The organism is Stenotrophomonas sp. DDT-1 (genome assembly GCF_001580555.1).
Taxonomy (GTDB): domain Bacteria; phylum Pseudomonadota; class Gammaproteobacteria; order Xanthomonadales; family Xanthomonadaceae; genus Stenotrophomonas; species Stenotrophomonas sepilia.
The window spans coordinates 55,753-161,570 of sequence record NZ_LEKR01000005.1; the positions used below are offsets into that span (position 1 = coordinate 55,753).

The 105,818-nt window shown below is 67.3% G+C and carries 91 protein-coding genes, 1 other RNA gene, 1 pseudogene and 2 riboswitches (1 of these 95 running past the window's edge); of the genes and pseudogenes, 25 read left to right on the top strand and 68 right to left on the bottom strand.

The annotated features are described in order from the left end of the window. On the bottom strand, window positions 1-524 hold the 5' end (the start) of the coding sequence (locus tag AB839_RS03975; protein WP_061478376.1) for a prolyl oligopeptidase family serine peptidase. Its footprint begins 1,993 nt before the window's first position; 524 of the gene's 2,517 nt are visible here — the first part of the coding sequence; the start codon lies at window positions 522-524; its stop codon lies off the left edge, out of view. Between the two features lie 120 nt (window positions 525-644). After that, window positions 645-728, top strand: a riboswitch (S-adenosyl-L-homocysteine riboswitch). 36 nt (window positions 729-764) lie between these two features. On the opposite strand from AB839_RS03975, the gene ahcY reads away from it, so the two are divergent. From ahcY to AB839_RS04000, 5 genes are all read left to right on the top strand, one after another. Further along, window positions 765-2,210, top strand: a complete 1,446-nt coding sequence (ahcY, locus tag AB839_RS03980; protein WP_061478377.1) for an adenosylhomocysteinase — start codon at window positions 765-767, stop codon at window positions 2,208-2,210. Window positions 2,211-2,502: 292 nt separating this feature from the next. After that, window positions 2,503-3,258 (top strand): hypothetical protein, encoded by a 756-nt coding sequence (locus AB839_RS03985; RefSeq protein WP_229298511.1) that lies wholly within the window; start codon window positions 2,503-2,505, stop codon window positions 3,256-3,258. Window positions 3,259-3,307: 49 nt separating this feature from the next. Then, on the top strand, window positions 3,308-4,669 hold the full coding sequence (locus AB839_RS03990) for a peptidoglycan-binding domain-containing protein (RefSeq protein ID WP_241776744.1): 1,362 nt from the start codon (window positions 3,308-3,310) through the stop codon (window positions 4,667-4,669). A gap of 110 nt (window positions 4,670-4,779) precedes the next feature. After that, complete coding sequence (gene ybaK / locus AB839_RS03995; protein ID WP_061478380.1) at window positions 4,780-5,253, top strand: Cys-tRNA(Pro) deacylase; 474 nt, start codon at window positions 4,780-4,782, stop codon at window positions 5,251-5,253. Next, entirely contained in the window at window positions 5,253-5,738 is a 486-nt protein-coding gene (locus AB839_RS04000; RefSeq protein WP_061478381.1) for a hypothetical protein, read from the top strand. Before ybaK ends, AB839_RS04000 begins: the two co-directional genes overlap by 1 nt. A gap of 75 nt (window positions 5,739-5,813) precedes the next feature. Here the strand turns inward: AB839_RS04000 and AB839_RS04005 are convergent, their stop codons facing one another. Beyond that, the gene (locus AB839_RS04005) at window positions 5,814-6,371 is read right to left on the bottom strand and encodes a DUF3228 family protein (RefSeq protein WP_005415306.1); all 558 of its coding nucleotides are present in this window, start codon (window positions 6,369-6,371) and stop codon (window positions 5,814-5,816) included. Window positions 6,372-6,507: 136 nt separating this feature from the next. On the opposite strand from AB839_RS04005, the gene AB839_RS04010 reads away from it, so the two are divergent. Further along, window positions 6,508-8,016 carry an amidohydrolase family protein gene (locus AB839_RS04010; RefSeq protein ID WP_061478382.1) on the top strand — a complete coding sequence of 503 codons (1,509 nt, stop codon included), beginning with the start codon at window positions 6,508-6,510 and terminating at the stop codon, window positions 8,014-8,016. 6 nt (window positions 8,017-8,022) lie between these two features. On the opposite strand, the gene AB839_RS04015 is transcribed toward AB839_RS04010, so the two are convergent. The 3 genes from AB839_RS04015 to AB839_RS04025 are packed head-to-tail and all read right to left on the bottom strand — an operon-like array spanning window position 8,023 to window position 10,763. Beyond that, window positions 8,023-8,754, bottom strand: a complete 732-nt coding sequence (locus tag AB839_RS04015; protein ID WP_061478383.1) for a LytTR family DNA-binding domain-containing protein — start codon at window positions 8,752-8,754, stop codon at window positions 8,023-8,025. After that, window positions 8,751-9,800 (bottom strand): histidine kinase, encoded by a 1,050-nt coding sequence (locus tag AB839_RS04020; RefSeq protein WP_061478384.1) that lies wholly within the window; start codon window positions 9,798-9,800, stop codon window positions 8,751-8,753. The genes AB839_RS04015 and AB839_RS04020 overlap by 4 nt, the downstream gene beginning before the upstream one ends. A 36-nt stretch (window positions 9,801-9,836) precedes the next feature. Continuing rightward, window positions 9,837-10,763 (bottom strand): alpha/beta hydrolase, encoded by a 927-nt coding sequence (locus AB839_RS04025; RefSeq protein ID WP_061478385.1) that lies wholly within the window; start codon window positions 10,761-10,763, stop codon window positions 9,837-9,839. 203 nt (window positions 10,764-10,966) lie between these two features. Between AB839_RS04025 and metF the strand changes: the two genes are divergently transcribed. Continuing rightward, window positions 10,967-11,794, top strand: coding sequence for a methylenetetrahydrofolate reductase [NAD(P)H] (gene metF / locus AB839_RS04030; protein ID WP_005415304.1), 828 nt, complete (start codon window positions 10,967-10,969; stop codon window positions 11,792-11,794). A 40-nt stretch (window positions 11,795-11,834) separates the two neighbouring features. Beyond that, complete coding sequence (locus tag AB839_RS04035; protein ID WP_061478386.1) at window positions 11,835-12,419, top strand: DUF4124 domain-containing protein; 585 nt, start codon at window positions 11,835-11,837, stop codon at window positions 12,417-12,419. Window positions 12,420-12,522: 103 nt separating this feature from the next. Here AB839_RS04035 and AB839_RS04040 read toward each other — a convergent pair whose 3' ends face one another. The 3 genes from AB839_RS04040 to AB839_RS04050 all read right to left on the bottom strand — a co-directional run bounded on the left by AB839_RS04040 (window position 12,523) and on the right by AB839_RS04050 (window position 17,497). Then, window positions 12,523-13,476 carry a Nudix family hydrolase gene (locus tag AB839_RS04040; protein WP_061478387.1) on the bottom strand — a complete coding sequence of 318 codons (954 nt, stop codon included), beginning with the start codon at window positions 13,474-13,476 and terminating at the stop codon, window positions 12,523-12,525. Window positions 13,477-13,577: 101 nt separating this feature from the next. Continuing rightward, window positions 13,578-16,310: a preprotein translocase subunit SecA gene (gene secA, locus AB839_RS04045; RefSeq protein WP_061478388.1), complete on the bottom strand. Its 2,733-nt coding sequence runs from the start codon at window positions 16,308-16,310 to the stop codon at window positions 13,578-13,580. Window positions 16,311-16,540: 230 nt separating this feature from the next. Continuing rightward, window positions 16,541-17,497 (bottom strand): M23 family metallopeptidase, encoded by a 957-nt coding sequence (locus tag AB839_RS04050; RefSeq protein WP_033834438.1) that lies wholly within the window; start codon window positions 17,495-17,497, stop codon window positions 16,541-16,543. A 12-nt stretch (window positions 17,498-17,509) separates the two neighbouring features. Between AB839_RS04050 and AB839_RS04055 the strand changes: the two genes are divergently transcribed. Further along, entirely contained in the window at window positions 17,510-17,959 is a 450-nt protein-coding gene (locus AB839_RS04055; RefSeq protein ID WP_049413132.1) for a DUF721 domain-containing protein, read from the top strand. Between the two features lie 281 nt (window positions 17,960-18,240). On the opposite strand, the gene lpxC is transcribed toward AB839_RS04055, so the two are convergent. From lpxC to mraZ, 15 genes and pseudogenes are all read right to left on the bottom strand, one after another. Beyond that, window positions 18,241-19,152, bottom strand: a complete 912-nt coding sequence (gene lpxC / locus AB839_RS04060; RefSeq protein WP_061478389.1) for a UDP-3-O-acyl-N-acetylglucosamine deacetylase — start codon at window positions 19,150-19,152, stop codon at window positions 18,241-18,243. A 205-nt stretch (window positions 19,153-19,357) separates the two neighbouring features. Next, the gene (gene ftsZ, locus AB839_RS04065) at window positions 19,358-20,593 is read right to left on the bottom strand and encodes a cell division protein FtsZ (protein WP_005415297.1); all 1,236 of its coding nucleotides are present in this window, start codon (window positions 20,591-20,593) and stop codon (window positions 19,358-19,360) included. A 169-nt stretch (window positions 20,594-20,762) separates the two neighbouring features. Further along, window positions 20,763-21,998, bottom strand: coding sequence for a cell division protein FtsA (ftsA, locus tag AB839_RS04070; protein ID WP_005408083.1), 1,236 nt, complete (start codon window positions 21,996-21,998; stop codon window positions 20,763-20,765). Window positions 21,999-22,069: 71 nt separating this feature from the next. Then, window positions 22,070-22,744 (bottom strand): annotated as a pseudogene (locus AB839_RS04075) (cell division protein FtsQ/DivIB); the annotation flags it as partial. After that, window positions 22,741-23,703, bottom strand: coding sequence for a D-alanine--D-alanine ligase (locus AB839_RS04080; protein WP_061478390.1), 963 nt, complete (start codon window positions 23,701-23,703; stop codon window positions 22,741-22,743). The gene AB839_RS04080 and the pseudogene AB839_RS04075, both read right to left, overlap by 4 nt. Next, a complete protein-coding gene (gene murC, locus AB839_RS04085; protein ID WP_061478391.1) occupies window positions 23,700-25,136 on the bottom strand; it encodes a UDP-N-acetylmuramate--L-alanine ligase in 1,437 nt (478 codons plus the stop codon). The genes AB839_RS04080 and murC overlap by 4 nt, the downstream gene beginning before the upstream one ends. 40 nt (window positions 25,137-25,176) lie before the next feature. Continuing rightward, window positions 25,177-26,262 (bottom strand): undecaprenyldiphospho-muramoylpentapeptide beta-N-acetylglucosaminyltransferase, encoded by a 1,086-nt coding sequence (gene murG, locus AB839_RS04090; RefSeq protein WP_061478392.1) that lies wholly within the window; start codon window positions 26,260-26,262, stop codon window positions 25,177-25,179. Beyond that, the gene (ftsW, locus tag AB839_RS04095; protein ID WP_061478393.1) at window positions 26,259-27,578 is read right to left on the bottom strand and encodes a putative lipid II flippase FtsW; all 1,320 of its coding nucleotides are present in this window, start codon (window positions 27,576-27,578) and stop codon (window positions 26,259-26,261) included. Before ftsW ends, murG begins: the two co-directional genes overlap by 4 nt. A 1-nt stretch (window position 27,579) precedes the next feature. Next, the gene (gene mraY / locus AB839_RS04100; RefSeq protein WP_061478394.1) at window positions 27,580-28,665 is read right to left on the bottom strand and encodes a phospho-N-acetylmuramoyl-pentapeptide-transferase; all 1,086 of its coding nucleotides are present in this window, start codon (window positions 28,663-28,665) and stop codon (window positions 27,580-27,582) included. After that, the gene (murF, locus tag AB839_RS04105) at window positions 28,655-30,049 is read right to left on the bottom strand and encodes a UDP-N-acetylmuramoyl-tripeptide--D-alanyl-D-alanine ligase (RefSeq protein WP_061478395.1); all 1,395 of its coding nucleotides are present in this window, start codon (window positions 30,047-30,049) and stop codon (window positions 28,655-28,657) included. The genes mraY and murF overlap by 11 nt, the downstream gene beginning before the upstream one ends. Continuing rightward, on the bottom strand, window positions 30,046-31,554 hold the full coding sequence (locus tag AB839_RS04110; RefSeq protein WP_061478396.1) for a UDP-N-acetylmuramoyl-L-alanyl-D-glutamate--2,6-diaminopimelate ligase: 1,509 nt from the start codon (window positions 31,552-31,554) through the stop codon (window positions 30,046-30,048). The genes murF and AB839_RS04110 overlap by 4 nt, the downstream gene beginning before the upstream one ends. Beyond that, window positions 31,551-33,395, bottom strand: coding sequence for a penicillin-binding transpeptidase domain-containing protein (locus AB839_RS04115; protein ID WP_049406060.1), 1,845 nt, complete (start codon window positions 33,393-33,395; stop codon window positions 31,551-31,553). Before AB839_RS04115 ends, AB839_RS04110 begins: the two co-directional genes overlap by 4 nt. Beyond that, a complete protein-coding gene (ftsL, locus tag AB839_RS04120; protein WP_005415286.1) occupies window positions 33,392-33,655 on the bottom strand; it encodes a cell division protein FtsL in 264 nt (87 codons plus the stop codon). The genes AB839_RS04115 and ftsL overlap by 4 nt, the downstream gene beginning before the upstream one ends. Next, window positions 33,652-34,620 carry a 16S rRNA (cytosine(1402)-N(4))-methyltransferase RsmH gene (rsmH, locus tag AB839_RS04125; RefSeq protein ID WP_049468237.1) on the bottom strand — a complete coding sequence of 323 codons (969 nt, stop codon included), beginning with the start codon at window positions 34,618-34,620 and terminating at the stop codon, window positions 33,652-33,654. Before rsmH ends, ftsL begins: the two co-directional genes overlap by 4 nt. Before the next feature lie 14 nt (window positions 34,621-34,634). Continuing rightward, window positions 34,635-35,081 (bottom strand): division/cell wall cluster transcriptional repressor MraZ, encoded by a 447-nt coding sequence (gene mraZ / locus AB839_RS04130; RefSeq protein WP_004143635.1) that lies wholly within the window; start codon window positions 35,079-35,081, stop codon window positions 34,635-34,637. A gap of 324 nt (window positions 35,082-35,405) precedes the next feature. Between mraZ and AB839_RS04135 the strand changes: the two genes are divergently transcribed. Beyond that, entirely contained in the window at window positions 35,406-36,194 is a 789-nt protein-coding gene (locus AB839_RS04135) for an NRDE family protein (protein ID WP_061478397.1), read from the top strand. A 282-nt stretch (window positions 36,195-36,476) separates the two neighbouring features. Then, window positions 36,477-36,956 carry a DM13 domain-containing protein gene (locus AB839_RS04140; protein ID WP_005415283.1) on the top strand — a complete coding sequence of 160 codons (480 nt, stop codon included), beginning with the start codon at window positions 36,477-36,479 and terminating at the stop codon, window positions 36,954-36,956. 88 nt (window positions 36,957-37,044) lie between these two features. Here the strand turns inward: AB839_RS04140 and rnpB are convergent. From rnpB to rsmI, 4 genes are all read right to left on the bottom strand, one after another. Beyond that, window positions 37,045-37,396: RNase P RNA component class A (gene rnpB, locus AB839_RS04145), an RNA gene on the bottom strand. An 80-nt stretch (window positions 37,397-37,476) separates the two neighbouring features. Further along, the gene (locus AB839_RS04150) at window positions 37,477-38,286 is read right to left on the bottom strand and encodes a PDZ domain-containing protein (protein WP_061478398.1); all 810 of its coding nucleotides are present in this window, start codon (window positions 38,284-38,286) and stop codon (window positions 37,477-37,479) included. 118 nt (window positions 38,287-38,404) lie between these two features. Continuing rightward, complete coding sequence (locus AB839_RS21675; RefSeq protein ID WP_185807438.1) at window positions 38,405-38,653, bottom strand: DUF6058 family natural product biosynthesis protein; 249 nt, start codon at window positions 38,651-38,653, stop codon at window positions 38,405-38,407. Between the two features lie 403 nt (window positions 38,654-39,056). Beyond that, the gene (gene rsmI / locus AB839_RS04155) at window positions 39,057-39,875 is read right to left on the bottom strand and encodes a 16S rRNA (cytidine(1402)-2'-O)-methyltransferase (RefSeq protein ID WP_061478399.1); all 819 of its coding nucleotides are present in this window, start codon (window positions 39,873-39,875) and stop codon (window positions 39,057-39,059) included. An 81-nt stretch (window positions 39,876-39,956) separates the two neighbouring features. On the opposite strand from rsmI, the gene AB839_RS04160 reads away from it, so the two are divergent. The 4 genes from AB839_RS04160 to AB839_RS04175 all read left to right on the top strand — a co-directional run bounded on the left by AB839_RS04160 (window position 39,957) and on the right by AB839_RS04175 (window position 44,085). Next, entirely contained in the window at window positions 39,957-41,678 is a 1,722-nt protein-coding gene (locus tag AB839_RS04160; protein WP_061478442.1) for a penicillin-binding protein activator, read from the top strand. Continuing rightward, window positions 41,641-42,036, top strand: a complete 396-nt coding sequence (locus AB839_RS04165) for a YraN family protein (protein WP_061478400.1) — start codon at window positions 41,641-41,643, stop codon at window positions 42,034-42,036. Before AB839_RS04160 ends, AB839_RS04165 begins: the two co-directional genes overlap by 38 nt. 85 nt (window positions 42,037-42,121) lie before the next feature. Continuing rightward, the gene (locus tag AB839_RS04170; protein WP_061478401.1) at window positions 42,122-42,703 is read left to right on the top strand and encodes a metal-dependent hydrolase; all 582 of its coding nucleotides are present in this window, start codon (window positions 42,122-42,124) and stop codon (window positions 42,701-42,703) included. Next, the gene (locus AB839_RS04175) at window positions 42,700-44,085 is read left to right on the top strand and encodes an FAD-linked oxidase C-terminal domain-containing protein (protein ID WP_061478402.1); all 1,386 of its coding nucleotides are present in this window, start codon (window positions 42,700-42,702) and stop codon (window positions 44,083-44,085) included. Before AB839_RS04170 ends, AB839_RS04175 begins: the two co-directional genes overlap by 4 nt. A gap of 219 nt (window positions 44,086-44,304) precedes the next feature. Here the strand turns inward: AB839_RS04175 and AB839_RS04180 are convergent, their stop codons facing one another. The 6 genes from AB839_RS04180 to AB839_RS04205 all read right to left on the bottom strand — a co-directional run bounded on the left by AB839_RS04180 (window position 44,305) and on the right by AB839_RS04205 (window position 54,954). Further along, window positions 44,305-46,305 (bottom strand): acyltransferase family protein, encoded by a 2,001-nt coding sequence (locus tag AB839_RS04180; protein WP_181357875.1) that lies wholly within the window; start codon window positions 46,303-46,305, stop codon window positions 44,305-44,307. 186 nt (window positions 46,306-46,491) lie between these two features. Next, a complete protein-coding gene (locus AB839_RS04185; protein ID WP_061478404.1) occupies window positions 46,492-49,443 on the bottom strand; it encodes an autotransporter outer membrane beta-barrel domain-containing protein in 2,952 nt (983 codons plus the stop codon). A gap of 340 nt (window positions 49,444-49,783) precedes the next feature. Then, window positions 49,784-50,776, bottom strand: a complete 993-nt coding sequence (locus AB839_RS21855; RefSeq protein ID WP_229298509.1) for a fimbrial protein — start codon at window positions 50,774-50,776, stop codon at window positions 49,784-49,786. Window positions 50,777-50,838: 62 nt separating this feature from the next. Continuing rightward, window positions 50,839-51,834: a fimbrial protein gene (locus AB839_RS21860; protein ID WP_229298508.1), complete on the bottom strand. Its 996-nt coding sequence runs from the start codon at window positions 51,832-51,834 to the stop codon at window positions 50,839-50,841. 37 nt (window positions 51,835-51,871) lie between these two features. Further along, window positions 51,872-52,381: a fimbrial protein gene (locus tag AB839_RS04200; protein WP_061478405.1), complete on the bottom strand. Its 510-nt coding sequence runs from the start codon at window positions 52,379-52,381 to the stop codon at window positions 51,872-51,874. 38 nt (window positions 52,382-52,419) lie between these two features. Then, window positions 52,420-54,954, bottom strand: coding sequence for a fimbria/pilus outer membrane usher protein (locus tag AB839_RS04205; protein ID WP_185807494.1), 2,535 nt, complete (start codon window positions 54,952-54,954; stop codon window positions 52,420-52,422). Between the two features lie 419 nt (window positions 54,955-55,373). On the opposite strand from AB839_RS04205, the gene AB839_RS04210 reads away from it, so the two are divergent. The 3 genes from AB839_RS04210 (at window position 55,374) to AB839_RS04220 (ending at window position 57,562) form a co-directional block, all read left to right on the top strand. Further along, on the top strand, window positions 55,374-55,889 hold the full coding sequence (locus AB839_RS04210; RefSeq protein WP_061478407.1) for a fimbrial protein: 516 nt from the start codon (window positions 55,374-55,376) through the stop codon (window positions 55,887-55,889). Window positions 55,890-55,943: 54 nt separating this feature from the next. Next, window positions 55,944-56,666, top strand: coding sequence for a fimbria/pilus periplasmic chaperone (locus tag AB839_RS04215; protein WP_061478408.1), 723 nt, complete (start codon window positions 55,944-55,946; stop codon window positions 56,664-56,666). Window positions 56,667-57,151: 485 nt separating this feature from the next. Continuing rightward, window positions 57,152-57,562 carry a hypothetical protein gene (locus AB839_RS04220; RefSeq protein WP_061478409.1) on the top strand — a complete coding sequence of 137 codons (411 nt, stop codon included), beginning with the start codon at window positions 57,152-57,154 and terminating at the stop codon, window positions 57,560-57,562. A gap of 190 nt (window positions 57,563-57,752) precedes the next feature. On the opposite strand, the gene thiL is transcribed toward AB839_RS04220, so the two are convergent. The 5 genes from thiL to AB839_RS04245 form a co-directional block, all read right to left on the bottom strand. Beyond that, entirely contained in the window at window positions 57,753-58,715 is a 963-nt protein-coding gene (gene thiL / locus AB839_RS04225) for a thiamine-phosphate kinase (RefSeq protein WP_061478410.1), read from the bottom strand. Window positions 58,716-58,840: 125 nt separating this feature from the next. Further along, entirely contained in the window at window positions 58,841-59,320 is a 480-nt protein-coding gene (gene nusB, locus AB839_RS04230) for a transcription antitermination factor NusB (protein ID WP_005415268.1), read from the bottom strand. Beyond that, window positions 59,317-59,784 carry a 6,7-dimethyl-8-ribityllumazine synthase gene (ribH, locus tag AB839_RS04235; RefSeq protein WP_010481977.1) on the bottom strand — a complete coding sequence of 156 codons (468 nt, stop codon included), beginning with the start codon at window positions 59,782-59,784 and terminating at the stop codon, window positions 59,317-59,319. Before ribH ends, nusB begins: the two co-directional genes overlap by 4 nt. 231 nt (window positions 59,785-60,015) lie before the next feature. Further along, the gene (gene ribB, locus AB839_RS04240) at window positions 60,016-61,116 is read right to left on the bottom strand and encodes a 3,4-dihydroxy-2-butanone-4-phosphate synthase (protein ID WP_061478411.1); all 1,101 of its coding nucleotides are present in this window, start codon (window positions 61,114-61,116) and stop codon (window positions 60,016-60,018) included. Beyond that, window positions 61,113-61,739, bottom strand: coding sequence for a riboflavin synthase (locus AB839_RS04245; RefSeq protein WP_061478412.1), 627 nt, complete (start codon window positions 61,737-61,739; stop codon window positions 61,113-61,115). The genes ribB and AB839_RS04245 overlap by 4 nt, the downstream gene beginning before the upstream one ends. A gap of 77 nt (window positions 61,740-61,816) precedes the next feature. Beyond that, a riboswitch (FMN riboswitch) is annotated at window positions 61,817-61,962 on the bottom strand. A 187-nt stretch (window positions 61,963-62,149) separates the two neighbouring features. Here AB839_RS04245 and AB839_RS04250 point away from each other — a divergent pair. The 3 genes from AB839_RS04250 to AB839_RS04260 all read left to right on the top strand — a co-directional run bounded on the left by AB839_RS04250 (window position 62,150) and on the right by AB839_RS04260 (window position 64,349). Continuing rightward, window positions 62,150-62,773, top strand: coding sequence for a hypothetical protein (locus AB839_RS04250; protein ID WP_061478413.1), 624 nt, complete (start codon window positions 62,150-62,152; stop codon window positions 62,771-62,773). Window positions 62,774-62,924: 151 nt separating this feature from the next. Then, on the top strand, window positions 62,925-63,824 hold the full coding sequence (locus tag AB839_RS04255) for a hypothetical protein (protein WP_061478414.1): 900 nt from the start codon (window positions 62,925-62,927) through the stop codon (window positions 63,822-63,824). A gap of 135 nt (window positions 63,825-63,959) precedes the next feature. Next, window positions 63,960-64,349, top strand: a complete 390-nt coding sequence (locus tag AB839_RS04260) for a hypothetical protein (RefSeq protein ID WP_061478445.1) — start codon at window positions 63,960-63,962, stop codon at window positions 64,347-64,349. A 35-nt stretch (window positions 64,350-64,384) separates the two neighbouring features. Here the strand turns inward: AB839_RS04260 and ribD are convergent, their stop codons facing one another. From ribD to AB839_RS04290, 6 genes are all read right to left on the bottom strand, one after another. Continuing rightward, window positions 64,385-65,470 (bottom strand): bifunctional diaminohydroxyphosphoribosylaminopyrimidine deaminase/5-amino-6-(5-phosphoribosylamino)uracil reductase RibD, encoded by a 1,086-nt coding sequence (ribD, locus tag AB839_RS04265; protein ID WP_061478415.1) that lies wholly within the window; start codon window positions 65,468-65,470, stop codon window positions 64,385-64,387. Between the two features lie 121 nt (window positions 65,471-65,591). Then, window positions 65,592-66,113 (bottom strand): transcriptional regulator NrdR, encoded by a 522-nt coding sequence (gene nrdR, locus AB839_RS04270; RefSeq protein WP_005415256.1) that lies wholly within the window; start codon window positions 66,111-66,113, stop codon window positions 65,592-65,594. Window positions 66,114-66,262: 149 nt separating this feature from the next. Further along, the gene (locus AB839_RS04275; protein ID WP_061478416.1) at window positions 66,263-66,712 is read right to left on the bottom strand and encodes a hypothetical protein; all 450 of its coding nucleotides are present in this window, start codon (window positions 66,710-66,712) and stop codon (window positions 66,263-66,265) included. A gap of 27 nt (window positions 66,713-66,739) precedes the next feature. Further along, a complete protein-coding gene (locus AB839_RS04280; RefSeq protein ID WP_061478417.1) occupies window positions 66,740-67,159 on the bottom strand; it encodes a hypothetical protein in 420 nt (139 codons plus the stop codon). A 67-nt stretch (window positions 67,160-67,226) separates the two neighbouring features. Then, complete coding sequence (gene glyA, locus AB839_RS04285) at window positions 67,227-68,480, bottom strand: serine hydroxymethyltransferase (RefSeq protein WP_061478418.1); 1,254 nt, start codon at window positions 68,478-68,480, stop codon at window positions 67,227-67,229. A gap of 186 nt (window positions 68,481-68,666) precedes the next feature. Then, window positions 68,667-69,125 (bottom strand): RcnB family protein, encoded by a 459-nt coding sequence (locus tag AB839_RS04290; RefSeq protein ID WP_061478419.1) that lies wholly within the window; start codon window positions 69,123-69,125, stop codon window positions 68,667-68,669. Window positions 69,126-69,377: 252 nt separating this feature from the next. Here AB839_RS04290 and ettA point away from each other — a divergent pair, with 252 nt between their 5' ends. The 3 genes from ettA to AB839_RS04305 all read left to right on the top strand — a co-directional run bounded on the left by ettA (window position 69,378) and on the right by AB839_RS04305 (window position 73,630). Next, on the top strand, window positions 69,378-71,042 hold the full coding sequence (gene ettA / locus AB839_RS04295) for an energy-dependent translational throttle protein EttA (protein ID WP_005415249.1): 1,665 nt from the start codon (window positions 69,378-69,380) through the stop codon (window positions 71,040-71,042). Between the two features lie 183 nt (window positions 71,043-71,225). After that, window positions 71,226-72,542 (top strand): NCS2 family permease, encoded by a 1,317-nt coding sequence (locus tag AB839_RS04300; RefSeq protein ID WP_061478420.1) that lies wholly within the window; start codon window positions 71,226-71,228, stop codon window positions 72,540-72,542. 83 nt (window positions 72,543-72,625) lie between these two features. Beyond that, window positions 72,626-73,630, top strand: a complete 1,005-nt coding sequence (locus AB839_RS04305; RefSeq protein WP_061478421.1) for a DUF4434 domain-containing protein — start codon at window positions 72,626-72,628, stop codon at window positions 73,628-73,630. Here AB839_RS04305 and AB839_RS04310 read toward each other — a convergent pair. The 8 genes from AB839_RS04310 to AB839_RS04345 all read right to left on the bottom strand — a co-directional run bounded on the left by AB839_RS04310 (window position 73,624) and on the right by AB839_RS04345 (window position 87,293). Then, the gene (locus tag AB839_RS04310) at window positions 73,624-76,458 is read right to left on the bottom strand and encodes a hypothetical protein (protein WP_061478422.1); all 2,835 of its coding nucleotides are present in this window, start codon (window positions 76,456-76,458) and stop codon (window positions 73,624-73,626) included. The two genes, AB839_RS04305 and AB839_RS04310, sit on opposite strands and share 7 nt — an antisense overlap. Beyond that, window positions 76,455-78,602 carry a glycosyl transferase family protein gene (locus AB839_RS04315; RefSeq protein ID WP_061478423.1) on the bottom strand — a complete coding sequence of 716 codons (2,148 nt, stop codon included), beginning with the start codon at window positions 78,600-78,602 and terminating at the stop codon, window positions 76,455-76,457. The genes AB839_RS04310 and AB839_RS04315 overlap by 4 nt, the downstream gene beginning before the upstream one ends. 6 nt (window positions 78,603-78,608) lie before the next feature. Continuing rightward, on the bottom strand, window positions 78,609-80,810 hold the full coding sequence (locus tag AB839_RS04320; protein WP_061478424.1) for a hypothetical protein: 2,202 nt from the start codon (window positions 80,808-80,810) through the stop codon (window positions 78,609-78,611). Beyond that, entirely contained in the window at window positions 80,807-81,991 is a 1,185-nt protein-coding gene (wecB, locus tag AB839_RS04325; RefSeq protein ID WP_061478425.1) for a UDP-N-acetylglucosamine 2-epimerase (non-hydrolyzing), read from the bottom strand. The genes AB839_RS04320 and wecB overlap by 4 nt, the downstream gene beginning before the upstream one ends. Before the next feature lie 266 nt (window positions 81,992-82,257). Beyond that, window positions 82,258-83,292: a fimbrial protein gene (locus AB839_RS04330; RefSeq protein WP_061478426.1), complete on the bottom strand. Its 1,035-nt coding sequence runs from the start codon at window positions 83,290-83,292 to the stop codon at window positions 82,258-82,260. Beyond that, a complete protein-coding gene (locus AB839_RS04335) occupies window positions 83,283-85,847 on the bottom strand; it encodes a fimbria/pilus outer membrane usher protein (RefSeq protein WP_061478427.1) in 2,565 nt (854 codons plus the stop codon). The genes AB839_RS04330 and AB839_RS04335 overlap by 10 nt, the downstream gene beginning before the upstream one ends. Before the next feature lie 92 nt (window positions 85,848-85,939). Continuing rightward, window positions 85,940-86,668, bottom strand: a complete 729-nt coding sequence (locus AB839_RS04340; protein WP_061478428.1) for a molecular chaperone — start codon at window positions 86,666-86,668, stop codon at window positions 85,940-85,942. An 85-nt stretch (window positions 86,669-86,753) separates the two neighbouring features. After that, window positions 86,754-87,293 (bottom strand): fimbrial protein, encoded by a 540-nt coding sequence (locus tag AB839_RS04345; RefSeq protein WP_005415238.1) that lies wholly within the window; start codon window positions 87,291-87,293, stop codon window positions 86,754-86,756. 459 nt (window positions 87,294-87,752) lie between these two features. On the opposite strand from AB839_RS04345, the gene AB839_RS04350 reads away from it, so the two are divergent. After that, window positions 87,753-88,118 carry a hypothetical protein gene (locus AB839_RS04350; RefSeq protein ID WP_049414538.1) on the top strand — a complete coding sequence of 122 codons (366 nt, stop codon included), beginning with the start codon at window positions 87,753-87,755 and terminating at the stop codon, window positions 88,116-88,118. Window positions 88,119-88,128: 10 nt separating this feature from the next. Here AB839_RS04350 and pncB read toward each other — a convergent pair whose 3' ends face one another. The 16 genes from pncB to AB839_RS21000 all read right to left on the bottom strand — a co-directional run. Continuing rightward, window positions 88,129-89,307 carry a nicotinate phosphoribosyltransferase gene (pncB, locus tag AB839_RS04355; protein ID WP_005415236.1) on the bottom strand — a complete coding sequence of 393 codons (1,179 nt, stop codon included), beginning with the start codon at window positions 89,305-89,307 and terminating at the stop codon, window positions 88,129-88,131. Window positions 89,308-89,412: 105 nt separating this feature from the next. Next, on the bottom strand, window positions 89,413-90,252 hold the full coding sequence (locus tag AB839_RS04360; RefSeq protein WP_061478429.1) for a glycosyltransferase family 2 protein: 840 nt from the start codon (window positions 90,250-90,252) through the stop codon (window positions 89,413-89,415). After that, window positions 90,249-91,100, bottom strand: a complete 852-nt coding sequence (locus AB839_RS04365) for a glycosyltransferase (RefSeq protein WP_061478430.1) — start codon at window positions 91,098-91,100, stop codon at window positions 90,249-90,251. Before AB839_RS04365 ends, AB839_RS04360 begins: the two co-directional genes overlap by 4 nt. A 592-nt stretch (window positions 91,101-91,692) precedes the next feature. Further along, complete coding sequence (gene gspD, locus AB839_RS04370) at window positions 91,693-93,894, bottom strand: type II secretion system secretin GspD (protein ID WP_061478431.1); 2,202 nt, start codon at window positions 93,892-93,894, stop codon at window positions 91,693-91,695. Between the two features lie 9 nt (window positions 93,895-93,903). Beyond that, window positions 93,904-94,692 (bottom strand): hypothetical protein, encoded by a 789-nt coding sequence (locus tag AB839_RS04375; protein WP_061478432.1) that lies wholly within the window; start codon window positions 94,690-94,692, stop codon window positions 93,904-93,906. Beyond that, entirely contained in the window at window positions 94,682-95,389 is a 708-nt protein-coding gene (gene gspM / locus AB839_RS04380) for a type II secretion system protein GspM (protein ID WP_231352742.1), read from the bottom strand. Before gspM ends, AB839_RS04375 begins: the two co-directional genes overlap by 11 nt. Beyond that, window positions 95,370-96,515 (bottom strand): PilN domain-containing protein, encoded by a 1,146-nt coding sequence (locus tag AB839_RS04385; RefSeq protein ID WP_061478434.1) that lies wholly within the window; start codon window positions 96,513-96,515, stop codon window positions 95,370-95,372. The genes gspM and AB839_RS04385 overlap by 20 nt, the downstream gene beginning before the upstream one ends. Continuing rightward, a complete protein-coding gene (locus AB839_RS04390) occupies window positions 96,512-97,375 on the bottom strand; it encodes a type II secretion system protein GspK (protein WP_061478435.1) in 864 nt (287 codons plus the stop codon). Before AB839_RS04390 ends, AB839_RS04385 begins: the two co-directional genes overlap by 4 nt. Further along, window positions 97,372-98,004 carry a type II secretion system protein J gene (locus AB839_RS04395; RefSeq protein ID WP_061478436.1) on the bottom strand — a complete coding sequence of 211 codons (633 nt, stop codon included), beginning with the start codon at window positions 98,002-98,004 and terminating at the stop codon, window positions 97,372-97,374. Before AB839_RS04395 ends, AB839_RS04390 begins: the two co-directional genes overlap by 4 nt. Beyond that, on the bottom strand, window positions 98,001-98,420 hold the full coding sequence (locus tag AB839_RS04400) for a prepilin-type N-terminal cleavage/methylation domain-containing protein (protein WP_061478437.1): 420 nt from the start codon (window positions 98,418-98,420) through the stop codon (window positions 98,001-98,003). The genes AB839_RS04395 and AB839_RS04400 overlap by 4 nt, the downstream gene beginning before the upstream one ends. Then, window positions 98,417-98,911, bottom strand: a complete 495-nt coding sequence (locus tag AB839_RS04405) for a GspH/FimT family pseudopilin (protein WP_061478438.1) — start codon at window positions 98,909-98,911, stop codon at window positions 98,417-98,419. Before AB839_RS04405 ends, AB839_RS04400 begins: the two co-directional genes overlap by 4 nt. A 6-nt stretch (window positions 98,912-98,917) precedes the next feature. Then, on the bottom strand, window positions 98,918-99,361 hold the full coding sequence (gene gspG, locus AB839_RS04410) for a type II secretion system major pseudopilin GspG (RefSeq protein ID WP_005415225.1): 444 nt from the start codon (window positions 99,359-99,361) through the stop codon (window positions 98,918-98,920). Between the two features lie 49 nt (window positions 99,362-99,410). Then, window positions 99,411-100,631 (bottom strand): type II secretion system F family protein, encoded by a 1,221-nt coding sequence (locus tag AB839_RS04415; RefSeq protein WP_061478439.1) that lies wholly within the window; start codon window positions 100,629-100,631, stop codon window positions 99,411-99,413. Window positions 100,632-100,655: 24 nt separating this feature from the next. Continuing rightward, window positions 100,656-102,377, bottom strand: a complete 1,722-nt coding sequence (gene gspE / locus AB839_RS04420) for a type II secretion system ATPase GspE (protein WP_053499707.1) — start codon at window positions 102,375-102,377, stop codon at window positions 100,656-100,658. A 136-nt stretch (window positions 102,378-102,513) separates the two neighbouring features. After that, window positions 102,514-104,367, bottom strand: coding sequence for a S8 family peptidase (locus AB839_RS04425; RefSeq protein ID WP_061478446.1), 1,854 nt, complete (start codon window positions 104,365-104,367; stop codon window positions 102,514-102,516). A gap of 158 nt (window positions 104,368-104,525) precedes the next feature. Next, window positions 104,526-105,818, bottom strand: a 1,293-nt coding sequence (locus AB839_RS21000) for a YadA-like family protein (protein ID WP_197467668.1), incomplete at its 5' end; no start/stop codon positions are given.

Sequence of the window (105,818 nt, forward strand, 5' to 3'; positions counted from 1 at the left end):
CGACGGGCACTGCCACCGGCCACATCCACCAGCCACAGTTCATTGGCGCCACTGGCGGCATCGACCTGGTTGAACGCCAGCCACTTCTGGTCCGGCGACCACATCACACTGGCGATCGACAGCGTGGCCGGCAGGCCACTGATCTGCCGCTCCTTGCCGTCGGCAACGTTCATCAGCCACAGCTTCTCGCCGAAGCTGAAGCGGCTGTCGGAGAACGTGCGCGGGTTGATGCGCAGGCCGGCCAGCTTCAGTTCCGGCTGCGCCACCACCTGGATCGACGGCAGCGACGGCATCTGCATCATCGCGGCCACGTCGCGGCGCGGCGACAGGAACAGCGACGGCGCGCGCGGGGCGTCGACCACCGCCTGCAGTGCGGCCGATGGCAGTTCGTAGCCATTGACGCCCTGCGCCTGCGCGGCAACGGGCTGCGAGGCGGCCGCCCAGGCCAGCGGGGCCACCGCCAGCAGCCCCATCGACAGGACCAGGCCGGTCCAGCGCCGTGTGCGGCGCGCGTGCATGCTCATCGTTCCACCTGTGTGATGCGTGAAAACACCGACCTTAACAGGCCGTGCACGTGGCCCCATCTGCCGATGGTTGGGTCATGCCGATGTCACGCTGGGGCCGCGATATAATGGGGGTTCTCCCCTGCCGAGGGGCGCTGCGACCGGATCCCACGAGGCCTGGCCAGGCTCGGTAAGGTGGCTTTGTAACAACGGCGCCCGGCTAGATGCGAGCATCCGCTCGCCCACAACCGGAGCACACGAATGAACGCTGTTGCCAAGACCTTCTCCACCGAAGGTGATTACAAGATCCGCGATATCACGCTGGCCGACTGGGGCCGCAAGGAACTGGACATCGCCGAGCACGAAATGCCGGGCCTGATGTCGATCCGCCGCAAGTACCAGGCCGAACTGCCGCTGAAGGGCGTGCGCGTGACCGGCTCGCTGCACATGACCATCCAGACCGCGGTGCTGATCGAGACCCTGAAGGACATCGGCGCCGATGTGCGCTGGGCCTCGTGCAACATCTTCTCGACCCAGGACCACGCGGCTGCCGCCATCGCCGCCACCGGCACCCCGGTGTTCGCCTGGAAGGGCGAGACCCTGGAAGAGTACTGGGACTGCACCCTGGACGCGCTGACCTTCACCCTGGCCGACGGCACCCTGACCGGCCCGGAACTGGTGGTCGACGACGGCGGTGACGTGACCCTGCTGATCCACAAGGGCTACGAACTGGAAAACGGCAGCGACTGGGTCAACACCCCCTCTGCCTCGCACGAAGAACAGGTCATCAAGAACCTGCTCAAGCGCGTGGCCAAGGAGCGCCCGGGTTACTGGGGCCGCGTGGTCAAGGACTGGAAGGGCGTCTCCGAAGAGACCACCACCGGCGTGCACCGCCTGTACCAGCTGGCCCAGGCCGGCACCCTGCTGATCCCGGCGATCAACGTCAACGACTCGGTCACCAAGAGCAAGTTCGACAACCTGTACGGCTGCCGCGAGTCGCTGGCCGACGGCCTGAAGCGCGCGATGGACGTGATGCTGGCCGGCAAGGTGGCCGTGGTCTGCGGCTACGGCGACGTCGGCAAGGGCTGCGCGGCCTCGCTGCGTGCCTACGGCGCGCGCGTGATCGTCACCGAGATCGACCCGATCTGCGCGCTGCAGGCGGCGATGGAAGGCTATGAAGTCAACACCATCGAGTCGACCCTGGGCCGTGCCGACCTGTATGTCACCACCACCGGCAACCGCGACATCATCCGCATCGAACACCTGAGCGCGATGAAGGACCAGGCCATCGTCTGCAACATCGGCCACTTCGACAACGAGATCCAGGTCGACGCACTGGTGTCCTACCCGGGCATCAAGCATGTCAACATCAAGCCGCAGGTGGACAAGTACATCTTCCCGAACGGCAACGCGATCTTCCTGCTGGCCGAAGGCCGCCTGGTGAACCTGGGCTGCGCCACCGGCCACCCGAGCTTCGTGATGTCCAACAGCTTCGCCAACCAGACTTTGGCCCAGATCGACCTGTGGGCGAACAAGGACAGCTACGAGAAGAAGGTCTACCTGCTGCCGAAGAAGCTGGACGAAGAAGTGGCCCGCCTGCACCTGGAAAAGATCGGCGTGAAGCTGACCACCCTGACCCAAGAGCAGGCCGACTACATCGGCGTGCCGGTGGAAGGCCCGTTCAAGCCGGACCACTACCGCTACTGATGCCTGCGCGGTGCCGGCCAGCGGCCGGCACTACCGGCGCATGCGGGGTCGGATCCCTTTCCGCATGAAAGGGCTCTGACCCCGGCAACGGATGCAGACAGGACGGGCGCCTTCGGGCGCCCGTTCTGCGTTGCGGCACCCGGCAACCGATCCGCGCACCCTGTCACGGAGCACTAAGAAGTCGCTTGCTAGGCTTTACGCCCGCGTGGGCTGCCAACGGCAGGCCATGCGCCGGGACGCAGACACCAAAGGACAGGACATGCCGCGCAACCGTGAACGACTGAACCGGGCCATGAAGCCCCTGATGCCCCTGTGCTGGGTGGCCCTGCTGGCCGCCTGCACCCCACCTGCCGGCGAAGCCGGCGCTACGGCTCCGGCTGCGGCCAGCGGACAGGCCAGCCCCGCAGGCAAGGCCGCCGACGCGCCCGCCACGGTCGCCGACACGAGCGCTGGCTGCGCCGATGCAGCGTCGCCGGCACAGACCCTGGTCTGCAAGGACCCGACCCTGACCGGCCTGGATGCGGACGTGGGCAAGGCGGTCACTGCCGCACAGGCCACACTCGATGCAGCAGGGCAGAGCAAGCTGCACGCCGAACAGCAGCGCTGGCAGGAGCACACCCGCGACCTGTGCACCGATGCGCAGTGCCTGCAGCAGGTGTACGCCGATCGCCTCAAGGTGCTGTCCGCTACGCGTGACGGCCTGGTCGACCAGGATGCATGCGAAGCCCCTGACGGCCAGCAGCAATGCGTGGACCTGCTGGTGCTGCGCGATCCCAACAGCCAGCTGGCGAACTTCAACACGCTGCTGGGTGAGAACGGCCAGGAAGGCCGCCTGCTGGGCTGCACGGCCGCCACGAACATGGGCGGCGGCCCCAACGCCCTGCTCGCAGCCAACTGCACCCAGGAGACCTCCGCCGGCAGGCGCAACGTGCAGCTGTGCAGCAACCAGATGGTTGGCCAGTTCGCCCTCGAACCGGCGCCGGCTGCTTACGGCACCCAGGCCATCCGCCAGCTCCTCGGCTTCACCCAGCAGCACTGCGCCGGCTGACAATCGCCGGGCACGCCCGGCGCTTTACCCTCATTGAAGGACGATGACCATGGCAACGGATTCCACCCTTACGCGCGAACAGCTGTCCACGCTGTTCCTCAACACCGAGCTGGGCGGCAACACCCGCCACCTGGACCACTTCTCATACGCACAGAAAGGCGCAAGCACCTATTCGTTCGGGCTGGTGCAGTTCGATGTCGGCGGCAATCCGCAGGCCAGGCGCTTCCTGCGCGACAACGGCTTCACCGATGGCGACATCGCACTGTTGTCCCAGCAGGGCGGATTAAGCACCCAGCAGCTGGCGGCGCTCGACGCCAAGTTGCAGGCCATTCCGCAGGCCAGGATGGACGAGCTCACCAACGCCAAGCTGGACAGCGCCATCGAGCGTGTCGATCAGGCCATCGCCAAGGTGCGTGCAACCAATCCGGCCGCGGCCGATGCCATCGCCGCCAACCCGGAGTTGCAGTTGGCCATGGCGGACTATGACAACCAGTTCGGCAGCATGGGCCCGCAGTTCATCAGCTATCTGGCCGGCAATGCGGAAAAGCTGCAGGGCGGCACCGTCCAGGCCGGCAATCCGCCGACGCGCGGCGACGTGCAGAACTTCGTCGATGCCACCAAATACGGCATCCAGTCGCAGGCCGCCGTAGCCAGCCGCGATGAGCGCTTCGACCGGGCCATGGTCCAGATCGGCATCACCCCCACCCATGCTCCCTCGCACGGGTCACCTGTCACGCCTGCGGGCAACGGCGTGCTGGTCAGCGGCAGCAAGGGCGATGAGGTGCAGGCCATGCAGCAAAAGCTGTCCGACCTGGGCTACCTGGGCAAGGACGGCAAGCCGCTGGTGGCCGATGGCGATTTCGGCCCCGGCACCGTGGAAGCGGTCAAGCAGTTCCAGCGTGACCACCAGCTCACCGTTGACGGCAAGGCCGGCGGCGCAACCCTGGGGGCGCTGGAGGCGGCCACCCAGCAGCATGCACAGGCGGCCGAGCAGGAGCGCACGGCGGCCGAGCCGACCATGGCCACCCCGGGCCACGCCGACCACCCCCGCTACCAGCAGGTCGTGGAAAAGCTGGAGGCACTGGAAGAACAGCGTCGCCAGGGCGGCCTGTCGCCGCTGTTCAATGACCGCAGCCAGCTCGAGAACGCCGCAGGCCAGGTGGCTTACGAGTCAAAGTTGGCCGGCATGAGCCAGGTCGATACCGTGCTGGCGCGGCCGGACAACCAGGGCGTGTTCGCGGTGCAGGGCCAGCTCGGCGATCCCGCCATGCACCGCACCTACGTCGACCTGTCGCAGGCGGTGAACCAGAACCTGCAGGACAGCACGCGGCAGAGCCAGGCGCTGGACAACGAGCTGTCACAGCGGCAGACCCAGGAACAGATACAGACGCAGCAATCGATGTCGCGCTGATGCTGGATGCAGCCGATCGCAGCCGGGACGGGCGCCCTTGGGCGCCCGTTCTGCATTGAGGCGCGAGTCTCGGTCAAGGCAACGCCCCTGTCCCGCGCTAGGATGCGCCCATGACTCCGGCCATCAACCTGCTCAAGCGCGAGAAGATCGCCCACACCGTGCGCAGCTATGTGCACGACGCCCACGCCGAATCGTATGGCGGCGAAGCCGTCGACAAGCTCGGCCTCGACCCGGCCCAGGTCTTCAAGACCCTGCTGGCCAGCACTGAAGCACATGAACTGCTGGTGGCGATCGTGCCGGTGGCCGGCCACCTGGACCTGAAAGCGCTGGCCGAAGCGGCCGGCTGCAAGAAGTGCGAGATGGCCGCCGCCGACGCCGCGCAGCGTGCGACCGGCTACCTGGTCGGCGGCATCAGCCCGCTGGGGCAGAAGAAGCGCCTGCGCACGTTCCTGGATGCCAGCGCGCAGGTGTTGCCCACGCTGCACGTCAGCGCCGGCCGCCGTGGCATGGAAGTGGAACTGGCGCCGGCCGACCTGCTGCGCCTGACCGCCGGCCACTACGCTGCCATCGGCAAGGCACGCTGATGCGCTGGCCGTGGTCTGCGGCGCCGCCGCCCAGGCTGGAAGACGCGCAGGCCGATGTGCTGCTGCAGGACCTGCTGTCGCGCGACGCGACGCGCATCACCGACGCCGCCCGCATCGTCGCACGACTGTTCAGTGCACCGTCGCTGGACGCATTGGCCGCGCATGTGGACCTGATTGAACGTAGCTGCCACAGCATCACCCTCGGCGGCATGCTGATCAGCAACCAGGCGCATCTGGAGGCGGCCCTGAAACGGCTGCGTCACTGGCAGGCGCACGCAGGCTGCCTGTGCGCGCTCAATCCCGGCTACCCGTTCTTCGATCCGCGCCGCTTGATCGAACAAGGGCAGATGCAGCTGCTCGCGTTGCAGGAGGCCGAGGATGGTTGGGGCGATTGCCACAACGTTGCCTGCATGCACTGCGGCCAGCATTGGCAGGCCATCGACCGCGAGTACCACTACCCGTGGTGGGAATGGAAAGCTGCCTGAAGGCCAGGCAGCCAAGCATGGCGTGGCTCTACTGCGGTCCGTACACTCACGCGATGCGTGGATGACCAATATCGCTCACGGCCGCCAGTTCGCGTTGCTCTCCCAGAACTCGACAGAACGCCGGTAGGCCTCGCGGTCCAACGGCACGCCGGAACCGCCCTCTTCCACGCCCAGCGCATTGCGCATCATCGTGATCGGCGCCATCGGCACCTCTGCCGGCTCGGCAGTATAGATACAGCCGACGATGCCCCAGTCGGCCTCGATCGGCGAGCCTTCCTTCGCCAGCTGCTCGGCGCTGTACAGGATCACCACCAGATAGTTCGCACGCGGCGACTCCACGCCCTCGAACCAGCGCACCAGCACCGGCAGTTCGTCGCGATTGCGTGCCTCGTAACCACTGCGCAGCAGATGGCGGTTGGCCTCGGTGATCGGCACGGTCAGGCAGCGCGTGCTGGTCCAGTTCTCGTAGACGAACAGTTTGCAGAACGGCGCATAGCCGTCCAGTACCTTCATCGGCGCGTGCGCGTTGAGGTGCGCTTCGAACTGTTCGGCAGTGCAGTCCTGGATCGTGTTGCCACGCGGTACGCGCGGGAACAGGCGGGGACGGGCGAAATCGGTGAGAACGATGGACATGGCGCGGCGTGATCAGGGAATCCGCTGCACAGAGTACCTGCCCACGCCGCATGGAGGGCGGGATGCCGATGGTCACTGGCATAGGCAACCGTGTTGGCGCACCCTGCAGGCGACCCCATGCAAGGATTGCCGGTTCATGGATGCACTACCCCGCTCCGCCCGTCGTCGCCGCTGGCCGCGCGTGCTGGCCGTGCTCCTGCTGGTCCCCCCCCTGTTGTTCACCGCCGCCCTGCTCTGGCCGCTGTCTGCACCACCGCTGCCCCACCCCGGCAACAGTCACGTGATCGTCAACGCACGCGTGGTGGACATCGCCCGCGGCCAGGCCAGCGAACCCACCACGGTGACCGTGCGCAACGGCACCATCACCGCCATCGGTGAAGACCCGCCGGAGACCACGTTGCCGGTTCTCGATGCGGGCGGACGCTGGCTGCTGCCCGGTTTCTGGGACATGCACACCCATGCACTGCAGCTGTCACCGCAACTGCAGTTTCCGTTGATGCTGGCCAACGGCATTACCGGTACCCGCGACATGATGGACTGCCCACAGGCCACCGATCCGCTGATCGCCTGCGTGGCCGACAAGCGCCGCTGGACCGCACAGGCCATTGCCGGGCAGCAGGTTGCACCGCGCTTCGTACAGATCGCCAGCTTCTATTTTGAAGACCCGGCGCTGACGCCAGATGCAGCGGCCGCACGTGCACACGCGTACCGCGCACGCGGCGTCGATGCGTTCAAGGTCTACAACCGCCTTCGCGCCGAGACCTACCAGCGGCTGGCCAGCGAAGCGCGGCAGCTGCATCTGCCCCTGGTCGGACACCTGCCCAGGGCGGTCCCGCTGGAAGCCGCATTGCACGCGGGCCAGCGCAGCTTCGAGCACGGCCATCTGTTCGTGCGCCATTGCTTCGACAACGCGGCGGCGTGGCGCGGTGGCACGCTCGACAGCGAGGATCCAACCGCGCTGGCCGAACGCATGGTCGGCGGCTACCAGCCCGCGTTCTGCAACGAGGCGTTCGGTGTGATGCAGGCCAGCGGTGCCGCGTTCGTACCAACCCATGTCACCCGCGAAGAGGATGCACGCGCGCGCGATCCGGCGTTCGTCGACGACCCGCGCCTGGCCTATCTGGATCCGCTCTCGCGCTGGGCATGGCGTGATGACCTGCAGGCCACCGTGGCGCGCTACCCCGGCCTGCGCGGCGAAGACGCACTGAAGGCCTACTTCGAGCACGGGCTGGCGCTGACCGGCACCGCGCATCGTGCGGGCGTCACCGTGCTGGTCGGCACCGATACCGGGCTGGGCGGCTTCCGCTACCACGATGAACTGCAGTGGCTGCGGCAGGCCGGCTTGAGCCAGGCCGACGTGCTGCGCGCAGCCACGCTGCAGGCCGCGCGCCATCTGGACCTGCAGGCATTGCATGGCAGCGTCGAGGTCGGCAAGGTGGCCGATCTGGTGCTGCTCGATGGCAATCCGCTGCACGAAACCGCCAGTACCCGCCGCGTGCACGCGGTGCTGCTTGCCGGCCATCTCTACGACCGCCCGCGGCTGGATGCGCTGCTGGCCTATGCGCGCAAGCAGGCACGTTCGCCCGCCGTGATGGCGCGGTTGTTGTGGGGCTTCCTCACCAGCCCCGTCAGTGCCGAGCTGTAGCGGCAGCTACAACGCCATCCGCTCGCGCAGTTCACGCGCCTGCCGGCGCGACACCTCCACCTCGCTGCCGTCATCCAGCGCCAGGTCATAACCATCAGCGATGCTGGGCGTCACGCCGCGGATGCGGCGCAGGTTGACCAGCGTGTTGCGGTTGGCACGGAAGAACAGATCCTGTGGCAGGCGTGCCTCCAGCGCGCTCAGGCTGCGGGTCAGCAGGGCGTTCTGGTCGCGGAACCACAGCCGGGTGTAGTTGCCATCCACCACCAGCCGGCGGATCTCGGACACCGCTACGAACCAGCAGCGTTCGCCCTCGCGCACGAACACCTGGTCCTGCGCGCCCAGCGTGCCGCGCGACTCCGGCGTTTCGGCCGCCACCACTTCGCGCTGGCGCGCCCGCTGCAACGCCTCCAGCAACCGCGGCGCTTCCACCGGCTTCACCAGGTAGTCCAGCGCATTGGCCTGGAACGCGCGCACCGCGTAGGTGTCGTAGGCAGTAACGAAGACCACGGCCGGCACCACCTCCAGGCTGTCCAGCACGTCGAAACCGCTGCCGGAGGGCATCTGCACATCCAGCAGCACCAGGTCCGGGGCCAGCGTGGCGATCGCCTCGCGCGCGGCCGGCACATCGTCGGCCTCGCCCACGCACTGCACCCACGGCAGCGCCGACAACAGCGTGCGCAGCTCCTGGCGCGCCAGCCGTGCGTCATCAACGATCAACACACGCAGCACGCCACTCATTGCGGAATCTCCAGCAGGGCCTGCATGCGGTCGCCGACCGGCTGCAGGGTGAAACGACCTTGCGTACCGAGCTGCGCACGCAGGTAGGCCAGGCCGACGCCATGCCCGTGGGTGGGCTCGCTGACGCTGGCCAACGGATTGTCCACCTGCAGGCGCAGCACGTCACTGTCCAGCGTGGCATGGATCTGCACCTCGCCGCCGCCCGGGCGACTGGCGATACCGTGCTTGATCGCGTTCTCCACCAGCAGCTGCAACGCCATCGCCGGCAGCTGCGCCTGCATGGCATCGGCATCGATCTGCTGCCGCACCTGCAGGCGCTGTTCAAAATGGACCGCCTCGATGGCCAGGTAGTCGTCGACCACCGCCAGCTCCTCGGCCAGCGTGACCTGCTCGCTGCGGTTGTGCGCCAGCGCCTGGCGCAGCGTGCGCGACAAGCGGGTGACCATGTCGCGGGCCCGTTCCGGGTCTTCCAGGATCAGCGCACGCAGGTTGTTCAGCGCATTGAACATGAAGTGCGGGTTGAGCCGCGCACGCAGCGCATCGCGCTCCAGGGCGCTGCGTTCGGCCTCGGCGCGCAGGCGGGCCAGCTCACTGTGGCGTGCCCGCCGCAGGCCGTGCAGGCCCGCCCACAAGCCGGTCCACATCAGCAGGAACAACGCGGTGTTCATCCAGTACACCAGCAGCGAAGACCACTGGTAATCCGCATGGCCGCCAGGCAGCTGCACCCAGCCCAGCGCCAGTGCTGGCAGCAGCAGCGCCGCCGTTACCGCCTGAGCGACGCTGGCCCCGAGCGCCACACCGGCGGCCAGCTTCAGCACCAGGCTGGCCAGGCTCGTATCCCACCAGCGCTGGCGCAGTGCAATCGAACGCAGTGCGCCGCTGCACAACCAGAGTGAGAGCGCGACGCTGACGGTGATCAACACGATGCCACTGAACACCGCACCGCCGCCGATCCGCATGCCGGCCCACAGCCCGTACATCGCATAGCCAGCCCATGCCAGTGCGTTGAGCGTCCAGAAGCGGCGGGATGACGTGGTGGCGTCCATGCGGGCTCTCGGCGATGGCAGGAGGGCGGACAACGGTCAGGGATGCGCGGCGAGGAAACGCTGCACCTGTTCCTGCAACCAGCGCGGATCATCCCACATCAGGAAGTGGAAACCCTGCGCGCTCATCGCGATCTGCACACCCTGCAGTTTCGCGTACTGCGCCTGGAACACCGCGCGCGTGCTGTCCTCGGTGCCGCCCATCGGCTGGTAGCCGGCCCAGCTGCCCAGCACCAGCGTCGGTGCGGTGATCGAGGCGATGCTGTCACGCAGGTCGGTGGTCATCACCGCATGCATGGCATCGGCCGTGGTCTGGCGGTCGCTGGCTTCGCCCCAGCGGCCCAGCTCGGCCTGCCGCTGCGGATCGCGGGTCATCCCCGGCAGGCCGGCCTTCAGCTGCGCCTGCCATTGCGCAGCGTCGGCGGCCAGCATGCCCTTGCGCAGCTGGTCGGCCATCGGCCGCACGCTGTCAGCGGTAGCCTTCGGGTCACGCGCGGCCGGCAGGAACGGCAGTGCGTCAACCACCACCAGCGCGCTGACCGCCTTCGGCTCGGTCTGCGCCATCTGCAGGCCCAGCAGTCCACCGAGGCTGTGGCCAACCACCACCACCGGCCCCAGGTGCTGGTCATGCAGGTAGGCCAGCAGCTGCCCGCGCATCGCCGGCAGGAACACGGCCGGGCGCGGATCGGCCGCAAGCGCACCGGCAAAGCCCGGCAGCTGCACCAGATGACACTGCACAGCTTTCAGGGCCAGGCAGGTCTCGCGCCAGACCCCGGCGCTGCTGTTCAGGCCGGGGATCATCAGCAGCGGGCGACCTTTGCCGACCACCTCGACCTGCACCTTACCCGCCGCCGGGGCGCTGGCGGCGTGCGCCGAGCCGGAACCGAGCACGGCCATCGCCATGCCGATCATCGCCAGCCGGGCCAAGGCCTTCATTGCATACCAGAGTGCCAGGAATATCTTCATCATTTGCTCCTTCGTCGGGTGGGTGTTGCCGGGATGGGAACAGCGTGGCGCCGACCACGGCACCCGGGTTGCGATTTCGGAGCAGCGGCCGATCGCCGGGGCGAACGGTCGCAGGCGACGGACGGTGCACACCCGTACGAATTGACAACATCCATCTTGATTGAGCGATATACTGATCCGCACCCGCCGCTGCCGCCCGTACCATGACCGCCATCAGCTTCGAGTTCTATCCGCCCAAGACCGACGAACAGCGCAGCCAGCTGGATCGTGCCGCAGCCAAGCTGAAGGACTACGGCCCCGAGTACGTGTCCTGTACCTTCGGCGCTGGTGGCTCGACCCTGAGCTATACCTCCGAGACCGTGCGCCATCTCAACCAGCACCATGGCTTCGAGGCGGCGCCGCATCTGTCCTGCGTCGGCGGCACCCGCCAGGAGATCCGCGAACTGCTCAAGCTGTACCGCGCCATCGGCTGCCATCGCCTGGTCGCGCTGCGCGGCGACCTGCCCTCCGGCATGGGGTTTCCCGGCGACATGCGCTACGCCGCCGAGCTGATCGAGTTCATCCGCGCCGAACACGGCGATGCGTTCCGCATCGAAGTGGGCGCCTACCCTGAGACCCATCCACAGGCCTCCGATGCACTGGCCGACCTCAAGCACTTCAAGGCCAAGATCGATGCCGGCGCCGACGCGGCGATCACCCAGTATTTCTACAACCCGGATGCGTACTTCCACTTCGTCGATGCCGTGCGCCGGCTCGGCGTGCAGGTACCGATCACGCCAGGCATCATGCCGATCGCCAACTTCAGCCAACTGCGCCGTTTCTCCGAGCAGTGCGGTGCGGAAATCCCGCGCTGGATCAGCCGCAAGATGCAGGCCTATGGCGATGACGCCGAATCGGTGCGGGCGTTCGGTACCGAAGTCGTCGCCAGGCTGTGCCAGCGCCTGGTCGAGGGCGGCGCGCCGGGCCTGCACTTCTACACCCTGAACCTGGCCAAGCCGACCACGTCGGTGCTGAAGCTGCTGCACGGCTGAAAGCACGCCATGCCACCACGATCGGCGCTACCCTGCGTCGATGAACCGGCTTTCTTTCCTGCTGTTGCTGCTGTCATTGTGCTCGGCGTCGAGCGTGGTCCATGCGCAGTCCCCACGCTTGAACCGCTGCACCGATGCGCAGGGCCAGAGCGTGTATACCGACCGGCCCTGCGACAGTGTCGGCGCCCGATCGCGATTGCCACCGCCCGCGCCCACCGGCAGCACCCTGTCGCGCGACACCCTGGGGGCGCGCTGCCCACGTCGCCTGAGCGAGCTGGTGGACGCACTGCGCGTCGGCATCCTCAGCAACGATGTGAACCGGTTGTCGTCGCTATACCTGTGGGGCGCAGTCTCCGATGCCGGTGCGCAGCGCATCCTCGGTCAACTGGAATCGCTGGCGCGGCGGCCACTGGTAGACGTGGTACCGGTGTATCCCTCGCAGGCGCTGCCGCAATCGCAGGATGAGGGCCAGAGCCCTGCTGCGCAGGGATCCGACTCTGTGGCCTCTGTGGCGCGGCATCCGATCGGCCTGCGCCTGGAACAGACCTTGCCCGGCAGCGTGTCGCGCGCTTCGACGGTGCTGGGGTTACGGCGGCAGTACGGGTGTTTCTGGATCACGTTGTGATCGGGAGGGTCAGAGCCCTTTCCAGCGGAAAGGGCTCCGGCCCCGGATTGCCGCGATGGGGGTCAGAGCCCTGCTGCGCAGGGATCGGACCCCGCATGCCGGCTCACGCCGGCCACAGCCCACGAATCGCAGCGATACCCTGCCCACCATGGCGACGGGCTTCGGCGATATGGCCGGCGGCCATCCCACCCAACGCGTAGATCGGCAGCGACACCTGCGCGCGCAGCGCGGCGAAGGCCTCCCAGCCCAGCGGCACCGCATCGGGATGGCTGGCCGTGGCCTGCACCGGGCCGAGCACCGCGAAGTCGCAGCCCAACTGCTGTGCGGCCTGCAGCTGCTGCAGGTCATGGCAGGACGCGGCCACCAGCTGGCCTTCGGGCAGCGGACGCTGCGACAGCTCCAGCAGCTGTTCGCTGCCCAGATGCACGCCCACGCCCAGTGCACGTGCCAGCGCCACATCGCGGTTGAGCAGCCACTGCACGCCGCGACGATGCGCGCGCACGGCCTGTTCGATCATCGCCTGCCGTTGCGGGTGTTCCGGTGGCAGGCGCAGCTGGATGCGCTGCTGGCCCGCCGCGACCGCGCGCTGCAGGCAGTCATGCCAGTGCTGCACGCCGCTGGCATCGTCAGCCGGCGCCGGCGTGATCAGGTAGCGGTCCGGTTGGCGCAGTGCGGCTACCACCGGCAGGTCGGCCGGCGGCATCGAATAGCGGCCCAGCTTGTCCTGCGCCACCCAGGTGATCGCCTGGCCTTCGCGGCCACGCGGGGTGCCCTTCCAGCTGCGCACATGGCGCACCTCCAGGGTCAGATACTTGTCCGGATAGCGCTGCGGCACGTCCATCAGCCACTCGCCGACATCGGCCTCGATGCCCAGTTCCTCGCGCAGCTCGCGCACCAGCGCCTGTTCGGAGGTCTCGCCGGATTCGCGCTTGCCGCCGGGGAACTCCCACAGGCCGGCCATGTCGCGGTTCTCGGTACGGCGGTTGAGCAGCACGCGGCCACGGGCGTCGGTGATGACGGCGGCCACGACGTGGATCGATCGGGTGGGGGAAGGCATGGAGGAAGCATGCCCAGAACAGGGCGGCCGGCGCAATCACGGATCCGGTGCAGCTCCCCCGCAACAAACGAAAAGCCCCGCTTTCGCGGGGCTCTTCGGGATCAGCTCAGCTGGCCGTGGCAGTGCTTGTACTTCTTGCCACTGCCGCACGGGCACGGATCATTGCGGCCGATCTTCGGCTCGTCGCGCTGCAGCGTGGCCACCCCCTGCTGGGCAGCCTGCACCTGCGCGGCTTCCTCGTCGGCACTGTAGCCGCCCGCATCCTGGTGCTGGAACTGCGACTGGCTCAGGCGAGCCTGCGCCTGCTGGCGCTCGGCGGCCTCCAGGGCCTGCACTTCCTCGTCGCTGCGGATACGCACGCGGGCCAGCAGGGTCACCACTTCGCGCTTGACGTTCTCCAGCATGTCCGAGAACAGCTCGAAGGCTTCCTTCTTGTATTCCTGCTTGGGCTGCTTCTGCGCGTAACCACGCAGGTAGATGCCCTGGCGCAGGTAATCCATGCGCGCCAGGTGCTCCTTCCAGCTCTGGTCCAGCACGGTCAGCATCACGTGCTTCTCCAGCGCGCGCATGGTCTCTTCGCCCAGGCTGGCTTCCTTCTCGGCGAAGTGCTGGTTGACGCGCTCCTGGACCTTGCTGGCGATGGCCTCGGCGTCCAGCTCCTCGTGTTCCTTGACCAGGTCGGTCAGCGACATCTGCAGGCCGAAGTCCGACTCGAGGGTCGCTTCCAGGCCACGCAGGTCCCACTGCTCGTCGATCGAGTTCGGCGGCACGAAGCGCGCAACGATGTCGAAGATCACGTCGTCACGGATGCCGTCGACGTTGTCCTTCACCGATTCGGCGTCCAGCAGCTCGTCGCGCTGGGCGTAGATCACCTTGCGCTGATCGTTGTTGACGTCGTCGAAGTCCAGCAGGTTCTTGCGGATGTCGAAGTTGTGGGCCTCGACCTTGCGCTGCGCCTTTTCGATCTGGCGGCTGACCAGGCGGTCCTCGATGACGTCGTCTTCCTTCATGCCCATCATGCGCATGGCCTTCTGCACCCAGTCGGAGGCGAAGATGCGCATCAGGTTGTCTTCCAGCGACAGGTAGAAACGGGACGAACCCGGGTCACCCTGGCGGCCCGAACGGCCGCGCAGCTGGTTGTCGATACGACGCGACTCGTGGCGCTCGGTGCCGACGATATGCAGGCCGCCAGCGGCCTTCACTGCATCGTGGCGCTTCTGCCATTCGGCCTTGACCGCCGCCTTCTGCTCGTCGGTTGCGTCCTCGCCCAGAGCGTGGATCTCGGCTTCCAGCGAGCCGCCCAGCACGATGTCGGTACCACGGCCGGCCATGTTGGTGGCGATGGTCACCGCGCCCGGACGGCCGGCGTTGGCGACGATGGTGGCTTCGCGGTCATGCTGCTTGGCGTTGAGCACTTCGTGCTTCACGCCGGCCTTGCTCAGGTGCTCGGACAGCATTTCCGAGGTTTCGATCGAGGTGGTACCCACCAGCACCGGCTGGCCGCGCTTGGCGCACTCTTCGATGTCGGCCAGCACCGCATTGAACTTGCCCTTGCGGTTGAGGAACACCTGGTCCGGGCTGTCCTTGCGGATGGTCGGGCGGTTGGTCGGGATCACCACCACTTCCAGGCCATAGATGCTCTGGAACTCGAACGCTTCGGTATCGGCCGTACCGGTCATGCCGGACAGCTTCTTGTACATGCGGAACAGGTTCTGGAAGGTGATGCTCGCCAGCGTCTGGTTCTCGCGCTGCACCGGCACGCCTTCCTTCGCTTCCACCGCCTGGTGCAGGCCATCGGACCAGCGGCGGCCGGCCAGGGTACGGCCGGTGAACTCGTCGACGATGACCACTTCGCCGTCGCGCACGATGTAGTCAACGTCGCGCTGGTAGATCGCGTGCGCGCGCAGGGCGGCGTTGAGGTGGTGCACCACGGTCAGGTTCTGCGCCGCGTACAGGCCTTCGGTTTCGCCATCGAGGATGCCGGCCTCGACCAGCAGCTGCTCGGCGTGCTCCATGCCCGCTTCGGACAGGTGCACCTGCTTGCCCTTCTCGTCGACCCAGAAATCGCCTTCGCCGTCTTCCGCTTCCTGCTTGACCAGGTGCGGCACGACACGGTTGACGCGGATGTACAGCTCCGGGGAATCATCGGCCGGACCGGAGATGATCAGCGGGGTGCGCGCTTCGTCGATCAGGATGGAGTCGACTTCGTCGACGATGGCGTAGTGCAGGCCGCGCTGGTAGCGGTCGGCCTTGGACAGCGCCATGTTGTCGCGCAGGTAGTCGAAGCCGAATTCGTTGTTGGTGCCGTAGGTGATGTCCGCAGCGTATGCTTCGCGCTTGTCGCTGTGCGGCATGCCCGGGTACACCACGCCCACGCTCAGGCCCAGCCAGTTGTACAGCTTGCCCATCTGCGCGGCGTCGCGGCGGGCCAGGTAGTCGTTCACGGTGACCACGTGCACGCCCTTGCCTTCCAGCGCGTTGAGGTACACCGGCAGGGTCGCCACCAGGGTCTTGCCTTCACCGGTGCGCATTTCTGCGATCTTGCCCAGGTGAAGCACCATGCCGCCGATCAGCTGCACATCGTAATGGCGCATGCCCAGCACGCGGCGGCCGGCTTCGCGGCACACCGCGAACGCTTCCGGCAGCACCTTGTCCAGGGCTTCACCGCCAGCGATGCGCTGCTTGAACTCCGGCGTCTTGGCCTGAAGCTGCTCGTCGGACAGCTTCTCGATCTCCGGCTCCAGCGCATTGATCTTGGCGACGATGCGGTTGAGCTGGCGCAGCTGTCGTTCGTTACGACTGCCAAATACGCGGGTAAGCAGGCTGTTGATCATTGAAGGAACCGGGTTGGATGGACACGACGCCCGGCCTCCCCCTTGGGATCCGTCCGCCGCAAACGAAACAGGGCGCCTGGCGCCCTGTCGATGGCAACACCCATTGTAGCTTGGGACGGCCGGCTGAGGTTTCAAGCGCCAATCCGGTCGCAATCGCCCCGGATTCGGCAAAGAAACACGGATACGGGGCCAGAGCCCTCCCGCGGCGCGGAAGGGATCCGACCCGGGCATCAGCCGCGGCTGACGCGGCCGACCGGCGTGTTGCCGCCGTCGCCGAGGAACTTGCGCGGGTTGACCACGTTGCCGTTTTCCCACACTTCGAAGTGCACGTGGGCACCGGTCGAACGGCCGGTGGAACCGGCCTTGGCCACTTCCTGGCCGGCACGGACCAGGTCGCCGGCCTTCACCACCAGGCGCGAATTGTGCGCGTAGCGGGTGACATAGCCATTGCCATGGTCGACATCGACGACATTGCCGTAGCCGCCCTTCACGCCGGCGAAGCTGACCACGCCCTCGGCCACGGCCATCACCGGGTCACCGACCTTTGCGTGGAAGTCCATGCCCTTGTGGGTGGCGGCGCCGCGGCCGAACGGGTCGGCACGGGTGCCGAAGCCGGACGTCACATAGCTGTTGCGGATCGGCATGCGCGACGGCACCGCGTTCTGCTGCAGCTGGTGGTCGAACATCAGCGATTCCATCACCGACAGCTGGCGGCCTGAAGCAGCGAAGCGCTGCTCCAGCACCTGTAAGTCGGCGTTGACGTCCTTGACCGGGATGTCGCTGGTCGGGCCGCCTGCGTCACCGTCACCGAGGCCCGGGGTCTCGTTGAAGTCGAACTCGCCGTCCTCCAGCTTGCCCATCTGGGTCAGCCGTTCGCCGAGGGCGTTGAGGCGGGTCGCCTGGGCCTGCAGCTCGCCGAGGCGGGCCGCCAGTGCATTGACCTGGGTCTGCGCATCGCGCTTGACCTTGGCCAGTTCCGCATCCTGGCGCTCGACCTTGGCCTGCAGCCGGGAATCATTCAGCGCGCTGGCGCCAATGCCGCCAGCAAGGCCGATAATGCAGCCTACCCCGAGCACGCTGCCCAGCAGGGCGCGGGGGCGGTCCTCGAAATAGAACCGCAAACGCGCGATCGGCGACGACTTGGCCTGTCCTTCACGCGTTTTGATTACGATCTTTTTGAATGCCATCAGTGAGTTTTCATGTCTGAGCCGAAATCCAGCGTTCGCCCCGCGTCGGCACCGAAACCGGCGCTGGATGCGGTAATGGCGGACAAAAGCGGCAACCCGCTGCGGCGTGCCTTGTGGCTCGACGCGCTGGACCGTCAGTTGCGCCCCCAGTTGCCGCCACCTCTGCGCAGCCGTTGCCGGCTGGCCAATGTGGACGGGGAACACCTCGTTTTTCTCGTCGAGTCCCCGGTCTGGCATGCCAAGTTGCGGCTTGCCGAAGCCCAGCTGCTCGACGCGGCCCGTTCCATCGGGCTGAAGGCCACCAGGGTGACCATCAAGACTGCGTCTCCCACTCCCACGCGCTCCCCAGCGCTCGACAACCGGAATGGACCCCACGCAGTTTCAGCCGCCACGCACAAAGGGCTACGCGACGCCTTGGCTTGCCTGCAGGACGTTCCTTCGAAGCCGAAGAAACGGTCCTGATGGCAACGGAGCATCCGGCTCCGCTCCCCGTCGCGCGTGTCACCACGGCGTGAAACATTTCGGGGGCCGGGTCGCATCCTAGCGGCCATCCGGGGGCCTGTCGTTAGATTGTTGTTAAAACTGCGTTAAATTCAGGCTTCTGATCCAACAGGTTCACAAAACCGTGACCTTGAACCAGCCTTGACGTCTTTCAAGCACGCTGAATGCGTCGGCGACGGCGGAAACAAGAACGCCGCCCAGGAAGGCGGCGTTTTTATCTTTAAATTCAACAGCCTATGGAATCAGGCATACGCCGGGGTGGCGTATTCCACCGGATCCGGTGTGGCCGGCGAGTCGAAGCTGACCCATTCCCAGGCGCTGGCGTCGGCCATCAGGGCACGCACCAGCTTGTTGTTGAGCGCGTGGCCGGACTTGAAGCCCTCGTAGGCGCCGAGCACCTGGCCACCGGCCAGATAGAGGTCGCCGATGGCGTCAAGAATCTTGTGGCGCACGAATTCGTCGGCGTAGCGCAGGCCATCTTCGTTGAGCACGCGGAACTCGTCCAGCACGATGGCGTTGTCCATCGAACCGCCCAGGCCCAGGTTGCGCTCGCGCATGTACTCCAGGTCACGCATGAAACCAAAGGTGCGCGCGCGGGAGATTTCCTTGGTGTAGGCCAGCGTCGAGAACTCGATTTCCTGGCGCGACTGCTTGGCCGGAATCATCGGGTGGTCGAACTGGATGGTGAAGCCCAGCTTGTAACCCTCGTACGGGGTGAAGCGGGCCACCTTGTCGCCCTCGGTCACTTCCACGGTCTTCAGCACGCGGATGAAGCGCTTGGGCGCATCCTGTTCCACGATGCCGGCCGACTGCAGCAGGAACACGAACGGACCGGACGAACCGTCCATGATCGGCAGCTCGGCCGAGGACAGTTCGACGATGATGTTGTCCACACCCAGGCCGGCCAGCGCCGACATCAGGTGTTCGACGGTCTGGATCTTGGCGTCGTTGCAGGTCAGGCCGGTGCACAGGGTCACTTCGGTGACCAGTTCGGCCTTGGCCGGCACTTCCACCACCGGGTCCAGGTCCACGCGGCGGAACACGATGCCATGGTTGACCGGTGCCGGGCGCAGGGTCATGTAGACCTTGTCACCGCTGTGCAGGCCAACGCCGGTGGCGCGGATCGTGTTCTTGAGGGTGCGTTGCTGGATCATGGGGATGGACCGGAAGTGACACATTAGATTAACACGCGCACTCCCCTACCCTGGCTGAAACGCCAGTGACAGCCACCGGCAGGACACACCGGCACGCCGCTGGGAAAGCGCGTGAAGCAGGGCGGCCGGGCCCATCCTGGCCCGACGCCCGCATTTTCAGGACATGGTGGCGCAACCCGGGGAGGACAACCCCGGGCCGCCCCGCTTAGTCCGCCTGGCGGCGCAGGAAGGCCGGGATGTCCAGGTAGTCGTTCGGCAGTTCCGCCGCTGCCGGGGCCGAAGCCGCCGGGGCCGACGGGGCGGAAGCCGCCGCGGTATCGCTGCTGGCGCGACGCAGGCCCAGGCCCATGCCGCCCACGGCCTTGGACACGGCGTCGCCGCCGTTGTCGAACTCGCCGAACTCCGGCTGGCCGGTGGTGGCGTTGCGGACCAGCTTGATCGGTGCACGCTCGCCCGGACGCTGGGTCTTGCTGGCCGAGACGCGGTTGAGGCCGGTGGCCACCACGGTCACGCGCACTTCGTCCTGCATGTCCGGGTCCAGCACGGTGCCGACCACGACGGTGGCGTCTTCCGAAGCGAAGCCGTCGATGGTACGGCCGATCTCGTCGAACTCGGCCATGGTGAAGTCCGCGCCGGCGGTGATGTTGACCAGGATACCGTTGGCACCGGCCAGGTTCACATCGTCCAGCAGCGGGTTCTGGATCGCCGATTCGGCAGCGGCCTGGGCGCGGTCATCGCCCCGTGCGGTGCCGGTACCCATCATCGCCAGGCCCATTTCGGACATGACGGTGCGCACGTCGGCGAAGTCGACGTTGATCAGGCCCGGACGCACGATCAGGTCGGCGATGCCCTGCACGGCGCCCTGCAGCACGTCGTTGGCGGCGCGGAAGGCCTGGATCATGGTCGCGTTGCGACCCAGCACGGTGATCAGCTTCTCGTTCGGGATCGTGATCAGCGAGTCGCAGTGCTGGCTCAGTTCCTCGATGCCCTTCAGCGCCACCTGCATGCGGCGACGGCCTTCGAACGGGAACGGCTTGGTGACCACGGCCACGGTCAGGATGCCCATTTCCTTGGCCAGCTGCGCCACCACCGGCGCAGCGCCGGTGCCGGTGCCGCCGCCCATGCCGGCGGTGATGAACACCATGTCCGCGCCCTGCAGCGCGTCCATGATGCGCTCACGGTCTTCCAGCGCGGCCTGGCGGCCGACTTCCGGGTTCGCGCCTGCGCCCAGGCCCTTGGTCACGTTGGTACCCAGCTGCAGCTGCAGCTTGGCACCACAATTCTTGATGGCCTGCGAGTCGGTGTTGGCGGTGATGAACTCCACGCCGTCCACCGCCGAGTTGACCATGTGCGCCACGGCATTGCCGCCGCCGCCGCCCACGCCAACCACCTTGATCACCGCATTGGGTGCCATCTTTTCGATCAGTTCAAAATGCGCCATGTCCGTGTCCTCGTTGTATCCGCTTGTCGGTGGCATGGACGGTCGGGCCTCCTGCCTTCGCGTGTCATGTTGCCGTTGCGGCTGTGTGGGTTGTGTAGTGCGTTGTTGCGTTGTGATGCGGGTACTGCGGGTGTTGCGCCGGGCCGGGCCCGGAGTTACGGGTTCCGCGTCAGAACTCGCCGCGGAACCAGGTCTTGAGCTTCTTGAACATGCTTCCAGCGCGCCCGGTCGGCAGCGACGGCCGCCGCGGGTGCTCGATCTGGCTGCCCATCAGCAGCAGGCCCACGCCGGTGGCGTGCACCGGGTTGCCGACCACTTCGCCCAGGCCGGTGACGTGCTGCGGGATGCCCACGCGCACCGGCATCTGCAGCATTTCCTCGGCCAGTTCGACCACGCCTTCCATCTTCGATGCGCCCCCGGTCAGCACCATGCCGGCGCGCACCAGTTCCTCGAAGCCGGAGCGGCGCAGTTCGGCCTGCACCATCTCGAAGATCTCCTCGTAGCGACCCTGCACGGCCTGCGCCAGCGAATGGCGCGGCATGCGGCGCGGCGGGCGGTCGCCGACCGACGGCACCTGGATGCTCTCCTCGGCCGTGGCCAGCTGGGCCAGGGCGCAGGCATAGCGCACCTTGATCTGCTCGGCTTCCGGGGTCGGCGTGCGCAGCATGTGCGCGATATCGTTGGTCACGTGGTCGCCGGCGATCGGCAGCGAGGCGGTGTGGCAGATCGCGCCCTGCACGAACACCGCGATGTCGGTGGTACCGGCGCCCATGTCGACCAGCACCACGCCCAGCTCGCGCTCGTCGGCGGTCAGCACCGCCACGCTGGAGGCCAGCGAGGACAGCACCAGGTCGTCCACCTGCAGGCCGCAGCGCTGCACGCACTTGCTGATGTTGGCCGCCGCCGACTGCGCGCACACCACCAGGTGCGCGTGCACTTCCAGGCGCACGCCGGTCATGCCGACCGGGTTGCGGATGCCTTCCTGCGAATCGTCCAGCACGTACTCGCGCGGAATCGCGTGCAGGATCTTCTGGTCGGCCGGGATCGCCACCGCCTTGGCCGCGTCGAGCACGCGATCCAGGTCGCCCCAGGTCACTTCACCGTCGCGGATCGGCACGATGCCCGGCGAGTTCTTGCACTGCACGTGGTTGCCGGAGATCGAGGCGTACACCGAACGGATCTCGCAGCCGGCCATCAGCTCGGCTTCTTCCACCGCACGCTGGATCGACTGCACGGTCGATTCGATGTCCACCACCACGCCACGTTTCAACCCGCGCGATTCGTGCGAGCCGATGCCGATCACTTCGATCGGGTTGCCCGGCGAATACTCGCCCACCAGCGCCACCACCTTGGAGGTGCCGATGTCCAGGCCAACGATCAGCGATTTGTCACCCTTGCGATTCATGTCCTTTCCTGCGTGCTTCTGGCCGGGGTCGCCGGCGTTTTCGCCGGCGTGGCCGGGGTACCCCAGCTCAGCGTGAAACCATTGGTGTAACGGAGGTCGGCGCGCTCGATCGGCGCGTCCTGTCGGTTGAGCTGCGGCAGCACCTTGACGAAGCGCTGCATGCGCGAGCGCGCGTCGTCACGGCCGACCACCACTTCGGTGCCGTTGCTCAGCACCAGCGACCAGCTGCCGCGCGCATCCATCGTCACCCGGCGCACGTCGACGCCGGCCGGTGCGAACAAGGCACGCGAGTCGCTGTACAGCTTCATCACTTCCTGGGTCTGGCTGTCCGGGCCATCCAGCTCCGGCAGTTCCAGGTCTGACAGTTTCTTCGGCGTGGGGAACAGCTTGCCCTGCTCGGAGACCAGGCGGTCGTTGCCCCAGCGTGCGAACGGCTTGTGCTCGACCAGGGTCACTTCCAGCACATCCGGCCACTGCTTGCGTACCTGCGCGCTTTCCACCCACGGCAGCTTTTCCAGCGCGTCCTGCGCATCCTGCAGCTTGACCGCAAAGAAGCCGGCGCGCGCGTACGGCAGCAACACCTGCTGCAGCTGTTCGGCGGGCACCCGCTTGAACTCGCCATGCACGCGCAGCTTCGCCAGCGGCCAGCGCTCGGCGCCGACCCAGCCATTGACCACGGCCACCACCGGCAGTGCAACCACCGACAGTGCCAACAGCCAGACGAAGATGCGCAGCAGCGCGTTCATGCGTGCGCGGCCTCCAGGGTCTGTTCCAGCACGCGCCACACCAGTTCCTCGAAACCGATGCCGGCCTGGCGGGCCGCCTTGGGCACCAGCGAATGGCTGGTCATGCCGGGCGCGGTGTTCACTTCCAGCAGGAAGAAACGGCCGCTGGCCCGGTCACGCATCACGTCCACGCGGCCCCAGCCACGGCAGCCAGCGGCGCGGAATGCGGCCAGCGCGATGCGGCGGATCTCGTCTTCGTCGCCACCGTCCAGGCCCGGGCACAGGTACTGGGTGTCCTCGGCGATGTACTTGGCGTTGTAGTCGTACCACTGGCCCTTGGGCACGATGCGGATCGACGGCAGGGCAACATCGCCAAGGATGGCCACGGTCAGCTCATCGCCCACCACCATCTGCTCCATCAGCAACTGGCCGTCGTAGCGCGCGGCCAGGGCCACGGCCTCGTCCAGGCCGGCCTCGTCGGTGACCCGGCTGATGCCCACGCTGGAGCCTTCGTTGGCCGGCTTCACCACCACCGGCAGGCCCAGCTCGGCGGCCAGCGCATGCACGTTCGACGCGTCGACCTTGCGGTACTGCGGGGTCGGCAGGCCCAGCGACAGCCACACCTGCTTGGTGCGGATCTTGTCCATGCTCAGCGCCGAACCCAGCACGTCCGAGCCGGTGTACGGCACGCCGAAGGCGTCCATCAGGCCCTGCACGATGCCGTCCTCACCGCCACCGTTGTGGCCATGCAGGATGTTGAACACGCGGTCGATGCCACCGGCGGCGAGCGCGCTGGCCAGCGCCGGAATGCCATCGACGGCGAACGCATCGACGCCGCGCGACTGCAGGGCTTCGAGCACGTTGCGGCCCGAATCCAGCGACACCTCGCGTTCGCTGGAACTGCCGCCGAGCAGCACGGCGACGCGGCCGAACACGGCCGGGTCGGTCACGCGCAGCGGCGGGAACGTCAGCGCGCTCACGCCTGGCCCTCCGCCTGGAAGCCTTCCACCGCGATATGGGTGGCCACGGCACCGATGTCGCCGGCCCCCATCATCAGCAGCAGGTCACCGTCCTGCAGCACGTCCGGCAGCACGCTGGCCAGCTCGGCGGCCTTGCCCACCACCACCGGCTCGCTGCGGCCGCGCGCGCGGATGGCGCGGGCCAGCGCATGCGAGTCGGCACCGGCAATGGGTTCCTCACCGGCCGGATAGACCTCGCTCAGCACCAGCGCGTCGACGCTGGACAGCACCGCGGCGAACTTGTCGAACTGGTCGCGGGTGCGGCTGTAGCGGTGCGGCTGGAAGGCCACCACCAGGCGCTTGTCAGCCCAGCCGCCGCGGGCGGCGGCGAATACCGCCTCCAGCTCGCTCGGGTGATGGCCGTAGTCGTCGATGATGCGCACCTTGGCACCGCTGGCGGTGGTCACTTCGCCCAGATCATTGAAGCGGCGACCGACACCGGCGAAGCCTTCCAGCGCGCGCGCGATGGCGTCCGGTGCTACGCCCAGCTGCCAGCCCACCGCGGCGGCGGCCAGCGCGTTGAGTACGTTGTGCCTGCCCGGCAGCGCCAGCACCACTTCCTGGCTGGTGCCCTGCGGCAGGCGCAGGGTGAAGCGCATGCGCGATCCTTCCTGCACCACGTTCTCGGCGCGCACGTCGGCCTGCGGGCTCATGCCGTAGCTCATCACGTGGCGCGGGGTCCTGGCGGCCAGCGCGGCCACTTCCGGATCGTCGATGCACAGCACCGCCAGGCCGTAGAACGGCAGGCGCTGCAGGAATTCGGCGAACGCCGCCTGCACGCGGGCAAAGTCGTTGCCGTAGTTTTCCAGGTGGTCGGCGTCAATGTTCGTGATGATCGACATCAGCGGGTTCAGGCGCAGGAAGCTGCCATCGCTTTCGTCGGCCTCGGCCACCAGCCACTGCCCACCGCCCAGCTTGGCGTTGGCACCGGCAGCCAGCAGCTGGCCACCGATCACGAACGTCGGGTCCAGGCCACCTTCGCTCAGCACCGCCGCGGTCAGGCTGGTGGTGGTGGTCTTGCCATGGGTACCGGCCACGGCGATGCCGCGGCGGAAGCGCATCAGCTCGGCCAGCATCGCCGCGCGCGGCATGATCGGAATGCGCTGGCTGCGCGCTTCCATCAGTTCCGGGTTGTCTTCGCGGATGGCACTGGAGACCACCACGCAGTCGGTGCCCAGCACGTTGGCTGCCGAGTGGCCGCGCATGATGCGCGCTCCCAGGCTGGCCAGGCGGCGGGTTGCCACGTTGTCGGCGTTGTCCGAACCGGACACTTCATAGCCCAGCGTCAGCATCACTTCGGCGATGCCGCTCATGCCGGTGCCGCCGATGCCGACGAAATGCACGCGCGGGAACGCGCGCACCAGGTCGTTGGTGTCGTGCAGGCGACGGATCATGCGCGGCCTCGCGCAGGGCAGGCGCGGTGGCATGCCTTCTTCATACAGCTTCCTCGAGAATGATATCGGCGATGCGCTCGGCGGCATCGACCTTGGCCAGGGCACGCGCGGCTTGCGCCATCTGCATGCGGCGGGCGGGATTTTCGGACAGATCGCGCAGCAGTGCGGCAATGCCGTCGGCCAGCGTTCCGTCCTGCTTCAGCAACACCGCCGCGCCGCGCTCGACCAGGTACTCCGCATTGCGGGTCTGGTGATCGTCGACGGCAGCGGGGAATGGCACCAGCACGCTGCCGACGCCGGCCGCGCACAGCTCGGCCAGGGTCGACGCACCGGAGCGGCACACGACCAGATCGGCCCAGGCGAAGGCCTCGGCCATGTCGGCGATGAACGGGGTGATTTCCGCCTGCACGCCGGCCTTGGCATACGCCTCGACCGCCTCGGCATGCATCTTCTCGCCACTCTGGTGGCGCACCTGCACCGGCACGCCGGCACCCAGCGCGGCAATCGCTTGCGGCACGCCGGCATTGAGTGCGCGCGCACCCTGGCTGCCACCCACCACCAGCACGCGCAGCGGGCCGTTGCGGTCGGCGAAGCGCTGTTCCGGCGGAGCGATGGCGGCGATCTCCGCACGCACCGGGTTGCCCACGAACTCCTCGCGCTGGACGAAGGTGCCCGGGAAGCCGGTCAGCAGCCGGCGCGCATAGCGCGACAGGATGCGGTTGGTCAGGCCCGGTGCACGGTTCTGCTCATGCACGATCAGCGGCAGGCCATGCAGGCGCGTGGCCATGCCACCCGGGCCGGAGGCGAAGCCACCGAAGGCCACTACCGCACGCGGCTGGCGCTTGCGGATGATCATGCCGGCCGCGCGCAGCGCGCGCATCAGCCGCCAGGGCGCGCCCAGCAGCGCCAGCTTGCCCTTGCCGCGCAGGCCGGTGATCGCCAGCGTGTCGATGGCGATGTCGTGCTGCGGCACCAGACGGGTTTCCATCGCGCCTTCGGCGCCCATCCAGGTGACCGGCACGCCACGCTCGCGCAGCACACGGGCCACGGCCAGGCCGGGGAAGATGTGACCGCCGGTGCCACCGGCCAGGATCATCACCGGGCGGGCGTTGGAAGCACCGCTCATGACAGCCTCCCGAAGGTCGGTTCGATGCGCGACTGCAGGCGGCTGGTGCCACGCGCAGCGTTCGGCGCAGCGGCAGCCACCGGCTCGGCGCTCATCGGCACGCTGGCGGCCACCGGCGCGGCGGGCCCGTCCATCGGCTCGGCAGCGGCGTCTTCGGCGCCGCCGATGCGCACCGCCTGGCGACGCTCGGCGCGCTTGAGCTCATAGGACACGCGCAGCAGCAGGCCCATCGCCACGCAGGTCATCAGCACCGACGAGCCGCCGGAGGAGATCAGCGGCAGAGTCAGGCCCTTGGTCGGCAGGATGCCCAGGTTCACGCCGATCGAAACGAAGGTCTGCATGCTGATCCACAGGCCGATGCCGAAGGCGATGTAGCCGGAGAAGTGGCGCTTCATTTCCACGCAGCGCATGCCCAGCCAGAAGGTACGGCCGACCAGCAGCGCGTACAGCGCCACGATCACGCAGGTACCCAGGAAACCGAATTCCTCGGCGGTGACCGAGAAGATGAAGTCGGTATGCGCTTCCGGCAGGTAGTACAGCTTCTGCACCGAATTGCCCAGGCCGACGCCGGTCCACTCGCCACGGCCCACCGCCATCAGCGCGTTGGACAGCTGGTAGCCGTCGCCCTGCTGGTCGGCCCACGGGTCCAGGAACGAGGTGATGCGGCGCATGCGGTACGGCTCGATGATCGCCAGCGCGCTCATGCCGACCAGGCCGATGACCACCGGCATCGACATGCGCGGCATGTTCACCCCGCCCAGCACCAGCATGCCGGCGGTGATCGCCAGCAGCAGGGTCGAAGAACCGAAGTCCGGCTGCAGCAGCAGCAGCACCACCAGCGCACCGGCCACGCCCAGCGGCTTGAGCATCGCCGGCCAGGTCGCATTGACCTCGTCGCGGAAGCGCACCAGGTAGCTGGACAGCCAGACGATGTACAGCACCTTCACCGCCTCGACCGTCTGGAACTTGGAGATGCCCAGGTTGATCCAGCGCCGTGCGCCGTTGACCGTGCTGCCCAGGCCCGGCGCAAACACCGCCAGCAGCAGCACGAAGCAGCCCAGCAGCAGCATCTGGTTGTACTGCTCGATGGATTTCAGCTCGGTGCGGGCGGCAACGACCGCCAGCACGATACCCACCGCCAGGAAGATCAGGTGGCGGTTGAGGTAGTAGAACGGGCTGCTCATCAAGGCGATCGAGCTGGACGCCACCATCACCACGCCCACGCCGGTGAGCGCGATGATCGCGCCCAGCAGCCACTTGTCGTAGCTGCCTTCGATGGCTTCAAGGCGTGTTGCCTGGCGGGACAGGTCGTTCATCTCAGCGCACCTTCAACGTGGCCAGGCCGATCAACACGAGCACGACGGAGATGATCCAGAAGCGCACGATCACGCGCGGCTCCGGCCAGCCCTTCAGTTCGAAATGGTGGTGGATCGGCGCCATGCGGAACACGCGCTTGCCGGTCAGCTTGAACGAGGCGACCTGGATCATCACCGACAGCGTTTCGATGACGAACACGCCGCCCATGATCACCAGCACCAGTTCCTGGCGGGTGATCACCGCGATCGTGCCCAGCACCGCCCCCAGCGCCAGCGCGCCGATGTCGCCCATGAAGACCATGGCCGGATAGGTGTTGAACCACAGGAAGCCCAGGCCGGCTCCGGCGATGGCCGCGCAGATGATGACCAGCTCGCCGGCGCCCGGGATCTGCGGGATCTGCAGGTAGTTGGCGAACACCACGTTGCCCGAGGCATAGGCGAACACGCCCAGCGCGCAGGCCACCAGCACGGTCGGCATGATTGCCAGGCCGTCCAGGCCGTCGGTCAGGTTCACCGCGTTGGAGAAGCCGACGATCCAGAAGTAGGCGATGGCCACGAAGCCGATGCCGGCCAGCGGCAGCGCGACCGACTTGAACATCGGGATGTAGAAGGTCAGCGCTGCCGGCACGTCGGCCGTGTAGAACAGGAACAGGCCCGCGGCCAGGCCGAAGATCGACTGCAGCAGGTACTTCCAGCGCGACTTCAGGCCGTTCGGGTCACGGCGGACGATCTTGATCCAGTCGTCATACCAGCCGATGGCGCCGAAGCACAGCATCACCGCCAGCACCAGCCACACGTAGCGGTTGCGCAGGTCCGCCCACATCAGCACCGACAGGGTGATGGTGAGCAGGATCAGCGAACCGCCCATGGTCGGCGTGCCGGCCTTGGAGAAATGGGTCTGCGGACCATCCTGGCGGATCGGCTGGCCGCCCTTGAACTGGGCGAGCTTGCGGATCATCGCCGGGCCGAACCACAGCGACAGGAACAGGGCCGTCAGCGCGGCAAGGATGGCGCGGAACGTCTGGTAGTTGAACAGCCCGAACAGGCTCTCCAACTGCTGCAACCATCGAGCCAGTTCATACAACATGCGGGGATTCCTCTCCTTGCGCCAGCAGCGCTTTGACAATCGTGTCCATGGCGCTGCCACGGGAACCCTTGACCAGGCAGCGCACGCCGGCGTGCAGCTCGTCCTTCAGCGCCTGCGACAGCGCGTCATGGGTGGCGAAATGACGGCCGCCGTCGCCGAAGGCGGTGGCGGCAGCGGCACTGAGCGGGCCCAGCGCATACAGGCGCTTGAGGCCGGCGGCGCGTGCGCGGATGCCGGCCTGCGCATGCAGCGCTTCGGCATCCGGGCCCAGCTCGCGCATGTCACCCAGCACCAGCCAGCCCTCTTCCGGGGCAGTGGCCAGGGCATCGATGGCCGCAGCCAGCGAGCCGGGATTGGCGTTGTAGCTGTCGTCCACCAGCACCGCGCCGTTGCGCAGCTGATGGGCGATCTGGCGTCCCGGTACCGGCTGGGCCTCGGCCAGCCCGGCCGCAATCAGCGCCAGATCGACACCGGCGGCCAGCGCCAGGCTGGCGGCGGCCAGCGCATTGCTGACGTTGTGGCGACCCGGCAGGCCCAGCACCACGCGGGCTTCGCCGGTCGGTGCGACCAGGGTGAACTGGCTGCCCTGCGCACCGGCGCGGATGTCGCGCGCGGTCACGTCCGCCGAGTGTTCCAGGCCATAGCGCAGCACGCGGCAACGCGCCGGAGTGCCGACGAAGTGCTGTTCGAACCAGCGGCCGTAGGCATCGTCGGCGTTGATCACCGCCACGCCATCGGCCGGCAGCGCGGCATAGATCGCGCCCTTGGTCACCGCCACGCCGAGCAGGCTGCCCATCCGCTCCAGGTGGGCGGGGGCAATGTTGTTGACCAGCGCATAGCGCGGGCGGGCGATGTCGGTCAGGTAGGCGATATCGCCAGGCTTGCCAGCGCCCATCTCGTAGACGGCGTAGTCGGCATCTTCCGGCGCGTCGATCACCGCCAGCGGCAGGCCGATCTCGTTGTTGCGGTTACCCGGGTTGGCGTAGACCACCTTGTGCGCGTGCTGGGCCACCTGCTGCAGGATCGACAGCAGCAGGCTCTTCACGCTGGTCTTGCCATTGCTGCCGGTGATCGCGAACACCTCGGTGCCACGGTCACGCTGCATGCCGGTGGCGATCTTCGCCAGTGCCAGCTCGCTGTCGGCCACCAGCACCTGCGGCAGTTCGACCGGCAACAGGCGCTCGACCAGCAGCGCACTGGCACCGCGCGCCTGCGCGTCGGCAGCGAAGTCATGGCCGTCGAAACGCTCGCCGCGCAGCGCCACATACAGGCTGCCCGGGCCCAGGTTGCGGGTGTCATTGCTGACTGCATCGATGGCCACGTCGTCGCCGTGGATCTCGCCACCGGCCCAGTGTGCGATCAGCGAAAGCAGGGTGCGCTTCATGCGGCGCCCTCCCCGGCCTGTGCCTGCAGAACACCGGCCTTGGCCGCCAGTGCAGCCGCAGCCACTTCGGTGTCGTCGAAGTCATGGCGCACGCCATTCACTTCCTGGTACGGCTCATGGCCCTTGCCGGCAATCAGGATGATGTCGCCGGCACCGGCTCGCTTCACCGCCAGGCCGATCGCGCGCGCGCGGTTGCGCTGCACGGTCACGGCATCGGCGTGCTGGAAGCCGGCCAGGATGTCGGCCACGATCACGTCGCCATCCTCGCCACGCGGGTTGTCGTCGGTGACGATGACCTGGTTGGCCAGGCGCTCGGCAATCGCCGCCATCTGCGGACGCTTGCCGGTATCGCGCTCGCCACCGCAGCCGAACACGCAGAACAGCGTGCCCTGCAGATGGCCGTGCAGGCTGTCCAGCGCCTGCTCCAGCGCGTCCGGGGTATGTGCGTAGTCGACCACCACGGTCGGCAGGCCGTCTTCGCCGCCGAGGCGGTTCATGCGGCCACGGATCGGCTGCAGCGCCGACAGCACCTCGGCGATGCGCGGCAGCGGCTGGCCCTGCGCGTGCAGGGTGCCGGCCACGGCCAGCAGGTTGTCCACGTTGAAGCGGCCCAGCAGCGGCGACTGCACCGCGGCACGCTGGCCGTCGATGACCAGCTCGAAGGCAATACCGCGCCCATCCAGCTGCAGCGCTTCGGCGCGCACGCTGGCGTCAGCGGCACCGCGCGAGCTCAGGCCGATCGGTTGCACGCCGGCAGGCAGGCCAGCGAACAGCTGGCGACCGAAGGCGTCGTCCAGGTTCACCACCGCCGCCTTCAGGCCCGGGCGATGGAACAGCCGCGCCTTGGCCGCGCCGTAGCTGGCCATGTCACCGTGGTAGTCCAGATGGTCGCGGGTGAGGTTGGTGAACACCGCCACGTCGTAGTGCACGGCATCCACGCGGCCCTGGTCCAGCGCGTGCGAGCTGACTTCCATCGCCACCGCGCGCGCGCCGGCGTCGCGCAGCTGTGCCAGCAGCGCATGCATCTGCAGTACCAGCGGCGTGGTGAATCCGGTCGGCTCGACCGCACCATAAAGTCCGGCGCCCAACGTGCCGATACTGCCACTGGGCGTTCCGAGCAGGTGCCAGGCCTGGGCCAGCAGCTGCACGGTGGAGGTCTTGCCGTTGGTACCGGTCACGCCGACCATCGCCATCGCCCGCGACGGCGCGCCGTGGAACTGGTCGGCCATCGCCCCCATGCGCGCCCGCAGGCCCGGCACGGCGATCGCATCGGCCGGCGCCGGCAGCTCGGCCGGTGCCGGTGGCTCGAACAGGATGGCGCTGGCACCGGCCGCACGGGCCTGCTCGACAAAGCCCAGGCCATGCGCGCCGAAACCGGCGATGGCGACGAAGGCATTGCCGGGGCGCACGGCGCGGCTGTCCAGCACCAGGCCGGTCAGAACGGGATCATGGCCCGCCAGGGCCACGTCCGGAAGCAACTGCGAAAGCAACATCGAAGGACTCATTGCGTGCCTCCCGTAGCGGGCGGCGTCTGGGCTTGCGCGCTCGGCAGCGCGGCATCGAATTCAGCGGCGGCATCGACCGGCAGCGCGGTCTCGGCCGGCGGTGCGGGCAGGATCGAGGCCGAATGGCCGACCTTGCCCGACTGCTGTGCGGCCAGCCACGACTGCAGGTCATCCAGCGGCACGTCCATCAAGCGCAGGGTGCCTTCCATCACGTTGTGATAGACCGGCGCCGACACCAGGCCGCCGTAGAACTTGCCGGCCTGCGGATCGTTGATGACGATGACGGTGGCGAAGCGCGGGTTGGTGGCCGGCACCACGCCGGCAAACAGCGCGTTGTAATGGCCGCGCTCGTAACCACCCGGACCGGCCTTGCGCGCGGTGCCGGTCTTGCCGGCCACGCGGTAGCCCAGCACCGCCGCCTGCTTGGCGCCGCCCTGGGTGACCACCGTCTCCATCATCGCCACCACCTGCCTGGCGACGTTCTCGTCGATGATCTGCTGGCCTTCGTTGCGCTGGCCCTTGACGAAGGTCGGCGCGATCAGGCGCCCGCCGTTGGCCAGCGCCGAGTAGGCGGTGGCAATCTGCAGTGGCGTGACCGACAGGCCGTAGCCGTAGGACATGGTGGTCTTGGTGGTCCCCGACCAGCGCGCCGGACGCATTACCACACCGGCCGATTCACCCGGGAACCCGCTGTGCGGCGCCGAGCCATAGCCGAAGCGGCGCACGCCGTCGTAGAAGGTCTGGTCCGGCATCTTCGCCGCAACCTTGGCTGCACCCACGTTCGAACTGCGGGTGATCACGCCGGTCACGTTCAGCACGCCGTTGTTGCGTGGCACGTCGCGGATGGTGAAGCGACCCAGCGTCATGTAGCCCGGGTTGGTGTCGATGATGGTGTCCTTGGTCACCGCACCGGCCTGCAGCGCGGTGGCGATGGTCAGCGGCTTCATCGTCGAACCCGGCTCGACCAGGTCGGTCACCGCGCGGTTGCGGCGCGTATCAGGGATCGCGCCGGTCAACGAATTCGGGTTGTAGGTCGGCAGGTTGACCATGGCCAGGATCTCGCCGGTGGTCACGTCCATGATCACCATCGAACCGCCGGCCGCCTTGTTGGCCACCAGCGCGTTGCGCAGTTCCTTGAAGGCCAGGTACTGGATGCGGCGGTCGATACTGAGCGTCAGGTCCTTGCCCGGCTCAGCGGCACGCAGCAGATCGCTTTCGACGGTCTCCCCCTTGCGGTTGCGGATCACCCGCTTCGCACCGGGCTTGCCGCGCAGCCATTCGTCGAAGGCCAGTTCCAGGCCTTCCTGGCCGCGATCATCGATGTTGGTGAAGCCCAGCACGTGCGCCATCGCCTCACCCTGCGGGTAGAAGCGGCGGAACTCGCGCTGCGCGGCCACGCCCGGGATCTTCAGCGCGACCACCTTCTCCGCCTCGTCCGGATTGATCCGGCGGCGCAGGTACATGAATTCCTTGTCCGACTTCTGCGACAGGCGGCTGCTCAGCTCATCCACCGACATGCCGACCGCCTGGGCCAGCTCGGGGATGCGCTCGGGCGAACGCAGCAGGTCCTGCGGGTTGACCCAGATCGAGGCAACCGGCGTGGATACCGCCAGCGGCTCGCCGTTGCGGTCGGTGATCATGCCGCGCGAGGTCTTGATCGGCAGCTCGCGCAGGTAGCGGGCCTCACCCTGGCGCTGGTAGAAGTCGCTGTTGATGATCTGCACGTAGGCCGCGCGACCGACCAGCGACACCGAGCACAGGCCAAGCGCCAACGCCACCCAGCGCAGGCGCTGGCGCAGGTTGAAGGCATTGCGTGGACGGTTGCGACCGGTCTTGCTCATGGGCGCACCACCACGATGTCGGCGGCCTCGGGGAACTTCATGCCGAGCTTCTCGCGGGCGATGCGATCGACACGGTTTGCTTCGGCCAGGGTGGCCTGTTCCAGCTGCAGGCGGCCGAATTCCAGGTTGATGTCATCGCGCTTGCGCTCGGCGCGCGACAGCTCGATGAACGTCTGCCGATGACGGTGACGCACGAACACGACGCCGATCGCCGAGGCCACGGTGCAGGCCAACAGGATGATCAGCAGCAGCCGGCTCATGCGTCGGCCTCCCGCTTCTGGGCCACGCGCAGCACGGCGCTGCGGGCGCGCGGGTTGGCGGCCAGCTCTTCGTCGGTGGCCTTGATTGCCCCACCGATCAGGTCCAGCGTCGGCACGAACGCAACGGCCTCGGGCAGGCGGCGGTTGGCCGGCGGCGCCTTGGCCAGGCGGTTCATGTACTGCTTGACGATGCGGTCTTCCAGCGAGTGGAAGCTGATCACCGCCAGGCGGCCACCGGGCTTGAGCCGTTCCACCGCCGCATCGAGCCCTGCTTCCAGATCGGCCAGCTCGCGGTTGATGTGGATGCGGATGGCCTGGAAGCTGCGCGTGGCGGGATGGATCTTGTCCTTTCCACGCGGCATCACCGAGGCAATCAGCTCGGCCAGTTCGGCGGTGCGGGAGAACGGCTGCTTCTCGCGGCGGGCCACGATGGCGCGGGCGATGCGCCGGCTCTGCCGCTCTTCGCCGTAGGTCCACAGCACATCAGCGATCTCGCGCTCTTCCACGCGGTTGATCCACTGCGCGGCGCTTTCACCGCTGTCCGGGTCCATGCGCATGTCCAGCGGGCCGTCCTTGCCGAAGCTGAAGCCACGTTCGGCCACGTCCAGCTGCGGCGACGACACGCCCAGGTCGAACAGCACGCCGTCCAGGCCTTCGGCCGTCGCATCCCACTGCAGCAGCTGGGCGAAGCTGCCACGGAAGATGGACACGCGCGGGTCCGGCGCGAAATCGCGCTCGGCAACGGCGATGGCTTCCGGATCCTTGTCCATGACCAGCAGGCGCCCCTCGGGACCGAGCTGGGTAAGCACGCCACGTGCATGACCGCCACGACCGAACGTGCCATCCAGATAACGTCCGTTTTCGATCACCCTCAGGCCTTCAAGGACCTGGGTGTACAGGACCGGCAGGTGCACCGCCGGCGACTGCGACACCGGAAGGTGACCGGCCTGCGCTTCTGGGCGCATCCGGGCACCCCGGCTCACAACTTCAGGTCGAGCAACCCATCACCCAGATCCTCGTCAGACAACGTCTGCTGGATCAGGGCCCGATGCGCCTGCTCGCTCCACAATTCGAACTTGTCGCCCATGCCGAGCAATACCGCCTTCTTCTCAATGCCCACCGCACCGCGGTGGCTGGCGGGGATGCTGATGCGACCGTTGCCGTCCAGTTCCAGATGGGCGGCCGAGCCGACCAGCTTCTGCTGCAACAGGCGCACGACGCGCTGGGTGTTGGGCTTGGACATCACATCGTCGCGGACCCGTTCCCATTCCGACTCTGCGTACAGCCACAGGCAGCCGGCTTCGAACGGGTTGTAGGTCAGCACGAGACGGTTGTTGCTGGCGCGCGCGACGAGGTCGCGGTAAGCGGTGGGAACCGCCATGCGCCCCTTGTCGTCAACTGTGATGGCCGTCTCGCCCTGGAACACGACGCCTGCACCTTGTCCTTCGCCCGGTGAAACATTGAACCACGAAAACCCACAAAACACCCGGATTTCCCTCTGATGCCCACCTTAGCAGCGGGCCGAGGGTTGTCAACAACTTTTCAGCAGGGAAATCGCCAGCCGCATCAATGGCTTGCAACAACCTTTAGAGAATTGTTCAAGGCTTATCCACAAGTTGCTGATCCGTCTCAATTTTTGAGATTGAACGGAAGTTCAGGGGCGTGGACGGGGCGTGAAACATCGGCCGCGCATTCATCCGAGCCGGGCCGGAAACGGCGCCGGACTGCGCAAACGGTGCACAATGAGGCCATGTGCCTGCTTGCTCTTGGCTGGATGCACCACCCGCGCTGGCGGCTGGTGATGACCGGCAACCGTGATGAGTTCCACGCCCGCCCCACCGCGGCGCTGGCCCCCTGGCAGGATGAGACCTCCGTCATCGGGGGACGCGACCTGCGCTCCGGCGGTGGCTGGGCCGGAGTCGGCGCCTCGGGCCGGATGGCGGTGGTCACCAACGTCCGCGACCCGCTGGTGGCCCAGACCGGACCGTCGCGGGGCGCGCTGGTGGCCGACTTCCTGCGCGGCCGCGACCCGGCCGCCGTGCATATTGATCGCTTGGCAACCGTGGCCGGTGCCTACGCCCCATTCAATCTGTTGCTGGCCGATGGCGACAGCCTGGAGTACCTGGGCAACCATCCCGCCGAACGGCAGACGCTTGGCCCGGGCGTACACGGCATGTCCAACGGCGCGCTGGACGCGCCCTGGCCGAAGACCCGACGGCTGATGGCCGCGCTGTCGGCATGGCTGGAAGCAGACGGGGTCAGATCCCTTTCGCAACGCGAAAGGGATCTGACCCCGGACCTGACCCCGCTCTGGAATGCCTTGGCCGATGAACACCGCCCCGCCGACAGCCACCTGCCCGACACCGGCATCGGCCTGGAACGCGAGCGCTGGTTGAGCCCGGCCTTCATCCGCGGCGACGACTACGGCACCCGCGCCAGCACCGTGCTGCTGATCGACGCCGACGGCCACGGCGAGATCCACGAACGCCGCTTCGGCCCGCAGGGTGTCTCCAGCGGACAGAACCACGTCATATTCTGACCCGGTCGTGCCGGCCGCTGGCCGGGTTCTCCTGCCGGCACGACCTGCACGCCGTTGTCGCCATCGACGCGGCGGCAGGCGTCATCGCAACAGGCCTGAAACGTCATTCAGCTTCCAGCGGCGACCGCGATCCGCCCGTGCCACAGAGGTCCCGGCATTGCAGCCTGCCCACTGTGTCCTTTTCGCATTCGGCACTGTGTCTATAAATGTCGGCCCTGACCTCCCAGGGTGGTCGCGCCCGGCATCACGCCGCGCGATCGACCGCAACCACAAGGAGGCCCCATGCGCCGCATCCTCATCCTGCTCGCCACCCATCTGCTCACCCTCGGCCTGGGCTTCGGCCTGGGCGTCTATCTGCTGCCAATCCTGATCGCCCCCGATGACCCGCCGGTCGCTCAGGTACAGGCCGCGATGAAAGACGCCACCTACCGCACCACCTTCCGCCGCGACCTCAAGGGCAGCGATGCGGTGCACTGGGCCGAAGGCAAGGTCAGCGTCAGCGCCACCCAGGTCGCCTTCGACGGCAAGATGGGACCGGGCCCGGATTACAAGGTCTACCTGGTCCGCGACTTCGTCGACAACAAGGCCGACTTCCTGAAGATCAAGGCGCAGGCCCAGCGCATCGGCGAGGTGAAGACCTTCAACCGCTTCCTGGTCGAGGTGCCCGCGAACGTGGACGTGGACGACTACACCACGGTGGTGGTGTGGTGCGAGCGCTTCTCGCAGTTCATTTCCGCCGGGCAGTACCGCACGCCGGGCTGAACAACATCCCGAGCGTCTGGACGGAAAGCAGCCGAGCATGGCTCGGCTGTACTGTAGAGCCGAGCCGTGCTCGGCTTACCGGAAAAAGAGGCGGAGCCGGCCGATAAGCCGGGTTCTGTCGTGGACAGTCATTCCTCTAGGCGTTACGTCACCGCAACGCTCAAGCAACCTACCCGGATCCAACGCGGGCCGCGCCAAAGGATCCCTATTTGGTCTTGCTCCAGGTGGGGTTTGCCGTGCCGGTCTGTTGCCAGACTCGCGGTGCGCTCTTACCGCACCATTTCACCCTTACCGGCCTTCCGAAGAAGACGTAGGCGGTATCTTTCTGTTGCACTTTCCGTCGGCTTGCGCCGCCCAGGCGTTACCTGGCACCTTGCCCTATGGAGCCCGGACTTTCCTCGGCACCCCCGAAGGGATGACGCGACTGTCTGGCCGGCTCCGCCAGCGCACATTCTAGCCTACGCACGCCCGTCCTGCCGTGCCGATCGCGGCATCCGGTTCATCCACGCGTGGCGTGGCTCTAGCGGCCCTTCGCCCTCGCCATCACCACCGCCCGCGACTCCAGCACCACATCTACGATCAATTCCCGCACCTGCGGTTGCGAACCGTCCCATTCAATGCGGCGAACGCGCACGTCCACGCGATCGCCCGGCGCGTAGGCTTTCAACGCTTGGCCGACACCGAAGACGGTCTTCACTCGGGTACCCGCCACGGCCAGCACCTCATCCCCCTTGCGCAGGCCGGCGCGATGGGCCGGACCCTCGTCAGGCTCGGATTCGATCACGGTCGCGCCCCCCATCTGAACGCCGAGGACCGGGCGCAGCGCGTCGCTACGCGAATCCCCTTCCCCGGCCTGCTCGCGCGCCAATTCGGTGGCGCCCAGCAGTGCATCGTCCAACCCCGCATCGAAATAGGGCGCGTTGTCCACGAATGCGGCGCATTGCCACGACGCGCGCTCGGGCACCGGCTCGCGCCTCGCACGCAGGGCCTGCCGCAGGTCGCGCCATTGCGCCGCGCTGACGTACCGCTGCTGGCTGCTCACCAACTGCTGGTAGGCCGCCTCGATCTGCGCGTGGTTGTCGGCCCCCACCTGCAGACATGCCTCGTAGCTCTCCAACGCGTCACGTGCCGCGCGGTAGGTCAGGTAATTGCCGTAATCGCGAACCGACTGCAGCCGATTGAACTCGACCAACCCCGGATCGAACAGCAGGTAGCCGACATAGTCCGGGCCCAGATCGGCTTCGGTAATGGCTGCAGGTGGCGGCGCTTCAGCTGCAGGAGCTGGCACATCGGCCAGTGCGAACAGCAGGAACAGTCCCTTTTCAAACATCTGTCTTTCCTCCCTGAAGGAAATTTGAGAGCTTCGCCCCTTAGCCCCCCGGAATTCGGCCGCTGCCGTGTTCCAGCGTCCCAGTCTGTGAACGAGCCATGCAGGTCTGCACGCCCTTTCAGGACTTTTCGCCCAGCTCCCGGCGAAGATCGTCGACCAACCGCTTTCTGCTGCTACGGTCATACTCGGCCGGCGAGAACGGCATCGACGCACGCGCATAGATGGTGCCTTCCTCGCAGGTGTAGGTGGGCTGCGGCACCGCGCCCACTGCAATCAGGCGACTGAGTCTTTCTTCTGACACATTGCAGAATGCGGCGAACGCATCCTTTGGCAGGAAATGAGCTTGAAGGTAGGCTGTCAATGCCATCTCGAACAATTACTCCCAAGTGGGGGATGAAGAGGCGTGTGCCGGAGCGTCTTCGCCCAAGCCAGGCGTTTGAGGACATCCCGAGCACCGGTCCTCACGCGTCAGAGGCCTCGGAAATGGGGTCACACTACGGACACCCTTCCGCATCGGGAGTATCCGCACGGGCTCGACTGATCTCAATGTCGCTCTGCAGGACGTCCCGTCATGCCAAAGGCTGCTGGGTTCGTACGATCATCAGTGGGTCGATCATTGATGCTCATCACGACATTGCCTGGCCCCTGATTCGCCCCTCAGCTGCGCACGTGAGCACATTCACTCGCCAGAGATCGGCGACCCTCCGGCGGATGCGAACCGTTTCGCATTTCGCGCCGCGCGCTGCCCAGGCATGGCCCGGAGCGATCCATCAACTCCCGTACAGCGCCTTGCGCGGTGCGCCGGTCAACTCAGCAGCCAGCTTGGCGGCAGTTGACGGCGGCAGGTGCTCGCTCAGCTTCGCGTAGACGCGACGGCCGTGTGCCAGCTGCGCTTCCTCATCGTCACCCGCCCCCTGCACCATCACTACGAACTCGCCCTTGCGCTGGTTCTCGTCGGCCTCGACCCTGGCCAGCAGGCCGGCCAGGTCACCATCAAGGACGGTCTCGAACAGCTTGGTCAGCTCGCGGGCCAGCACCGCCGGGCGTTCGCCGCCGAAGATCGCCGCCATGTCGGCCAGCGACTCGGCGATGCGGTGCGAGGATTCGTAGAACACCATCGTGCGCACTTCGCCGGCCAGCGCCTGCAGGCGGTCGCGGCGGCCGCTGGCCTTGGCCGGCAGGAAGCCCTCGAAACTGAAACGGTCGCTGGGCAGGCCGGCCACGCTCAGCGCGGCGATGGCGGCGCAGGCACCGGGAACCGGACTGACCTTGATGCCCGCCGCGCGGGCCGCGCGCACCAGGCGGAACCCGGGATCGCTGACCAGCGGGGTGCCGGCATCGCTGACCAGCGCCAGCGACTCGCCGGCCTGCAGGCGCGACACCAGGCGCTGCGCCAGGGCCTCTTCATTGTGTTCGTGCAGGGCCACCAGCGGTTGCTGGATGCCGAAGTGGGACAGCAGCTGGCCGCTGCGGCGGGTGTCCTCGGCACAGATGGCCGCCACCGAACGCAGCACCTCCTGCGCGCGCGGGCTCAGATCGGCCAGGTTGCCGATCGGGGTGGCGACGACGTACAGGGTTGGGACACTCATTTCAGCGGTACTCACGGGGCAAGGGTAGAATCGTAGCGTGTACCCGGCCAAGGCCGCTGCCCTCATCGCATGGACCCGATCATGAACAAGCCCGCCGCACGGATCTCCGCCCTGTCGTTGTCGCTGATGCTGTTGGCCGGTTGTGCCACCACCAGCCTGACCAGCACGCCCGATTCGCCGGCCCAGAGCCAGGCGCTGGCGCTGATCGAACAGGGCAAGCCGCGCGATGCCGCGCTGCAGCTGGAAGGCCTGGCCTCCACCCTGCGCGGCGGTGCCCGCAGCAACGCACTGGCCGATGCGGCCTGGGCCTGGCACCTGGCCGGCGACAGTGCCCGCGCGCGCAGCCTGCTCGGCCAGCTCACCGCACGCCAGCTGTCCGGCGCCAGCCTGCAGCGCTACCAGCTGACCGGTGCCGAGCTCGCCTTGGCCGACAAGCAGCCGGCGCAGGCACTGGCCCTGCTGAAGGACCACGGCGATAACGTGCTGCCGGCGCTGCGTACGCGCTGGTACCTGGCCCGCGCCAGTGCCCTGCAGGGCACCGGCGATGCCTTCGGCGCCGCCACCGAGCGCGCCCGCGCCCATTCCAGCCTGACCGGCAGCGCGCGCAGCGAGAACCAGGCCGCCATTGCCGGCCTGCTCGGCACCCTCGACGACGCCACCCTGCGCAGCCGTGCCGCCGCCCTGCCGGCCAACGACCCGCTCTACAACTTCGCAGGCCGTGCGCTGATCGCGCGCGGCCTGCCGCTGCCGCGCCCGTTCGACCGCGATGGCGCGGCCCAGTTCGACACCAGCAAGCGCCCGCCGGCGATGAGCGACGGGTACCGCCCGCCGGCCAAGCTGGCCGTGCTGCTGCCGCTCAGCGGCCGCCTGGCCACCGCCGCACAGCCGGTGCGCGATGGCCTGTTGAGCGCTTATTACGGTGAAAGCCGCCGCCGCCCGGACATCAACTTCTTCGACACCGCCGGCACCCCTGCCGGTGCCCTGGCCGCCTATGACAAGGCCGTCGCCTCCGGTGCCGACTTCGTGGTCGGTCCGCTGGGCCGCGACGAAGTGGACGCCGTGTACGGCCGCCAGCAGCTGCAGGTGCCGGTGCTGGCCCTGAACCGCGGCAAGGACGCACCGCCGGCCGGCAGTGCCGGCTTCTCGCTGGCACCGGAAGACGACGGCATCGTCGCCGCCGAGTACCTGCGTGGCCGCGAGCGCAGCAAGGCGCTGGTGATCAACAGCGCCGACGACACCGGCCGCCGTGCCGCCGCCGCCTTCGCCCAGCGCTTCGCCCAGCGCGGTGGCCAGGTGGTGGCCACGGTCGGCGTCACCGATGCCGTCGGCGATGTCGGCGCGCAGGTGCGCAACGCCGGCCAGGTCGATGCCGTGTTCCTCGCCGTGCGTGCGCCGCAGGCGCGCCTGCTGGCGCCGCAGCTGGCGCTGGCCGGTGCAGGCGGCGCGACCCGCGTCGGCACCTCGCAGCTGACCGTTGGCAGCGGCAAGGTGGAAGAAGACGTGGCGCTGGACGGCATCGTCTATCCGAACGAAGCCTGGAACGTGCGCAGCGTGTCCGGCCTGCCGTCGGCCAGCCAGGTGGCCAGCACCCTGCCGAGCGCACGCGGTGCGGCCGGCCGCCTGTTCGCCTTCGGTGCCGACGCCTGGAAGATCACCGCCTACCTGGACAAACTGTCCAACGAAGGCGGCCTGGACGGTGCCACCGGCACCCTGTTCCTGGACAGCAACGGCAACATCCTGCGCCAGCCGGCCTGGTCGACCTTCAATGGCGGCCGGCCGATGCCGATCGTCGGTGGTCGCTGAGAGCAGCCAACGTGGCTCGGCGGTGGAAGCGGCCGCCGAGCAGCATCTGCAACAGGCCGGACTGCAGCCGCGTGCGCGCAATGTGCGCTATCGCGGCGGTGAACTGGACCTGGTGATGGACGATGCCGGCACCGTGGTGTTCGTGGAAGTGCGCTACCGCGCGCGATCCGATTTCGGCGGTGGCGCCGCTTCGGTCGATGCGCGCAAATGCCGGCGCCTGGCCCACGCCGCGCAGCTGTACCTGCAGGACCACCCGGCGCTGGCGAATGCACCCTGCCGCTTCGATGTGGTGGAAGCCACCGGCGAACCGCCGCAGCTGCATTGGCTGCGGGATGCGTTCCGCTTGGATGACTGCTGATGGCTACTCTTTGCCGGCCAGCGGCCGGCACTACCCGTCAGGCCTGCAGCCGGCCCGCGGCCGGTACGACCATGGTGCGTGACTGATGCCGTCGATCATCACCCATGCCGCTGTGCCGCTGGCGCTGTGGTGCGCCGCTGATCGTGGCCGCATCCCACCGCGCCTGCTGGCCGCCGGCGTGATCGCAGCGATGTTGCCCGATGCCGATGTACTGGCCTTTGCGCTGCACATTCCCTATGCCGATGCGTTCGGCCATCGCGGCGCCAGCCACTCACTGCTGTTTGCCGGCGTGCTGGCAGCATTGGCCGCGGCGTTGGCGTTCTTGGGTAGTCGCCGACCTTGGTCGCCGGGTGTGTGCCAACCAAGGTTGGCATCTACCGTACAAGCCGCTGTATTCGTCTTCGTCTGTGCCGCCAGCCATCCGCTGCTCGATGCGATGACCTCCGGTGGCCTCGGCGTCGCACTGGCGTGGCCGTGGAGCGAACACCGCTTCTTCGCGCCATGGCGCCCCATCCGCGTGTCACCGTTCGCGCCACAGTTCTTCAGCGCACGCGGCGTGGCTACCCTGCTCTCCGAACTGCGTTGGGTGTGGCTGCCACTGGCCGGCGCCGTTGTCGCCTGGAAACTGATCCAACCCGCTCCTGCTGCCCCACGAGACCTGTCATGAGTCCTTCCCTACCCACCGATTTGGTTGCCGAACTGTCCACCCTGCTGGGCGCGGAGGGCTGGCGCATGGATGACGGCGCGCTGGAGGCGAATGCGCAGGACAACTCATGGCGCCATCAGCGGCCGGCTGCAGTGGCGTTTCCGGCGGACATCGAGCAGGTGCAGGCGCTGGTGCGTGCCTGTCGCGTGCATGGCGTGGCGCTGGTCGCGCGCGGCGCCGGCACCGGCACTACAGGTGCAGCGGTCCCGCAGCCGGGCAGCATCGTACTCTCGTTCACCCGCATGGATCGCATCGTCGAGATCCGCGCCGGCGATCGTTGCGCGGTGGTGCAGCCGGGCGTTCTCAATGGCACCCTGCAGCAGGCACTGGCCCCGCATGGCCTGTTCTGGGCACCGGATCCCTCAAGCGCCGAGATCTGCAGCATCGGCGGCAACCTGGCCTGCAATGCAGGTGGTCCGCGCGCGGTGAAGTACGGCACCAGCCGCGACAACGTGCTGGGCCTGGTGGCGGTGACCGGAACCGGCGATGTGATCCGCTGCGGCGGCGCCTACACCAAGGATGCCACCGGCTATGACCTCACCCATCTGCTGGTGGGCAGCGAAGGCACGCTGGCACTGATCGTGGAAGCCACGCTGAAACTGACCCCGCTGCCGGTCAGCCAGGCCGGCCTGCGCGTGTTGTACCGCGATGCCGATGCCGCCGCGGCCGCCGTATCGCGGTTGATGTCGCAGCCGGTGGTACCCACCCGCCTGGAATTCATGGACGCGCGCAGCCTGGAGCTGCTGCGGTTGAATGGTGCCGACGTGCCGGAGGCAGGCGCGATGCTGCTGGTCGAGGCCGATGGTGACCACGACACGCTGCCTTATCTGCTGCAGGCACTGGCCAGTGCCGCCGAAGGCGACGGCATGATCGAGCTGGACGTGGCGATGGAGGGCCGCGCGCGCGACCAGCTGTGGGCCGCACGCAAGGCGCTGTCGCCCGCGCTGCGCAGCGTTGCGCCGGGCAAGATCAATGAAGACGTTGTGGTCCCGGTGTCGCGCATTCCGGAACTGGTGGCCGGCGTGCAGGCCCTGGCACGTGACTACGCGCTCACCATCGTCACCTTCGGCCATGCCGGCAACGGCAACCTCCACGTCAACATCCTCTACCACCCGGAGGATGCCGATGAAAACACGCGCGCGCATGCCGCGCTGCCGAAGATCTTCGAGCTGACGCTGGCGCTGGGTGGCACGCTGTCGGGCGAGCACGGCATTGGCCTGGCCAAGCGCGATTTCATGGTGCAGGCGTTCAGCCCGGCGACGCTGGCGACGATGCGCGCAATCAAGGCCGCGCTGGACCCGGATGGCATTCTCAACCCGGGCAAGGTGCTGCCGCCGACATAGACCGCGCACACTCCTGTAGAGCCGAGCCCATGCTCGGCTGCTCTCCATTCCGTTCGCGAAACTCCCACGCTGCGCGCGAAAGCCGAGCGTGGGCTCGGCTCTACAACGGCGTGTCGTTCACCTCCGCGCTCCCGTAGAGCCGAGCCGGTGCTCGGCTGCTCTTCGAGCAGACCGCGATGAAGCCCGCGCTGCGCGCGAAAGCCGAGCGTGGGCTCGGCTCTACACCGGCGTGTCGCCTGCAATATCGATCAGGGTCTGCCGGAAGCTGGGCAACAGCACGCGGTTGCCATGCCCGCTCAGGTGGTCGTTGTCGAAGAACAGCGGTTCACCCTCTTCCACTGCCGAACAGGTCTGCGGACCGCACAACAGTGGCAGCGGGTCCCACACTGTGAGCGATGGATAGCGCGCTGCCAGCTCGGCCAGCAACGCCATCTGTGGTGCACGCAGCCTCTCCAGATCACCGCGCGGCATGCTCAGGCCTCCCGCGCAGGCCGGATTGTGGCGGTTGAACCAGTCCGAGCAGCGATAGGCCCCGGCCTTGAACAACGGCAGCGGCGCATCCACAACCACGTGCACGCCCAGCTTCTGCAGACGCCCTAGAACACGATCCGCCTCATCACGCGCAGCCTGTGCATGGGCCGGGGTGCGCTCGTCCAGCAGCTGTTGATAGATCTGCTGCGCATCCTGGCGCTGCCAGTCAAACCCACGCAGCTCCGGCATACGCAGGGCCGCCAGCAACACGATGTCGCCCGGACGCGCCTCGTGTTCGATGTTCGTCAGCGCGTCTTCAATGAAGCCTTGGCAATCGGCCGGGCTGGCGCGCAGCAGATTGACGAAACTGCAGCCGCCGCGGTCATCCTGGCGCACCTCCATACCGGTCTGGCGCGCGACCATGCTGGTCATCGTGCGGTAGGCCGCCGCATGCGAATCGCCGGCCACGAACAGGCGCCGCCCTTCAAGCGCGGGTGCACTTACCGGCTCCAGCGGGCGCCACGCCGGGTAGCGGCGCGCCTGCCATGCGTAGCCGTCGCGGGTGACGCTGAGCGAGACCTGCTCGTGGTATTCCACGGTAGCCCAGGCACCCGCACCACACAGCGCCACCAGCGGAAACGCCATCGCCAGCACCTTGGCCGGTGCCAGCCGCAGCAGCGGCGCCGCACTGCGCAGCGGGCGCTCGATGAAGTGGTAGGACGCGGCCGATATCGCCAGCAGCAGCACCGGATACAGCCACAGCGCGGCACCGTGCAGGCCATACGTCCAGCGCAGCAGTACAAGCAGGGGCCAATGCCACAGGTACAGCGAATAGGACAGCCGACCCAGGTAGGCCAGCGGTGCGCAGCCCAGTGCGCGGGCCATGCGCGATGTTCCCGATGCCGACACGCCTGCCAACAGCATCAACGTCCCGCCGACGGTAGCCAGCACGCCCGGCACCGGCATCGCCAGCTGAGGGGCGATCACCACGCCTGTACCCAGCAGTGCCAGACCGACCGCTGCAACCGTGTCACCGCTCCGGCCCGGCACGCGCCCACGCATCCACTGGTGCAGCAGCGCGCCCGCAGCCAGCTCCCAGAACCGTGCAGGCAGCAGATAGAACGCTGCCGCCGGTGCCGTCTGCGCCTGCCAGCCTGCCCACGCCAGCGACAGCACGGTGAGCACCGGCAACAGCCAGCGCGCCCACAGCCAGCGTTCGCGCCCGCGCAGCCACACGAAGAACAACAGCGGGAAGACCAGGTAGAACTGCTCCTCCACACCCAGCGTCCATGTATGCAGGAAGGGATTGAGTTCTGCGCCGGGTGAGAAGTAATCGTCCTGCTGTCCGGCCAGCACGATGTTGCTGAAGCCGACCAGCGCGGCCCAGCCGGTCTGGTCGAACTGCTCATTGCGCCACGCGCGGGGAATGAACAGTGCCGACAGCACGAAGGTCGCCATCAGCATCACCAGCAGCGCCGGCAGCAGGCGCAGCACGCGGCGCCGGTAGAAGTCGAGCAGCATCGCGCCCAGCGACGCATGGGTGCGCGAGGCCAACGACTGGCTGATCACGAAGCCGGACACCACGAAGAACAGGTCCACGCCGGTGAAGCCGCCGGGCAGCCACGTCGCGTTGGTGTGGAAGAGGATGACGGCCAGCACCGCCAGTGCACGCAGGCCATCAATGGCGGCGTTGTGGGAACGTTCGGGAGCAGACATGCGGGTGACCGGCAGCGAGCGATCCGGCAGCATCGCCACCGTTTGCGTAGTCATTCAATGGACGATCGCGACAGACATGGACATCGTTCAGGTCCCGCCCCCCCCGCTCGACGCGGTTGTAGAGCCGAGCGATGCTCGGCTGCTCTTCGTTCAGATCGCGGTGAGCCGAGCGTGGGCTCGGCTCTACAGAGGTCCGTGCGCCGCCCCCGGCACGCCCGCTTACCAGGCCATGCGCAGGCCCAGCTGGCCGCCCACATTGCGGTAGCCATGATCGCCATGCTGCACGCTCACGCCACCCCACGCGCCCCAGCGCTGGCCCAGCTTCAACTCGGCACCGGCCTGCACCTCGTAGCGGTTGCGCGGCACGTCCGCGCCCAGCCTGTCACCGTCGAACTGCAACGTGCTGGTGCCACTGCCACGCAGCCAGTTCACGCCCAGGTAGGGCTGCACGATGTTGCTGGCGGCAGTGCCATGGCCAAACACGCGCACGCCCAGGCGCCCGCTCAGGCCACCGGCATCGGCGTGATCGATCACCGTGCCGTTGCGCTCCACGTGGCGATCGGTGCGGAAATCGACATGGCTCAGCTGCAGCTGCGGCTGCACGTACAGCGCGCTGGCGGCACCCTGCCACACGTTGAAGGTGTAGCCGGCCTCCAGTGACGCACTGGCCATGCGCGAATCGTAGTGCTCCGGCTCCAGGCCTATGCCCTGCACCCGGTTATCGAAACGGCCGTACTGCAGGTTCGCATCCATGTACGCACCCTGCGTACCGTCAGCCACCTGCATCCAGGTGCCGTACACACCTACCGCGCTGCCACGCACCCGACCCTTGGCGCTGTAGCCGGTCAGATCGGACACTGCGCTGCTGTCAGCACGCCCCGTGCCCAGCATCACGCCGAACGCTGCATTGCCTCGGCGAACCAGGTCAGTGCCAATCTGCAGCACCGAGGTGTTGCCATCAATCGACAGCTGACCACCGACCGCGCTGAAGTCCGCCTGCTGACGTCCCACGCGCGCCCACGCGGCACGGCCTTCGTCCAGCGAGACGGCACCGATGCGGTCGTTCAGGCGATGGGAAAACATGTTGATGGCCGCCGACTGGTTGGCCAGGTACGCCCCGGCTTCGGGACGCAGCACCGGCACCGGGTCCACCGGGTCCACCGGGTCCACGGGGTCCACGGGGTCCACAGGGTCCACCGGGTCCACGGGATCCACCGGATCGATGGGATCAACCGGGTCCACCACACAGCCCGGCGCGGCCGGATTGTCCTTGCAGCCATCAAACCATTGCGAACGCAGATACCAGTTGCCATCGGTGGGATCAGTCACGCCCCCCTTGAACAGGAAGTACTCATAGGAGCCGCCCACGGCGCGGCCGGCAAGCGCATAGGTCGCCAACGATGCACCGTCCACTTCGATCAGCTGGATGCCATCGGTGGTCTGAGCGCCAACGCCGCCAATGTTCTTCACCGCAATGCTTGCATCGCCCGAAGTATCGCCACGCACATGCAGGCGATCAAAAGCGCTGTCGTCACCGCCCAGGGCGCCCTGGAACAGGAACGTCGCGCCCTCGCTGTGCAGATCACCGTCCACGGTGAGCGTGTTGAATCGGCCACTGCCGTCGGACAGCGCCACACCACTGTTCAGTACGCTCAGTTCGCCCACCGTGGCATCACCGGTCAGTGTCCACTGGCTTCCGCTTTCAATCGCCATCGTCTGCACCAGGTTGGACGTGCCCTGCCACAGCGACCCGTCTGCCAGGCGCACGTGCACATCGGACTGCGGCACCAGACCGGCATCCTCGTCCTCGGGCGTGATGACGATGTCGCCGACCATCTGCGAATGCCCCTGCAACACCACGTCGAAACGCCCCGCCACCGCCGCATCCAGTGCGATGGCAATGCCATTGCCACCCGATACGTAGGCGTTGTTGGACAGCGTCAAACGGGAGTCACGGTTGCTGCGAACCCACACACCGCCGTGCTGCACGCTTTCCAGCGCACTGCCGTCGATGCCCAGGCTGCCGTTGTCATTGATCACCGCAGCCCAGGCGCCCTCGCCCTCGGTGCGAATGTGCGAACCGGCCAACGTCATCCCGCCCCTGCCCCCGGTCAGCACACCATGGGCCTGCTGGCCTTCGGTACGGATGATGCTGTCGTCCAGATGGATGCTGCCGCCCTGGCGCGCAACCGCACCGATCGCACCCGCACCCGTGGTGTGAACCTGGGCCGCACGCGCAGTGATGATCGGGCCGGCGCCGATGCCAGTGAAATCGGCATACAGGCCATGGCTGCTCTCACCGGACGTGGTCACATTCACGCGGTCCAGATCCGCCGTACCGGTTCGTGCATCGATACCGACCGCACGGTCCCCCTCGCTGATGACGGAACTGCGGGCCATTGCCAGCGTCGATTCGGAGAACATCTTGACCGTTGCGGTCCCGTTGCCGGTGCTGTGGAAGTTGGAGTCCGCCACCGTGACTGCATTGCTGCGACCATTGATGTCCAACGCGATGCCGCTGGCCCTCACCGTGCTTCCTGAGAGGTTGAGCCGGTTGTTATCGGCCAGCCAGATGCCCGACTCGCCTTCAATTGCAACGCCGGTCAGGGTCATGTTCGCCCCGGTGGCCGACACCGCGCGGCTGCCCAGCCCCATCGCCGAGATCGAGCCACCGGTCATGGTGATGTCACCGCCGCCGGCGAGGCCGACCGACGACACACCCTCCATGCGGATGTTCACATCCTGCAGCGTTGCCTGGCTGCCGGTATGCGCCACAACGCCCATGCCGGTGCCCTTGTTGATGACGTCAGTCGCCGTCAGATGCAGTTCGCCTCCCGTCGTTGCCAGCGCGGTAGTGGCACCAAAACCGGTGGTGACCAAGGTCGAACCATTCAGTTCGATACGACTGCCAGCCCCTTCGGCACGGGCTGCGGATGCCCCGCTACCATCCGCACTCACATTGACCGCACCCATCGGCACGATGCTGCCGCCGTTGAGCGCATGGAAGGCGTGGTTGCCCACGCCGGTTGCGCTGTAATCCCCCGCTGCCGGGGTCTGTGCATCGCCGTCTGCGATGACCTGCTGTGCGTGCGCACGAACAGGGATGCCAACGGCGAGTGCCGCCGTCAAGGCGAGGGCCAGCGCCGAGTATTGGATCTGATGGGATCGCATGTTGAGGTCTCCTTTTTTCGAGACCGGCATAGTGGATGTCGCGTTGAACACCCACCATGCAATTAGTTGCAATGTCAGATGCGACATTGCGACACACATACGACATTAGTGTTCGTGAAGCGACCTCTCGAGCGTCAAAGCGTTCTACCACCCGTACGCCGTTTGACGCGTCCACCGTGCATCCCCGAGATGCTGCCCACCATCGAGCACATGGGACACAACTCCACCCCCGCAATGGGCGCCGCCACATTCATTCAGATGACATGATACTGGCGTGAAGAACCTGAGAAACAAGTGCCGTTAGGTATCCGGGCCAGCCGGAGCGAATGGCTCGCACGCCTCACCAGTAGACAACGTTCAGCACGGCCTCGCCCTTGATCAGGCCGGGCTTCAGATCCTCGTTCACCCGAAGGTAGCGCGCGGTGTACTCGAATGTATGGACACCACCGACTCCGGGGTTGAAGAACCACGGTGTACCGAACTGTACTTCCCGGCCGCCACTGAGGAGCTGCACCCGCACACCTTCGGCAGTGGAGTCGGCGCTCGGTGTCAGCAGGCTACCCGTGTTGCCTGCATCGCCCGCATCCATCAGGACCATGTCGGCACGTGGCCGCGCGACGCCGCAGTCCATCAGCAGCGACACGGGTTTTTCCCGAGCAGAGTCCCCAGGATTCATGAGGTCGGCAGCGGCGACATCCTGCAGCACCTCGGAAACGTCGCGCATGCGGCAGGTGGTGGGCGGAAACGCAATCGTAATGTCCACCGGCACCGTCACATCGAAAGTGGGATGGTTGCGCCCCACGATGTGCACCGACGCCAGCGTCTGCGTATCGCGCATCTTCTGACCACGGCTGAACATGAAGGCATTGATGATGAAACTGTCGCCGCTGTTGCGGATAGGGTAAGTCAACGTGTTGTCACCCAACGCCAGCGGCAATCGTGGGCCGTCATAGGTGGTAGCAAAGCCGATTAATGGGGAATCCGGCCCGGTTTCGTACAACGGCAACGGGCCATCCACCGGCCAGACAGGAACATCAGGCAGATCCATGACCCAGCGTAGGCCCGGCCCCTGGATATTGACTGTCATCTGCAGATCGCCACCCACCGGACACCCGCTGTAGCTGACGTTGGTGCCACCATCCACCAGCATGTGGATCTCCTCGCGGTAACCGGGCTTCTGCCTGTCCTCAACGATGGGCCAGGTGATGGTGGCGGTACAGGCCTGCGCCAGGCCCGGCAGCAGCGCCGCCACCAATACCGGCAGCGCCATGCGGCAGCTGCGCCGATGCAGGGGCACGGACACGAGGGAGCGAGAGTGATCGGACATCTTCATTTTCCTGTTCAACGCAAGGTCGGTACGTCGCTGTGCGCCCTATGGCAGCACGGGGTCGTGCATCACCAGTAATCGACGTTCAGAACTGCCTCACCCTTGATCGTGCCGGGCACCAGCGGTTCGTTGGTGCGGATATAGCGCGCGGTGAACTGATGGTCATGCACGCCGCCCACACCCGGATCGAAATCCCAGGTCTGGCCGAACTGCACTTCAGAGCCATTCCGCAGCAGCTGCACGCGCACGCCTTCGGCATCCGAATCGGCTGTAGGCGTCAGCTGGCTTCCCGTGTTGCCCGCATCGCCAGCATCACTGAGCGTCATCCGCGCACGCGGCGGGTCCACGCCGCAGTCCATGCGGATGGCGACCAGCTTTTCCTTTGCGGTGGAGCCCGGTACGGACAGCTCTGCAGTCTGCACGTCCTGCAGGGTTTCGGCCTTGTCCTGCAGGGGGCAGGTGGTGACTGGGAACTTGAGATCCAGCTGCACGATCGACTGGTGATCAAGTGAGGGCTCCGATGGCGCTCGCAACGTGATCGAACCGGTCATGGTCGGGGGCGTTCTCATGCGGCCCCCACGGGAAAAGACAACTGCCCAGTACTGGATCGACGCTTCAAGGGATGTCCCCCCGCTCATCTCGAACAGTCCAGGCACCTCCTCACCATTACGAAGCGGACCGTCTTCAGAAAAAGCGACGTGATGGTAGAACATCACCAGCGGGGAGTCGGGGGCCGCGGAATACGCAGGATAGGACTTCCCCCTGAAAGTGACCTCGCCTTCATAGATGAGGCCGGGCATCTCCAGGGTCATGAAGACCGGTACGTCCCGCTCCTCCGGGCAATCTTTGAAGGAACGCGAAGCAAACTTCTGGTCAAACTGCACCCTGCCCGCGTCCGGGTACGTGGCATACGTCTTGTCCAGCAGCAGATCGCGGTTGATGCCGTACTCGACACAGGCAACTGCACTGCCTGCACAGAACAGCAGCCCCAGCAACGGTGTCGCCAGCAGCTTGCGGGCATGGCGCGGGATGGGACGCGTGTCAGGGGCGGTGTTGGCGCTCATATCAGTCTCCTTGGGGTACGTTCGAGCCAGAAACAGCTCACTCGTAATCGGCAGTGACCACGATCTCGGTAGACACCTCACCTGCGCTCGGCGCTTCGCCGGTGGGCAGGAAATAGGCGGCACGCAGGTCGTAACGCGCGGTGGCGCCAGTCACCGGCACATCAATGCCGGTGTCGCCATCCTTCAGATAGGTGCTGCCGGTGGTACCGGACAGCAGCGAGATCGACACGCCGTCGGCCGCATCGCTCGCAGCGGTGTTCTTCCAGCGCGTGGCATCGCCGTCGGCGGCGGTACCGGAGAAGGACAGCACGGCCTTGCTCACGCCAACGCAGCCTGAGAACTGCAGCGACCCGGCCTTGATCTGCGCCTCGGCGCCGGGCGTCAGGTCGCTGGCCTTCACCGGGTCCAGAGTGATCGGCGCAGCGGTGAGCGTGCAGGTGCCGGGAAGCACCTTGCCGCTGATGGTGAGGGTGGCGCTGTCAGCCAGAGCCAGCGGCGCGGCGGCCAGCAGTGTGGTGCACAGGGTGATGCGATTGAACAGGTTCATGAAAGAATTCCTTGGGTTGAAAGAATGAAATCAGGACATCAGAACGACGTGGCTTCGACCGCATCCAGGGCGGCCTGCAGCCCATTACTCGGGGCCGGCATCGGCGTGCACACCGCCTGGCTCCACGACAGCCCATAGGCGTCGGGGGCATCCGGGGTGGTGTATTCCAGGCGGCAGCGATGCGGGCCGTCCGGGTCGACGATCAGCTGGCCCTGTTCGGGCGCGCCACGCAGCTGGATCACACCGCCCTGGCCCACTGCGCCATGGCTGCGGCCGGTCTCATCTTCGATACGTGCCGCAAACGGCAACGGCTGGCCCAGCGCATCGGTGGCGTCGATGAACAATGTGCGTTCGCGCTTGGCATTGAACGCAACCCGCACGATGCTGCCCGCCGTCGGTGCAATCCGCTGCGAGGTCTGCAGCAATTCCACCTCCATCGGCAGGCCCGACGGGTCCAGTTCGATCTGGTTCCAGCGGTAGGGGCTCACGTGCGGCAGCAGCGCATAGCCGTTGCGACCGATGCGCACGTCGCTGCCGTAGCCGATGCGGGCGCCCTGCGCGCCGTCGGCCTGCACCAGCGCGAAGCCATCGCCCACCGGCGCACCGAAGTTGATGCCATCGCGGTGCACCACCACACTGCCGGCCGCGTTGGCGTTGAAGGCGCTGTAGTCGCGGGACCGGCTGTAGCCAGCGGTGACCGTGCCCTGCCCACCGCGATAAGACGCATAGGCATTGGCGCCGCCGGCCCCGTCACTGAATTCGCTGGCAGACACGCTGTAACTCAGCTGCTGATCGGCACCCAGCGTTCCGTTCAGCCCCAGCTGGCCCTGATCGCCGCGTGCCGAATGAGCTACCTGGGTGCTCAAGCGCGGCGCGCGCGGGGCCGAACCCAACGGAATGCTGAAGGTCGCCGCATAGCGGGTGTCCTGGTGGCCATCGCCGATCTGCAGGCGCATGGCAGACAGGCTAAGATTGGCGCGGCCAATGCTGGTCTGGAAGCGCAACTGCAGATCGTTGTGCTGCTGCGCGCTGTCCCAATAGCGCACCTGTCCGCCATTAAGCGAGAGCGTGCTGCGCTCGCCGATGCGCTGCGAGAAGTTCACCTGGAAGCGCTGGCGCGCGCGGCCACTGACGCCCCAGTCGTCGTTGTACGCCTGGGCGAAATCATTCAGGGAGAGATAGCCGCGCGTGCTGTAGCGCAGCGCTGCCAGACCGAAGTTGGTACCCGTTGCGGTGATATAGCGCTGGTAGTTCAGCCGGAAGCTGTTGCCGGTAACCTGTTCGCCATTGGCCAGGCGTGCGCGCGAATGGGTAACGTCGGCACCGAACGCACCGAGCGGTGTATTGATTGCACCGCCGAACAGTGCGGACTGGAAGTCTTCGGCAATCTGCACCCCGCCCAGCGCGGTGAAATGGTTGCTGATGCCACGTGCGTAGGTACCTTCGGCAAAGCGCAGTGCTTCACGCACACCGCGCGCGTCGCGAAGTTCACCCGCGGTGACGCTGAAGCGGCTGGCACCCGGCCGCAGCGCCTGCGGCACTGCGGAGAAGTTGACAGTGAACTGCTGCTGGCGGCCGTCGGCTTCGGTGACGGTGACGTCCAGGTCGCCACCGAAGTTGGTCGGGTACAGATCTTCGATGGAGAACGGCCCCGGCGCCACGCTTACTTCGTGGATGACGTGGCCATTCTGTCGGATGCTCACCACCGCGTTGGTTTCGGCGACGCCTTGCACCACCGGCGCGAAGCCGCGCAGCGAGTCCGGCAGCATGCGCTCGTCGCTGGCCACCCGCACACCGGTGAATGACAGCGACTCGAACAGTTCGCCACCGGTCGTACCCTGCCCCAACAGCAGCTGGGCATTCCACGCCGGAAGATCACGCTGCAGCGTGCTGCTGATCACATCGTGACGCGAGCTATGGCTGCCCTGGCTGAAGGACGAACGATGACGCAGCCGCCACGCGCCCAGGTTCACGCCCGTGTTCAATCCCAGATAGGTCGACTGCTGGCCCTTGTGGCGGCTGTGGTTGATGTTGTAATCGAAGAAGGCTGCCGTGACGCCGTGGTCGCGCAGTGCAGGTGCCACGTAGCCGCGCGCATCGCGTGCCTGCGCAGCCTGTGGCACGTTCACTAGAAGCTGCAGGTTGCTCTCATCGAACTCGACCGTGGCACCGTCGATCAAGCCGGGAAGCGCGACGCAGCCTTCATCATCCTGGTCCAGCTCGGCCAGGAACATCTCCTTCAGCGGCAGCTGGCGTACCAGCCCGGCCGGCAGGCATGGGGTTGCACCCAGAGGCGCCGGCGCCGCCACGAAGGTGATATCGCGCGTGTCGTGGAACTGGCCATTGACCACCACGTCCAGGGGATACACGCCCGGCTCCATGGGATTGCCCTGCGCATAGCGCTGCATGTCGATGGCCTGGCCACCAATCAGGAAGCCCTCGCTGAACTGCAGGGAATCATCACCGTTGGCACTGGCATGACCGGCAATCGCCATTGCCACGGCGGCGGCAATCGCCAGCCCCAGCGGACGGCTGGCAAAACGATGCGGCGTGCGGAGATGAAGGAGGCGCATGTGCATGGTTAGCGTCACTCGATGAGGCCGAAGGCGACATCGCTCGTAGTCGAAGTGGGCCGAAGCGTAGACAGCGTGCGGCCGGCTTCCCATGCAATTTGTTGCAAAGCGACAACGCGCCACGAAACCACGCGGTTTCCAGCCACGCCTCTGTTTCGGCGCAATTCATGCTTGTTTTCAACAAATGACGGCAGTCAATCGAATGCATTGCAGATGCACCCAACGCTGCATGCGACAGCTTGCCGCAGTCGGAAATGACGCTTCTTAACCGGACGCTGTACCGCAAGCACGGACTCAACTGTCCTGCAAGCACCTTGCAACTAATTGCATATCCACGTGCCGCCCGGCTGGGAACACTGTGCGCATCCGCTGGTTCGTCCAATGCGGATTCCCCCTGATTCCCTACCGAGGACATTCCCTTGTCGAACCGATTGAACCTGATTGCCGCCGGCGCGCTCGCGCTGGCCCTGTCTCCCGCCGCATTCGCCGAGAAGCTGGAAATCACCGGCGAGCTGATGACCAGCACCTGCTCGGTGGATGCCACCGGCGGCACCATCACCGTGCCGATGGGCAAGGTGGACGTGGCGTGGGTGAATGAAGCCGAGCGCGCCGGCATGAAGAACTTCAGCATCCTGCTGGACTGCACCGGCTCCGGCGCCGCGCAGGATGTGGGTGTGCGCTTTGGTGGCACGGCCGACGGCAGCACCGGCAACCTGGCGCTGACGGCTGCGTCTACGGCCACAAACGTGGGCGTGGCGCTGTACGACGCCGCGGGCAACCACCAGAAGCTGGGCGAAGACCCGCTGCAGTGGGTGAACATTCCAGCCGCCGGCAAGGGCCAGCTGGACTACAGCGCCTGGTATTCCTCGCCGGGCAAGAACGCCACGGCCGGCACGGCCAACGCCTCGGGCGATTTCGTCGTGCTTTACAAGTAACGCATATCCCTGCGCGTCACCCCGTGGTGGCGCGCCTTATTGGAGGACGACCTGATGAAGATCCGTGCAATGACGTGGATGACCGCGCTGCTGGCTGGCGCCCTGGCGCTGCCGGCATCGGCAGCGGTGACGCTGCAGGGCACGCGTATCGTGCATGACGCGGCCCAAGGCCGCGATGTAACCGTGAAGGCCACCAACGGTGGCGACAAGGCCGCGATGGTGCAGGTCTGGATTGACGATGGCGACAGCCATGCACGCCCCGAGAACGTGCGCACGCCCTTCCGCCTGACGCCGGCCGACCCGCGCCTGCTGCAGGCCCACCAGGGGCAGGCGTACCGCATTACTTACGCGCCGCGCCCGTCGGAGACACCGCTGCCGACGGATCGTGAATCGCTGTTCTACTTCAACCTGCTGGACATTCCGCCCAAACCCACCGATGCCGCCGGCAAGAACCTGCTGCAGTTCGCCGTGCGCACGCGGGTGAAGCTGTTCCACCGCCCGGCCGGCCTGCCCGGCAAGCCGCGTGATGCGGCCGGGCAACTGCAATGGCGTGCGCAGGCCGGTGCCCTGCTGGTGAGCAACCCCAGCGCGTATCACGTGACCGTAAGCACGCTGACGCTGCCTGACGGCCGCAAGGTGGAAGCAGAGATGATCGCACCGGGCGCGCAGGTACGTCTGCCGCTTCCGAGTGGTGCGGCGATGCCCACGTCGGTGACGTTCCAGTGGCTGGACGATTACGGCACGCCGCGCGATGCCGAGGCGAAGATCTCCCCCTGAGCGCAGCCTGACGCGCGAGCCATCTTCTGTAGAGCCGAGCCCATGCTCGGCTGCTTTGCGGCCAGATCGGGCTGTACCCCGTGCATTGCGCTATGAGCCGAGCATGGGCTCGGCTCTACATGATTTGTCGCAATTGACGCGCCCCCGTTGCGAGCGGAGCATCTGCAACGTTTTCGAGTTTTCCAAGAATTCTCATTGGCAGCACTGGCCCTTCATGCAAATCATGTAGCGCCACCGACAACGGGTGGCACGGGCTTCCAATCCCGTTAGGTTGATGTGTTGGTTACGCTTGCCTGCCGGCGTCGCTCTTTCCTTGTTGGGTGGCGTCGGCAGGCATTCTGTCCGCGCTTACATGGCGGGCGGTGCGTGGGGGCCTCGTGCCCGCCGGCGCTTCTACATCGACCTCCGGTATTGGAACCATGCACCGTCCGCCACCCCCGCTGTTAAGCAGGGTGGCCCCTTGCCGCTTGCACAAGGACGCCGCCATGACCGCTTCCCCTTACCCGCACCTGTTCGCCACCCTGGGCGAGGCCGCCACGCGCCTGCCCGATGACCTGGCCCGCACGCTGGAAGACACCTTCGTTGCGCTGCAGACCGGTAACAGCCCTGGCGCCATCACCCTGCAGGCCTGCCTGCAGTACATCCGCCAAGGCGATGCCGCCGATGGCCAGCCGTGGCCCGGCAGCAACCGCACACCCGGGCAGCGCCTGGCCTTGGCGCGCATCGACCGCGCCAATGCGGGGCTGAGTTTCCTGCTGGAACTGCTGCACGCCACCGAACGCGTGCGCGTGGACGGGGATATCGACCAGCACATGGATGACGGCGCGCGCGAAGGGCTGTTGCTGGCCTGCCGTGGGCTGGCCGAGTATGTGGATGTGCAGTTGCGGGCGGTGTGATGGCATCTGTAGAGCCGAGCCCACGCTCGGCTCATCACGATCCAATCGGATTGCAGCCGAGCGTGGGCTCGGCTCTACAAATGCCACGTCAACCAGAATAGTGCGCACTCGGGGTCAGAGCCCTTTGCGGCGCAAAGGGATCTGACCCCACCTCGGAAGGTTGGCACCCAGCAGTGCAGTACCGCTGCGGCTACGCGAAGTGCTGGTAACCGCCGTCGGCGGCTTCGCCGTCCACGTGCACGCCCTGCCCTTCGGCGATTCGGCCGATGCGGGTAAGCGGCACGTCCAGCGATTCGGCCAGGTAGTGCAGCGCGTCGCGCTGGTCGGCAGCCGCTGTGAAACACAGCTCGTAGTCGTCGCCCCCGCGCAGTGCGCAGTCGCGTGCAGCGTCGCGGCCGAGCAGTTCACGCAGCGCGTGCGAGATCGGCAGCGAATCGGCATCCACATGCGCGGCCACGTTGCTGCGCGTGGCGATATGACCGAGGTCGGCCAGCAGGCCGTCGGACACATCCACCGCCGCGTGCGCGAAGGCCCGCAGGCGTAGGCCCAGGGTCACGCGCGGCGTCGGCCGCAGCAGGCGCAGGCGCAGGCTTTCGTAGTCGGCCAGCAGCGTGGCGGTGGCGATGCTCAACGCACCTTGTTGCCACAGGCGCAGCGCGCCGGCGGCATCGCCCAGCGTGCCACTGACCCAGATGTCATCGCCTGCCTGTGCGCGGTCGCGCCGCAGGGCCTGGCCGCGGCCGACCTGGCCCATCGCGGTGACCGACAGCGAGAGCGGGCCGCGCGTGGTGTCACCACCGATCAGCGCGATGTCGTGCTGGTCGGCCAGGGCGAAGAAGCCATCGGCGAAGGCCTCGATCCAGTCTTCAGAGGCCTCCGGCAATGACAGGGCCAGCGTGCACCACGCCGGGCGCGCGCCCATCGCGGCCAGGTCCGACAGATTGACCGCCAGGGTCTTCCAGCCGATGTCGAAGGCCGGGGTTTCCACCGGGAAGTGCACGCCGCTGTTGAGCGTGTCGGCGGTGACCACCAGCTGTTCGTTGGCGCGCGGCTGCAACAGCGCGGCGTCATCGCCGATGCCGAGCAGGATGTCGTCGCGCTCGAGGGTACGGGCGCGGATGCGGTCGATGAGGGCGAATTCGGCCAGGGACATGAGGCGTTCTGCTTTCTTGTAGAGCCGAGCCATGCTCGGCTGCATTTCGATCACGCGCCGCACCGCCGGACGCAACCGTGCGCTGCACGGTGAGCCGAGCATGGCTCGGCTCTACAGGAATCGGGTCAGTGACCCGATTCGACCTTGCGCCATTCCACGGCGGCACGATCCAGCACGCCGTTGACGTAGGTATGGCCATGTTCGGAACCGAAACGCTTGGCCGATTCGATCGCTTCGTTGATCACCACGCGATACGGCACGTCCAGGCGGTAGCGCAGTTCGTAGGCGGCCAGGCGCAGCACCGCGCGTTCGATCGCATCCACTTCCTCGATGCCACGGTCCAGGTACGGCCCGAGCGCTTCGTCGATGTCGCGACGGTTGTCGAGCACGCCGTGCACCAGCGCCTCGAAGTACGCCAGGTCGGCAATTTCGCGGGCCTGCTCGTGGGCGAACTGGGCGATCAGCGACTGTGCGTTGCCGCCGGAGATCTGCCAGGCGTAGATGGCCTGCACGGCACGACGGCGGGCGCGCGAGCGCAGCACCGGATCGACGCCATCGCGGCGGACGGGTTTACCGGAGGGCTTGCCCTGGGTGTTCTTGTTCATGGCAGTTGCTCCAGCAGATTGACCATTTCCAGTGCGGCGAGTGCGACTTCCTCGCCCTTGTTGCCGTGGCTGCCGCCTGCACGGGCCTCGGCGTCTTCAACGCGTTCCACCGCCAGCACGCCGTTCAGTACCGGCACGCCGAAATCCAGCTGCACGCGCATCAGGCCCTCGGCGCAGCGGTCGGCCACGTGCTCGTAATGACGGGTATCGCCACGGATCACGCAACCCAGGGTGAGGATGGCGGCGTGTTCGTGGGCGGCGGCCAGGCGTGCGGCCACCAGCGGCAGTTCCCAGGCTCCCGGCACGCGGATCACGTCGATGTTGGCTTCGGTGATGCCGTTGCCTGCCAAGCTCTGGCGGGCGCCAGCGACCAGCGTGTCGGTGATGCGGGCATTCCAACGGCTGGCCAGGATGGCGAAGCGCGCCGATTCGGGAGTGCGAAGATCGCCTTCGTAGTGGCTCATATGCGGCTTGGGGGACTCGATAAGGGGGTAATTCTAGCGTGGATGGGCCCCGGCCGTGGCTGGCGGGGCCCAGGGCTGTGCCGACCAACGGTCGGCACCCACCACGGGCAGGGCATGGTCGGCACCCACCACAGGTAGGGCATGGTCGGCACCCACCACAGGTAGGGCATGGTCGGCACCCACCAGAGGGCAGACGGTGGGTGCCGACCGTTGGTCGGCACGCCAAGCGGCTTACAGAGTGACCGTCTCCACCACTTCCAGGCCGTAACCGGCCAGGCCGATCTGGCGGCGCGGGGTGCCCAGCACGCGCAGCTTGCCCAGCCCCAGGTCGGACAGGATCTGCGCGCCGGCACCGTTGCGCCGCCACTGGCCCACGTCCTTATCCTTGCCCGGCACCACCGGCGCCGGCTGCTGGCGCAGGCGGGCCAGCAGGGCTTCGCCATCGCGCGGGGCCGACAGCACCACCATCACGCCTGCGCCCTCGGCATCGATCGCCCGCAGGGCGTCGGTAGCCGCCACGCCGAAGTCGTCACGGCGCCAGTGCAGCAGGTCGGCCAGCGGGTTTTCCACCTGTACGCGCACCAAAGTCGGGGTCTGCGCATCCGGGGCACCCCGGACCAGCGCGAAGTGCAGGTCGTGGGCGATGCGGTCGCGGTAGGTCACCAGCTTGAACGGGCCGAATTCGGTGTCGATGTCGCGCTCGTCCACACGTTCAACAGTCTTTTCGGTGGCCAGGCGGTAGGCGATCAGGTCGGCGATGGAGCCCATCTTCAGGCCGTGCTCGCGCGCGAACACTTCCAGCTCCGGGCGACGCGCCATGCTGCCATCCGGGTTCAGGATCTCCACCAGCACACCGGCCGGTTCCAGCCCGGCCAGCATGGCCAGGTCGACGCCGGCTTCGGTATGGCCGGCGCGGGTCAGCACGCCGCCCGGCTGGGCGATCAGCGGGAAGATGTGGCCCGGCTGATGCAGGTCCGACGGCTTGGCATTGGGCTTCACCGCGGTGCGGATGGTGTGGGCGCGGTCGTGGGCCGAGATGCCGGTGGTAACGCCCTCGGCGGCCTCGATGCTGACCGTGAAGTTGGTCTGGAACTGCGCGGTATTGGCCTGCACCATCGGCGCCAGGCCGAGGTCGGCGGCGCGGGTGCGGGTCAGCGGCAGGCACACCAGGCCACGGCCGTGGGTGACCATGAAGTTGATGTCCGACGGCTTGACCAGTTCGGCGGCCATGATCAGGTCGCCTTCGTTCTCGCGGTCTTCGTCATCGACGATGACCACCATGCGGCCCAGGCGGATGTCTTCCAGGATCTCCGGAATCGGGGCGAAGTTCATGCTGCGTCTCCCTGTGGGTGCTGACCGTTGGTCGGCACACCCATCAATCGCTCGACGTAACGGGCGACCAGATCGATTTCAAGATTGACCGCGCTGCCCACGCCGGTGGCGGAGAAGGCGGTGTTGGCCACGGTGTGCGGAATGAGGGCGACTTCAAAGCCTTCATCGTCCACTTCGTTGACGGTGAGGCTGACGCCGTCCACGCAGATCGAACCCTTCCTGGCGATGTAGCGGCGCAGCGAGGCCGGCGCGGCGAAGCGCCAGCGCTGGGCACGTGCATCTTCGTGGATGGACAACACCTGGCCGAGGCCGTCGACGTGGCCGCTGACCAGATGGCCGCCGAGGCGGTCGGTCGGGCGCATGGCGCGCTCCAGGTTGATGACCGCACCCTCGCCCAGCTGGCCCAGCGTGGTCAGGCCCAGAGTCTCGGTGGACGCATCGGCCTGGAAGCTGCGGGCGTCGAATGCGATGACGGTGAGGCAGACGCCGTTGATGGCAATGCTCTCGCCCATCTGCACGTTGTCGAACGGCAGATTCCCGACATTGAAGGTGAAGCGGACATCGCCGCCGATGGATTCACGTGCGGCCAGACGGCCGACGCCTTCGATGATTCCAGTAAACAAGAAACGTTCTCCGCGAAAAGTGAGCGAAAAACGCCGCAAGGCAAACAGGCGGGCGCAGGGCCGCGAAGGCCCTGTGGCACCGTCTTCTTTCATCCGGACTATGACCGTCGGCTCCGGCATTGGACCGGATCTGCTGACCCCCGGCCGTGGGCCGGAGCGCTCGCGGGCTCGTGCTTGCGCACCTACCGCCGGTGGGGAGTTGCACCCCGCCCTGAAGACGTTTGTGTACCGGCGAACCGGCGTGGCCAGTGTACCAGCCCGGGCTGAACGGGGCTGGATGCCACAGCTGTGACGGCCGTCGCTCGCAATTTGTAAAACTTTCATTAAAATTCGCAGCGGACGACATGAGGTCGCCCACGGGTAGCCGAGAGGGCTGGCCCGCCAATGGACTGAAATTCACAGGAATTCCCATGCGCAAGATGCTGATCGTGGCCGCCCTGCTGGCCGCCGCCCCGCTCTCGGCTTCGGCCGACGCCCTGAGCTACACCTACGTCGAAGGCGGTTGGACGCAGGTCAAGGTTGACGACAACGCACTGGACGACCCGAAGGTCGACGGCGGCTACCTGCGTGGTTCCGTGGCGATCGCCGAACAGGTCCATGTGTTCGGTGGTTGGACCTACGCCAGCAAGTCGTACAACTACGACTACGGCTCCTACAAGCTGAAGCTGAACCAGCCGGAGCTGGGCATCGGCTACCACATGCCGTGGACCGACCGCGTCGACTTTACCGCTGACGCCGCCTGGGTCCGCCAGCAGGCCGAAATCACCGTCAACTCCGATTTCTACGGTCGCCTGCGCAACAAGGACCACACCAACCTGGGCCGCGTCACCATGGGCATCCGTGGCAAGCCGTCGCGCATGACCGAAGGTTGGGTCAAGGCCGGTTACATGGACGGCGGCAACAACTTCAAGGGCACCTGGGTCGGCACCGTCGGCGGCCAGATCAACTTCACCAAGACCTGGGGTCTGGTGGGCGAGATCTCCGGCTACCGCGACGTCACCCAGTACTCGGCCGGCGTCCGCGCCAGCTTCTGATCCAACGATCGCTCCTCGTCGTGCGATCGAACGGGCCCCGCAAGGGGCCCGTTTTTTTTTGCCCCGCGCGCCGGCACGTGATCACAGGGCACCGTCGGGCCCGCGCAAAGATGCGCTAGGCTTGCGCGCCTCTGGAACAGGAAACACCGTCATGAAGACTCCCCTGCGTACCCTGCTGGCCAGCGCTCTGCTGGCTGCCCCGCTGCTGGCTGCCCCGCTGCTGGCCAGCGCCGCCCCGGCCACGCTGACGCCCGAACAGGCCTTCGATCTGTATGCCCGCGTCCTGCTGGAAGACGACGCCGCCGCGACCCGCACCCTCAACGATGCGCTGAAGCCCGCCTTCGACGGCCAGGACGCGGTAACCCCGAACCCGGGCGCATTGGCCAAGGCGCTGGCCGAACCGTGGCAGGTCGTGCTTGCCAGCACCGGCGCAAAGGCCGACGCGGCCGCCACCGAAGCGCTGTATGCCAAGGCGCTGCGTGATTCGAAGTGCCGCGCGACCGAGAGCGTGATCGAAGACAACGAGTACGTGGAAGACCAGAAGCTGGCGCGGATCACCTTCAGCTGCCAAATGCCCGACCTGGGCAAGGTACGTCCGCTGTTCGCCGCCAGCCTTGCCTCCGACGCCAGCCCGGCTTCGCGCAAGCAGTTCACCGACGCTTACAGCCAGGCGCTGCAGAGTGGCGCGCGCGTGCCGGTCAGCGGCACCTTCACCCTGTACCCGGCCAAGGACAACGGCTACTGGTACAGCGGCAACTTCGATGATCTGGTGGGCACCGTGACCGGGGCGCTGGCACCGTTCGAGGACTGGATGCAGGACGCGCAGGCGGCCAACGCGCCAAAAGTGACCGGCGTACCCGGCTGCGACCTGCTGCTGCAGCAGCACCGCAGCTGCGTGGCGAAGATCGCACCCGACCAGATCAGCGGCGTGGATGCGATGGCCGAGGAGCTGAAGGCCAAGGCACAGGTCAATTCAGCCGATGAGATGACGCAGGAGTGCAAGGCGCTGCGCCCGATCGCCGAGATGATGTGGACCGACGAGTGCACGTAAGCCACCTGTAGAGCCGAGCCCGTGCTCGGCTCTCGGTCGCGGATGGCGAATGCATCCGCACTTTCAGAACCGTTGCATGGCCCTGGGTCGCCTGCATGGTCAATGCTGTTGCCCTCTTCCACCGGGGGCAACCGCATGAAACACCGTATGACGTCGACCGCGATCATGGTGCTGGCGCTGATGGCGTCCTGGCAGGCCGAGGCGTCCAGGTTCAAAGCCACCAAGATTTTCGTCGTCCAACCCTCAGTCGCCTTCGAGTCGACCCAGCTGAGCGACAGGCATCTGGATGCGTGGATGAGCGAAGACGACGACTGCCACGCGTTCCTGATGTATCACGACCAATGTGCCGTGCTGGTACTGCCCCATGAGTATGACGACGGGTTTACGCGTCGCCAGCTGCGGTTGAAGGCCAGGCAACTGCCGGGCGAGGCACTGGGCGCGTACTGCCGCGACCTGCATGCGCGGTGGAAGCAGCAGTGGAAGGGCCAGTGCCCCGTCGGCGAAGAAGAGGACGAATCAACCTGACGCCGAGGGCGCAGCCCCTGCTCTGCGCTGGTCCCTCACGGCCGCAGCAGCAGCCGGATGTCTTCGCCTACCTGCCGCTGATCGACCACGCGCAGGCGACGCTGCTGGTCCATCGCCTCGATGCCGAGACCGGCCAGCAGCGGACGACCGTTATCGCCCAGCAGCGTGGGCGCCTGATACAGCAGCAGTTCGTCCACCCAGCCAGCACGCAGCAGCGCACCGGCCAGTGTCGCGCCGGCTTCGGTATGCACCTCGTTGATGCCCCGCTCGGCCAGCAGCGCCAGCACTACACCCAGATCCAACCGCCCATCAACGCTCGGCACACTGGCGAATTCGGCATCGGCCGCATCCGGTGCGCTCACCGCCGCATCGTGCAGGTACAGCGTCGGGGCCCCGCCTTCGCGCACGCGGCTGCATTCGAGCGAACGCAGGCGCGAATCGAGCACCACCCGCAGCGGTGGCATCACCTCGGTATCGGCCAGGCGCACGGTCAGCATCGGGTCGTCGGCCAGCACGGTATCGGCGCCAGTCAGGATCGCACCGGCGCGAGCGCGCCAGTGCTGCACGTCTTCGCGCGCGGCCGGACCGGTAATCCACTTGGAGCTGCCGTCGGCCATCGCGGTACGGCCATCCAGGCTGGCGGCCAGCTTCACCCGCAGCCACGGGCGGTTGCGCTCCACGCGCGACAGATAACCCTTGTTGAGCTCGCGCGCCTGTGCCGCCATCAGCCCTTCGACAACTTCGATGCCGGCATTGCGCAGCAGATCGAAGCCACCGCCATCGACCTTGGGGAACGGATCGCGCATCGCCGCGACCACGCGCGACACGCCCGCTTCGATCAGTGCCAGCGCACACGGCGGCGTGCGCCCGTAGTGCGCGCAGGGTTCCAGGGTGACGTAGGCGGTGGCGCCACGGGCGTCGCTGCCGGCCTCGCGCAGCGCGAACACTTCAGCATGCGGGCCACCGGCGCGCTGGTGCCAGCCCTGCCCGACCACGCGTTCGCCATGGGCGATCACGCAGCCGACCATCGGATTGGGGCGGGTGGTGTAGGCGGCACGCTCGGCCAGGCGCAGTGCGTTGGCCATGTGCAGGTGGTCGAGGACGGAGAACGAAGTGGTCATGCGGCCATGGTAACGCCGCCGGTGTTGATCCATGCCGTCAGTGCCAACCAACGGTTGGCACCCACCAGTGAATGCGGCCATCGGTGCCAACCAAGGTTGGCATCTACCAGGGAAAAGGCGGTCAGCCCTTCTTCTTCTTGGTCAGGGCGATCACATCGCCCAGCAGCTGCAGCTGTTCGGTGCTGGACGGCAGGTCGCGCTCGAGCTTCTCGATCTCCTCGCGGAAATCGGCCACGTCCTCGAAGCTGCGGTACACCGAAGCGAAGCGCACGTAGCCCACGTGGTCGAGCTTGCGCAGTTCGTTCATGACGAACTCGCCAACCTTGATCGAGGGCACTTCGCGCTCGCCGCTGATGCGCAGCTGGTGCACCACCGCGCGTACCGCCGCCTCGATCTTGTCTTCGGGCACCGCGCGCTTCTGCAGCGCGCGGTCGAACCCCGCGCGGACCTTGCGCTGGTCGAACGCTTCGCGGGTGCCATCGCTCTTGACGATGGCCGGCAGCTTCAGCTCGACCGTTTCCAGGGTGCTGAAGCGCTCGCCGCAGGCTTCGCATTCCCGCCGACGGCGAATCGTCGCGCCGTCTTCAGAGACGCGCGAGTCGATGACCCGGGTATCGGCATGTTGGCAGAAGGGGCAATGCATGGAACGCCTGGCTCAGGGAAGTACCTATTGCCACGGTCATGGCAGCGTCGCAAAGGTACCTGAGAAAGGGCCCCGCAGCAAATGCTGTCTGCGCGGAAGTGCCTGCATTTCGGCCGAACAGAGCCTCCAGCGCGGTCAGCGCTGTGCGCTCAACCGGGTGTCGGCGGCACCGAGGCTGCGCGTGCCCAGCGCAGCCACACCAGGTGCCCGGCCATCACCAGCAACGGTGGGCCAAAGCCGAGGAAGGCCAATGTCGAGATCTCCCCGTGCTTGAAGGTGAAGTACAGCGTGGCGGCAACCACGGCCAACGCGGCCAGCACGCCCAGCGCCAGGCCGGCCCAGGCGGCAACCGGTGATTGGCGCAGGCCGGCAACACCGCGCCACAGGAACAGTCCGCTCAGCCACAACCACGACAGCAGGCCGATGATTCCCGCCGACGACCACAGCAGCAACAGCGTGTGCTCGTCGCCCGTCAGGTACTTGCCGTCCCATACGACCATCAGCCCCAGCACGGCACCCGTGCCGCCTGCCGCCACGGTGGGCAGGCCTACCAGCAGGCCGGCGATCGCCATCCAGCGTTTGTGCAGACGCTCATCCACGCGTTCGATTCCCTTCCATGGGCCACGTCATGCGCAGCGTTTGATCCACACCAGCATCGCAGCCGGCACCAGCATCGACGGGCCCAGCAGCAACAGGGTGATGCCTTCGGCGTGCACGGTGACGCCCCACCACAGCGCCAGCCCCAGCGGGGGCAAGGCGGCGAGACCGCCCGCCAGCAGCATCCACCACCAGAGACGGTGCACGTGCAGCCCGGCACGCCCCTGCATCAGAAAACCCGCACTGAGCCACAACCAGGCCAGGCAGCCGGCAATGCCGGCCAGGCCCCACAGCGGCATCACCGTCACCGAGGCCAGCGTGCCGTGACCGAACTGGCCCAGCCCCATCAGCAGCAGCATGGTCGCTGCCGCGCCGCCCATCACCAGGCTGGGCAGGCCAAGCAGCACCGCCAGGGCGGTGTACAGATACTTGAGGTGGCGCTCATCCATGCGCGGTTACTCCAATGCTGGGGTCAGAGCCCTTCCCTGCGGGAAGGGATCCGACCCCACTCCCCGATCAGCCGTAGACCGGGTACTTGCGGCACTGCGCGCTAACCGCGTCGCGCACGCGGGCGATGACGGCGTCATCGTTCGGCGCGTCGAGCACGTCGGCGATCCAGTTGGCCAGGTCCACGCAGTCCTGTTCGACGTAGCCACGGGTGGTCACCGCCGGAGTGCCCAGGCGCAGGCCCGAGGTCACGAACGGCGAACGCGGGTCGTTCGGCACCGAGTTCTTGTTGACAGTGATGTGGGCCTTGCCCAGCGCCGCTTCCGCGTCCTTGCCGGACACGTCCTTGCCGATCATGTCCACCAGCATGAGGTGGTTCTGGGTGCCACCGGAGACGATCTTGTAGCCGCGCGCGATCAGCGTGTTGGCCATCGCCTGGGCGTTCTTCACCACCTGCTGCTGGTAGGCCTTGAAGCCCGGTTCCAGCGCTTCCTTGAAGGCAACGGCCTTACCGGCGATGACGTGCATCAGCGGACCACCCTGGATGCCCGGGAACACGATCGACTGCAGCTTCTTGACCAGGTCCTCATCGGCACCCTTGGCGATGATGATGCCGCCGCGCGGGCCGCGCAGGGTCTTGTGGGTAGTGGAGGTGACGACGTGGGCGTGGTCCAGCGGGCTCGGGTAGACGCCGGCGGCGACCAGGCCGGCGACATGGGCCATGTCCACGAACAGGTAGGCACCGACCTTGTCGGCGATGGCGCGGAAGCGCGCCCAGTCGATCACCTGCGAGTAGGCCGAGAAGCCGGCCACGACCATCTTCGGCTTGTGCTCCAGGGCCAGGCGCTCGACTTCGTCGTAATCGATCAGGCCCTGGTCGTTGACGCCGTACTGCACGGCGTTGAACAGCTTGCCCGAGGCATTGACCTTGGCACCGTGGGTGAGGTGGCCGCCGTGGGCCAGGCTCATGCCGAGGATGGTGTCACCCGGCTGCAGCAGGGCGAAGTACACGGCCTGGTTGGCCTGCGAACCGCTGTGCGGCTGCACGTTGGCGTAGTCCGCGCCGAACAGCTGCTTGAGGCGATCGATCGCCAGCTGCTCGGCGATGTCCACGTATTCGCAGCCACCGTAGTAGCGCTTGCCCGGGTAGCCTTCGGCGTACTTGTTGGTCAGCTGGCTGCCCTGGGCTTCCATCACCGCCGGGCTGGTGTAGTTCTCGCTGGCGATCAGCTCGACGTGGTCTTCCTGGCGCTGGGTCTCAGCGGCGATGGCGTTGGCCAGTTCGGGATCGTAGGTTTCGATGCGGACGTCACGCGGGAACATCGGGTACTCCAGCAGGCAGGGAAAGGGGTACGGCTCAGCCCATGATTGTAGCCCCGCACCGGCCTGCCGGGGCCGAAAAGGCCGGGGCCGGCACTCCCGAAGGAATCCGGCCCCGTATGGTTTCGAGTGACATTGTGGGATCACAGCCCTTTCCGTTGGAAAGGGATCCGACCCCGGCCGCGATCCTCAGCGACTGTTGATGATGTAGTCGGCGATGATGCCGGTCGCCACCGCCACCAGCAGCATGTTGCCGCGGTCGTCGCGGATCCAGTGGTGCCCATACGGCGGGCGGCGCAGGTGGTAGCGCGGGTAGTCGTTCACCACATAGATCGGGCCGCGGTAATAATCGCGGTAGCGGTGGCCGACCTTCCAGCCGTAGCCCGGGCCGTAGGCCGGGCGGTAGACCACGCGCGGCGGCGGCGGGGCCGGGCGGTAGTAGCGGTCGTGGTCGCGGTGCCAGTCGCGGCGTGCCTCGCGGCGGTCGCGTTCCCAGTCACGGCGGTCCTGTCGCCATTCGCGGCGGTCCTCGCGCCACTCGCGGCGGTCATGGCCGCGACGGTGGTCGTTGTCGGCAAAGGCCGGGGCCACCGCGCCGAGCGCCAGCACAGAGGCCACGGCGCTGGCCATTACTCGATTGATGCGCATGTCAGACCTCTGCTTGGGTGGTGGTGAGCCCATATTGCGCACCCGATCTGAACCGTTTCCGGCTGGAAACGCTTCCCGCTGCAGGACTGTGACGAAGTATTCAGGCCACGGCCAGCCAGCGCCCCTGCCACGGGCGCGGCCCGGAACCGGTTCCGGCTATAATTGGCGGTATTCCTTTCCAGTCTGTGCCCGCTGCCACAACGGGATGTTCCCGTGATGGGCCGGGCGCAGGGCCGCGCCTACGGAGACCTCATGTCCTCGCAATACATCTACACCATGAACCGCGTGTCCAAGGTGGTCCCGCCCAAGCGGCAGATCATCAAGGACATCTCGCTGTCCTTCTTCCCGGGCGCGAAGATCGGCCTGCTGGGCCTGAACGGCGCCGGCAAGTCCACCGTGCTGAAGATCATGGCCGGCGTGGACACCGATTTCGAGGGCGAGGCCCGCCCGCAGCCGGGCATCAAGGTCGGCTACCTGGCACAGGAACCGGAACTGGACCCGAACAAGACCGTGCGCGAGTCGGTCGAGGAAGGCGTGGGCGAAGTGCTGCAGGCCCAGGCCGCGCTGGAAGCGGTGTACGCCGCCTACGCCGAAGAAGGTGCCGACTTCGACGCGCTGGCCAAGGAGCAGGAGCGCCTGGAGGCGATCCTGGCCGCCGGTGATGCCCACACCCTGGAAAACCAGCTGGACGTGGCCGCCGATGCGCTGCGCCTGCCGCCGTGGGACGCCAAGATCGCCAACCTGTCCGGTGGTGAAAAGCGCCGCGTGGCACTGTGCCGCCTGCTGCTGCAGAAGCCGGACATGCTGCTGCTGGACGAACCGACCAACCACCTCGACGCTGAGTCGGTTGAATGGCTGGAGCAGTTCCTGGCGCGCTACACCGGCACCGTGGTGGCCGTCACCCACGATCGCTACTTCCTGGACAACGCCGCCGAGTGGATCCTGGAACTGGACCGCGGCCGCGGCATTCCGTGGAAGGGCAACTACACCGAATGGCTGGTGCAGAAGGATGAACGCCTGAAGCAGGAAGAAAACCAGGAAAAGGCTCGCCAGAAGGCGATCCAGAAGGAACTGGAATGGTCGCGCCAGAACGCCAAGGGCGGCCGTTCCAAAGGCAAGGCCCGTCTGGCCCGCCTGGAAGAACTGCAGTCGCAGGACTACCAGAAGCGCAACGAAACCAACGAAATCTTCATCCCGCCGGGCGAGCGCCTGGGCAACATGGTGATGGAGTTCAAGAACGTCTCCAAGAAGTTCGGCGACCGCCTGCTGATCGACAACCTGTCGATGCTGATTCCGCCGGGCGCGATCGTCGGCATCATCGGCCCGAACGGCGCCGGCAAGTCGACCCTGTTCAAGATGATCACCGGCCAGGAAAAGCCGGATTCGGGCGAGATCGTGATCGGCCCGACCGTGCAGCTGTCCTACGTGGACCAGAGCCGCGACAAGCTGGAAGGCAACCACAACGTCTTCCAGGAAATCGCCGGCGGCCTGGACATCCTCAACATCAACGGCATCGAGATCCAGTCGCGCGCCTACATCGGCCGCTTCAACTTCAAGGGCCAGGACCAGCAGAAGATGGTCGGTTCGCTGTCCGGTGGTGAGCGTGGTCGCCTGCACATGGCCAAGACCCTGCTGCAGGGTGGCAACGTGCTGCTGCTCGACGAACCGTCCAACGACCTGGACATCGAAACCCTGCGTGCGCTGGAAGACGCGCTGCTGGAGTTCCCGGGCAACACCTTCGTGATCTCGCACGACCGCTGGTTCCTGGACCGCATCGCCACGCACATCATCGCTTTCGAAGGCGACTCGCACGTGGAGTTCTTCCAGGGCAACTACCGCGAGTACGAGGAAGACAAGAAGCGCCGGATGGGCGATGACGCTGCGCCCAAGCGCCTGCGCTTCAAGGCGCTGAAGTAAGGCAACCGGAAAGGCCGCGCTCGCGCGGCCTTTCTCCTTTCGGTAGGTCACCACCGTTGGTGGTGACGCTTTGAAGCGTACCGACCAACGGTCGGTACCCACCACCAACGGTCGGTACCCACGTTCTGCATTCGGATAGGTCACGGCCGTTGGTCGTGACACCTTATCGTCGCGAGAATCTCCATGTCCCTGTTCGAGCGCATGTTCCAGCTGCAGCAGCACGGCACCACCGTGCGTACCGAGCTGCTGGCCGGCATCACCACCTTCCTGACGATGTCCTACATCGTCTTCGTCAACCCGGAGATCCTCGGCACCACCGGCATGGATGCGGGTGCGGTGTTCGTGGCCACCTGCCTGGCCGCCGCGCTGGGTTCGGCGGTAATGGCGCTGGCGGCCAACTTCCCGGTCGGCATGGCACCGGGCATGGGCCTGAACGCGTTCTTCGCATTCACCGTGGTCGGCGCTGCCGGCCTGCCGTGGCAGCAGGCGCTAGGGGCGGTGTTCATCTCCGGCCTGGTGTTCCTGGTGTTGTCGCTGACCGGTGTGCGGGCATGGCTGGTGTCGGGCATTCCTTCGTCGCTGCGCTCGGCGATCGTGGCCGGCATCGGCCTGTTCCTGGCGATCATCGCGCTGCAGAAATCCGGCGTGATCGTCGGCAACGAGGACACGCTGGTGGCGCTGGGCCCCTTGAACACGGCGCCGCCACTGCTGGCGCTGGCCGGTTTCCTGTTGATCGCAGTGCTGGAAGCACGCCGCATCCGCGGCGCGATCCTGTTCGGCATCCTGGCGGTGACCGGTGCGGGCTGGGCATTGGGCGACGTGCAGTACCAAGGCCTGGTCTCGCTGCCGCCGAGCCTGGCGCCCACCTTCCTGCAGCTGGACCTGCCGGGCCTGCTGCACCATGACGGCGGCGCACCGATCGCGGTGCTGCTGCAGGTGGTGCTGGTGTTCGTGCTGGTGGAAGTGTTCGATGCCACCGGCACCCTGTACGGCGTGGTCGGCCGCGCCGGCCTACTGAAGCTGCCGGGCGCGCAGAAGCGCTTCGGCCGCGCGTTGCTGGCCGACAGCACTGCCATCGTGGCCGGTTCGGTACTCGGCACCAGCAGCACCACCGCTTTCGCTGAAAGTGCCTCGGGCGTGCAGGTGGGCGGGCGCACCGGCCTGACCGCGCTGGTGGTATCGGCACTGTTCCTGGCCGCGCTGCTGTTCTCGCCGCTGGCGGCAATGGTGCCCAGCTATGCCACCGCACCGGCGCTGCTGTTCGTGGCCGGCCTGATGCTGCGCGAACTGGTGGAAGTGGACTGGAGCGACCTGACTGAATCGGTGCCGGCCGCACTGTGTGCGCTGGCGATGCCGTTCACCTACTCCATCGCGAATGGCCTGGCGTTTGGCTTCATCGCGTATGCGGCGCTGAAGGCCGGCACCGGCCGCTGGCGCGAAGTGCATCCGGCGGTATGGCTGGTGGCGGTGTTGTTCACCCTGCGCTACGCGTTGGAGTAAGCACGTGGTGGTGCCGGCCAGCGGCCGGCACTACCCGTTGCTGGGTTCACCTGCTGCGCACGGTGCTCTGGGATGATGCGGGCATGGTTGCGCCCGTCCTTCCCGCAGATCCGTCTTCGCCATTGCGCCGCCGCCTGCTGCGCGCGGCCGTGCTGGCGCCGTTGGCCGGTACGCTCGCTACCCTGCCCGGCTGCTCGCTGCCGGTGCAGGTCGACGGCACCTTCCTCCAGCCCTGGCGCAGCCACCTGCAGTGGGGACTGGCCGACTGGCAGCGCTCGTTGAAGCTTGCACATACGCTGGGCTGCCGTCAGCTGGTGCTGCAATGGACCGGCATCGTCGGCGGCAGTGACGGCGACTGGTCAGTGCCCGACGGCAGCCTGCGGCAGCTGTTCACCGCCGCCAGCCAGAACAACCTGCGCATCCGTGTCGGCCTACCCTTTCAGCAGCGCTGGTGGCAGGCGATCGGCGCCGACGACGCCGCGCTGCAGGCGTTCCTGGCCGACAGCCTGGCGCACGCACGCAGCTGGTTGGCACAGGCGCCGTGGGCCGAGCAGCCGGCCTTCGGGGGCTGGTACCTGCCCTACGAACTGGAGCAGTACCACTGGGCCGATCCGGCCCGCCAGCAATGGCTGGCGCAGTGGCTGCACGGGCTGGCAGACGCCACCGGCGCGCGCGGCGGTGACTGCGCGATCTCCTGCTACTTCAGCCGCCTGCAGTCCGATGGCGACCTGGTCACGCTATGGCAGGCGGTACTGGCCCAGGCCACGCTGCGACCGATGGTGCAGGACGGCGTGGGCGTTGCCGGCGCCGGCAACGTCCAGCAGCTCCAGCCGTTGCTCGATCATTTCCACGCGCACGACATCGGCTTCGACGCGATCGTCGAGCTGTTCCACGAACTGCCCGGCAGCGCCGCTGATGGCAGCGGGTTCAAGGGCGAGACTGCCGATGCCGCGCGGATCCAACGGCAGCTGGCGTGGGCACGCGACAGCGGCGCACAGCACGTGCTGGTCTATGCGCTGGAGCCGTGGCTGACCCAGGACACGCCGCAGGCGGCGGCGCTGCGGCGGCGGTGGGGGCTGCCTCAGTAATAGAGGATGGCGGTGGCGAACAGGCCCTTGGCGCGCTGCGTATCACCGCCACCGATCGCAAAGCGGTACTGCACGGTCAGGTCGAGGTAGGAACGCGGCGTGTTGTAGCGGTCCTCGCGGAACCAGTAGCGCACGCCCAGGCCCGGCCCCGCGCCAAGTGACCAGCCGCGCTGCGTATCGTTGAGCGCGAACGACTGTACCGGAAACAGCGGGTAGCGGATGTCGCGCACGCGCGAGCGCTGGTCCAGCCAGTCCGCCCCCACCACCGCATACGGCGTGACCACCCAGTGGGTCTGTCCGGCACCGAAACGGAAGCTGCGTCCGGCGCGCAGTTCAGCGGCCGCGAACCACTGTTCGCGATGCAGGCGCCCATTGGCATCACCGATCCGCCGCACTGGTATGCCGTTGGCATCGAGTGCATCCAGGGTGAAATGCGCGCTGTTGTCATCCCATGTGTAACCGCCCTGCGCGTAGCCGCTGACCATCCACCACTGGTTCACGTCGGTGCGCAGGTCGGTACCGTGGTAATAGCCGTAGGTCAGGTAGGACATCCAGGCACCGGAACCGCTGGCCAGGCGGTAGCGGGCCAGGGTGCTGGATTCCAGTGGCGGGTTCAGGGCCAGCTGCAGGCTGCACTGCACGGCCGCGGAGGCGGGATAGACATCGCCCGTGCGCGTGGCGCTACCGAGGAACTGGCGGCGCTCGATGCCGGCGCTCAGGCCGGTCTGGCCGAAGGCGTAGCGCATGCCGAACGAGGCGATGGTGGACGGCCAGCCGGTGGTGGAACGCGAACGGCTGAGACGGTCGGCGCGTGCACGTGCGTCGGGTGTCGATTCGCCAGTGCACGGGTCCACTGCGCGGATCGATTCGTAGGTGCCGCCCTCGTCGTACAGCGTGTTGAGCAGCCGCGTGTAGAGCTCCAGCGTGCCATGCTGGTCGTTGAACGCCGGGGGCCGCCAGAACGCTTCCAGCGTGCTGAACACCGAATCGCCCGGCGTACTGATCGCCGCGCCGCCGACATTGGTCGCGGCCTGGCGCGCGCCGCGGAAGCCGGCCGAGGCGATCACGCCCCACTCGCGCGAATAGTTGGCGATGGCATTGCGCACGTTGTAGCGCTGATGCGTATCCAGAGGCAGCTCACCGGCGTCGGCGCGATCAATGGCGCTGCGCAGCAGCGACACCGCCTGAGGATGATCGCCGTTGGCCGCACTCGCATACGCCTGGTCGATCACCACGCTTTTGGGTGCCTTGCCGGTGGCCTCGGCGGCACGGAAGTCGGCCAGTGCGCGCGCCGGTTCGTGGGCCTTCTGGTTGAGATAGCCGCGCTGCATCAGCAGCCCGGCGTCATCAGGGCGTTGCGCCAGTGCCGCGTCCAGGCGCAGCCGTGCTTCGTCCTGCTGGCTGCGGTTGCCTGCCGCCAGCGTGGTGGTCAGCAGGCCTTGCAGGTCTGCATCGTCCGGTGCGAGTTGCACTGCCTGCCGTGCTTCACCTATGGCCTCGGCAAAGTCCTGCCGCGCGTAGGCTGCATATGCGCGCTGTGCAGCGCCACCGTCGCCCTGCAGGTCAGCCGGCATCAGCTCGCAGATATTGGCGGTGTCATCCGATTGGCAATGCTGGAACGGCGCTGGATAGGCCTGCGCACTCATGCGCGGAAGCTCGCGACTGGATCCGGTCGCCCTGGCGCGCTGCTCGATGGCCTGCTGCAGCAACTGCTGCGCGCGTGCATCGCCTGCATCGGCTGGCACTACCGGCCGCAGCGGCGCCAGCAGTGCAGCCGCCCGTACGCGATCCCCAGCGGCCAGGGCCGCATCCACGGCCAGCAGGCGCACGTTGCGCTGTTGCGTTGTGGACCCCGGCATGGCGAGCGCGGTATCGAAGTCCTCATTGGCCAGCACGGTCTTGCCCTGGCGCTGGCGCAGATAGCCGCGCATCACCCGGGCATTGAGATCCCCGCCGTCGGCCTGCAGTGCCTGGTCGGCGCTGCGCTCGGCGTCGGCCAGCCGCCCCTGCTGCAGCTGCGCGGTGATCAACAGCAACCGGTACGAAGCAACATCCGGCGCAAGCTCGACGGCGGCACGCGCCTGCGCGACGGCCGCCGCATCGTTCTGCGTGGACAGCGACTGATAGGCCTGCTGGGCCTGCAGCAGCGCGCGCTGGCGGGCCAGCGCCGCGCGCCGCGCGTGCAGTTCATCGACGTTCGGTGCGCCCAGCTGCAGCGCCGTGCCGATGGCCGCGTCGGCCAGTTCGGCCTGTTGCTGTGCTTCCAGCGCCGCCACCCACAGCATCGCCCAGGCGCCCTGCTTCGGCTGCTGGCGGAAGGCCTGCTCGGCCTTGCTGGCCGCTTCCCGCATGCGCCCGGCGTCATAGGCAGCATAGGCCTCGGTGGCCAGCGTGTAGGCCTGCTGCCTGGCGCGGTCTGCGCCGCTGCCGGCCGCGCGCGGTGGAGAGGGTGCGCGCCCGCCCCAGGCATCCGGGGGCGTGCTGCGCGCAGCGGTGGCAGCGGCCAATGCCGGCAAGGCCGGATCCTTCAACCCGGCATCCAGTGCACGGCGCGCCTGCTGCTGCGCCTCCGCCGACCGGCCCAGTTTCTGCAGCGCGTAGATCTGCAGCAGGCGCAGCCGCACCACGTCCGGGCGCAACCGGACAGCTTCGCTGGACTGCTGGTAGGCCGCAGCGTAATCACCGCGCTCGTAGGCGGCGAAGGCCTGCTCGGCGACGCGGTAGGCCGCACCGGACAACGGCAGCGGCGCATCGGCCTGCGCCAGTACCGGCGCGGCGGCCGTGGCCAGTGCCACGGCAATGACGGTGGACAGCAGCGTGGTCTTCATGCCGGCAAGGCTCCGGGAGGCGGCGACTGCAGCGCGGCCGCACGCCGGCGCTGCTCCTGCATGGCCTGGGCCACGGCCTCTTCGGTGGTGATGCCCTGCTTGACCAGGTAGTCGCCAATGCGGCCATCGCGCTGCGGCTTGTACGCATCCAGTGCGATCTCGAAGCGCGCGTGGTCGATCAGGCGCATCTCCACCAGCAGGTCGCCCAGCAAGGGCACGTTGTCCAGCTGCCAGTGCTGGTCGCCGCCGATCAGGCGCAGGCCTGCGTTGATTTCGCTTTCGCGGGCGATGCTCTGTTCGATGTGCGCGCTGCGGGTTTCCTGCTTCAGCAACGCCAGCGCGTCTTCGGGCAATGGGCTGGCCACGGCCAGCCGCAGTGTCTCCTGCTGCCGCGGCGGTAGCGGCAGCATGCGCCACTGCACGCAGGCATCGGCGCTGACCGGGAATGAGCCCGCGCGCAGGTAATCGACGTCGATGACCGCACGCGGCAGGTCGCCCTGGAAGGCGATGGCTTCGGCCAGGGTTTCATCATCCAGCCAGCCCTGGGTGAGCAGGATGCGGCCCAGCGGCTGCCGCCGGCCGGCATGCTGCTGCGCCAGCGCCTGCTGCAGCCGCTCCGGTTCCACCGCCTGCCAGGTGGTCAACAGCTCACCGAGCTGCTTGCGGGTCTGCACCAGCTGTGCCGCATCGGGAAAGTCGTGCATGGTCTTGTCCCAGACCATGCGCTTGCCGAACAGCAGGTAGGCCAGGAACACCTTCCATGCGCGGGCGGTGGCCATGAAGTTGATCATGTTGCCGACCACCATGCGCGGGATCGACATCAGCGCATGCTCCCAGCCGTACAGGCGGTTGACGAAGTAGAAGCGCTGCACGACGCGGCTCGCCAGTGCCGCCGTGGTCAGCAGCGCGACATTCATCTGCCAGGTACCGGCCTGGAACACGCTGGGGAACTGCATTGTCCACACCCCGGTCGCCTTCAACAGCCAGAACAACAGCAACTGCAGGAAGATGAGGTAGGCGACGATGCTGACGAACGAGGTGATGATGCCCTTGCGATCGCGCGCCAACAGGTACTTGGTAGCCAGCGAACCGCGCCAGCCCAGCGACTCCCAGCTCTGCAGGCCGATGCCCAGCACCCAGCGCGCCTTCTGCCGGTACGAGGCGCGGAAGTTGTCGGGGAAGTACTCACGCACGCACAGCGCCATCTGCTGGGTGCGCTCGCGCACCGGCCCCCAGCCGAACCATGACGGCCGACGCACGCGGAACTGCACCGGGAAGCGGGCGAAGATCGACTGCATGCCCATGGCTGCCAGCCGTGCACCGACGTCGTAATCTTCGGTGAGGCTGTCGGTGTTGAAGGGCTGGTTGTCGGTCTGCGCGCTCAGCGCCAGCAGCGCACGCCGCGAAAAGCAGGTGCCGACGCCGGCCGACGGCACCATGCCGGACACGCTCTCGCGCACCACCAGGTCCTTGGCGTGCCATTCGGCGAACTCGTCCATGTAGACACCGGCCACCAGTTCGTACCATTCGCGGTCCAGCGAGGTGACCGGCAGCTGGATCATGTCCTTGCGCGGCAGCAGGTAGTTGTAGAAACGCAGTTCCATCGGGTGCAGCACGTCTTCGCTGTCGTGCAGGATCACCCCGGCGAACTCGATGTCGTGGCGCTTCTCGTAGTCGAAGATCGCCAGGATCAGCCAGTTCAGGCAGTCGGCCTTGCTGGTCGGTCCGTCATGCGGCACCTCCACGCGGCGCAGGCGCTTGTAGCGACGGCGCATGCGCTCGACTTCGTCGATGGTCTGCTGGTCGTTGGGATAGGTGCCGACGAACACGACGTACTCGCGGTAGTCGAGCACGTTGATCATGTTCTCGACCATCTGCGCGATGACGTCGTACTCCATCCACGCCGGCACCATGATCGCCAGCGGCTGTTCCGGCCGCTGCAGCAGGTCTTCCTGGGTCAGCGGCCGGTACGCGTCGCGACGCTTGATGGTGAGCGCGCGCCAGCTCTCGCGCACCCAGTACCAGACATCGATGAACAGGTCATCGAGGCTGGAGATCAGGATCAGCACGGCCACCGCCGCCGCCGTGGTTTCCAGGGCGGCGTAGTAGTTGGCCAGCTGGATGTTCCAGAACAGACCGTCCACGGTGGATCAATGTCCTGCGTTGGCGGACTTGCGGCGGCGCACCTGGGTGACGCGGGCGGCCAGCAGCGCGAATACGATCACGCCAACCAGCAGCAGCAACCAGACCATGTGCCGTTCCCACTTCGATTGCGGATTGCCGTCGTGCGCGAGGCGAGTGCCATAAGGATCCTGGCGGTCGAATTCGCGCACGACATCAGTGCCGTCAAGCACGGCCAGATCGCCGCGCAGCAACCGGAACGGTGCGCTGAACGACGGTGCCTGTGCGCCGAGGTCGCTGTAGAGAACGCCCAGCTGGCCTCCGGACGAACCCACCTGCACCACCGCGGCGTGATCCAGGCCGCTGACATCCAGCAGCGGTTGCGACGTGCCACCGACGCGCAGGTGGCCATCCTTCAGGCCGGCCACATCGACACCGGCCGGTGCAACGCCGAAGGCCAGCCATGGCGCGCCCGGGCTGACCGCGGCACCGGCGTCGACCACCTTCAGTTCCGACGCCTCCGGCGAAGCGCCCACTGCACTGGCCACCGCGATGACCTTGCCCAGCGAGGCCGGTGCATCCTGCAGCCAGGCGCCGGGCACGAACACCTGGTTGCCGCGTGACAGCTGGCTGCTGGCACCGACGAAATCACTGCCCAGCGAGCGCTTGGCCAGGGTCAGGTGGCTGCTGGGCAGGATCGAGACTGGATAGCCGGTCGCCGGATCGTGGCAGTAGGGGCGTGCCGGTTGGCGCAGGAAGCTGACACGGATCTCGTTGCGGGCCGACAGCGCGTAGGCCGGTACCTTGGCCACCAGCCGTTGCGGTTGGCCGTTGGCCGACAGCACCTTGCCGCCCAGCAGGTAGTCGTTGAGGTAGATCGTGGCCACCGCGCCCTGACCCGCCGCATTGGGGGCCGCCGAGACATCGATCACCACTTGCTCGGGCAGGCGGCCATCGGCCGACAGCGTACCCAGATCGAAGCTGGCGCTGCGGTCGGCGCGGGTCACCACATCCATGGTTCCGGCGATGTTTCCGAGCCGGCTCAGCAGTACCTGGTCACCGTCCAGTTTGGGCGTTCCTGCTGCGCTGACCTGCAGGCTGCGGCCCAGCGCATAGCTGCGCCACTGTTCGGCGAACAGTCCGGCCACCTTGCCCGCTGCCGCCGGGTCGACCACCAGCGTCGGACGGCCCGCAACGGCCACCACGCTGACCGACGCGTTGGCGGCGGGCTTCTCCAGGCCGCCCATGTCAGTACCGCGCCACGTGGCAAACGCTGCGCTCGCATCGGTGCCCGCCGCGCCGACCTGTGCGGCCAGCGCATCCAGCGCCGCGCGTACGCCGACGCGCAATGCATCGCTGCCGATCATCACATCGGCGGCCAACGGCCCGCTGTCACGCAACGACAGCAGCGCTCCCACTTCGGCCAGGTCCTTGATCGCGTGCACGCGCTCGCCCGCGGCCAGCGCGGCGTACGCCGGCACGCCCTGCAGGCTGGCCGGGATGCTGATGCCGGCCAGGTCGACGCTGTCGCCGACCTTGGGCAGCGCCACCACCTGCACCTGCTTGCCGCCGGCCTGCAACGCGGTACCAATGCGCCAGGCCGCATCGTAGGCGGGCGCCTGCAGCGCCTTGCCCTCCACCAGCAGGCGCACCCGCGGCGGCAGCGCGCCCCAGGCCTTGGCCACGGTATCCACGGCACGCCCATCGAAGCGGTAGCTGAAACGCGAGTCCGGCGACAGCCGCAGCACGTTGGCCGGCGCGCTCTGGTCGGCACATTGGTAGTCGGACACGATCGACCACCAGCCGACGCCGACCCGCACGAAGCCGTTCTGGCGGGGTTCGCCATCGATGGCCAGCAGCTGGCTGGCATCGCCCTGGGCATCGGTGATCGAACGCGCGGCGACCGGATCGCCATCCACCGACCACAGGCCTGAAGTTCGCCCGGCGTGGCCACGCACATAGCGCCCATCGAGCTGCAGCTGTGCATCGCGGGTGGCAACGCCAGCCGGCACCGGCAGGTAGACCTCGCGCTGGCTCTCCTGCCCGCTGAGCACCAACGGTTGGCGGAAACCGAGTTCGCGCAGGGTCATCTGCCGGCTCACCGTGCTGTCACCGCTCCATTCGGCGAACTGGCCGGCGACGCTGTCGGCGGCATGGGCACTGCCAACCACGCCCGACAGGACGAACGCGGCGGCGGATGCAAACAGGGGAGAGCGGCCGGTCTGGGTCATGGCGTCACTTCATGGAGAGGGTGGTGGGCGGCACCGCCGCTGCGGAGACCGGGCGAGAACTCGGGAAGGGAGGCGCCACGCAGGGCGGCGACGATGCGGGCGCTGGCGCGGCCGTCGCCATAGGGACTGCCATCGGGGTCGAAACGGGTCGGCTGCGGTGGCTGTGCCAAGGCCGCATTGACCCCCTCGACGATGCGCGAGGGCGTGGTCCCGACCAGCGTCACCACACCGGCCTCGACCGCCTCCGGGCGCTCGGTGACGTCGCGCATCACCAGCACCGGCTTGGCCAATGCCGGCGCTTCTTCCTGCACGCCACCGGAGTCAGTGAGGATGACGTCGGCGCGCTGCATCAGGCGCACGAAGCGCAGGTAGTCCTGCGGCGGCACCAGGTGCACGTTGTCGAGGTTGCCCAGGTGTGCGTTGACCGGTGCCTGCACGTTCGGATTGAGGTGCACCGGGTACAGCACCTGCAGGTCCGGCCGCTGGGCCAGTTCGGCCAGCGCACGGCAGATGTCCTCGAAGCCCTGGCCGAAGCTCTCGCGGCGATGGCCGGTGACCAGCAGCAGGCGGCGCCCGGGGTCGAGCATGTGGAAGGGTTCGTCGGCCTGGGCACGCAGTGCCGGATCGGCATCCAGGCGCTGCACGGTCTGCTGCAGGGCATCGATGACCGTGTTGCCGGTGACCAGGATCTGCCCGCCCAGATGCTCACGGGCCAGGTTGGCGCGCGAGCCGGGAGTAGGTGCGTACAACTGATGACCGACCACGTCGATCACCCGCCGGTTCATCTCCTCCGGCCATGGCCGGTTGATGTCGCCGGTGCGCAGGCCGGCCTCGACATGGCCGATCGGAATGCGGTGGTGGAACGCGGCCAGGGCGGCGGTCATCGCCGTGGTGGTATCGCCGTGCACCAGCACGCGATCCGGGCGGACCTGCGTGTAGAGCGCGTCAAGCCGCTCGAACAGCCTGGAACACAGGCCATTGAGGGTCTGGTTGGGCACCATGACATCCAGGTCATGGTCGGCGGTGATCTCGAACAGCGACATCACCTGGTCGAGCATCGCCCGGTGCTGGCCGGTGATGCAGACCACCGATTCGACGTCCGCAGCCTGGGCCAGGGCGCGCACCAGCGGCCCCATCTTGATCGCTTCCGGCCGGGTGCCGAACACCGACAGGACCTTCACCGGGGTGCTCCGGAAGGACAGTGCTGGAAAATGCCAGGAGCGGTAGCCACGTCTGGATCCTTGCGGCGTTACCGTCCAATGCCCGCAGGCAGGAGACGGTCACCTCATGAGGAAACTCCAAATTCGCGACGTCCATCACAATCGATTGATGGCACGTGCGTCGTGGCAGTGATCTTCATCGTTGGAAGATCAAGACGCAGTCAACGCCGCCCGTGAGCCGGGCGACGTTGCGGCGGAACGCAGCAGGGGCAGCCGCCCGGGCGGCCTTACTCGTACTGGATGGTGAACGTGGCCTGGCCGTTCGCGACACCCGCACCCACCGTGCCAGCCTGGGTCTGCACATAGCGCGCGCGCAGCGGCAGCGCCATGACGCTGGTCCCCGGCGCGGTGGTGCCGACGTTGATGGTCTGGCCGAAGCGCACTTCGCGCTCGGTGGTGCCAACGCGCTGGACCATCTGGATGCCGATGCGGGTGGCGCTGTTGGTGGCCGCGCTGAGCTTCAGCACGCCCGGCATGTTCGAGCTGTCCTGGTCGGCATCGAGACGGATGCCGATCTTGCTCTGGTAGGCGGCAACATTGCTGCCCTGGCAGTTCAGGCGGATCTCGAAATCACGATCGACCGCGCGCGAACCGACACCGGTGAAGGTGGTGTTGGGCACGCTGCCGAAGTCGACGGCGATGTTGCGGCTGCCGGCCTGCACTTCGCAGGTCGGGCTGACCACGGTGGTGCCCGAGCCCTTGAATGTCGAGGTCAGCACCGGGCGACCGGGGCCATCACCGTCGAAGTAGTAGGTGGTGAAGCGGCCGTTCGGCGCGATCACGCCCGAGCCGGTCTGGGCAGCGGTCTTGATCAGCTGGATGCGGAAGGTGCCTCCCACCAGCGAGATGGTGCTGCTGCTGCCGAAATTGATGGTGTGCGGATAGTAGGTCTGGATCGCACCGGAGTCCCGGTACAGGCGGATACCCACGCCCGCCACATCGGTTTCATAGACGTTCGAGAAGCCGGCCACCGGACGCTTCTGCGCGGCGTTGACGTACTCGCCAATGGAACGGCCACCGGACCAGTCGCAACGTGCCACGCTGTTCTGCTGGTTGATCGGCTCGCTGATCTCCTTGATCACGCCACCGACCGGCGTGCTGGGCAGGATCACGATCTGGCCCATGTCCATGGTCACGTCCTGCGCGGTGAACCAGCTGGACTGGATGCGGCACGACGCGCTGGCCTGCTGTGCCAGCAGTGCGCCACCCAGCAGTACAAGGGCCGTCAGCGCCTTGCGGCCACGGGAAGAAATCATCGGCATGCTGCCTCCAGCGGGATGAAGCCGGTCTTGGACGCATCGGCGCCCGCCGGAACCTGGTAATCGATGGTGCAGCGCTGGTCGGCACCGACGCCCCACTCCACCAGCAGGCGACCCTGGTTCTTTTCACTGCGCACGTACAGGCGGCCGCCCTGGCTGACCATGCCGACCGGCTGGCCCTGCTCATCCTTGACCTGTGCGCCGAACGGCATGCTGCGGCCATCCGGATTGCGTACCTGGATCAGCAACGCGTTGCCCTTGCGGGTATCGAAGCGCAGGTAGCTGATGGCACCGGCGAACGGTGCGATCGACTGGCTGGTGCTTTCCAGCTCGACGTCGTGGGCCATGCCCTGCGGATCGAGGGTGACGGTGTTGAGGCGGTACGGCGACACGTACGGCACCACGGCGTAGCCGCGGCCATCGACGCGCAGGCCCGGGGCGTTGCTGACGATCGCATCGCGCGCGCCCGGGGCCTCGACCAGCACCATGGTGTCGCCACGCTGCGGGGTGAACGTGAAGCCGCCCGGATGCACCACCACGCTGCCGTTGGCACCGACCGAGGCCTGGCGGAAATCACGCGAGTGGCTGTAGGTGGCATTCAACGCGGAGTAGCGGCTGCGATATTCGGCATTGCCGACCGCCGTGGTGCCACCCTCGCGGGAATCGGACAGGGCCACGCCGTAGCTGAAGTTGTTGTCGACGCCGGCCGAACCGGTGATGCCGACGCGGCTGTTGTCGTAGCCACCGCGGTCGCGCACGCCGAGATCGGCACTGAACGACACCGGGTGGGTACCCCGGCCCAGCGGCACGCTCATCGACAGCAGGTACTGGGTGTCGGAACGGCCGAGCACGCCTTCTTCGGTGCGCAGCGCCGAGAAGCCGTAGTTCACCGAACGCCAGGCGTTGTTGTAGCCCACCTGGTACTGCTTGGAGGTGCCGGAGCGGTCATAGAAGTCACGCACCGAACCGGTCACGTACAGCGCACCGCCACGACGGCCCAGCGGCTGGTTCAAGGTCACCTGGAACTGGCTGCGCTGGCGACCACGGGTGGTCGGATCGATGCCGCGCTTGTCCGAGTCACGGCCATACAGCGCGTCCTGCAGGCTGTAGAAGCCTTCGGTCGAGTAGCGGTAGGCGGCCAGGGTCAGGTTGGTGCCGGTCTCGCCGATCATGTTGCTGTAGCTCAAGCGCACGCTGGCGCCAGTGTGGCTGCCGTAGTGGTCGAACGAGGTGCGTGCATGGGTGACGTCTGCCGCGAAGGCACCGACCCGCGTGGACAGGCCGACACCGTACAGCAGCGACAGGTAGCCATCGCTCAGCGCGCTGCCGCCGTACAGGGTCAGCTGGTTGCCGATGCCGCGCTGGTAGGTGCCCTGCACCAGCCAGGGTTCGTCGGCCAGCAGCTTGTTGCGCACCTGGCCGGCGGTCAGCGAGTAACGCGACACGCCTTCGCGCAGCATCTGCGGCACCGAGCCGAACGGCACCTTGAATTCGCGGCGGCGGCCATCGGCCTCGATAACGCTCACTTCCAGGTCGCCGCCGTAGCCGGTCGGGTACAGGTCATCGATGACGAAGTTGCCCGGCGAAACGGTGGAGGAGTAGATCAGCTGCTGGTTCTGGCGCACTTCGATGCGCGCATTGGTCTCGGCGATGCCGCGCACCACCGGCGCGTAGCCGCGCAGCGAATCGGGCAGCATGCGGTCGTCGCTGGCCAGGCTGGCACCGCGGTAGCCGATCGAGTCGAACAGCTCGCCCGTGGTGTAGGCCTCACCGATGGTGAGCATGCCGCGCACCTGCGGGATGCCGCGCTGTGCGTAGGTGGCGATGCTCTGCCAATGGCGGCCGTCACCCTCGGACCAGGTCAGGTTGGAATCGTGGCGGAACTGCCAGCCGCCCAGGTTCAGGCCGGCATTGAGGCCGAGATAGGCACTGCGGTTGCGCTGGCCACCTTCGACACGGCTGTTGCTGTCGATGGCATTGAAGCTGTAGCCGACGAAACCGGCATTGATGCCGCGGTCCCACAGCGCCGGGTTGACGTAGCCGCGCGCCTCGCGGCGCAGGAACACCTGCGGAATGCTGAGGTCGTAGCGCAGGTTGCCGCTGTCGTAGACACCGTAGGCGTTGGCCATGCGCTGCTGCACCGGCACGCAGCTGGTGGTGTCGGTCGGCAGCGTCGGGTCCTGCTGCAGCAGCACGGCCTCGCTGTCCACGCCCATTTCCTCCAGCATCGGCAGCGGCAGGCAGGCGTCGACACGGCCCTGTGCATCGGCCTTGAACTGCAGGTCACGACGGCCCTGCCAGGCACCGTTGACGTAGACATCGACACGGTAACTGCCGGCAACCATCGGGTTGCCATTGCTGAAGGCCGCCAGGTCGACCTGCTTGGCCTGGCCGGACAGGAAGCTGGAATTGAACTGGGCCGATTCCGGTGCACGCGCATTGGCCGCACCACTCTGCGCCATCAGCGCCTGTTCGCCGAGATTGGCCGGCGCAGCCAGCGCCCATCCTGGGCAGGCCGTGCCAACAACCAGCAGGCAAAGCGCCTGATGGATCGACAATGTCAATCTGTTTCCGATCACACTGACATTCCTTCAATTCGCCGCACGGCGGCGGTGGCGGGATGCGCAGGCCCATGGCCGGCGCGGCGCGTTCAGCCCCCGGTGCTGTCGAGGCGGACGGTGTGCTCGACCCGGCCGCCGTAATCATTGATGGTGATGAAGCGCACCTGCTGCGTGCCCGCCGGTGCGGCGAACTCCAGGCTCTGCTTCGGCGCGACCATCGCGCCCTTGTCCTCGACGGCCTTTTCGCTGCTGCCGGTCACGGCATGCACTTCGGCCAGAGTGACGTGGAAGGGGCTCGGGTTTTCCACCCGCAGGCGGTCGCCATTGCGGGTCCAGCGCAGCGCTGCCGGTGCGTCGTTGGCGACGCCCTTCAGGCCCTGCGGCCGGTAGAAAAGCTTCAGGCGCGAACGGAACGCGACCTGCAGGTAATTCTGGTCACCACTGTCGGCGTTGTCCGGCGACGGCGGTACGTCCAGCACATTGAGCCAGAACACCGTCTCGCGATCGGTCGGCAGCTGTGCGCCGGAGAAGATCAGGCGCAGCGCCTGGCTGCGGCCCGGCTCGACGCGCGCGATCGGCGGCGTCAGCACGAACGGAGCATCACTGGTATCGGCGGTCTGGTTGGCGTCGCCACTGTCGATCCAGGCCTGGACCAGTGCGGGCGAGTCGCCCACGTTGTCGACCTGCACGGTGACTTCGCGCGCCTGTGCCGGGTAGATCACCCGCGTGCCATTGACCACCACGCCGGCCAGTGCGTTCTGGCAGAGGGGCAGCGTGAACGCTGCCAGCAGCAGCGCCCGGGGAAAGAGTGCTTTCATCGGAAGTACTACGCTCGAGGGGTGTGGCCAGGGGCCGCGGAGCACTGGCCGGCGCGTACGCCGGCCAATGCGGGTACGGCTACGATCAGTTGTAGATGATCGTGTACTTGACGCTGCTGGTGACGTCGCCCGGGGTGGCGGCGGCAGTGGCGTAGTACTCAGCGTAGTAGTTCAGGTCGGCCGAGCCGTCGGTGCCGACGGTGACCCACTGCGAGTTGGTCTGGGCCAGGCCAGCGCCGGCAGCCTTGATCGGCAGGAACTGGTTGTTCGAGCCCAGCAGCTGCAGCTGCACGTTGGTGGCAGCGTTGGCCGAGGCCTGGTTGACCAGGCGGCCGCTGTTGAAGTCGACGGTCGAACCCGGCTCGAAGTAGGTGGCGACGTTGCCGGCGCTGCACTTGGTCAGGTTGATGGCGAACGGGGTACGGCCCGCAACGGCACCGGCGGTAGCCAGGGTGTTCTTCGACACGGTCGGCAGGGTCACGGCGAAGTCCTTGCCGCCCGGGGTCGAGATGGTGCAGGTCTTGTCGGTCACCTTGCCATTGAAGGTGATGGTGCCGTCGGCGGCGTTGGCGGCCAGCGGAGCGGCGGCCAGCATCAGAGCGGCAATGAGGTTGATCTTGTGCATTCGCTTTTACCTAACCCTACTGAAGAGATGAGAAGTAGAGGAGGAAGCAAGGAGCACTGCCGGGCTAACAAGACCCATCCTTGCGTCTCACCTGTGGCCGGACTCGGACATACCTTCCCCTGAATCCGTGACGCAAGTATATGCACAACTGTGATGAAAGTCTCATTATTTTTCTGAACGCCAATTCATTGACGCCCTAAATGTGACGTGATAAGCGGAATCAGCGCCTGGGACGCGTGGAAGATTTGACGACGGGGCCGCCAGGTCGCGGACAACCGTGGATGACGCGTTGAGAGGCGCGTTCGGCAGGCGCGGAAACAGGCATTTTTCAGGCGGAAATCACCTTATTTGATGCGCATCACTCTTTCTTGGTGATGGCCCTAGCAGATTCGGATTTGTCCTATTAAAGGCGGATCGAACCTGTCGCTAACTAGGACACACCGAACCAGAGAACGTGTCATGAGGAATTCCATTCTGCTGTGTGTGGCCCTGATGTCCGTCAGTGCGCTGGCCCAGGCCAGCAGCGGCAGCATCCGTTTCAGCGGCCGCATCGCCGAGCCGGGCTGCACGACGAACCTGTCCCAGGGTGAGCTGAGCCTGGCGGCCTGCCCGCCGTCGGCCAAGGGCTCGACGGTGGAAGTGACGGCACTGGCCGATGGCCAGGCCGCGACGCTGCGCGATGGCAAGCGCCAGGGCCAGAAGCTGTCGGTGTCGGCCAGCGCGATGCGCGCCGGCGATATCGCCTTCTCCGAGCGTTACAGCGTGCAGGCTTCGAAGCAGCAGCCGCTGCAGGGCGCCTACCTGGTGGTGGTCGACTACCTGTAAGCCGACGTATTTACGCCGGCGGCAGCTCGAAGACCTGGCGCAGGTAGGCCAGGTAGCCCGGGTCGTCGCACATGCTCTTGCCCGGCGAATCGCTGAGCTTGGCCACCGGCTGGCCGTTGCAGCGGACCATCTTGATGACGATGTTGAGCGGCGTCGGGCCCAGGTCATTGGTCAGGTGGGTGCCGACGCCGAACGCGACCTGGCAGCGGCCACGGAAGTAGTCGTACAGACGCATCACCTTGGCGATGTCGAGCCCATCGCTGAACACCAGCACCTTGCTGCGCGGATCGACGCGACGCTGCTGGAAGTGCGCCAGCATGCGGTCACCCCAGTCGAACGGATCGCCGGAGTCATGGCGCACACCGTCGAACAGCTTGCAGAAGTACATGTCGAAGTCGCGCAGGAACGCATCCAGGCCGACCACGTCGGACAGCGCGATACCGAGGTCACCGCGGTACTCGCGCGCCCACGATTCCAGTGCCGCCACCTGCGAATCACGCAGGCGCGGGCCGAGCGCCTGGAACGCCTGCAGGTACTCGTGGGCCATGGTGCCGTGCGGGGTCATGCCGTACAGGCGCGCGAAGTGGACGTTGCTGGTGCCGACCAGCTGCGGGCCGAGCGCGTCGCGCAGCAGCGGCAGCAGCCGGGCATGCCAGTCGCGCGAGTAGCGGCGGCGGCTGCCATAGTCGGCGATGCGGCATTGCTCGAAACCGGGGGTATCGCGCAGCAGCGCGGCCTTGGCCTGCAACCGGCGCTCGCCTTCGGCGAAGTCGGCCGTGGTGGTGTTGCGGAACCAGACTTCGTTGATGATCGCCAGCAGCGGCACTTCAAACAGGATGGTGTGCAGCCACGGGCCGGTAATGTCCAGTTCGATCTCGCCGGGCACGGCCGTCGACGCGCGCAGCTGGATGTACTTGCGGTCGAGGTGGAACAGGCCGAGGAAATCGGCGAAATCCGGCTTCACGAAGCGCAGGCCACGCATGTAGTCCAGCTCCGCGTCGCTGAAGCGAAGGCTGCACAGGTGGTCGATTTCTTCGTCGATCTGGTCGATGTAGCGGGCCAGGTCAATGCCGGGCGTACGGCACTTGAACCGGTACTGCACCTGGGCGCCGGGGTGCTGGTGCAGCACCGCCTGCATCATGGTGAACTTGTACAGGTCGGTGTCGAGCAGGGACTGGATGATAGGCATGGAGCGGATTATGCGCCCGGCGGCGTGAACCGTGGTCGCGCCCGCCTTCCGTAGAGCCGGGCCACGCCCGGCTGGATTGTTGCCTGAGCCGAGCGTGGCCCGGCTCTACAACGACCTGCGCAGCAGGCGCGGCACCAGCATCGCCGCATGCGCCCAGATCGCGGCCCACACCGCAACGCGTACCGGCAGCGTGCGCTGCCTGGCCTCGAACTTCTGGAAGTAACGCCACAGCCCCCTGTGCTTGTGCCATTCCACGAAGAATGGCCGCGAGCGGCTGGAGACGCCGCGCACATGGGTAACCTGCAGATCGTTGGCGATCGCCACCACCGCGCCGGCCTCGCGTGCGCGGCGGCACAGATCCAGGTCCTCGGCATGCAAGCGGTAACCCGCATCCCAGCCACCGATGCGCTCGAACAGGGTACGCGGCATCATCAGCAGCGCACCGGACAACGCCGGCACGGGCTGCACGGCCTGGTGTGGATCGCGCGGAACTGCCAGCTTCGAGCCCTTGCCCGGCGAGCGCAGCATCAGCAGGAAATCCGGATCGCGACGGCGCACCGCTTCATCGGCGTGGCCGTGCTCGTCCACCTGCTCCACGCCCAGCAGGCAATCGCCCAGCACCTCGCCACGGCTGCGCAGTTCGGTCAGGGTGTCCGGCTCAACCATCAGGTCCGGGTTGATGAAGGCCAGCCAGGGGCTGTGCGAGTCGGCCACGCCCTGGTTGTTGGCGGCGGCAAAGCCGGGATTGTCCGGATTGCCGACGAAGCGCACGCGCGGGTCATGGCTGGCATGCCGCTGCACGATGTCCAGCGTGCCATCCAGCGAACCATTGTCGATCACCCGGATCTCGGCGATGTCCTGCGCCTGGCGCAGGCGCGACAGGCAGGCATCGATGGTGCTGCCACTCTGGTAGGTGACGACGATGGCGGCAATGGCTGCATTCAAACGGGAGGCTCCGGCGCGGGCGGGACGAACAGGTCGCCCTGTTCCTTCGGCATTATCGCCTGCCGCATGCGCTGCTGCAGGTCGGCACGCAGACCGTGCAGTGGATCGTGCATCAGGAAATCGGCCAGCCGCGGCACCCAGGCCGGCCAGCGTGCCGCCAGGGCCTCCAGGTCGCCATCGCGGCTGACCGCCTCTCCTGCCCGGCCGACGAACGCGGTCTCGCACAACACGTTGCGCCAGCCCAGGCCCGCCATGCGCAGGCTGAGGTCGATCAGCGCGGCATTCCAGCCGGCATAGCTGTCCACGTCCAGGCCACCGGCACGGCGGCGCGCGTTGCCACGTACCAGCACCGCGTGGGTGACCGCCGATGGCAGCTCCGGGTGAAGCGTGGGCAACGTGGCGCAGGTATGCGCCAGCAAGGCCGGGTCATGGGGTTCGGGATTGATCTCGCCCAGCCGTGGCCACGCCGCGGTCTCGCCGGCGTTGCACCAGGGCGTCGCGGTGGCGATGGCGGCATCGCGGGCGAAGGCATCCTGCAACTGCTGCAACCAACCGGGCGACGGCACGCTGTCCGGTGCCAGCACGGCCACGTCCAGGCCATCGCAGGCGCGCAGCATCTCATCCAGATGGGCAACCTCGCCCAGTGGCCGCGCGCGCCGGGTGTATTCGGCCTGCAACGGCGTATGCGCCAACCAGTGCTCGACCACGGCCTGCGCACGCGGCCCTGCCTGCGCGTCATCGGCCAGCCAGACCGCGGTGCCCGGCGCGGTGCCGGCATCCAGTGCGGCCAGGCAGCGGTCCAGCGCGGCATCGTCCACGCACAGCGGCAACAACACGATCGCCCCCATCCCGCCTCCGTGGTTGTCGGTGGTCACAGCGTAGCACCGGGAGGGTATCGGCCGGGTTGCACCCGGCACCCGCAGAGGCCAGAGCCAGAGCCGAAGCAACAGCCGGAGCAAAAGCTGGGTTCCTGGGGGGATGGCGGGGTGGGTCCGGTTGCGGGGGACGCCGTAAATACGTCCTTGTAGGCTCGGTCGCCGCATCCATGCGGCTCACGCCCCCACAACCGGACCCACCCCGCCTTCGACAGTTTTCCGCGATCTGTCGGCCCTACCTTCTGTAGAGCCGAGCCATGCTCGACTCAGATGTTTCGGATCTCGAAATATTCGATTTCGATGGAGAGTCATCCACGCATGGCGTGGATCGTGTCGACCAAGGTCGACCCCTACCAACAGCAGCAGGAAACTGTCGAAGGCGGGGCACTGTGGGTTTGCGGGGTGTGAGCCGCATGGATGCGGCGACCGAGCCTACATGGACGTATTCACGGCGTCCCCGCAAACCCACAGTGCCCCGCCATCCCTCAGTAAACCCGCTGTTGCTGTTGCCGTTGCTCCAGCTTCAGCCTCTGCGGGTGCCGGGCGCAGCCCGGCCGTAACCCCCTTACTTCTTCGCGCGCGGCTGGTTCAGCGGCTCCATCGCGCGGAAGCGCTTGCTGTACTCATCGGTCAGGTTGCGCGATTCCTGGTTGTTGCGGACGATGGTCGGGGTCAGCAGCACGATCACCTCCGAACGACGGCTGGTGCGGGTCTTCTGCCCGAACAACGCACCGACCACCGGGATCCTGCTCAGGCCCGGAATGCCGCTGCTGCCATCGGTGGCCGAGTCGGTGATCAGGCCCGCCAGCATGATGGTGTCGCCGCTCTGTACCGCCGCTTCGGTGGACAGCTTCTTGGTCGAGATGCGCGGATTGCAGTTGCGCTCGTTCGGGTTGCAGGCGTCCGGCACGTCGGAGGCGCTGCTGACCTCCTGCACGATATCCAGGAACACCGTGCCATCGCGGGTCACGCGCGGGCGCACCTTGAGGATCACGCCCGTGTCGATGTACTGCACCGAGCTGTAGGTGCTGGTGCCCACGCCGGTGTTCACTGTGGTGGTGTTGATCGGCACCTTGTCGCCAACGTTGAGCGTGGCCTCGGCGTTGTTGCGCACGAACACCGACGGTGTCTGCAGCAGGCGCAGGTCGGTGACCTTGTCCAGCGCGCTGACCACGGCGGCCGCGTTGTGACCGGTGAACGCCCAGCCTACGCCGTCGTTGCCGGTGACACCGCCGGCGAAGGTATTCCACGAACCGCCCGCTGCCGGCGGCAGGGTCAGGCCCGCCAGTGCGCCGGTCAGCGCGCGACCAGCCACGGCGTTGTCGAAGAACCAGTTCACGCCGTACTTCAGGTCACCGGTCAGCGCGACTTCGGCCACCTGTGCCTCGATGTGCACCTGCAGCGGCATCACGTCCAGCTTCTCGATCACCTCGCGGATCGAGCGCCAGGCCTGCGGGGTCGAGCGCACCAGCAGGGTGTTGGTCTCCTCCACCGCCGACACGCCGACGCGGTCGCCCTCCACTTCCAGGCTGACGCTGACGTTGCCGGGCTGGCGCTGCGGCAGGTTCAGGCTGCCGTTGCTGCTGCCACTGCCACTGCTCCCGCCCAGCGTCGAGCCGAGGGTGCTGCTGTTGTTGTCCATGCCACGATCGCCGTCACCGCCCAGCTGCGACGGGATGGCGCCTGGCGCGAGCGAGGCCGGGCTGGAGGCGCCGCGGTTGCCACTGCTGGCGAAGGCCTCGCTGAGGCGCTCGGCCAGGTCGCGTGCCTTGATGTAGCGCAGCTCGTAGGAGAACAGGCGGGCGCTGCCACCTGCGGTGTCGATGCGATCCAGCCACTGCTGGATCTGGTCCAGGTAGCGTACCTGCGGCGTGATCACGAGCACGGCGTTGGCGTTCTCCAGCGGCAGGAAACGGAACATGCCAGCACTGGGCGTCTTGCTCTCTTCGCCGAATACCTTTTCCAGGTCGGCCGCGACCTGCTCAGCCTTGCCCGACTGGATCGGGAACACGCCCACCGACATGCCCGACAACCAGTCGACGTCGAAGATCTCGACGGTGCGCAGGTAGTTTTCCAGTTCTGCGCGCGTACCACCGAGGGTGATCACGTTGCGGCCGCTGTCCACATTGACGATGGCGTTGGGACGCGCATACGGCTCCAGCACCTTCTTCATCTCGGTGGCGGAGATGAACTGCAGCGGGACCACGCGGACCTCGAAGCCGCGTGCGCTGGCCGCCGGCGCGGTGCTCGGCGCGACCGTGCCGGCCAGCGCCTGGTCGGCGGCGACGATGTTGTAGCGGCCGCCGCTGTAGACCATGCGCGCGTTGTTCCAGCCCAGCACCATCTCCAGCAGGTTCAGCGCCTGCGCCGGCGAGACCGGCTTGGGCGTGGCCAGGGTCACCGTGCCCTGCACGCCCGGTGCAATCACGTAGTTCTGGCCAAGCATGTCACCAAGGATGGCCTTGACCACCGCATGCAGCGATTCGCCTTCGAAGTTGAAGGTGGCCTCGCCGGTGCTGGCGCCATGCAGCGCCGGTGCCGGTGCGCGCGCGGCCTCACGGTTGATCATGGTGCCGGTGCCGCGACGGATCACCGCCTGCGGTGCGCCCTGGCTTTCGCGGGCGGCATCAGCGGCGACGTCGGCCGCTTGGCCGGCAGCGGCGCTGGGCGACAGGTTGCCGTTGCGCTGCACGTGCGGCGCGGACACCGTACTGCAGCCGACCAGCAGCGCGAGGGCAAAGGACCAGGGAAGAAAACGCAGGTTCATGCATTCACTCTATCGGTTGGTGCCATCGCCCGGGGGCGGCGACGGTTGTTGCTGCTGTTGCTGCAGCTGGCGGCGGCGGGCCTGGATGCGTTCGCGGATGGCCTGCATCTGCGCTTCGCTGGGACCGTTGTTGTTGGCCGGTGGTGTTTTTGCAGCTGACGCCGCAGGTGTGGGGGCATTGCCGGCGGGCGGCGTCGGTGGGGTGGCCGCGACCGGGGACGGCGCCGGCGGAGCACCCGCCGAAGGCGGCACAACGACCGCACCTGCAGGCGGTACACCGTTGGCACCGCGCAGCACCGTCGGCGGCTCGCCGCCCTGGCCGTTGAACACGGCCAGTTCCAGGACCTGGTTGCCACCGGGGCCGATCACCGTCGCCTGGCGCGGCTGCAGCGCGACCAGCTGCCAGCCATCCACGGCTTCGCCGTTGAGACGCAGGCGCAGCGAGCGGTTCTGTTCGGTGGTGAAGGTGGCCATGCCGAAATCGCCGGTCAGCAGCACGCCGGTCAGGCGCAACGCGGCACTGGCCGCCGGTTCGCTGCCCCCCAGCAGATAGGGCCGCGGCCTGCGGTCTTCGGCGAACAGCGGGCGCTCTCCGATCGCGCTGTAGCTGTCGGCGCTGGCCATGCGCTCGGCAGCCAGCGGCGGCAACGATGGCAGCGATGGCGCGGCGTCGGCATCACCGTCGGCGCCCGGCAGCTGGCTGCCCAGCCCGAAGACGGTTGCCAGCCAGACCATCGCCGCCCAGCCGGCCAGTGCCAGCAGGAAGCCGGTACGCAGGCTGATCTGCTCAAGCTTCATCGGCCACCTCCTGCCCTTCGGACGGGGGCGCCGGCTGGGGCGCCGGCGTGGCCTCGGCCGGCGAAGCAGCCGGCGTCGGCGCTGCAGCGGGCGCCGGAACCGTGCCATCGGCGGCGGCGCCTGGCAGCAGATAGCCGGCCAGCTCGAAGGACACATCCAGGCCCAGCCCCGATTCGTTCGGCGATTGCTGGAAGCGCTGCGCGATCAGGTTGAGGTTGTCGACGAACAGGCGGGGGCTGCCGGTTTCGAGGCTGTGCAGCACGGTGGCCAGTTCGGCCACGCCGCAGCGCAGGCGCACCTGCATGGCGACGCGCACGAACTCGGCATCGCGCCGGTTGTCGGTCAGCGGCGTGCGGTTGCTGATGGTGCAGCTGCGGTTGCCCGGGCTGGCCATCGCTACGGCATCCTGCAGCCGGGCGCCCAATGCAGCGGCGGCAGCTTCGGCGGTGGCTTCGCGCAGGAAGCCTGGCCGCTGCTGCAGTGCCTCGCGGGTAGCGCGAAGGCGCTGTTCGATCTGCGGCTGCTGCTGCAGCTGCGCCTGCACGCGCGACTCGCGTTCGCGCAGGGCGGCGACATCGGCGTCGATCGCACGCAGCGGCTGGGTGAACCAGGGGTGCACCAGCAGCAGATAGGCCAGGCCCAGCACTGCCAGCAGCAGTGCCAGCGCCAACCAGCGATCACGGCGTGCGCTTGGCATCGGCATCGGCCGCCTCCGGGGTCGGTGCTGCGGCCGGCAACGGCTGCAGTTCGGCGGTCATGGTGAAGCGGTCGCGGCCACTGGCCGCGCCATCGGCCTGCAGCACCCCGGTCAGGTTGACCTTGCGCCACTGCGGTGCGTCCTGCAGCAGCTGCACCAGCTGCGATGCCTCGCGGCTCAGGCCGATCAGCTGCAGGTTGTTGTTCTCGATCGCCAGCTTTTCCAGGTAGGTACCTTCCGGCAGGCGCCGGGTCAGTTCGTTCCAGATCTCCACCGTACTGGCGCGCTGGCTGCGCTGCTTCTCAAGGAATGCAGCACCATCGATTAGCGCCTGCAGCTGCGCGCGTTCGCTGGCCACGCCACGCGCGCTGCGCGCGCTGCGCTCGACCTGCGCACGCAGTTCGTCGGCGGCGGCCTGGCGGTTGTCCAGCAGCTGCACCGCGGCCAGTACCAGCATCACGACGGATGCCACTGCCAGCAGCAGGTTCCAGCGCCGCATCGGGTCTGGCCGCAATTGGCGCTGCGCGGGCGGCAGCAGGTTCACCTGCAACACGTTGCCCTGCGCATCGATGGCATCGACGCCGGCCAGCGCATCGGCCCATTGGCCCACCCGCGTGCGCCATGCTTCCAGCTGCCGCAGTGGCCACGCTACCAGTTCGACCTGCAACTGCCCTTCGCCGCCCGCGCCGAGTTCACGCACGTCATAGCTGACCTGGGACGCTTCGAACGGGGTCTGCCGGTCGATTTCGAAACCGACCACGGCACGCAGGCGGTCGGCCGCCGCGGCGGGCAGGCGCAGCGTGCGCCGCAACACATCCGCCGCGGGCAGCAGCCACACCCGGGGCAGGCTGCGCAGGCGCGGCTCGAGTACGCGGTCCAGTTCCACCGGCGACAGCGGCCACGGCAGGCGCGCCACCACTTCGCGGCGTTCACCGGCCTCACGCCAGACCTGCAGCTGGTCGCTCTCAGGCTGCAGCAACAGGCGGGCCTGGCCCCAGCCCAACGCCCATTGCCAGCGCACCGGTACCCAGGCCAGCAGCGACTGCCGCCACCAGCGCAGGAAACGGCCAGCGCCCGGGCCGATCCGGCCCTGCACCTGCCGCAGACTGTCCTGCCACGCCGTCATCTTGCTGTCATTCCCTGCTCCCAGCGAAGCACTGTGTAGGTCCGCCCGGGAACGCCGCCCGAGCCACTGCGTATCACTGCCTGCAACACCGACCTGCGTCCACTGCTGTCGATAGCAGCGGACTCGATACTATAGGTGCCGCTGCTGCTGGCAAGCGTTGTCGTACCGCCAGCGGAATCTGCATCACGCTCCTGCTGGGCCCGCTGCGCCAGCACGGTATCCGCATCCAGGCCCAGTGCGGTCAGCACCGGTGCGCTGGCGAACTGGGGATCCGGTCGCGCCTGGCGGCTGTACAGGGTCAGGTGCGGCAACATCGCCCGGTACAGCGTGCCGCGCATGCCCAGCACGCGCTGCAGCTCGCCCAGGGTCTCGAACCGCTTGTTGCGTGGGCCATAGGGCAACCCGGCTGCGGCGTAGTCCTGCGCTTCGGCACCACCGCCCGGCTGCAGCAGGCTGTCCTCGTCACGCCAGTCGATGATGGCCCCGGCCAGCTGCCGGGCCTGTGCATCGTCTTCACCCAGTGCCTTGAGGAAGGCGGCCAGCAGCGCGGCATCGGCCAGGTTCAGGTTGATCTTGCCGTTCTCGTCCAGCACCTTGATCTCGATGCTGGCGTCGTCGAACTGCCAGCGATAGGTCCGGCCATCGGCACGCCAGGGCGCGCGCTGCGGATCGGCCGACAGGCGCAGCAGTGCATACTCGAGGCCGGCACGCGCACGTTCCTGCCCGCGTGCATCGTCATCCAGCACGCGCTGCTGCAGGTGTTCGACCCGTGCGCTCAGCGCGAATGCGCCGACCAGCGCGGTCATCAACGCGATCAGCCACAGCACCAGCACCAGTGCCGCCCCACCCTGACGCCTCATCGCGCGCCTCCGCTGCCACCGGCGCGCAGCGCCACCACCAGCGGCGGCCACGGCGCCCCCCGGGCCGGCGCGATCTGGATCTCCACCAGCATCGGCAGGCGGCGGGTGTCGTCCCAGCGCGGCATCCAGTCAGTCACCTGCCCGGTGCTGGCATCGATACCCCGATAGCGCAGCTGCACCGACTTCAGGTTTTCCACCAGCACCTCGGGCGGGCGCGGCGGGTTCTCGACGATGCGCTCGCCTTCCTGCAGCAGCACCAGCTCCAGCAGCAGGCGCTGTTGGCCAGCGCGTCCGTCGACCTGCAGCGCGTGCAGGTAGGGTCCGCCACGGCCGAGGTAGCCGGGCAGGTCGGCGGCGAACAGCATGCGCTGCTCTTCGCCCTGGAAGAAGACCGGCTCGCGGGTGGGATCCGGAACTTCCAGCGGCGTGCGCAGCGCAGCCGCCAGCTGCCTGCGCAGCAACGATTCCACCGCGCGCATGCGTTCGCTTTCGGCGGCGATCTGCTCGCCGCGCTGGCTGACCGCCATCGCCGAGCGCACGCTGGCAAAGGCCAACGCCAGGCCGCCGGCCAGCAGCACGGTGGCCAGCATCACTTCGACCAGGGTGAACCCTGCGGCGCGGCGCCTCACCGGGCATTCTCCAGGTCGGGCGGCAACAGTCGCAGGCTGCGCCAGCGCAGCTGCTCGCGTTCGCTGTCGCCCCAGCGCACCTGCAACTGCAGCTCCGCCAGCCATGCAGTACCCGGTGACGTCGCCTGCCCGACAGTGCCGGCGCGGGGCTCCACCCACGGCTGAACCTGCAGTTCCCAGTGATAGCGCCCCTGTTCCCAGTCACCCTGTTGGCTGCCCACCTGCAGCGGTGTGTCGACACCGGCTTCGGCCAGCAACGACTGGGCGTGCAGCACCGCGCGCGTGCGCAACTCGGCATCGCGCACCTGTTTTGCGCCGCCGGACAGGCTGCCCAGCAGCAGGGTCAACGCCAGGCCCAGCAGGGCGAAGGCGATGATCACTTCCAGCAGGGTGAAGCCACGCGCGCGCCGCTTCATTGCGCCCGCCAGGGGCCGGAGCGGACCTCGCCAGTGAGCCAGCCGACGTCGACGCGCCATTCGGCGCCGTCGCGCTGCAACCGGATGCGGCCACCGCTGGAGCCACCATCGGGATGAAATTCGATCACACCCTGCCCCGGCGCGGTGGCCAGCTGTGCGGCACCTTCGAACTGCACCTGCAGCTTTGCGGGCACCTCACCGTGGCGCTGGTTGGCGCCTTCCCAGCGCCGCCGCGCCGGCTCGATGACGAAGCGCTGCGGTTCACCGCGGGCGATCGCCTGCGCGCGCACCATGCGCAGCTGGCTGGCGATGTCCTTGCCTGCGCTGCGCAGCTGCATGCCGGCGAAGCCGCGCGACAGACCGGCGGCAGTGATCAGGCCGATCGCCGCGATCAGTGCGATCACCAGCAGCATTTCCAGCAGCGACAGTCCCGCCGCGCGCCTGCCGTGCAGGCGCGGGTGGGGCAACCGGCGCGGCAGGAAATACGTCATGCGCGGTTACGGCTGGTAGCGGATGTCAGCGTCGACGCTGCTGCCGCCGGCCTTGCCATCCTTGCCCAGGCTGACCAGCTCATACGGTTGGCCTTCGCCCGGTGCGCGGTATTCCAGGGCGTGGCCCCACGGGTCGTTCAGGTCGGCCGGCTTGGCGTACGGGCCGAGCCAGCCGCCAACACCTGCCGGTGCGGTCACCAGGTCATTGAGCGAGCCGGGCAGCTTGCCGGTGTCGATCTGGTAGTTGTCGATCTTGGACGCCACGGTCTGCACCTGCGCCTTGGCGATGTTGGCCTTGCCACGGTCGGCACCGCCCAGCACACGGCTGGCGACCAGGGTCAGCACCGCGCCGATCAGCACGATGACGATGATGATTTCCAGCAGGCTCATGCCCGACTGGTTGCGCGCGGCAGTGAAGGAAAGGCGGATCGGTCGGCGACGGGCAATCATGGACGGTCCTTTCAGTTGCGGAGTGTCGGGGTTGCAGGGAGTGCCATCGTCAACCGATGGCATTGGTCAGGTCGTACAGCGGCACCAGCACGGCGACGATCACCGCGCCCACCACCGAGGCCAGCACCAGGGTGATCGCCGGCACCATCGCCGCCAGCAGGCGGTCGATGCGCCGGGCACTATCCTGTTCGAAGGTGTCGGCGGCCTTCAGCAGCATGGTATCGAGGGCGCCGGATTCCTCGCCGACCTGGATCATCTGCAGGGCGAGGCGCGGGAAGCGCTTGCCGCGCGACAGTGCCAGCGACAGGCCGGCACCATTTTTCACTTCATCGGCGGCCGCTTCCACGTCGGCGGCCAGCGCGCGGTTGCCCAGTACGTTGCGGGCGATGCCCAGCGCGCCCAGCAGCGGCACCCCATTGCGCAGCAGGGTGCCCAGCGTGCGCGCCAGGCGCGCGGTTTCCAGTTCACCGACGAGACGGCCGATGCCACGGCGCTGCAGCAGCCAGCCATCCAGCGCCAGCCGGAACGCGGGTTGCCGCGCCTTGCGCTCGAAGAACAGCGCCACCAGCGCCGGCACCACCAGCAGCAGCACCCACCAGTCGCGCACGAACAGGCCCAGCTGCAGCACCGCATTGGTGAACCACGGCAGCGCCACGTCCAGGCTCTCGTACATCTGCGCGAACTGTGGCACCACATAGCCAAGCAGGAACAGCAGCGCGCCGCCCACCACCACCAGCAGGATGGCCGGGTAGACCAGTGCGTTGATGACCTTGCCCTGCAGCGCGCGGCTGCGCTCGAGGTAGTCGGCCAGGCGTTGCAGGGTTTCATGCAGGCTGCCACCGGCTTCGCCGGCGCGCACCATGTTCACGTACAGCCGCGAGAACAGCCCATGCTGGCGTTCCAGCGCGGTGGACAGCGGTGCACCGCCGCGCACCACGTCGCGGATGTCGGTGATCGCGCGGCGCGATCGTTCGTCCTCGGGCAACCCCAGCAGGATCGACAGCGCGCGGTCCAGCGGCTGGCCGGCACCGAGCAGGGTCGCCAGCTGCTGGGTGAACTGCAGCAATGCAGCGCCCTGCAACGGGCGCTGCTGCAGCAGGTTGCGCCAGCTGCTGCCGCCGATCGCGCCGGCGTCGGCCAGCTGCGTCTCCATCGGCAGGTGGCCCTGGTCCTGCAGGCGCGCGATCAGCTCGGCCTCGCTGGCCGCCTCCATCTGCCCGTCGAAGACCTCACCGTGCGGATTGAGCGCCTTGTAGCGGTAGTTCGGCATGTCAGCCCCGGCGTCCTGCACGCATCAGCTTTCCTCGGTCACGCGCAGCACTTCCTCGATGGTGGTCTGTCCGCTCAACGCCTTGGACAGGCCATCCTCGTACATGGTGCGCATGCCGGCTTCGCGGGCGATGCGCTCGATCTCGCCCATGCCATCGCGACGCATCACCGCACGCCGCAGCGCATCGTTCATCACCAGGAATTCCATGATGGTGGTACGCCCCAGGTAGCCGGTCGGCGCCAGCGCCGAGGGCTTCGGACGGTAAAGGTGGATCGGTCCCTCCGGCTGCAGGCGGCGCAGCTCGAAGCGTTCGATCTCCTCTGGCGAGGCTGCGTAGCGTTCGGCATGGGTCGGCTCCAGCCGGCGCACCAGGCGCTGGGCGAGGATGCCGTTGATGGTCGAGGTGAGCAGGTAATCCTCCACGCCCATGTCGAGCAGGCGGGTGATGCCACCGGCCGCATTGTTGGTGTGCAGGGTGGACAGCACCAGGTGGCCGGTCAATGCCGACTGGATGGCGATGCGCGCGGTTTCCAGGTCGCGCATTTCACCGATCATGATGATGTCCGGATCCTGGCGGACGATGCTGCGCAGCGCGTTGGCGAAATCCAGGCCGATCTGCGGCTTGGCCTGGATCTGGTTGATGCCCTCGATCTGGTATTCGACCGGATCTTCCACCGTGATGATCTTGACGTCGGCGGTGTTGAGCTGGCTCAGCGCGGTGTACAGCGTGGTGGTCTTGCCCGAGCCGGTCGGGCCGGTCACCAGCAGGATGCCGTGCGGCTGTTCCAGTACCTTGCGGAACTGCGGCAGGAAGGCGTCGGTGAAGCCGAGCCGGTGGAAATCGAAGACCACCGTTTCACGGTCCAGCAGGCGCATCACCACGCTTTCGCCATGCGCGGTGGGCACGGTACTCACGCGAAGGTCCAGCTCCTTGCCCTGCACGCGCAGCATGATGCGGCCGTCCTGCGGCAGGCGGCGCTCGGCGATGTTGAGCCGGGCCATGATCTTGATGCGGCTGATCACCGCGGCGGTGAGGTTGGCCGGCGGGCTTTCGCCCTCCACCAGCACGCCATCGACCCGGTAGCGGACCTTCAACCGGCTCTCGAACGGTTCGACATGGATATCCGAAGCGCGCAGTTCCACCGCACGCTGGATCACCAGGTTGACCAGACGGATCACCGGCGCTTCCGAAGCGAGGTCGCGCAGGTGCTCGATATCGTCGACCGCGCCGCCCTCGCCATCGGCGGTTTCCACGATCGCGCCCATCGCGCTGCGGCCCTGGCCGAACCAGCGCTCGACCAGGTCATCGATCTCCGCGCGCATGCCCAGCACTGGTGTCACCGGAACCCCCAGCGCCAACTGCACGGCCTGCTGCGGATAGGCATCGTGGGCATCGGCCAGCCACAGACGCACTCCGTGTTCATTCAGCTCCAGCGGGCACACATGGAACTGCTTCAGGAAACGCAGCGACAGCGGCAGTCCCTCGGCCAGCGCCTGCGGCGGGGCCTCCGGCACCTGTTTGCCCTCCAGCAGCGGCAGGCCCAGCACCTCGGCGCTGGCCTGTGCCTGGTCGCGTTCAGACACCAGGCCCAGGCGCACCAGCAGGCCCAGCAGGCTGCCGCCGGCCTCGGCGTGCAGCGGCCGCGCGCGCGCCAGGTCTCCTTCCTTGAGCCGGCCGCGTGCCAGCAGCGCATCCAGGATGCGGCCTTCGGCATCGTCGGTAACGGTTGCAGCGAGCGCGTTCACGTGACTCTCCTGTCAATCGGACCGACTTTAGCAGTTAAGCCATGATTTCCGCCGCCCTGCGGCCAGCTTTCGTAAAAAGACGAAGCCCGTCACACAGGATGACGGGCCTCGGCCGTTCAACTACGACACGTCAGGCTTACTGCGTGGCGAGGATGCTCACGCCGTTGTAGGCCGCTTCGCCCACCACCTTGATGTAGTAGGTGCCTGCCACCGGCTTGTTCACCCGTACCGTTTCGGACGTGCCGGGACGGGTCGACTTGCCATCGTTGTCGCTGGCGCTCGGCTCGCGTCCCTGGGCGATGTAGACCGACACGTTGCCGGTGCCACCGTAGGTGATCACGCTGAGCTGCTTGCCAGCGGCTGCCTCGAAGCTGTACAGGCGGCTGCTGCCGGCCGTACCGTTCAGGCCCCCCACGGCGGCCTTGTTGGTCAGCGGCGTCGCCACCGGCCCGCAGTTCTCGGTGCACGGCTCTTCCAGTGCCTTGGCCAGCGCCGCCTTGGCATCGACGATGCCGGTGCCGATCGGGGTGGCGGTCGGGATGCTGACCGGGAACGGGCGCGCGGTTTCCTTCAGCAGCGCGCGCATCGCGGCGGGGGCCAGCGGGTCCTTCCCCTTGGCGATCAGCGCGCTCTGCACCAGTGCAGCGACGGCAGCCACGTGCGGCGAGGCCATCGACGTGCCGCCCATGCCCATGTAGCTGTAGCTGCCCGACTCCGGCGTGGTGGCCGCATCGGAACCGGACTGCCAGACGTAGCCGCCGGGATTGCCATCGACGCTGCCGCCACCCCCCGGACCGGACAGGTCCACGCGGGTGCCGTAGTTGGAGTAGTAGGTGATGCCGCCGGTGATGCGGGTGGCACCGACGGTCACCACGCCATCGCAACTGGCCGGACGGTACTTGGAAGCGTTGTCGGTCTCGTTGCCGGCCGCCACGACCACGGTGGTGCCACGCGAGATCGCGCCATTGATCGCATCCTGGTAGGTTCCGTCACAGCTGCCGCTTCCACCCAGGCTCATGTTGATGATCTCGGCCGGGTTGGCATTGGCGGGCACGCCCGCCACGGTGCCGCCGGAGGCCCAGGTGATGGCGTCGGCGATATCGGAAAGGTAGCCACCGCACTTGCCGAGCACGCGGACCGGCAGCACCTTGGCCTTGTGCGCGACACCGGCCATGCCGACGCCGTTGTTGGTCTGCTCGGCCACGGTGCCGGCCACATGGGTACCGTGCCAGGAGCTGTCCTCCGCGACGGAGCCGGTGTAGCACTCGTTGTCGTTCTCGACCCAGTCGCCATAGTCCTGCGCGCCCGGCACGCGATCGTTGGTGGCACGGCGCGACGTCTCGGCATCGCTGATGAAGTCGTAGCCTTCCAGCAGGTTGCCGACCAGGTCCGGGTGCTGCGGCAGGATGCCGGTGTCGAGCACGGCTACCACCACGCCCTCGCCCTGCGATACATCCCACGCCGACGGTGCGTTGATGCCACCGGTGGCGTTGTGCAGGTGCCACTGGTACTGCTGGTAGTACGGATCGTTCGGCGCCAGCGCCGGCTGCACGTCACCGGCGCGCAGCTCGGTGCGGCGCAGCTTCACGTCGGCTTCGGCGTACTGCACGGCCGGGTCGGCCTTCAGTTCCTTCAGCACGCGCTGCAGTTCCGCAGGCGCCAGGCGCCCCTGCAGGCGGATCAGGTCGGCACCGACGCCAAGCCTGCGCACGACCTGCGGGCCCAGCGTGCTGGCGCGGGCGGTGCCACCGGACAGGCTGGCGCGGATCAGCGCGGACTGCACGGTGGACAGCTTGGCCGAACGGTCGCCCGCCGCAGCGGTGCCGGCACGATACTTGACGATGATGCGCTCGGCGCCCGGCTCGGCGGTGCTGGCCTGGCGCACCGGTTCACGGGTCGGCAACCCGGCGGCGTGGACGGCACCCACCGCGGTCATCGACAGCACGGCGGCGGCAAGCACATTGATGCGAAGGTTCTGCTTCTTGATCACGTCGAAATTCCTCTTCTGGGTCATGGATCGAACCAACACTGCGGCCATCATTCCTTGACGACTCCCGGCCGGCCCAGCCGGGATTGCCGTGACCTCCCCCCAGGCCCTGATTGCAGGTTTGGCGCCGGCGTGGGTGGCCGCCGGCGCAGTGGTTTGGCTTACCAGCCGAAGCCAGCACCGACGCCAACCGAGCTGTCGTCGCTGCTGAAGGCACCGCCGAAGGTGACCGTGGCGCGATCGCTGATCGCACGCTGATAGCCCAGCGACAACGCCGACTCGCCGCCCTGGAAACCGATGCCGACGCCGACCCGGTTCTGGGTGCGGATACCGGCGGCACTGGTGGCCATGTTGAGCATCGCCGCACTCATCGCACCCTGGCGGTCGATGCGACGATCCATGTGGCGCAGGCGCCCGTCGATCTCGCCCTTGAACACATCGAAGCTGTCGGCGACAGCCTGGACACGGCTGTCGGTGTAGCTGTTGGCGGTGGCCATGCCACGATCCAGCTGGCCCTTGTTGACGGCGTCGGTGGCAGTGGTGCCGGCGGCGACGTTGGTGACCTGGCGTTCGTTGCCTTCGCTACCGACCGACACGGTGTTGGCACGATCGGCAACCGAGCCCTGGCCCAAAGCCACCGCGTTGGCAGCCGTGGCACTGGCGCCCTGGCCGATGGCGGTGGACGAGACGCCACTGGCCACTGCGCCTTCACCCATGGCGACGGCGTTGAAGCCCGTGGCCGGGGTGCCAACCGGAATCCCGGCACCGGCGGCGGCGGCCGTCGGCGTGCCCTGGACGCGTGCGGTGCTGGCCGGTGCCGCGTCGGCGGTGGCCGGTGCGTCGGCGACGCTGGCCAGTGCGCTTTCATCCAGCGAGGCACTCATCGAACGCAGGCTGGCCGTTCCCGAACGCGTGCCTCCGGCGGTGCGGCGATCGATCTCGCTGACCTTGCGGTCCAGCGCACCGAGCGCATCGCCGACGTTGCTGTACGTCGCGCCCTGGATCACGTAGTTCGGCGCCACGAACACACCCTGCATGCCGACGCTGGCGCCACCGCCGAGGAAGCTGGCGGCATCACTGAGCGACTGGAACAACTGCCCGCCATTGATCGCCTGGCGGCTGCCGGCGGCGATGCTGCCGGCACCGACGTTGTCGATGGTGGTGCCCTGGAAGCCGGACAGGGTCAGGCGATCACGGCTGGCGTCGTCATAGCCGACTGCACTGGCCGCCGTGGTCTCGACCGTAGCGATGCGCGAATCGAAATCACCCACGCGGGTTTCCACTGCGCCCACGCGCTGGTTGGTGACGTTGAGCTGTGACCCGGTGACCGCATCGGTGCTGCCGGCAGCGATGCGGCCGTCGGCCACATTGACGATGCGCCGCGTGGCCGGGCCGTCGGTGCCATTGCCGCCGCCGACCGACACCACGTTGGCATCGAGCGCACGCGAGCCCGC

Coding starts and splice junctions, on each gene's coding strand:
- AB839_RS04185 (WP_061478404.1), bottom strand. CDS start 49,443: ATGCGATCCCATCAGATCCAATACTCGGCGCTGGCCCTCGCCTTGACG.
- AB839_RS04135 (WP_061478397.1), top strand. CDS start 35,406: ATGTGCCTGCTTGCTCTTGGCTGGATGCACCACCCGCGCTGGCGGCTG.
- ahcY (WP_061478377.1), top strand. CDS start 765: ATGAACGCTGTTGCCAAGACCTTCTCCACCGAAGGTGATTACAAGATC.
- murF (WP_061478395.1), bottom strand. CDS start 30,049: ATGAAGCGCACCCTGCTTTCGCTGATCGCACACTGGGCCGGTGGCGAG.
- AB839_RS03985 (WP_229298511.1), top strand. CDS start 2,503: ATGAAGCCCCTGATGCCCCTGTGCTGGGTGGCCCTGCTGGCCGCCTGC.
- AB839_RS04200 (WP_061478405.1), bottom strand. CDS start 52,381: ATGAACCTGTTCAATCGCATCACCCTGTGCACCACACTGCTGGCCGCC.
- glyA (WP_061478418.1), bottom strand. CDS start 68,480: ATGTTCCCGCGTGACGTCCGCATCGAAACCTACGATCCCGAACTGGCC.
- AB839_RS04140 (WP_005415283.1), top strand. CDS start 36,477: ATGCGCCGCATCCTCATCCTGCTCGCCACCCATCTGCTCACCCTCGGC.
- AB839_RS04385 (WP_061478434.1), bottom strand. CDS start 96,515: ATGACGGCGTGGCAGGACAGTCTGCGGCAGGTGCAGGGCCGGATCGGC.
- AB839_RS04160 (WP_061478442.1), top strand. CDS start 39,957: ATGAACAAGCCCGCCGCACGGATCTCCGCCCTGTCGTTGTCGCTGATG.
- gspG (WP_005415225.1), bottom strand. CDS start 99,361: ATGATTGCCCGTCGCCGACCGATCCGCCTTTCCTTCACTGCCGCGCGC.
- AB839_RS04330 (WP_061478426.1), bottom strand. CDS start 83,292: ATGCCGATGATTTCTTCCCGTGGCCGCAAGGCGCTGACGGCCCTTGTA.
- AB839_RS04020 (WP_061478384.1), bottom strand. CDS start 9,800: ATGGACGCCACCACGTCATCCCGCCGCTTCTGGACGCTCAACGCACTG.
- AB839_RS04400 (WP_061478437.1), bottom strand. CDS start 98,420: ATGAAGCGGCGCGCGCGTGGCTTCACCCTGCTGGAAGTGATCATCGCC.
- AB839_RS04025 (WP_061478385.1), bottom strand. CDS start 10,763: ATGAAGATATTCCTGGCACTCTGGTATGCAATGAAGGCCTTGGCCCGG.
- AB839_RS04300 (WP_061478420.1), top strand. CDS start 71,226: ATGTCCCTGTTCGAGCGCATGTTCCAGCTGCAGCAGCACGGCACCACC.
- ftsA (WP_005408083.1), bottom strand. CDS start 21,998: ATGAATCGCAAGGGTGACAAATCGCTGATCGTTGGCCTGGACATCGGC.
- murC (WP_061478391.1), bottom strand. CDS start 25,136: ATGATCCGTCGCCTGCACGACACCAACGACCTGGTGCGCGCGTTCCCG.
- AB839_RS04340 (WP_061478428.1), bottom strand. CDS start 86,668: ATGAAAGCACTCTTTCCCCGGGCGCTGCTGCTGGCAGCGTTCACGCTG.
- AB839_RS04250 (WP_061478413.1), top strand. CDS start 62,150: ATGCGCAAGATGCTGATCGTGGCCGCCCTGCTGGCCGCCGCCCCGCTC.
- AB839_RS04015 (WP_061478383.1), bottom strand. CDS start 8,754: ATGAGTGGCGTGCTGCGTGTGTTGATCGTTGATGACGCACGGCTGGCG.
- AB839_RS21675 (WP_185807438.1), bottom strand. CDS start 38,653: ATGGCATTGACAGCCTACCTTCAAGCTCATTTCCTGCCAAAGGATGCG.
- AB839_RS04150 (WP_061478398.1), bottom strand. CDS start 38,286: ATGTTTGAAAAGGGACTGTTCCTGCTGTTCGCACTGGCCGATGTGCCA.
- AB839_RS04345 (WP_005415238.1), bottom strand. CDS start 87,293: ATGCACAAGATCAACCTCATTGCCGCTCTGATGCTGGCCGCCGCTCCG.
- AB839_RS04005 (WP_005415306.1), bottom strand. CDS start 6,371: ATGTCCATCGTTCTCACCGATTTCGCCCGTCCCCGCCTGTTCCCGCGC.
- AB839_RS04415 (WP_061478439.1), bottom strand. CDS start 100,631: ATGCCGAACTACCGCTACAAGGCGCTCAATCCGCACGGTGAGGTCTTC.
- AB839_RS04000 (WP_061478381.1), top strand. CDS start 5,253: ATGCGCTGGCCGTGGTCTGCGGCGCCGCCGCCCAGGCTGGAAGACGCG.
- thiL (WP_061478410.1), bottom strand. CDS start 58,715: ATGTCCCTGGCCGAATTCGCCCTCATCGACCGCATCCGCGCCCGTACC.
- rsmI (WP_061478399.1), bottom strand. CDS start 39,875: ATGAGTGTCCCAACCCTGTACGTCGTCGCCACCCCGATCGGCAACCTG.
- AB839_RS04115 (WP_049406060.1), bottom strand. CDS start 33,395: ATGAGCAAGACCGGTCGCAACCGTCCACGCAATGCCTTCAACCTGCGC.
- AB839_RS04280 (WP_061478417.1), bottom strand. CDS start 67,159: ATGGATGAGCGCCACCTCAAGTATCTGTACACCGCCCTGGCGGTGCTG.
- mraY (WP_061478394.1), bottom strand. CDS start 28,665: ATGTTGTATGAACTGGCTCGATGGTTGCAGCAGTTGGAGAGCCTGTTC.
- AB839_RS04215 (WP_061478408.1), top strand. CDS start 55,944: ATGAAGATCCGTGCAATGACGTGGATGACCGCGCTGCTGGCTGGCGCC.
- rsmH (WP_049468237.1), bottom strand. CDS start 34,620: ATGCGCCCAGAAGCGCAGGCCGGTCACCTTCCGGTGTCGCAGTCGCCG.
- ybaK (WP_061478380.1), top strand. CDS start 4,780: ATGACTCCGGCCATCAACCTGCTCAAGCGCGAGAAGATCGCCCACACC.
- AB839_RS03990 (WP_241776744.1), top strand. CDS start 3,308: ATGGCAACGGATTCCACCCTTACGCGCGAACAGCTGTCCACGCTGTTC.
- AB839_RS04175 (WP_061478402.1), top strand. CDS start 42,700: ATGAGTCCTTCCCTACCCACCGATTTGGTTGCCGAACTGTCCACCCTG.
- gspD (WP_061478431.1), bottom strand. CDS start 93,894: ATGAACCTGCGTTTTCTTCCCTGGTCCTTTGCCCTCGCGCTGCTGGTC.
- ribH (WP_010481977.1), bottom strand. CDS start 59,784: ATGAGCCACTACGAAGGCGATCTTCGCACTCCCGAATCGGCGCGCTTC.
- ftsZ (WP_005415297.1), bottom strand. CDS start 20,593: ATGGCGCATTTTGAACTGATCGAAAAGATGGCACCCAATGCGGTGATC.
- ribD (WP_061478415.1), bottom strand. CDS start 65,470: ATGACCACTTCGTTCTCCGTCCTCGACCACCTGCACATGGCCAACGCA.
- murG (WP_061478392.1), bottom strand. CDS start 26,262: ATGAGCGGTGCTTCCAACGCCCGCCCGGTGATGATCCTGGCCGGTGGC.
- AB839_RS04255 (WP_061478414.1), top strand. CDS start 62,925: ATGAAGACTCCCCTGCGTACCCTGCTGGCCAGCGCTCTGCTGGCTGCC.
- metF (WP_005415304.1), top strand. CDS start 10,967: ATGACCGCCATCAGCTTCGAGTTCTATCCGCCCAAGACCGACGAACAG.
- ettA (WP_005415249.1), top strand. CDS start 69,378: ATGTCCTCGCAATACATCTACACCATGAACCGCGTGTCCAAGGTGGTC.
- AB839_RS21860 (WP_229298508.1), bottom strand. CDS start 51,834: ATGAGCGCCAACACCGCCCCTGACACGCGTCCCATCCCGCGCCATGCC.
- AB839_RS04405 (WP_061478438.1), bottom strand. CDS start 98,911: ATGACGTATTTCCTGCCGCGCCGGTTGCCCCACCCGCGCCTGCACGGC.
- ribB (WP_061478411.1), bottom strand. CDS start 61,116: ATGAACTTCGCCCCGATTCCGGAGATCCTGGAAGACATCCGCCTGGGC.
- AB839_RS04220 (WP_061478409.1), top strand. CDS start 57,152: ATGACCGCTTCCCCTTACCCGCACCTGTTCGCCACCCTGGGCGAGGCC.
- gspM (WP_231352742.1), bottom strand. CDS start 95,389: ATGCCAAGCGCACGCCGTGATCGCTGGTTGGCGCTGGCACTGCTGCTG.
- AB839_RS04305 (WP_061478421.1), top strand. CDS start 72,626: ATGGTTGCGCCCGTCCTTCCCGCAGATCCGTCTTCGCCATTGCGCCGC.
- secA (WP_061478388.1), bottom strand. CDS start 16,310: ATGATCAACAGCCTGCTTACCCGCGTATTTGGCAGTCGTAACGAACGA.
- AB839_RS04390 (WP_061478435.1), bottom strand. CDS start 97,375: ATGAGGCGTCAGGGTGGGGCGGCACTGGTGCTGGTGCTGTGGCTGATC.
- AB839_RS04310 (WP_061478422.1), bottom strand. CDS start 76,458: ATGAAGACCACGCTGCTGTCCACCGTCATTGCCGTGGCACTGGCCACG.
- AB839_RS04290 (WP_061478419.1), bottom strand. CDS start 69,125: ATGCGCATCAATCGAGTAATGGCCAGCGCCGTGGCCTCTGTGCTGGCG.
- AB839_RS04170 (WP_061478401.1), top strand. CDS start 42,122: ATGCCGTCGATCATCACCCATGCCGCTGTGCCGCTGGCGCTGTGGTGC.
- AB839_RS04375 (WP_061478432.1), bottom strand. CDS start 94,692: ATGAAGCTTGAGCAGATCAGCCTGCGTACCGGCTTCCTGCTGGCACTG.
- AB839_RS04205 (WP_185807494.1), bottom strand. CDS start 54,954: ATGCGCCTCCTTCATCTCCGCACGCCGCATCGTTTTGCCAGCCGTCCG.
- lpxC (WP_061478389.1), bottom strand. CDS start 19,152: ATGATCCAGCAACGCACCCTCAAGAACACGATCCGCGCCACCGGCGTT.
- AB839_RS04010 (WP_061478382.1), top strand. CDS start 6,508: ATGGATGCACTACCCCGCTCCGCCCGTCGTCGCCGCTGGCCGCGCGTG.
- ftsW (WP_061478393.1), bottom strand. CDS start 27,578: ATGAACGACCTGTCCCGCCAGGCAACACGCCTTGAAGCCATCGAAGGC.
- AB839_RS04320 (WP_061478424.1), bottom strand. CDS start 80,810: ATGACCCAGACCGGCCGCTCTCCCCTGTTTGCATCCGCCGCCGCGTTC.
- pncB (WP_005415236.1), bottom strand. CDS start 89,307: ATGCCTATCATCCAGTCCCTGCTCGACACCGACCTGTACAAGTTCACC.
- AB839_RS04365 (WP_061478430.1), bottom strand. CDS start 91,100: ATGGGGGCGATCGTGTTGTTGCCGCTGTGCGTGGACGATGCCGCGCTG.
- AB839_RS21855 (WP_229298509.1), bottom strand. CDS start 50,776: ATGAAGATGTCCGATCACTCTCGCTCCCTCGTGTCCGTGCCCCTGCAT.
- nusB (WP_005415268.1), bottom strand. CDS start 59,320: ATGAACAAGAACACCCAGGGCAAGCCCTCCGGTAAACCCGTCCGCCGC.
- AB839_RS04110 (WP_061478396.1), bottom strand. CDS start 31,554: ATGAGTCCTTCGATGTTGCTTTCGCAGTTGCTTCCGGACGTGGCCCTG.
- ftsL (WP_005415286.1), bottom strand. CDS start 33,655: ATGAGCCGGCTGCTGCTGATCATCCTGTTGGCCTGCACCGTGGCCTCG.
- AB839_RS04180 (WP_181357875.1), bottom strand. CDS start 46,305: ATGCTGCCGGATCGCTCGCTGCCGGTCACCCGCATGTCTGCTCCCGAA.
- AB839_RS04350 (WP_049414538.1), top strand. CDS start 87,753: ATGAGGAATTCCATTCTGCTGTGTGTGGCCCTGATGTCCGTCAGTGCG.
- AB839_RS04035 (WP_061478386.1), top strand. CDS start 11,835: ATGAACCGGCTTTCTTTCCTGCTGTTGCTGCTGTCATTGTGCTCGGCG.
- nrdR (WP_005415256.1), bottom strand. CDS start 66,113: ATGCATTGCCCCTTCTGCCAACATGCCGATACCCGGGTCATCGACTCG.
- AB839_RS04055 (WP_049413132.1), top strand. CDS start 17,510: ATGTCTGAGCCGAAATCCAGCGTTCGCCCCGCGTCGGCACCGAAACCG.
- AB839_RS04165 (WP_061478400.1), top strand. CDS start 41,641: ATGGCGGCCGGCCGATGCCGATCGTCGGTGGTCGCTGAGAGCAGCCAA.
- AB839_RS04260 (WP_061478445.1), top strand. CDS start 63,960: ATGAAACACCGTATGACGTCGACCGCGATCATGGTGCTGGCGCTGATG.
- AB839_RS04040 (WP_061478387.1), bottom strand. CDS start 13,476: ATGCCTTCCCCCACCCGATCGATCCACGTCGTGGCCGCCGTCATCACC.
- AB839_RS04050 (WP_033834438.1), bottom strand. CDS start 17,497: ATGGCATTCAAAAAGATCGTAATCAAAACGCGTGAAGGACAGGCCAAG.